This window comes from Haloechinothrix aidingensis, from assembly GCF_013450155.1.
Taxonomy (GTDB): Bacteria; Actinomycetota; Actinomycetes; order Mycobacteriales; family Pseudonocardiaceae; genus Haloechinothrix; species Haloechinothrix aidingensis.
In genome coordinates this window covers 54,992-165,800 of sequence record NZ_JACCKD010000008.1, presented here as the reverse complement: position 1 = coordinate 165,800, position 110,809 = coordinate 54,992, and the positions used below count along the sequence as shown (strand labels likewise).

The following is a 110,809-nucleotide window of genomic DNA, read 5'->3' as shown; positions in this document are numbered from 1 at the left end:
TGTCATCAGTGGTGTGTAGTCGGCTGGGACGGACCATCGGTAGCGTCTGAGGAGCTGATGCATCGCTGCCTTGACGGTGAGTCCGCCGAAGTGCATTCCGATGCATTTGTGTGCGCCGGCGCCGAAGGGTGACCAGGCGTAGCCGTGCAGTTCTTTGACGCTGTTGGGGTCTTGGAATCGGTAGGGATCGAAGGTGTCCGGGTTGGGCCACCACTGTTGGAGCCGCATCGACGCGTGCAGGTTCAGCGCCACTTGTGTGTTGGCCGGTATGTAGTGGCCGAGGATCTCGGTGTCCGCGGTCGCCTGCCGGAACAGCGTGCCTGCGGGTGCATGCATGCGTAGGGTTTCTTTGAACGCCATGTCCAGGAGAGTGGGTTCGTTCAGTTGCTCGATCGACGGCGTGTCGGGTAGCGACCGGGCTTCTTCCCGCAAGGCGGTTTGCAGCGGCTGATCCTTGCCGATGTGGTACGCCATCATCGACAGTGCGATCGTGCTGGTGTCGTGCGCTGCCATCAACAAGAAGATCATGTGGTTCACGATGTCGTCGTCGGTGAAGACGGCACCGTCGTCGGATTCCACTTTGCAGAGCACGCTGAACAGGTCGGTGCCGTTGCCGGCGCGGCGGGTAGCGACCCTGTTTCGGAAGTAGGACTTCAAGAACCGGCGTCCGGTAAGGCCGCGCGACCAGGCTCCGCCAGGGACGGGGTAGCGGATCATTGCCTGACCGCCGTGGACGGCGTCGTCGAACGCCTCCGACAGCTGGCGTGCGGCGGAGCTGGTGGGTGACTCGCCGACGAAAACCTGACAGGCCAGATCGAGCAGTAGTTGTTTGGCGTGGTCGTACATGTGAAACCGCTGTCCGGGCGTCCACGAACGCAGGGTCCGATCGACCAGTGGCCAGGTTGCCTCCAGATAGTCGTTCAGCCGCGGACGCGTGAAGGCCTGCTGCATGATCCGCCGATGGAACAGGTGCTCATCGAAGTCCAGCAGCATCAACCCGCGGTGGAAGAACGGGCCGATGACCGGCCGCCAGCCACGTTCGCTCGAGAACACCTTGTTGCGGTCGAGCCAGACTTGTTGCAGGGCATCAGGACCCATGACGGTAACGACGCGGAAGCCGACGGCGCCCGTCCATGAGACGGGCCCGTAGCGTCGATACTGTTCTCGTGGGTAGGCCAATGGGCTGGCCATGCTCTCGACGGCGTGGCCGATGCCCGGAAATCCGTAGCTGCCCATCACCGGCCGAAGCCCGCTACCCGCGGGCGGTTCGGCCAGTGGTTGTGGATTCTCCGGGTACCGAGAGGTTATCGCTGCCCCGATTCGTTGGACCGAGTCGGCGAGTGCTGCTCGTAGTGGCTTGGACACAACCGTCATGAGGAACGGGTCCTTTCGAGGTAGGCCTGTCGTTCGCTCGGGTCGTAGGAGCCGTAATCGCCACCACTGATGAATCGCTTGAGCCGCCACATCATCTTGGAGGGCATCACCTCCTCGAGTAGCCCCATCGGCGCCAGGTATCGCGGCACCGTCACCTCGCCCCGCCCGTGTTCCGCGCTGTCAACGATCGCCGCGGCGACGGTTTCGGGGTCCAGGGTGGGTTGCAGGCGCAACCGGACACCGGATGTCAGCGCCGTCCGGGTGGCGGCCGGCATGATCGTGCTCAATGTGACGCCGGTTCCGGCGAGTTCGGCGCGGATTGCCCGCGAGAGAGCGACAACTCCGTATTTCGACGCGCAGTACGTCGCGATCCCCGGGGTGGTGACCTTGCTGGCCATCGACGCCACGTTCACGATATGCCCTCGGCCACGTTTGATCATGCTGGGCAGGACGAGGTGCGATCCGGTCAGGGTCGCGCCCAGATTGATCGCCAACTCGCGCTGCAACGCGGCAAGGTCCTGGTCGACGAAGTGTCCCATGAGCTGGATCCCTGCGTTGTTGACCAACATGTCGATCGGCCCCTGCTCGGAAGCCGCCCGAAGGTAGTCGTTGAAGCTGGCTTCGTCGGTGACGTCGAGGTAGTGAGCGTGGGCGCCGAGCGCTTCGGCAGTTTCCTGCGCGGCGGCAAGGTCGCGATCACCGATCCAGACCGTGGCTCCACGACCGACCAATTCCGCGACGGTGGCCCGCCCGATTCCTCGGGCGCCGCCGGTCACGCACACTCGTGCATTGTTGAGTGTGATCATAGCGGGCTGCCCACTGGATGCCGCAGCGCGAAATAGGCGATGGGACGGATCTCGTCGGACCCCTTGAACAGGAGCGCTCGGCCGAGGTACACACCCGGCGTCAGTTCGACGATCTCGTCGCGAGTCTTTCGGATCGGGAACGTGCGAACACCCGGATTCTTGTACTGTGGCACTCCATAGTCCAACGCGCGCACCGTCACTCGTGGTTCGATGAGGCCCTGGCCGACTGCGTGGTCGAAGTGGAACCCCTCCGCCTCCTTGCCGACCTTCCGGAGTCCGAGGTAGCCGAACGTGACGACGGGCATCACCACCAACGCGATAGGTGAGAGGCGATTCAGGCCCGTACCCGCGGCCAGGTCGAAAGACTTGCCTCGCCACGTCGGGTCGATCCTCATGAGTTGATTGGCGAGTTTGGCCTCGGGGATACCGAAAAGCTTTCCGACGATCTGGCCCTCGAGCTTTCCGTCCAGGTTGCGAGGTTCGATGCCCGCACCGAACAGGTGTGACAGCGCGTCGTGGTCGTTTCGGTTACCCAATGCGTGCAAGTACGACCAAGTCTCCGCACGGGCCCTTGTCGGGCTGTGTTCAGCGAGTGCGCGGAGTTCGCCGAGCATGACGCTCGCGTTCGGTAACTGTTCGCCGGCATCCGCTTGCTCAGCGACACCCTTCGTTTCAACGGTCATCGTGCGCCTCCAATCTGGTACGATGCTGTACCAGATCTTCGTGGCTGTCAATGGCAAGTCCGTACACCGGGAGGTGGGAGGATGGTGTGCGTGTCCTCAACCGGTGAACGCAGTTACAGGGGAGCGTCGGCGCCGGAACGCGTCCGGCGCCGACGCTCGCAGCTGATCGATGTTGCCCTGACGGCGATGGCCGAAAACCGGTGGCGGTCAGCGACCGTCGTCCGCCTGTGCGCCGAAGCGCGGCTCAACAAGCGGTATTTCTATGAGAGCTTCACCGACCTCGACACGTTGGCCAGCGCCGTGATCGATGAGGTCGCGGCGGAGGTCGGTGACGCTGCCGTCACCGCCTACAAGAACTCGATCGAGCTTCCCCTCGCGGACCAGGCGCGCGCAGCGGTCGATGCCGTGGTCGGCGTCTTGGGTACTGATCCTCGTAAGGCGCTGGTGCTACTCGGTGGGGTGGCCGACAGTCCCACCGAACACGCTCGGCGCACCGATGCGATGACGGGGCTCACCGCGATTCTCGTCGACCACGCCCGTAGTATCCATGGTGTCGAGCTGGAATACGACTCCCTCGCGTCGACCGCTCCGGCCTTCGTCATTGGCGGAACTGCCCAGGCCATCTTGTCCTGGGTGAACGGCACTGCTCCCATCGGTCGGAAACAGCTCGTCGACGACATCTCAGCGTTGTGGCTCGCAGTGGGAGAAAGTGCGGCGGGTATCGCCCGGTCGAGGCTCGAGACGACTCAGCCGTCCAACAGCGCCATATAGCCGGCTTCGCGTGCACGGCGGAACAAGGCAAACTGTAGCTACCCCGAGTCCTACGGTTCACTCGACCACGCTGAGGATGAAGGCGGGTCATGAGCGGCTACACACGGTGGAAGGACGTGCGTACCTCGCACGTTGAGCGTGCCGGGGGCGCGGAAGCCGTGGTCGCCGGCAAGGACGAGTTGCTTGCCACGGTGCGGGGCCATCGCCTAACCGAGATCAGGCGGGCCCGCGGCCTGACCCGGCAGGATGTCGCTGACCGCATGGGGATCACCAAAGCGCGCGGTTCCCGGATCGAGCAAGCGCGGATCTCCGGACACGAGGTGTTGGCGCGTTGTGTCATCATCGCCCCAGCATGCACGGCCGAAGCCGAGGTGGCCGTACACTTGGCGGTGACGCTTGTGCAATGGTTCGTCCAGGACGCCGTCCATTCGCGGTCGTCGACGTGACTCGTCGTGTGAGGCCCTTCAGCTTGCCCGGTGATTCAGGGCCCGCTCGATCCGAGCTGGTCCGCGTAGTGCTGAAACACGACCAGGAACGCCACGATCGCCGCCACCGCACCAGCAGTAGCGATCCAGCAGCCGGCGCGCCGACGCAACACCAGCAGCACCGCCGAGAGCGTGAACGCCGCCGTGGCGCTGATCAGTACGGCTAGGCCGAACCGCTCGACGCCGTCCAGGTTCACGGGGGTGTCGAAGCCGTCGGCGATTTCCAGGGCCAGGTACACGCTGGAGCCGAGAGCGGCCAGCGCTGCTATTGCCGAGACGACGGCTGGTACCCGTGCCAGTGCCGTCGAGTCCGTCGTTTTTCGCATCGGGGCCAGGGTATCTCCCGCTGACTTGCCAGATGATCCACTTCGGAACCCGGCGAACCGTGGCCGATCCGTTCGGGACGCGGATGCGCTCTTCCGGCTGGGGCCGGCCGGGTTTGTCGAGATCGCGGGCGAAGCCGCCGGATACGTCAGTGACGGGACCGGCACGCGTATCCAAGCGGGCCGTGGAATTGACCGCGTTCCTAGCCTGGCCGGCGGTGTCATACTGCTGACAAAGTCCCGGCGTGCTCGTGCGTGATCCGGTGAGATCGGTACGCGGCCCGTTGTGCGGAGCCAGGCATACGGCCGCTGGAGCCAGGAGGTGTCGTGTGATCGTCCGTGTCCGTCTGCTCGGTCTGGCACTGAGCGCGCTGCTGATGCTCGCCGCGTGCGGCGGGGACGGTTCCGGGGCACGGTCCGCGGAGGTACCGGAGAAGCTCGATTTCAATGCGGAAACGCTCGACGGCGAGTCCTACGCGGGGGCGGAGCTCGCCGGTGAGCCTGCTGTGCTGTTCTTCTGGGCGCCGTGGTGTTCGATCTGTCGGCACGAGGCGCCGTTCGTCGCTGAGCTGGCAGCCGAGCACGGCGACGAGGTGACGTTCGTCGGCGTCGCTGCCCGGGACGATGTCGACGCCATGCGCGAGTTCACCTCCAGGTTCGGCACCGACGGGTTCACGAACCTCAACGACGAGGACGGCCAGGTGTGGACCCGTTTCGGGGTCACGGCCCAGCCTGCGTTCGCGTTCATCAGTGCGGACGGCGACATCGAGCGTGTCGACGGCACGTTCACCAGGCAGGAGTTCGACCGTTGGCTCGAGTCACGCGCCACCGCGTGAGCGGCGCCGCCGACGTAGCGCATCCCACCCTCGACAAGCCGCCGGCTATCGAGAAGGGTTCGGTTCGGTGAGTGCGGGGGCCGTCCAGGCCGACCCACGTGGGCCGGCCTGGACGGTCTACCTCACGCGAGGTCGAACCGGTCGAGGTTCATCACCTTGTCCCAGGCCGCGACGAAGTCGCGCACGAACTTCTCCCGCGCGTCTGCGCAGGCGTAGACCTCCGCGAGCGCACGCAGCTCGGAGTTCGAGCCGAACACGAGGTCGACGCGGCTTCCGGTCCACTTGACGTTGCCCGAGGCGTCGCGCGCCTCGAACGTCTCCGAGGACTCGTCCGTCGGCTTCCACGTGGTGCCCATGTCGAGCAGGTTCACGAAGAAGTCGTTGGTCAGCGTCCCCGGCTTGTCGGTCAGCGCGCCGAGCGAGGACTGCTGGTAGTTCGCGCCGAGCACGCGAAGGCCGCCCACGAGGACCGTCATCTCCGGTGCGCTCAAGGTGAGCAGATTCGCCTTGTCGACGAGCAGGTTCTCCGCAGGCAGCTGGCTGCCCTTGCCGAGGTAGTTGCGGAACCCGTCCGCGGCAGGCTCGAGGTAGGAGAAGGACTCCACATCGGTCTGCTCCTGCGTGGAGTCGCCACGGCCCGGCGTGAACGGGACCTCGATGTCGTAACCCGCGGACTTGGCCGCCTGCTCGACACCCACGCAGCCCGCGAGGACGACCAGGTCGGCGAACGAGACCTTCGTGTCACCGGACTGTGCGTTGAAGGACTGCTGGATGTCCTCGAGCGTGCTGATCACCGTCGCGAGCTTCTGGGGCTCGTTGACTTCCCAGTTCTTCTGCGGCTCCAGCCGGATGCGACCGCCGTTGGCGCCGCCGCGCTTGTCGCTGTCGCGGAACGTCGAGGCAGCCGCCCACGCGGTAGACACAAGCTGCTGCACCGTGAGTCCGGAGTCGGCGATCTTCTGCTTGAGCTCGGCGATCTCCTTGGCACCGACGAGCTTGTGGTCCGGCTTGGGCACCGGGTCCTGCCACAGCAGCTCCTCGGACGGGACCTCGGGCCCGAGGTAGCGGTCGATCGGCCCCATGTCGCGATGGGTCAGCTTGTACCAAGCGCGCGCGAAGGCGTCGGCGAACTCGTCGGGGTTGTCCTTGAACCTGCGCGAGATCGGCTCGTAGATCGGATCGACCTTCAACGAGATGTCGGTGACCAGCATCGTCGGCTTGTGCTTCTTGCTGGGGTCGTGGGCGTCGGGGATGGTCTCCTCGGCGTCCTTCGCGACGAACTGGTACGCGCCGCCGGGGCTCTGCGTGAGCTCCCACTCGTAGCCGAACAGGTTCTCGAAGTAGCCGTTGCTCCACTGGGTCGGTGTGGATGTCCAGGTCACCTCGAGGCCGCTGGTGATCGCGTCGGCGCCCTTGCCGGTGCCGTGGCTGTTGGCCCAGCCGAGCCCCTGCTGTTCGAGCGGCGCGGCCTCCGGGTCGGCTCCGAGGTTGGAGTCCGGTGCCGCACCGTGGGTCTTGCCGAAGGTGTGCCCACCCGCGATCAGCGCGACCGTCTCCTCGTCGTTCATCGCCATCCGGCCGAACGTCTCGCGGATGTCGCGCGCGGCGGCGACCGGGTCCGGCTGGCCCTCGGGGCCTTCCGGGTTCACGTAGATCAGGCCCATGTGCGTCGCGCCGAGCGGCTTCTCCAGGTTGCGCTGCTCGCCACCGGAGATGCGCTTGTCGCTGCCGAGCCAGGTGGTCTCGGCGCCCCAGTAGACATCGTCCTCGGGCTCCCAGACGTCCTCACGGCCCCCCGCGAAGCCGAAGGTCTTGAAGCCCATCGACTCCAGCGCCACGTTGCCTGCGAGGACCATCAGGTCCGCCCAGGACAGCTTGCGGCCGTACTTCTGCTTGACCGGCCACAGCAACCTGCGCGCCTTGTCCAGGTTGCCGTTGTCCGGCCAGCTGTTGATCGGGGCGAAGCGCTGCTGGCCCGTCCCGGCACCGCCGCGACCGTCGCTCACGCGGTAGGTTCCCGCGCTGTGCCAGGCCATGCGGATCATCAGCCCGCCGTAGTGGCCGAAGTCGGCGGGCCACCAGTCCTGTGAGGTGGTCAGTACCTCCTCGATGTCCCGCTTCACGGTGGGGAGGTCGAGGGTCTTGAACTCCTCGGCGTAGTCGAAGTCCTCACCCATCGGGTCGGACGCCGGGTGGTTCTTCGCGAGGATCTTCAGGTTGAGCCGGTCTGGCCACCAGTAACGGTTGCTGTCACCCTGCGTCGGGTGCGGGAGGCCGTTGCCGTGTACGACCGGGCAGCCACCTCCGTTCTCTGTACTCGCCTGTCCGGCGACGGCGTCGTGTTGCTCTGGCATGGTAATCCTTCCACGCGGATCAGGGGTGATCAGGAAATGCTTACGGTGGAACAGTCGGGGCACAGGCCCCAGTAGATGACCTCGGCCTCGTCGATCGCGAAACCGTGGTCGTCGGATCCGGTCAGGCAGGGCGCCTCGCCGACGACGCAGTCGACGTCGGCGATGAGGCCGCATGACCGGCACACCACGTGGTGGTGGTTGTCCCCGACTCGCGACTCGTAGCGAGCCACAGAGCCCCTCGGCTGGATGCGCCGCACCAGCCCCGCTGCCGTCAGCGTGTGCAGCGAGTCGTACACGGCCTGGTGGGACACCTCAGGGAGATCCTTGCGCACGGCGCTGATGATCGAGTCCGTGTCGGCGTGCGGGTGCGCGTGCACCGCGCTGAGTACCGCCACCCGAGGGCGGGTCACCCGCAACGCGGCCTCCCGCAGCATCTGCCGGAAGTCCAAGGACATGAACAACAGTCTGCTGCATTTTCTTGAATAAGTCAAGACTATGTGGTCGCCTCCGTGTGCGGGAGCGGCTCCCTCAGCGCTCCATGCCCTTAGGTGATCTTGATATCAGGGAGGGCCTCCGGAACCCGCCCGGCACTCGGTGCGTCCCATGAACGATGCACTACCCGGGCGACACGCGTGAAAGGTGGCGAGACCGACCGTGCCGGGGTTCGACGTCGCGCGGTTCGCGTACCGCTGTCGCGGTAGATGTGCGAACAGCCGGCTGCGGACGGACGGACCGGGACGACGTCCCGGCTACTCCACGGATACTCGTGCACGCGGTGACATCGTCTTTTCGGCGTGGGCTGAGAGATCGGAAGCGGATTCGTGCCTCGGACGGGATGAACCATGGACCGGCCGACTACGATGCGGCCCGTAAGCGTTGCGAGAGCAGTGGCGCTCGGGGGTTTGTTGTGTCGGAGGAAAGTGCGGAGAGTCGCGCGGGTACCTCGGTTCCGGAAGATTTCCCTCCGGTCGTGTACCTCTGCTGCGAGTCCCACGTCAGTTCCGCCGAGGATGCGGTGGTTCAGCTGCGGCAGACCTCGGACGGGCGGATGGCGTTGCCGGTGTACTCGGCTCTGGACCGCCTGTACGAGCGCTGTGGACGGCAGCAGCCGTGGCTGGTGATGCCGACCGCGCGACTCGACACGTTGTACGAGGCCGTGCGTTTCGACGTGGTGCTGCTCGATGCCAATATCCCGGAGGAGTACCGCCACCAGGAGGATGACGGTGAGTGACGGATTCTATATCGAGTCGGACGTTGTCTCCCGGGCCGCCGATACGCTGACCGCGGCTAGTGATCAGCTGGGCGGCGTGGCTCACACCGCGCCGTCCCTGCCGGATGTAGGGGAGGGTAGCGGGCCCGTGGCAGAGATCTTGCGCAAGCTCATGACCGAGGCGGATCGGCTTGTCACGGAAACCTCCGCCGCCGGCGAGGCTGTCCGGAATACGGCGTCGAAATACCTGGATGTGGACGAACGGTCCGCCGAGTCAATGCACGTTGCCGGAGGGCTCGAGTAACGATGCCGATCGACACGTATGTAGCGGGCGATCCGGAGGAACTGTTCGCGGTAGCCGACTGGGTGCGCCGCTCGTTCGGTGCGGGTGTCACCGAGACGGCGGGCCAGATCTACGCTGCTCGTAACGATGCCGAGTCGGCGTGGGATGGTTCGGCCGCGGACGGGTTCCGGGAGCTGATGACCCAGGGAGCGCGAGCCGCCGACGGGCTCGCTGACGAGGCGGTCGAGCTGTCGCGCAAGTTCGACGAGGTCGCCGGCGTCCTGCGGCGCACGCAGCGCGAGATGGACTACATCCGTTCCGCGGCGGCCCGAGCGGGTCTCGAGGTCGTGAACGGCTCGATCATGGAACCCGGCCACGCGCCACCGGGCCCTGGCCCGGCGCCGATCGGTAGCGCGGCAACGCCTGAGGCCCTGCAGGAACATCACGACGCCGTGGCGGCGCAGCAGACTCATGCCGCGCGAGTGCGGGCGTACAACACGGCGCGAGTGGATGCCGAACACGCGCTGGCCGAGTGGCGCGCTGCGGTGGAGGACACCCGTAACACCGCGAGCGACTTCGTGCCGAAGAAGTTCTTCGATCTGGCGAACGTGGGCGCCGGGACGGCGGCGGCCGCATACAAACAGGTCCAACTGGGGAACACCCATGCTGCCGCCCGCGAGGCGCGTTTCGTGGGCGCGCTCGCACGAAACAACGGACACATCGACCCCGCAAGGTTCCATCAGTTGCTCAAAGAATCCGGTCGGTGGGAAGCGAAAGCCACCGGATACGGTCGCAGCGTTTCCCGGCTCGGCAAGGTGGCCAGAACGGGTCCTGTGGTAGGCAGCGGAGCGCTGGCCGGGTTGTCGATCGCAAGCGATATGAGTAATGGCGAGTCGGCCGTACAGGCTGTCGCGTCGAACGGGGGAGGGTTCGCGGCTTCGTACGTTGTCTCCAGCGCGGTAACCGGAGCCGCTGCGGGAACCGTCGTCGGCGGTCCGGTCGGCTTCGCGATCGGAGGCGTGGTCGGAGTCGGCGCGGGGGTTGTCACATCCGGGGCGATCGATTCACTGTTCGAGAACGATTTCGATGTCGAGCAGTCGGTGAGCGAGTGGGGACAGGAATGGGGGGAATTGGGTAACGACGCCGCCGACCTCGGGGAGGATGTGGTCGATGGGGCCGGCGACCTCGGAGAGGATGTCGTGAACGGGGCCGGAGATGTGGGGGAGGACGTGGCAGGCAGAGCCGAGGACGCGTGGAACAAGATCGTATAGATCGCCGGCGACGCCCGGGGTACCGGCGGCGACGGGTCCCCGGCAGGGAACGGTTGCGATCTTCGTCGTGCGGCTCAACCGAGGGTCGTGCTCAGCAGGCTCGCTGCTGGTAGCAGGTTGTTGATCTGGTGCGTGACGATACTGGTGAGAACGTTGCCGGTGAACAACCGTCCCAGGCCGACCGGGATCGAGATCACCAGCAGCAAGGGGCTGCGGAGCAGTTCCATGTGGGCCATCGCGAAGATCGCCGTGGTGAGAACGAAGATGATCCACGGGTTCAACCGGAAGTGCTCCAAGGCGCGCCACAGTGTCCCCCTGAAGATCAGCTCCTCGCACAGCGGCGCGACCAGCCCGATCGCAAGGAACGCCCCGAGAGCTACGGCAGGACCGAGGTTCCGGCCTGCGAAGGCCTCCCCGACCGCCGAGCTCGCGTCGTCCTCGCCCACCATCGCGCTCCAGACGGATGCGGCAGGCAACGTGATCGCGAGACCGCCAACGCCGATCGCCAGCCCGAGGCCCGCATGACGCCAGTTCCACCGGATGGCCAGTTCCCGGCGCACCCGTCCGGCCCGCCGGCCTCCCCCGAACGCGGCGGTACCCGCGAGCGCGGTCAGCGCCGCCAGAACCGTCGGGACGAGCACCGACAGCAGCAACGCGCCGGGCGGGAGGTTCTGGTCCGCCGTTGACGCGCCCTGTAACGCGTACGGCACGACGACCAGGAACGAGGACGTCAGGAACACCACCTCGGCCGCGGCGAAAACGACGGCCATGACAAGGCCCGCTCGCCTGCCACGTGGAGCGCGCGGGTGTGTGGTCCGGCTACCGTCCCGCTGCTCGCTGATCGTCATACCACTCGAGCACCTCACAGGGAGCGCCCGGCGCAGTGACGCCGCGCGGCGGTCTCGTCGGTGTGCAGCATGTCCCTGGTCAGGTATTCCCGGGACGCGGCGTGGCAAACCCATCGCCCGCCCGGGCTCGTCGGCGCCCGCCGGCAATGTCGTCCCGCGTTCCGGGCGCTCGTGCTCGCCGCCGATCGGCTGCCGGGGTCGTGCCGGGTCAGGGGCGTGGAAATAGCCGATCCGCGTTTTGACGCAGGCTTGTTCTGTTCGTCCCGAGGGTCCCTTTTCCCGGAATGGGCGCGTAACGCGATCGCGATGGGAGGGTCGGGCGGGGAATAGTGATACCGCTTTCACGGGCGCCGCTCGTGTCGATCCATGCGGAACATGCGGAACCGGAGCGCGGTTCCCGGATGCTGCTGTCGGCGTTGCCGACGCATTTTACTCCCCTGAACCCCCTGCGGAGTTAACGGTTCGCCGACGATGTCGTAAGCGGTTCACATCGGCGGGGTCGGTCCCCTTGCCCGCTGCACGTTCGGGTGAGAACGATGGTGTGTGGCCGGTACGTGGCCGATCCCAGAGCCCGCGTGAGGATGTCCGTGAGCGAGCCAGAGTATTTGACCGACAACGACGCACGCCTTTTATGCCCGGAATGCGGCCGCGCGAGTACCCGAGTTGATCAGGTGTTCGTGACCGCACGCGAAGAGGATGCCCCTGCCAACGAGATCATTGTTGACGCAATCGGAGGTGAAGTCGTCACGCACGGTCGAGGCCAGGCCCCGCTCGACCCGAGCGTGGGTGAGGGTCGACGGCATCGCGTCGCCCTCGTGGGTCGCTGCGAGGAACAGCATCGATTCGCCCTGGTGCTGACCCAGGTCGACGGCGAGACGCGCCTCGGCTGGTCTCCTGAGCTGTCCTACGATGGGGCCGAGGTCGATCTCGACGACCCGCCGTGGTGATCGTGGTACGAGCCCGGCACGGCGCCGCGTGATGTGGGGCGTCGCTCCGGTCCACAGCCGCTGCCGCGGGCCGGGGCGCCCCGGCCCGGCGGCGCGGTGCGGGCACGAGCTGATCAGCCGGAGCTCTTGACCGCCTTCTCGATCCGGTCGCCGATGTCCTTGTCGACATTGCGCCAGTACTCGAACGCGCGTTGCAGCACCGGCTCTGTGACGCCGTTGCTGAGGTGCCCTGCGACGTTGGAGACCAGCCGCTCGCGGGCGGCGTCGTCCATCACCTCGCGCACCAGGGTGCCCGCCTGGATGAAGTCGTCGTCATCCCTGCGCTTGGTGTAGGCGGCGTGCACCATCTCGCCGCTGGTCTCCCATCCTGCCGGTTCGCCGAAGCGGGCTGTGTCGGCGTGCGGCCCGCCCTTGGAGTTCGGCGCGTACACCGGGTCGGAGACGCCGGCCACCCGCATGACGCCGTCCTTGCTGTAGCTGTGCACCGGCACCTGCGGGGCGTTCACCGGGATCTGCTTGTAGTTCACCCCCAGGCGAGCGCGGTGCGCGTCGGCGTAGGAGAACAGCCGGGCCAGCAGCATCTTGTCCGGGCTGGGCCCGATCCCGGGTACGAGGTTGTTGGGCTCGAAGGCCGCCTGCTCGATCTGGGTGTGGTAGTCCGTCGGGTTCGCCGTCAGCGTCATCCGGCCGACCTCGTGCAGCGGGTAGTCGCCGTGCGGCCACACTTTGGTGAGGTCGAACGGGTTGAACCGGTAGGTCTCGGCCTCGGCGAACGGCATGATCTGCACGTACAGCGTCCAGCTCGGGTAATCGCCCCGCTCGATCGCCCGGTAGAGGTCACGGGTGTGGTAGTCGTTGTCGGCGCCCGCCAGGCGGTCGGCCTCTTCCTGGGTGAGGAAATCGATGCCCTGGTCGGTCTTGAAGTGGTACTTCACCCAGAACTTCTCGCCCTCGGCGTTGACCCACATGTAGGTGTGGCTGGAGTAGCCGTTCATGTGCCGCCAGGTCTTCGGGATCCCCCTGTCGCCCATCAGCCAGGTGACCTGGTGCGCCGACTCCGGTGAGAGCGTCCAGAAGTCCCACTGCATGTCGTTGTCGCGCAGGTTGTTGTCCGCGCGGCGCTTCTGCGAGCGGATGAAGTGCTGGAACTTCATCGGGTCCCGGACGAAGAACACCGGGGTGTTGTTGCCGACCATGTCGTAGTTGCCGTCGCTGGTGTAGAACTTCACCGCGAAGCCACGCGGGTCGCGCCAGGTGTCCGGGCTGCCGCGCTCACCGGCGACCGAGGAGAACCGGATCAGCATGTCCGTCTCGGTCTTCGGCTGGAACACCCTGGCCTTGGTGTAGGCGCTGACGTCGCCGGTCACGACGAACTTGCCGAACGCGCCCCCGCCCTTGGCATGCGGCTGGCGCTCGGTGATGCGCTCCCGGTTGAAGTTCGCCATCTGCTCGATCAGGTAGTTGTCCTGCAGCAGGATCGGACCGTCCGGGCCGACCGTGAGGGAGTGCTCATCGCTCGCGACGAGGATACCGGCATCCGTCGTCGTGGGCTTGTTCCCGGTTTCCGTCATTGCTGTGCCTCCTCGTGGTGGGATGAACCGGTGGAGTACGAGGCGGGAAGCGGTTCCGCCGTGGCCGAGCAGTCACGGCATACACCCCAGAACACCACCTCCACTTCGTCGAGCTCGTATCCCTTGTCGTCATCCGGGATCAGGCAGGGTGGTGAGCCACGCGGGCAGTCGGCGTCGTCGATGCGACCGCAGACCCGGCACACCAGGTGGTGGTGGTTGTCGCCGGTGCGGCGTTCGTAACGGGCGGGATGGCCCGCCGGCTCGATCCACCGCACCAGCCCGGCCCGCGAGCACGCGGCCAGCACGTCGTAGATCGCCTGGGTCGAGACGGAGCCGATCCGCTCCCGCACGCCCTTGCCGATCTCGTCGGCCGTGGCGTGCGGATGATCGGCCAGCCATTCCAGTACCGTCAGGCGCGGCTCGGTCACCCGCAGCCCCGCCTGACGCAACTGCGTACGCAGTGATGCGCCGTGTGGGGGCATACTTCCAGTGCAGTATTTTTCCTGGAACGAGTCAAGAAGAGCTCGGTGGTGCTGGCCCGTTCGGGGTGTGTTCTCACCCGGTAGTGGTGTGAGCCGGTGGTGACCGGAAATGCGCTGGGGCTCGGCGGCGGTCAGCCGGAACGTGGGCGGATCCCTTGGGTTGACTTCAAGATTGGTTGAAGTATCAGGATGTGTCGTGACGCCCCGGAACGGCCGGGGACGGCACGATGCGGAGGGGTGAGCGCCATGCGCGCGGTACAGGTGCAGCGGTTCGGCTCCCCGGAGGTCCTGGAGCTCGTCGAGCTCGGCGACCCCGAGCCTGCGGAGGGCGAGGTCGTCATCGACGTCGCGGCGGCCGACGTCATGTTCCTCGACGCCCTGCTGCGCAGCGGGTGGGGCAAGGAGTACTTCCCGGTGCAACCACCCTATGTCCCCGGCAACGGGGTGGCCGGCCGTGTCACGCGGGCCGGGGCGGGGGTGGACCCGGGCTGGGTCGGCACCGAGGTCATCACCGAGACCGGACCGCGCGATCCGGAAACCGGGGCACCCACCGCGCCCCTCGGCGGCTACGCCGAGCGGGCAGTGGCCGCCGCGGCCGACCTCCTGCCGGTCCCGGACGGTGTCGATCCGCACCGGGCCCTCGCGCTGCTGCACGACGGGATGACCGCCCAGATCATCGCGCGGGAGGCCGGGTTCGCGGCCGGCAAGCGCGTACTCGTAGCGGCCGCTGCCGGAGGCGCTGGAAGCCTGCTGGTCCAGCTGGCCCGCGGGGCCGGAGCCAGGGTTGCCGGGGCCGCGCGTGGCCCTCGCAAGCTCGAGCTGGCCACCGAGCTGGGTGCGGAAGCGGCCGTCGACTACACGGAGACCGGCTGGCAGCGACGGGCTCTCGATCTCAGTGGTGGGGACGGCTTCGACATCGTCCTGGACGGGGCAGGCGGGGCCACCGGCCGTGCCGCGTTCGACACGGTGGCGCGTGGCGGCCTGTTCATCGGCTACGGCGCGGGCAGCGGTGCGTTCGCCGAGATTCCCGCCGGGTACGCACGGGAGCGCGGCGTGCGTGCGCTGTCCCTGCACGATCTGCCCCGGCACGACGCGGCAGGCAGGCGTTCGCTGGCGCGCACGGCGTTGGAGCTACTGCGGGACGGCTGGGTCTCCCCGGTCCTCGGCCAGACCTATCCGCTGGAGAAGGCGAGCGAGGCACACCGGGCATTCGCCGAGCGCACGACCGTGGGCAAGACACTGCTGCTGCCGTAGGCGCGAGCTCTGGCGTGCCGCGACTGTGCCGTGTGCGCTGCGCCTGGCCGGACAACGTCACCCCCAGACCTCCTGGGCGGTTTCCACGATCAGGGCGAGCTTTGCCTTCTGTTCGTCCACTGTCAACGCATTTCCATCCACTGTGGACGAGAATCCGCACTGTGGGGACAGGCACAGCTGGTCGAGGGGAACGTACTCACCGGCTTCCTCGATGCGTCGCTTGAGCGTGTCCTTGTCCTCGAGCTTGCCGTGCTTGGTGGTCACCAGCCCGAGGACGACCTGCTTGCCACGGGGGACGAATCGCAACGGTGCGAAGCCTCCGGACCGCTCGTCGTCGTACTCCAGGAAGAACCCGTCCACGTCGAGTTCGGAGAACAGTGCTTCGGCGACGAACTCGTAGTCGCCTTCGGCGGCCCACGAGGAGCGGTAGTTACCCCGGCACATGTGGGTGGTCACCCGCATGCCGTCCGGGCGGTTGCGCAGGGCGGCGTTGATGTTGCGGATGTAGCGCTCGTGCTGGTGCTCGACGTCGACCCCGCCTTGCTCGGCGAGCATCGCCCGCTGTTCGGGGTCGTTGAGGTACGCCAGGCTGGTGTCGTCGAGCTGCAGGTACGTGCAACCGAGCTCGCCCAGCCTGCGGACCTGCTCGGCGTATGCCGAGGTGAGGTCGTCCCAGAAGCGCTGCCGGTCCGGGTAGACGGACTCGTCGATCGCGGCGTCGCCGCCGCGGTAGTGCACCATGCTCGGTGACGGGATGGTGAGCTTCGGCGTGGCCGTGCGCACGGTGTCGCGCAGGAACTCGAACGCGTCGGCGAAGATCGTCTCCGTCAGCCGTACGGTGTCGTGCACCCGCGGCGCGGCCGCCTCGAAGTCCAGGTCACCCTGCTCGTTGTGGAAGTGCACGCGGAGCTTCTCGTCGGTCGGGTCGATGCCTTCGAGCCGGTAGATGAAATCCATGTGCCACGACGTCCGCCGGAACTCGCCGTCCGTCGCCGACTGCAGTCCGGCCTCCTCCTGGAGCCTGACCACGTCACGGACCGCGCGGTCCTCGGCGTCGCGCAGCTCCTCGGCGCCGATCGAACCGGCCGAATACTTCTCGCGCGCTTCGAGCAGCTCCGCGGGCCGCAGCAGGCTCCCGACGTGATCGGCCCTGAAGGGTGCGGTGTCTCGCCAGACCATGAACTCTCCTCGTGCCGTCGTGATTCACCGACTCCGCCGGGCCTCCGGGGCCGGCGTCGCTCGTCGGCTGCCGGCGGCCAGCCTCGCCGATCAGTCTTCCCGTGCCCAGCGCGTTTCCCGGATGCCGGGAAAGACATCGGATCGCGTGCACCAGGGGCGCCGGGTGCCCTCGCATAATCGGACGGATGAGCGATCGCGAAGGTGCCACGGCCACCGGACCCGTACTGGCCCGCGCGCTGCGGATACTCAGTACCTTCGATACCGACCGCCGGGCCATGACGCTGAGCGAGATCTCCCGCCAGGCGGAGATCCCGGTCTCGACCGTGCACCGGCTTGTCGCCGAGCTGGCCGCATGGGGAGCGCTGGAACGCGGCGGGGACGGCCGCTACCGGGTGGGGCTGCGGCTGTGGCAGGTCGGCGCCCTTGCGCCGCGTGGCCAGGGGCTGCGCGAGATCGCGCTCCCCTTCCTCGAGGACCTGTCCCAGATCACCAGGGAGAACGTGCAGCTCGCCGTGCGTGAAGGCACCGAACTGGTGTTCATCGAACGCATCGCAGGCTCGGAGGCGGTTCCGGTGCTGACCCGGGTCGGCGGCCGGTTCGCACTCACCGCCACCGGTGTCGGGCTGGTCCTGCTGGCGCACGCGCCGACCGAGGTGCAGGACGAGGTGCTCAGCGGCCCGATCGACCGCTATACCGAGTGCACCGTCACCGATCCGCACAGCCTGCGCCGAATGCTCGCCGACGTGCGCACGACAGGGTTCTCCATCAGTGACCGTCAGGTGACCATGGACGCGCTCTCCGTAGCGGCCCCGATCCACAGCGGCCGGGGTCACGTGATCGCCGCGGTCTCACTGGTCGTGCATCACGGCACCGTCTCGCCCCACTCGCTCGCGCCGCTGGTCCAGACGAGCGCCCGCGCCATCTCGCGCACCCTGTCCGGAGCTGCCTAGCGTCGCCGGTTCGCGCCACTCGGCGGCGCTCGATTGTGATTCGTTTTCCGATATCCGGGAAGACGCTTACTCAGTCCGTGCGGTGATCCGCAGGCTCAGGTGGATCTGACGGCGATGACGCAGTCGACGACAAGGAGCCCCTGCATGACGTCCCTGTCCGCTGCCCCTTGGCCGGTGTTGACCTGATGGCGGCTTCGATACGGCGCACGCTCGACGACGGACCGATGAATCGCTTTCAGTGGACCGCGATCGGGGTCTGTGTCTTCCTGAACATCCTGGACGGGTTCGACGTGCTCGTCATGGCGTTCACCGGCAGTTCGGTGGCGGCCGAGTGGGACCTCTCCGGTTCTCAGCTCGGCATGCTGCTCAGTGCCGGCCTGGTGGGCATGGCCATCGGCGCGATCACGCTCGGTCCGTGGGCGGACAGGATCGGCCGCCGCAAGGTCATCCTCGGATGCCTGGTCGTCAACAGCGTGATGATGACGCTCTCCGCGGCCAGCCAGACCGCGATGCAGCTCGGCGTGCTGCGCGTGATCACGGGCATCACCATCGGCGGGATTCTGGCCAGCAGTAATGTGATCGCCGCCGAGTACGCCTCCCGCCGCTGGCGCGGGCTCGCCGTGAGTCTGAACTCCAGCGGCTACGCCATCGGCGCCACGCTCGGCGGCCTCCTGTCGGCCGTTCTCATCGACAGCTACGGGTGGCGGTCGGTGTTCCTGGCCGGAGGCGTGATCACCGCCGCGACCATCCCCGTAGTGCTGGCTCGCCTGCCCGAGTCGATGGACTTCCTGCTCAGCAAGCAGCCCGCTCGCGCACTGGAGCGCGTGAACACGCTGCTCGCGCGACTCGGCCAACCGTCGATCAGCGCGATCCCGTCATCGGACACCGCGATGCCGGAGAAGGCAGGCGGGCGCTACCGCTACCTGCTCACGCCGGGAACCCGTCGCCCGACGATCGTCCTGTGGTCCTCGTTCTTCCTGGTGATGGCCGGCTTCTACTTCGTAACGAGCTGGACACCGTCACTGCTCGTCGACGCTGGACTGTCCGAGTCGGACGGCATAACCGGCGGGACGGTACTCAACCTCGGAGGGATCTTCGGAGCCGCGATCCTCGGGCTCTGCGCCGCGCGCTTCGCGCTGCGCAATGTGCTGATCACCTACATGCTCGCGACTGCCGTGCTGCTGGCGGCGTTCATCGCGTCGACGTCGGTCCTGGCGCTCGCGTTCACCGTCGGAGGGGTCATCGGACTGTTCGCCAACGGTTGCATCGCAGGCCTCTACGCGCTCGCCCCGACGCTGTATGACCCGTCGATCCGGGCGACCGGCGTCGGTACGGCGCTGGCCGTCGGGCGGATCGGTGCGATCGTCGCGCCCACCGCGGCGGGCGCCCTGCTGGACTTCGGCTTGCGACCCGAGCAGCTTTACGTCGGTACCGGGGTCATCTTCGTCGCCACGGCGGTGATCCTCACCGTGCTGCCGAAACTCGCCGGGAGCACTACTGATGCGCCGGAATCGGAGGCCGCGGGGAGCCGAAGGTGACCTTGGTTCCATAGAAGGAGCTGAAGGTGACATTCGGCCCCACGCCTACACCGCGTAGGGCCAGCCGATGAGGGAGTAGGCGCTGTACCAGGAACCGAGGGCGACGATCCCGGCCGTGCCGGTGACGAGGGTGGCGGTGTGCCGCTTGGCGAGCCCGATGGCGACCGGCATCAGCAGGACGAACGCGGCAGGGAGGAGGAACCGGGGCTTGCTGAACTCGATACCGGAGACGGCGATGACCAGCAGCACGGACCCGGCGCCGTAGAGCACAACGGGCCAGGCCATGCGGTTCAGCGCGGTCAGTACCGCGAGCACGATCGCACCGAGGACGATCAGGACGCCGCCGAGGTCCATGACAGGCGGGTCCCCGGTCATGGTGTTCGTGACCCACTCGAGCGTGCTCGCCCCGTAGTCGACGCGCGAGCCCCAGCCCTCCTGCACATCGAACCAGGTGGCGAAGCTGTTGGTCTTGCCTGCCGTGTACATCCAGTAGGCGAGCAGGCCGAGCGGCGCGATCAGCACGCCGACGATCGCGTGCGCGATCTTGTGGCGTCGCCATATCGACACCAGCGCGGCGAGCACGATCACCCCGATCAGCACCGTCGCCGTGGAGCGGGTAAGTCCCGCCCCCATGCAACACAGCCCTGCCGGGATCCAGTTGCGCCGCAGCGCGAACACCAGCGCCCACACCGCGAGCGCGCTGAACAGCGCCTCCGTGTAGGCCATGGACAGGGTGACGGCCATGGGCGCTCCGGCCCACAGCGCGACCAGTACCAGGCCGGTGCGGTCGTCGTGCCCGCTCAGGCGGGTCAGGCGCAGCACGCCGCAGGCCGCGACCGCCCCCAGGACGACATTCAGCCCGAGAGCGGCCGGTACCGCACCGACCCCGGGCAGCGCCGTGACTGCCGCGATGAGCATCGGGTAGAGCGGGAAGAACGCGTACGCCGTGTACCCCTCGGCGAACTCCCCGCGCGCGTCGACGAACCCGTCGGCTTCGGTGATGTCGCCGTATCCTCGTTCGGCAAGCGCGAGGTACCAACCGCCGTCCCAGGAGGTGAGCGCGCTGAGCACCCCCGTGTCGTTCGTCGCGGCCAGCGCGGTGAGCAGCGCGAGCCCGGCAACGCGCACGAGGAGGTAGACGGCGGTGGCGTGGGTGTACGCGCTGGCGAGTACGGCGCGCGAGCGGTCGCGGGTCGTGGAGTTCATACCCTCGCGGCTGGGTCCGGTTCGTGCCTCTCGGCGGTCGAGGACAACCTACCGTGAGCGTGGTCGTGACCCGCCGCGCGCCTGGTCCGGCGGCCGGACGCGGTCGCCCGGCGCAGGCGGAAGCGCTGCGCGGGACCGGAGCCGCTGCACGGCTGTCTAGCGCTCGGACCCGTCGGTGACGTTCTGTTGGGACTTCTTGGGCCGCTCGCGGGTGTCCTGGGTCAGCAGGTGCGGTACGCAGAGCAACGCGGAGACCGCTGCGACAGCGAGCCCCGAGCTGACCAGAGCGATGCCCGCCAGCTGCCCGGCACCGAACGTGCCGTACGGGCCGGGCTCGCTGATGTACACGACAAGCAGTCCGACGACCATCCCCGCGATCGCCGCGATACCGAGTGCTGCCTGAAACGGATTCATCCTGCCGGCGCCCCCTGCGTCCGGATATGTGGCCATGGCCGACACCTCTCCTCCACTGTGTTCGTCGAGGTGATCTTGTTTTCGTTACGGCTTTCCGCGCGCCGTGTCCGTTTCGTGACCTGCCGCGCCGGAGCGTGTTAGCCCGGACACGACGGGTGCGACCCTCCGAGAGCCCGAGGCGATGTGCCCGCGGGACCCGGCAGGTCCGCGCTGCGGTATGCCCGCGCCTAGCTGGAACGACGCCGTATCACCTGTTCGCTCGTCCACATGGATACCGAGGAGCACCGACAGTGTGCGGGTTCGCCGGAGCGGCACATATCCATACTCGCTTGTAGCCTCCATACCGGGACGTACCGACCTCTCCTGTGTCACTTCTCACCAGGGGAAGCATTGGGTATGTCGCGCTGGGGCTACGTAACGTTACCGAGGATTACTCACACGATCGGGTTAGTGTCGGGGCTACCCCGTGTGGTGTTCAGGACTCGCCGGAGGCCGCCCTGGCCAGCGCGGCCTCGTCCTCGGAGCCGAACTGGTCCTCCAGGTACTCCGGGGAGTAGTCGACGTCGATCTCGGACACCGGCCTGCCGCGGGCCGAGGAGATCGCGCCGAGCCGCCTGCCCGCGCGGTCGGTGGCGTAGTTGACCAGTTCTTCGGGATCGATGTGCACGGCATCGGGGTTCATCTGGTCGAGCGCCCACTGGATCTGTGTCAGCGCGTGCGGGGTCAGCTCGGCCATGGTGTCCTCGACGAGCTTCCAGTTGCTGTCGTCGGCTGCGACGAGGCGGCGGCAGGTGAACGTCCCCCACGCCATGTGGCGGCGCTCGTCGTCGCCGATGCGTTTGATCAGCTGCCGCATGCCCGGCAGCACATCCAGCTTGGTGCACACCGTGTTCCAGGAGAAGTAGCCGGTCAGCGCCAACGTCCCCTCGATCAGATGGTTGTAGACCACCGAGGCGCGAACCTGGTTACGGGGGCTGGGGTCGTCCCGCAACGTGCGCAGCGACTCGGGAAGCACCTCGTAGAACAGCGTCCGGTAGCCGGGGTTGTCGGCGACGTAGGAATGCAGGTCCTCGGTCAGCCCGACGGCGTCCATCCACAGCCGGAACACCTGCAGGTGCTTGGCCTCCTCGAAACAGAACTGGGCCAGGTACATCTCGTCGGCCAGCCGCCCCTCCGCGGCCATCGCGGCCATGAACGGCTGGATGTCCTCCGTTACGGCTTCCTCCCCGGCGGCGAACTGCGCGCACAGCATCGCGGCCGCGAACCGCTGCTCCTCGGAAAGGCCCTGCCAATCCGCGGCGTCGGCGCTGAAGTCCAGCTCCATCGGGTCCCAGAACTTCTTGTTGCCCTTGACGAACAGGCGGAGCGGGAACGAGTCCCAGTTCAGTCCTCCCTGGCGTAGCGAACCGAAGCCGGTGCGATGCATCGCGTCCGTCATGTCGAGGCCTCCTTGCCCGCGGCACCGCCGGGAGCGGCAGTGGAGTTGACACTATTTGAATATTTGTCAAATTATTGGATTAGTCAGCGGTCACGTCAATAGCTGTGCGCGTGAACGGGCTGCACTTCGCCCCTCCCCGGCTGCTGAATCGTGCCGGAGGGCCTGCGTCGCGGGGCGTGGTGGCTTAGTGTCGGGTTCATGAGTGGGCAGCTGCCCGAGATCACCGAAGTCCCGGACGTCGTCGGTTTCGACGCCCGCGAAGCCTGCGCGATCGTTCGCTCGGCCGGACTGGTGCCCTACGGGCCGGACTACACCGCTGAGCCGGAGAGCGGGGTCGTCATGGCACAGGCCCCGATCGCCAACGCAGGCGCGGAGTGCGGTGCCGCGGTGTTCCTCTGGGCCGCTCGCGGCGGGCACGCCCACGAGCCGGGGCCGCCCGAGAAGGATCCCGGCAAGACACTCGAACCCGCGTAACCCGGCGCTGCTGACCCGGCCCTGCTGACCCGGCGCTGCCGCGCGGGCTCACTCCGCGGGCAGGCGGGAGCGGACGATCTTGCCCGCGGCGTTGCGCGGCAGCTCGTCGACGAACACGAAGGCGCGCGGCACCTTGAAGCGTGCGAGGTTCCCCTTGACGTGCTCGGACAGCTCGCCGGGATCGGGGCGTGGCTCGCGCGCGACGACATAGGCCACCAGCCGCTGCCCGAACTCCTCGTCGTCCACCCCGACCACCGTGGCGTCGGTGATCGCGGGATGCCGGGTCAGTACGTCCTCCACCTCCTGCGGGTAGACGTTCTCCCCGCCGGAGACGATCATGTCGTCCGCCCGGCCCTCTACATGCAACCTGCCCTCCGCGTCGAAGTGTCCGATGTCGCCGGTACTCATCAATCCCCCGGTGGTGTCCTTGCTCCCTCCTCCGGTGTACCCGGTGAACACCAGCGGGCCTCCCACGTAGATGGTGCCCGACTTCCCGCGCGGCAGCGGGTTTCGTGCCTGGTCCAGTACCCGTACCGGCGTGCCCGCACACGGCCTGCCCACGGTTCCCGGCGCGGCGCGCAGGTCGCCGGGCGTCGCGATGCTCGCGATCCCGACCTCACTCGATCCGTAGCCGTTGAACAGCACGTCACCGAACTCGTCGAGCACCCGCTGCGCCAGCGCGGGCGGCAGCGGTGCCGCGCCGGACAGCACCGTGCGCAGGCTGCTCCGGTCGTAACGCGCCAGGACGTCCGGTCCGAGCGCGAGTACACGCCGCAGCATGACCGGCACGGCCGCGACACACGCGACGCGGTGCGTGTCGATGTCGGCAAGCATTGTCTCCGGGTCGAACCGGCGCCGGAGCACGACCGGGGAGCGCAGGAACGTCGCCAGTGCCCAGATCGCCAGCCCGAAGCCGTGGAACAGCGGGGGTGCGACCACTACCGGGTCTCCCGATTTCAGCCCGCTGTGACGCAGCAACGTCGCGACGGGCCCGAGTGCGGCCAGCGGGCCGGGGCGCCGTGGCGCGCCTTTCGGGGGGCCGGTCGTTCCGGACGTCAGCAGGGTGATGTTGCCGCCGCGAACCCGCGATCCGGGTTCGTGGCGCGAGTGGCGCGCGACCAGTCCATCCACAGTGTCCGGATCACCGGGAGATGAGCCACGCCGGGCGGATTCCGGGTGGTCCGGGAGGCTGTCCCGCCAGGCCACGACGACCGGAACGTCCTGCCCGGCGAGGTGCGGGAGGAACTCCTCGTCGGCTACCACGAGCGTGGGCCGCATGCGCTCGATGACCTGCGCCAGTTGCGGGCCGGAGAACTCGGTGTTGAGGTAGACCAGATCCGCCCCGAGCCTGCCGGCCGCGATGCTCGCGAGTACGAACCCCCGGTGGTTGCGACACATCACCGCGACGCTCGTGACCCGGTCCGCGCCGTGCCGCGCGGCGATACCTCCGGCCAGCCGGGCGCCGGCGTCGTCGAGCCCGGCGTATGTCAGCGACCCGAGGTCGTCCACGAGAGCCGTGGAGCGCGGCCGGTGGATCGCGGCCACCGCGACCAGTGTGGCAGGCGATGCCCCCGCCTCCCACCAGGCGCGAGCCAGCCGGGGCAGGTGCCATGGCCGGGCCTCGGTTGCCAGGCCGGATCCCGCGAGGGCGATCGCGGCCTGCCCGAGTGCGGACGCGCTCTCTCGTACCGCGTTCATTGCCGCGCCTCCTCGGCTCGCGTCGCGGACCTGCCGGCAGGGACGGCGCCTCGGTTCCGGCCTGCCGCGAACAACCGGCCCGCGACGACCTCCCACGGCCACCGGGCCGCGGTGAACCCGACCTCGGCGAGGCCGGCCCACCACGGGCTGACCCTGCGCGGCCGGTCCACGACAGCCCGGCACACCAGTTCCGCGGCTTCGTCGGGTGTCAGGCCGGGCACGTTGTCGAAGATGGCCGTCGGCGCGCTCATCCTGGTCCTGATCAGAGCCATGTACACCGACGTAGCGGTGATCCCGTCGCAGGCCGCCTCGGTGGCGGCGCTCCGGAAGAAGACGTCGAACGCGGACTTGGACGCCTGGTAGGCCGACCAGCGCGGACCCGGCGGGATGAGGGCCCCGATGGTGGAGATGTTGACCAGATGCCCGTGGCCGCGGGCGCGCATCCCGGGAAGCAGCGCCAGCACCAGCCGGACAGGGCCCAGGTAGTTCACGCCGATCGTGCGCTCGTAGTCGTGAAAGCGATCGTAGGAGTCCTCGATGGACCGGCGGATCGACTTTCCGGCATTGCTGACCAGTACGTCCACCGCGCCGTGCCGCTCCTCGATCTTGCTCGCGAGGTCCTTCACCGCTTCGGGGTCGGACAGGTCGCACGGGTAGCTGTGCGCGGTTCCACCGGCAGCGGTGACCGACTCGGCGGTTCCGGCGAGCGCCTCCGCGGTGCGCGCGACGAGCAGCACCGTCGCGCCCGCCGCGCCGAGGCGCCGCGCGGTCGCCGCGCCGAGCCCGTAGGAGGCGCCGGTGACCAGCACGGTCCTGCCGGACACCGCCGCGCGCAACCTGCTGTCCCTGACCGGCGAGTACGGGTTGACCAGCCGGGTCGCCGCACGCGAGCGTGCGAGCCGGACCATGACCGGGTGGTCGAGCACGTTCTCGAGAGTGCCCATCGACTCCTCCTTCGGCCTCGCCGCGTGCGGGCCGGCTCACCGAGCGGGCGCGCGGTGCCGAACCCACCGCGTCGCAACCGGCCACCACTGGGATATCAGTGATATCTGGATAATGTCAATGTTAGTATTGCCGGCATGCCCCGCCTGACCCGCGCCGAGAGTCAGAACCGCAACCGGCAGGTGCTGCTGGATGCGGCACGCGAGCGGTTCCTGGCGGAGGGCTACCTCGCCACCTCCATCGCGAAGGTCGCCGATGACGCCGGCTTCTCCACCGGGGTCGTCTACTCGAACTTCGGCAGCAAGGCCGAGCTCGCGTTGCACGTGCTGCGCGACATCCAGCGTGAGCGGGTGGCTGAGCTGGACAGCATCTTCCGGGGCTCACCGGGGGTCGAGGGCAAGCTCGACGCGTTCCGGCAGTGGGCGGAGCAGGCGATGGCGTCGGGATGGCCCCGGCTGGAGCTCGAGTTCGCCCTGGACGTCCGCACGGAGGATGCGCTCGTGGCCGCCGAGGCCGATCGCCAGCGCTCGGCCGTGGATCACATCGCCGCGGCGATCGAGGACCAGCTCCCGGCGGGGGAGCCGGGCGGGCTCGTGCCGGTGCGCGCGCTCGCGGACTCGGCGGTCAACCTCGCTATCGGCCTTGCGGTCCGCCGGTTGATCGACCCGAACGTCTCCGTCGAGCACCTTCTCCAGTTGCTGCGCTCGCTGCTGACCTTGATCCCCCGGTGAGCGGCACGGTGGTGCCCGTCTCCCTGTGAGGTCGCGGCGGGTGAGGCCGTGCCCGCATCCTCCCAGTTGTGCATATCGGGTGTTACCGCACGATTAGACCAAATGGCGCCTTGTTAAGTGGGTGTGAAGTCTATTGGGTGAGGCAGGCGACGCATATACACCGGAGAACCCGGGAGGTCAACGATGAGAGCCAGATGGATAACCGCGGGAGTGGGGACCCTCCTCGTCGCGGTGTTGGGTGCTGCCCCCTCGGCCGCGCACGACGGCGGGTTTCACGAGGTGCAGCCGCCGCCGATGGAGATGCAGCAGCAGGAGTTCGAGGCTGTCGCCGCAGCCGACGCGGAGGAGGACAGCAACGCCCCGCGCGGGTTCGCACCCTGCATCCAGGGCATGGCCGCCGACACCTATCCCTGTGACGGCGTGGACATGCTCAGCCATCTGACGCTGGACGATCTCGGGTTCAGTTTCGCCAACGACATGTGGGGCTGGACCGACCCGGCGACGAAGAAGGACTACGCCCTTCTCGGTGGCACCGAAGGCACGGCCTTCGTCGACATCAGCGACCCCAAGCGGCCCCGGCACGTCGGCACCCTGCCCGCGCACGTTCTGGACGAGAACCGGCCGTTCTGGCGGGACATCAAGGTGCACGACGATCACGCCTTCATCGTCTCCGAGCAGATCCCGCACGGCATGCAGGTCTTCGACCTCACCCGCCTGCGCGGCGCCACGGGTGAGCCGGTGACCTTCGACGAGGACGCGCACTACGACGGGATCGACCGCGCGCACAACGTCGCCGTCAACGAGGACACCGGGTTCGCCTACGTGGTCGGCTCGGACACCTGCGAGGGCGGTCTGCACATGGTCGACATCACGGCCCCGACCAGCCCGAGCTTCGCCGGGTGCTTCGCCGAGCACGGCTACATCCACGACACCCAGTGCGTGATCTACGAAGGACCGGACGCGAGGTACCGGGGTAACGAGATCTGCTTCAACTCCAATGCGAACCGTGTCGGCGACGGCATCGAGAACCGTCTGTCCATCGTGGATGTCACGGACAAGGACAACCCGGTGGCCCTGGCCCGCGAGGACTACGCCGAGGACGGCTACAGCCACCAGGGATCGTTGACACCCGACCAGCGGTACTTCCTGCACGGCGACGAGCTGGACGAGGTCGAGCACGGGGTGAACACCCGTACCCGGGTCTGGGACGTCAGCGACCTGACCGCGCCCGGGGTGAACGGAACGTTCGACAACGAGACGACATCGATCGACCACAACATCTACACCGAGGGCTCGTTCGCGTACGCCTCCAACTACACCTCGGGCCTGCGCGTGTACGACACCAGCGAGGTCGCCTCCGGTGAGCTGTCCGAGGTCGCGTTCTTCGACGTGTACCCGGAGAACGACAACGCCACCTTCGAGGGCGGCACGTGGAGCAACTACTCCCACTTCCGCCAGAAGGGAATCGTCGCGGTGAACACGATGGACAGGGGACTGTTCGTCCTGCAGCCGCGAGTGAGCAGGAGCGGGAACTGACCCGCTGAACACACCGGCAGCGGGGCGGTCCGGGCGGGCGAGCCCGGGCTGCCCCGCCCGCATTCGTACCCCCTTTCGTTTTCGGTCGTTTCCGCACGTTCGAGCTGCTAGGATCCCCAGCCATGACACGCGCCCGCCGCCGCGAGTTCCTGGGGCTGATGGCCGCGACGGCGGCCCTCGCCGGCATCCCCACCGGCGCGTCAGCCGGGACAGCACACCGGACCCCGCGGGCCGCGCGGGCCGCCGCCGAGCTGACCACCCTGGCACGCACCCTTGTCCCCGGCACGGTGCTGCGCGAGGGGCGGATCGGCGACTACCGCGAGGTCGCCGTCGGGGACGGTGAGCCGTACGTGGTGCGCGACGATCTCGCCGAGCCGCGACCGGGCAGGCACGGCAGACGGGACAGCCTGCTGTCGTTCGTGCACCTGACCGACCAGCACGTGCTCGACGCCCAGTCGACCACGAGGGTGGAGTTCCTGGATCGCTACGCCGGCGGTGAGTGCGGGAGCCTGGCCATCTTCTCGTCGGCCCACCGCCCGCAGGAGGCCGCGAGCGCGCGGATCGCCGACGCGATGCTGCGCAGGATCCGGGCGATCGAAGCCTCCCCGGTGACGGGCGCGCCGGTGCAGGCGGCGATCTGCACCGGCGACAACACCGACAACCAGCAGGGCAACGAGCTGGAGACCTTCCTCGACCTGATGGACGGGACCGTGCTGACCGGCCGGAAGGTCTCCCCGCAGTCCGGGGCGGGTGACGCCTACGAGGGCGTGCAACGCTCCGGGGACCGGGCCTACTGGCACCCGGATCCGGACGTGACCTCGGATCCCGACCAGTACAAGGTGCTGTTCGGCTACCCGGACGCGCCCGGCTGGCTGGAGGAGGCCCTGCTGCCCTTCGACGCGGCAGGCGTGGGCGTCCCCTGGTTCAGCTGCTACGGCAACCACGACGGGCTCGCGCAGGGCAACTCCCCGGTGCTGCCGCCGTATCGCGTGCTGGCCGAGGGGGAGCTGAAAGTGGTCGGGACCCCGCTGCACGCGACCTGCCACAGCCTCACCGACCCCGCGGCCGCGCTCGGGCAGCTCAGCGTGCCGGGAGCGCCCGCGCTGACGGTCGCAGCCGACTCCGAGCGGCAGTACGCGAGCAGGCGGGACTGGATGCGGGCGCACCTGGACTCGCCGGGCGAGCCGCGCGGGCACGGGTTCACGCCGGAGAACATCGAACGCAACGTCTCCTACTACGCGCACGACGTCGGTCAGGTGCGGTGGGTCGTGCTCGACACGGTCAACCCGGGTGGCGTGGCCTCCGGATCGGTCGGCAGGCGGCAGCTGGACTGGCTGGAGGCGCGGCTGGCCGAGGCCGACGAGGAGCGGATCCCGGTCCTGCTGTTCAGCCACCACGGGCCACGCTCGCTGGACAACCCGGTGCAGACGCCGGACCCGTTCGCCGGGGTCGACGGCAACGACCTCCCGCGACACAACGCCGACGACGTGCTCGCCGCCGTGTCCGCGCACCCCAGCGTCATCGCGTGGGTCAACGGCCACACGCACAACAACGTCATCACCCCGCGCGAAGGCCCGTTCTGGGATATCGGCACTGCCGCGCACATCGACTGGCCCGCGCAGGCCCGGCTGGTCGAGGTCGTCGACAACGCCGATGGCACCCTGTCGGTTTTCACGACGATGGTGGATCACGCCGACGACGATGTGGCCTCGTTCGCGCGTGAGCTCACCGCCAACGACCCGCAGAAGGGCTTCGGCGTCGGCACGGGTACCGAGCGCGATCGCAACACCGAGCTGCTGCTTCCGCACCCGTTCCGGGCGTGACGGGCACGCCTCCCACGCGAGGAGCGGTGCCGCTCCTGGGAACGAACGCGCGGCGATGTGGTTAGGCGGCGCCTTCGTGGGTAGCCCTGTGATGGGTAGGCAACCTGCCTGCCACCAAGGACTACCGACATGGAGGTACACGAATGACTGCTGCCGCCGCTGAGGGAGCGAAAACCGCGGACAAGAACTACAACCTGCTGGCTGTCGTGCAGGCGTCGCTGCACTACGCCTGGCAGATGGAGACCTACGCCAGCGACGCCGAGCGCGACGGTGACGCCGAGCTGGCGAAGTGGTTCCGCAAGATCCAGCACAACAACGAGAAGGCTGCCGAACAGGGCAAGAAGCTCATGGCCAGCCGCCTGTTGAACGAATCGAGCTGATCCGGGGGTTCTCGGCGTGCGTGGAGTGCACCCGACACACGTCGTCGTCGTCGGTGGCGGCCATGCGGGCATGACCGCGGCGCGGGCGCTGCGCGAGCAGCTCTCCGTGGACAGGGCGACGATCACGGTCATCGAGCCGCGGTCCTACATGACCTACCAGCCGTTCCTGGCGGAGGCGGCCGCTGGCTCGGTCGAGCCCCGGCACGTCGTCGTGCCCCTGCGCGAGATCCTGCCGGACTGCGACGTGCTCGCGGGCGAGGTCACCGGGGTGAGCTCGGCCGCGAGCACGGTCACGGTTCGGGTCGCGGACGGCAACGTGCGGCAGGTCGGCTACGACGTGCTCGTGCTCGCCCCGGGATCGGTGTCCAAGACCCTGCCGGTCCCGGGGCTGGCCGAGCACGCCATCGGGTTCAAGAACCTCGGCGAGGCGATCTACCTGCGTAACCACGTGCTCTCCCGGCTCGACGCGGCGGCGAGCACCCTCGACGAAGATCTCCGCAGGCGCCTGCTGACCTTCCTGTTCGTGGGCGGCGGCTACGCCGGCGTGGAGGCGATGGCCGAGCTGGAGGACATGACCCGGGCCGCCACGAGCTACTACGACACCGTGGCTGCAGAGGACATGCGCTGGATCCTCGTGGAGGCCGCCGACCGCATCATGCCGGAGGTCAGCGCGAACCTCGGCCGGTACATCCTGAACGTGCTGCGCGAACGCGGCTTCGAGGCCTACCTGAACACCACGCTGTCGTCGGTTCACGACGGGCACGTCGAGCTGTCCGACGGGACGGAGTTCGACACCGACACGGTGGTGTGGACGGCGGGCGTCACGCCGCATCCCGTGCTGCGCAACACCGACCTCCCGCTGGACGATCGGGGCAGGGTGCGGTGCACGCCCACGCTCCGGGTCGAGGGGCTGCGGTCGGTGTTCGCCGCGGGCGACGCCGCGCGGGTTCCGGACCTGACGAGCAAGGGCAGCGACGCCGTCTGCGGGCCGTCCGCGCAGCATGCGACCCGGCAGGCCAAGCGCATCGCCACGAACGTGCTGGCGCTGCTGCACGGTGGCAAGCCGCGCAAGTACCGGCACGCATACGCGGGATCGGTGGCCAGTCTCGGTCTCTACCAGGGAGTCGCCGAGATCTACCGGATCCGGCTCAGGGGCAAGCCCGCCTGGCTCGCGCACCGCGGGTACCACCTGGCGGCCATGCCGACGTGGCACCGCAAGGCACGGATCGCGGCCGACTGGTTGCTGTCGTTGCCGTTTCGCAGGCAGGTCGTCGCGCTCGGCGAGCTGCATCACCCGCGCCGCGAGTTCGCCATGGCGACCGAGGCGCAGGGTACCCGGACGGCCGGGGACGACGAGGCGGTCCGGAACGGGCGGGATTAGGAGGTTTGCGGCTGTTCGTCGTGGGTAGCCCGGTACCAGCATTCCACCGGCAACGGATGTGGGTGGTGACGATGGCGGAAGGTTCCAGGCATCAATGGCACACCGGCAGGCAGATCGTCATGGCGTTCATGTGCCTGGTCTACCTGGCCCTGCTCATCGGGGGGTTGTTCGCCTCGGACGGGACGCTGGGTGGGTGGAACCCCGATGCGTCGTTCTGGATCTTCACCGCCAGCGCGGGGCTGAACTTCCTGTACGCCGGGGTCATCGTGTTCGGCGTGGCGTCGCTGGTGCGTCCCGTCGGCGCTCAGCTGTTCGGGTGGGTGCTGTTCATACTGTTCACCGGCCTGACCGCCTACGGGGCGGCGTCGGTGATCACAGGGAACGAGGGCGACATGCTCAACATCGGAGCGGCCAACGTGGTGGTGTACGCGCTCACCGCGGTGTTCGGCTTCCTGGAGGGCGCAGGCGGGAGGCGGGGCCTACGTCGTGTACGGGCCTCCTACACTCCCATGGAGGATCTGTGAGTGCCGTGCACCGGCGCTCCTGCCCGCGATGTGACCACGACACGAGACGGAACTTGGTGAGTCGTGACAGTGAGTGAACAGCGTCGGCACGTGGAGATCGACTCGCGGGACGATATCGAGCTCAGGCTCGGAGCCGACGTCGTGCACCTGCCGATCGTACGCTCGGTAGCGGCGAACATCGCGATGCGCGCCGACTTCGACCTGGACGCGATCTCCGACCTCGAGCTCGCCGTCGACGAGGCGTGCGCGACGTTGATCGCGCTGGCCGCGGCCGAGTCGATCCTGGGGTGCCGCTTCACCATCGGCTCCGACGAGATCGCCATGACCGCCTCGGTGTGCAGTGATCACACCGAGGCTCCGAGCACGTCCTCGTTCGGCTGGCAGGTGCTGAACACACTGACCGACTCCGCCGTGACGTGGAGCGAGCCCGATGGCGTCGGGAGCGGCCAGCATCTCGTGAGCATCGAACTGTCCAAGCGGAGGCCGGTGGTGGCGGGGTGACTGAGCCCGCCGCCACCCCGCACCGGCAGCATTCGCACGAGTACGAGCACCTGCTGCCGCTGTTCGACGAGCTGGCGGGGCTGGACGCGGACGACCCGCGCCGAGCGGACCTTCGCGAGCAGCTGGTTACCGGTTTCCTGCCGGTCGCGGAGAACATCGCGCGGCGCTTCTCCGGCCGGGGCGCGGCGAAGGAGGACCTCGTCCAGGTCGCCACGCTGGGGTTGATCAACGCGATCGACCGGTTCGACCCCGGCAAGGGCACCGACTTCCTGTCCTACGCCGTTCCGACGGTGATGGGGGAGGTGCGCAGGCACTTCCGTGACTCGAGCTGGACGATGCGCGTGCCGCGCAGGCTGAAGGAGCTGCACCAGGACGTCAGCGCGGCGAGCAGCACGCTCGCCCAGCGGCTCGGCAGGGCGCCGACCCCTGCCGAGATCGCCGAGTACCTCGGGGTCAGCCGCGACGACGTCTACCAGGGACTCCAGGTGGGGCACGCCTACCACCCGGCCTCGCTGGAGGAGAGCGTCACCGGCGACGACGAGGGGATGCGGCTGGCCGAGACCGTGGGCGAGGAGGACGCGGGCATCGAGGGGGTCGAGTACCACGAGTCGTTGCAGCCGCTGCTGCGCGTGCTCCCGCAGCGGGAACGCCGGATCCTCGCGCTGCGCTTCTTCGAGAACCTCACCCAGACGCAGATCGCGGAGCGCGTCGGCCTGTCGCAGATGCACGTCTCCCGGCTGCTGAGCCGCTCGCTCGCCCGCCTCCGCGAGGGCATCACCGAAGACGAGGGGTGAGCCGAAGGACCCCCTCGGTACACATGTGGTATCCGAGGAGTCCTTCGGCTCACCCCGAGCGGCTGTCAGTCGGGTGGTTCGATGTAGCCGTCCTCGTCGCTGGTGACGTCGTCGACCACGTGCTGCTCCTCGTCAGGGTGCTCGGGTAGGTGCTCGTCGTCGGGGACGAACTCGAGATCCGGCCCCATCTCTCCTCGCGGCTGGCTACTCATCGCTACCTCCTCGAGGGTCGACGCCGGACGGTCGTGATACGGGAGTACCCGCGCGCAGCCGGTGCACAAACCTCGCACCAGCGGCGACGACCATCTACAGTGGTGGACACGCCATCGCGTGGAGGGCCGAGCGGATGACCGAGACATCAGCAGGGCACCTACCGGAGCAGGTGCGGATCGCGATCGTGGGAAGCGGCTTCTCCGGGCTGGGTATGGCCATACGCCTCAAGCAAGCCGGGATCCACGACTTCGTGGTGCTGGAACGCCGCGAGAGCGTCGGCGGGACGTGGAACGACAACACGTACCCGAACTGCGGTTGCGACGTTCCGTCCCACCTGTACTCCTTCTCGTTCGCGCCGAAACCGGACTGGAGCCGTACCTACTCGAACCAGCCGGAGATCTGGCGCTACCTCGCCGACTGCGCCGAGGAGTTCGGCGTCACCGACTACATCCGGTACGGCGTCGAGGTGCGCTCGGCAGCCTGGGACAGCTCGGCTCTGCGGTGGCAGGTCACCACCGACAGCGGCACGCTGTCCGCCCAGGTGGTGATCAGCGCGATGGGGCCGCTGAACGAGCCCCGTTACCCCGACATCGAGGGGCTGGACAGCTTCCAGGGCACGATGTTCCACTCCGCGCGCTGGAACCACGAGCACGACCTGCGGGGCAAGCGGGTCGCCTCGGTCGGGACAGGCGCATCGGCCATCCAGTACGTCCCGGCGATCGCGCCCGACGTCGAGCAGCTGTACGTCTTCCAGCGCACCGCGCCCTGGGTGGTTCCGCACACCGACCGCCCCCTCACCGAGGTGGAGCGCCGCCTGTACCGCTCGTTCCCTCCGCTGCAGCGGCTGGCCAGGGCGGGCGTCTACGTGGGGCGCGAGCTGATGGTGCCGGGTTTCGTGAAGTACCCGAAGCTGATGCGCGGGCTGGAATGGCTCGCTCTCGGCCACATGCGCCGCCAGCTGCGTGACCCCGAGCTGCGCCGCAAGGCGACCCCGGACTACACGCTCGGGTGCAAGCGAATCCTGCCGTCGAACGCCTGGTACCCGGCCCTCGAGCGGTCCAACGTCGAGCTGGTGACCGGCGGGGTCCGCGAGATCCGCGCGAACTCGGTGGTCGGCTCCGACGGCACCGAGTACCCGGTGGACACGATCGTGTTCGGCACCGGGTTCCACGTCACCGACATGCCAGCGGCGCACCAGGTGTACGGCAGGGCTGGCAGGCGCCTCGACGAGATGTTCCGTGGCAGCCCGCGCGCCTACCTGGGGACGACCTTCGCGGGATTCCCCAACATGTTCATGATGCTGGGACCGAACACCGGCCTCGGCCACACCTCGATGGTCTACATGATCGAGTCCCAGATCAGCTACATCCTCGGTGCGCTACGCGAGATGAACCGGCGCGACGCGCACACCATCGAGGTGCGTGCCGACGTGCAGGAAGGCTTCAACAGCTGGGTCGACAGCAAGATGCAACCGACCGTGTGGCAGACGGGCTGCTCGAGCTGGTACCTGGACAGCACCGGTCGCAACGCCACCCTGTGGCCGGACTGGACGTGGCGGTACCGGCATCGCATGGCGCGCTTCGAACCCAGCGACTACGAGTTCACCGTGCGATCCCCCAGGGAACGAGCAGGGTTCGCAGGCGTGGCGGGCTAGCCGCGCCGGCCGGACGCGAACTCGATGCGTATCACCGACCCGCCAGCATGCCGGTGTGCGAGTCCAGCGCCTCGTCCACGGTCGAGTAACGCTCGACCTGCCCGGCGAAGTTCGCAGCCCGCAGCGCCCGTTCGACGCAGTGCGGGTGCCCCACCAGGCAGAACCGCCCACCACGGGCACGCATCCGGCGGCTCGCGGCCAGGATGCTTTGCACGGCGGTGATGCCGAGGAAGTGCACCCGGGAGACATCCAGCACGACCATGCTCACCGCGCACGACAGTCTCGGCGCGAGCAGCTCGTCCAGCCGCCCGACGGTGGCGGCGTCCACCACCCCCGCAGCCGTGACGACCGCGACATCCTGGGTCGGGTGATCGAGTGAGAGGTCGATGGTGTCAGGCCGCATGGCTGTGCTCCTCCCACGGCTCGGGTGAGGTACACAGTTCCTCTCTACTAGCGACACCCCCGGACGTTCAACCGGTGTGCGGCCACCCACTCAGGGAGTGTCGGCTCACTCGGCGCCGTCGGCCGATGCCTGCCCGACCCCGTAGTCGGGTAGGTCACCACCGCCGTCCCCGTCGCCCCCGTCCGGGCATCCGGTGGCCAGCAGTGCCGTGGCCGCGACGGCGAGAGTGAGCCTGGCGAGCGAGCGTGCGCGTGCTGATGCCGATGTCATGCCCACCGGGTTCCCCGCGGCTACGAACGCCAAACGGGGCGGCGTAGCGGCGGGAACGAGCGGATACTGGGAAGGAGACCGGGCAGATGCATACGGGCGCGGGCCCCCGGGGTATCCGGGCGTCGGGGTGAACGCGCCGGCTGCGGTACGGCGGGAACCACACGGCCGGGGACGACGGCCGAGGGGAGCGAACCATGACAGCCACCGTCACGCTCGGACGGATCGCCGGAGTCCGCATCGGGCTGCACTGGAGCGTGCTCGGGGTCGTCGCGATCCTGGCGGGCGCCGGGTTCGCGCGCTGGCCCGAGGTCGTGCCGGGTTACTCCCCCGTGGCGTATGCCGTGGCCGCCGTCGCTGGTGCCGTGCTGTTCCTGGTGTCGCTGCTGGCGCACGAGCTGAGTCACGCGCTGGTCGCGCGCGGGCACGGCGTCGCGGTGGACGGGATCACGCTGTGGCTGCTCGGCGGTGTCGCGCGGTTGCGCGGCGAGGCGTCCAGCCCGGGGGCGGAGCTCCGCATCGCCGGGGTGGGGCCGCTGGCCAGCGTCGTCGTGGCGGTGCTCTTCGGGCTGCTCGCGTGGGTATCGACGCTTCTCGGCATCACCGGGCTGGTAATCGTCGTGCTGTCCTTCCTCACCCTGATCAACGTCGTGCTCGCGATCTTCAACCTGATCCCGGCCGCACCGCTGGACGGTGGCCGGATCCTGCGCTCGGCCCTGTGGGCGTGGCGAGGGGACCGGTACCGCGCGGCGGTGTGGAGCGCGCGTGCCGGCAAGGGGTTCGGGTTCGGGCTGATCGTGCTCGGCGGTGTATGGGTATTCACAACGGCCGGTCCGGACGGCATCTGGTGGATACTCATCGGCCTGTTCATCGTGACCGTGGCCACCGTCGAGGAGCAGCAGGCTCGGACGAGTGGCGCGCTGGCAGGCGTGCGGGTGCGGGACGCGATGACGTCTCGGCCGTACCGGGTGGATGGCTCCACCGGCGTCACGACGTTCCTCAGCGAACTCGCCCCGGTGCGCAAGCACTCGGCGTTTCCCGTGGTGGACGTCTCTGGCAGGCCGTGCGGTCTTGTCTCCGTCGAGCAGGCCGCGAAGGTCCGCCCGGAGCGCAGGCACGTCACCACGCTCGCCGAGGTCGCGGACTCGCTCGCGGACGTTCCGGTCGTCGGGCCGGACGAGGCGTTGACAGACGTGCTGCCCCGGCTGGACGGCAGCGCGGGCGGGCGGGCGCTCGTCGTCGAGGACGGCGCGCTCGCCGGCATCCTGACCTCGCGTGACGTCAGCGTGATCAGCACGCTGCGAGGTCTCGACGGCAGCGCGGGCGGGCGTGGCGCGGGAACGATATTCCGGCCGGCCGGGTAGGCCGTAGCGACCGGTGTTGGCGAGGAGGCAGGTATGACGGAGTCGTTGCGGTTCCAGGTGGACGGCGCCCTGCTGGAAGGCGATCTCACCGTTCCGGACGGGGTGCTGGGGCTCGTGGTCTTCGCGCACGGTTCGGGCAGTTCACGGCACAGCACCCGGAACAAGGCGGTGGCGCGGCAGCTGCAGGACAGGGGGCTTGCGACGGTGCTGTTCGACCTGCTGCACGCGGAGGAGGAGCGGGAGGACGCCCGGACCGGCCGGTTCCGGTTCGACGTCGCGTTGCTGACCGGGCGGCTGATCCACGTGATCGATCAGGTGTCCACATGCGACCGGGCGCGGAGCCTGCCGCTCGGCCTGTTCGGGGCGAGTACCGGGGCGGCGGTCGCGCTGCTGGCCGCCGCGCGCCGTCCCGACCTGGTCTCGGCTGTGGTCTCCCGTGGCGGGCGCCCCGACCTCGCGGGCGAGGAGGCGCGGCAGGTGCGCGCCCCCACCCTGCTCATCGTCGGTGGGCGGGACGAGCACGTTCTCGAGCTGAACCAGGAGGCCGCGCGCAGGCTCGTCGCGCCACACGAGGTGCGGGTCGTGCCGGGTGCAACGCACCTGTTCGAGGAGGCCGGTGCGCTCGACCAGGTCGCCGAGTGGGCGGGCGAGTGGTTCGTCGGGCACGGCTCGGGCACGCGCGTCGCAGCGGGTTAGCCCGGTGCCTGACCCGGCTCGCGCGGAGGCCGGCCGGGATTGCTGGTGTCGTAGGCGAGTTCCTCGGCGTGCGCGAGCGCCTCGTCGAGGACCCGCTGTTCGCGTTCGTCCAGCTCGGCGCGCAGCTGCGGCCCCGCTGCCCGGATGAGGACGATGAGCCGTTTCGCGATGCCGCGTGCCAGGGTCAGCCGGACCCGGTCGGTGGCCAGCTCGCGCTGCGACTCGGTGATGAGCTTGCGGTAACGGTGATTGAGCTCGGCGTGCCGGTCGAGGAGGTCGAGCGCGCCGCTGACCACGGCGAGCTGCTCCGTGGGTATGCCTGCATCCGTTTGGTCCGTCACGTGCGGCGAGCATACGCCGCCCTTGTGGCCACGGGGTGGCAGGTATCGCCCGGTGACGTGCGGGTGGTGGCACCCGCCTTATGCACGAGCGCTCCGACGTGCGGATACTGGAAGGTGTACCCGGCTCTATGTCGGCCCGGGTACAGGTGAGCGTGTGGAAAGGTGCCAGCAGGTGAAGGTCAGTGTCGATCCCGACGTGTGCGACGCCCGGGGCCAATGCGCTGTCGTCGACAGCGAGCTGTTCACCCTCGACGAGGAGGGCTTCAGCGACATCGGCGAGGGCAAGCCGGTGCCACCCGGCAAGGAGGACGTCGCCGAGCAGGGTGTCGAGATCTGCCCCGTCCAGGCGTTGTCCATCGACGAATAGCCGGTATCGCGGGTGACAGGCGGCGCTCGTCGTGCCTACGACTCGTGTCGGCCCGCTACGAGTTGACGGTCCGGCAGGCGTAGCGGGCGCGTTTTCGTCCCCGCTTTGGGTGCCGCCAGCTGCGCCGTGGCGAATATTCCGGGCGTGGCCTCGTACACGGGAAAGCTCTGCCGTTGCGCCGTGATTGAAGCCCGCCTCCCTCCGGAGTGGCGGTCATCGCATCGCCCGGCCCGGTACCCACAGCCCGCCTGGCGCGCGCAGCCTGCGGCGCGGTGTGCCACGGCTGCTCCTGTTCCCGCGATGTGGATCACGACTGGTTCAACTGGGCCCTGGCGGCGTCGATGATCGCGGAGGAGTCGATCCCCGCGTGGTGCAGCTGCTCGTCCGGCTCGGCCGAGGCCGGCATCGAGGCCACGCCGAGCTTGGTGACGCGGGGTGCGGCGTGCGCGTCGGTGAGCGCGTCGAGTACCGCGTCGCCCAGCCCGCCGGTCGGCCAGTGGTCCTCGACGGTGATCACCCGTCCCGTGCGTGCCGCGGCGTCCCGGACGGTCTCGCCGTCGAGCGGTTTGACCGAGTAGGCGTCGATCACCCGTGCGGGCACACCCTGCTCGGCGAGGTGGTCGGCCGCCTTCAGCGCCTCGTGCACGGTGATCCCCGCCGCGACGATCGCGACCAGGTCGTTCTCGCCCGCGCGGTGCACGCAGCTCCCGCCGACGGGGAAGGATCGCTCGGCTTCGTAGATCACCGGTGTCGCCCCCCGGGTGGTGCGCAGGTAACAGATGCCGGGATGGGCCGCCATCGTCGAGGTCAGATGGGCGGTCTGGTTGGCGTCACAGGGATAGAGCACCGTGCTGCCGTAGATGGGGCGGAACGCGGCGATGTCCTCCAGGCCCATCTGTGATGGGCCGTCCTTGCCGATGGAGACCCCGGCGTGCGACCCGACCAGCTGCAGGTCCGCCCGGCCGACCCCGGCCATCCGGATGAAGTCGTATGCACGCCCGAGGAACGCCGCGAAGGTCGCGACGTACGGTGTCCAGCCGCGGGCCTGCATTCCCACGGCAGCGGCGACCATCTGCTGCTCGGCGATGTAGCACTGGAAGAAGCGGTCGGGATGTGCTCGCGCGAAGTACCCGGCGCGGGTGGAGTCGCTGACCTCGCCGTCGAGGACGACGACATCGGGGAGGGCGTCACCGAGGGCCACCAGCGCCTCCCCGTAGGCGGTACGCGTGGCGACCTCCTGGCCGGGCTCGTAGCTCGGCAGTTTCACCGGCTCGCCCGGCATGGCGTGCCCACCGGCGGGTGCCCGCGCCGGGACATCCACGGTGATCGACCGCCTGCCCCCGAGCTCGGCCACCGCCTCGTCGAGGTCCGGTACCGGTTTGCCGTGGGCGTCCTCGGCGCCTGCGACCGCGCTCACGCCCTTGCCCTTGACGGTACGAGCCAGGATGGCGGTCGGCTCGCCGGACTCCGCGGCCTCGGTGTAGGCCCGGTCGATCTGCTCCGGGTCGTGGCCGTCGACGTCCACCGTGTGCCAGCCGAGCGCTCGCAGCCGCGTCGCGTACACCGTGGTGTCCCACCCGTAGCGGGTGGGACCGCGCTGGCCGAGAGCGTTGACGTCGATGACGGCGGTCAGGTTGTCCAGCCGGTTCTGGCCCGCGTGCTCGAAGGCCTCCCACATCGACCCCTCTGCCAGCTCGCTGTCCCCGCAGAGCACCCACACCCGGTACGGAAGGTGGTCGAGGTATCTGCCTGCCAGGGCGAAGCCGACCCCGATGGGCAGGCCCTGGCCGAGCGAGCCGGTGGCCACGTCCACCCACGGCAGCCGTGGCGTCGGGTGGCCCTCCAGCCTGCTGCCCAGCGTCCGGTAGCTCAGCAGCTCCTCGTCATCGATCGTGCCCGCGGCGGCGAACATCGCGTACAGCAGCGGGGACGCGTGCCCCTTGGAGAAGATCAGGCGGTCGTTGTTCGGCTCGTGCGGATCGGCGAAGTCGTAGCGCAGGTGGCGCGCAAGGAGCACCGCCATGAGGTCCGCTGCCGACAGCCCGGACGTCGCGTGCCCGGACTGCGCCTTGTGGGTGCAACGGACGACATCCACCCGCAGTTGCTGGCCGAGCTCGGAAAGCTCCTGGATCGACGGTTCCGGACCCGACACGATCGCCTCCTTGATGTCCTGCCTTCACGTTCCGTTCCGTCGCCTCGCCCGGCTGGGTCAGGAAGCTCCTGCCGCCGGCGCCGAGTCGGTGAGTACGGAACCGAGGGGGTCTGCGCTGCTCCGTGCGCAGTGCGCGCAGCAGTAGACCGCCTCGGTCGTGTGGACCCCGTGCCCGATGATGCGGCACCGGCAGTGCGCGCAGGTGGGCGCGAGGCGGGTGATCGCGCATTCGAAGGAGTCGAACGTATGGCCGGATCCATCGGGCATGCGCACCTCGAAGGCCTGCTCGAAGTCGTTTCCGCAGGTCTCACACGTAGCCATCGCGGCATCTCCTCTCGCGCGCATGTTCGGCTGGCCACTGGGGGATTCCCACCGGCCCGCGAGATCAAACCGCCTCTACGCCGGGCGAGTGCCGCGCGCCGTATTATCCGGCGGGAGGGACCAGTAGGCTCGCCCATCCGCTGCCGCGCCCGGAGAGCCCGGCCGTGCACGGGGCATGCGATGCCGGGGCCGGTATCGGTCCGGTGTCGGCGTGTCCACGGGGAGGAGGACGCATCGAGGGACAGTTCACGACTCGGGAGCCGCGTGGCCGGCGCACGGGCCTGATCCTGCTCGCCGTGTTCCTGGTCTCCGAGGTGGCGTTCGTCGTCGCCTCCGTGCTCATCGTGGTGCCGTTCGTGCTGTTCGGCGCTCGGGATCAGGGGCTCCCGCCGGGGGCGCTCGTGGCGTCCGTGGTGGTGCCCGCGGTACTCGCGGCCGTGGTCGCGGTGGCCGGTACGGCACTGTTCGCCGGTGGCGACCGTGTGGCACGGGTGCGCCGCGAGCTCGCGGCGCGGTGGAACTGGCGGCACCTCAAGGTGGGACTGGCCATCGGGGCGGTCGGCCTCGTTGTCACGGTGCCTGCCTCGGTCATCTGGGCAGAGACCGTCGGCCGGGATCACGCCAGCTCGGCTGTCGGTGAGGTGTTCGCGGGCCGTCACCTGGGTGTGCTGGCCGGGGTCACCATGTTCGTGGGGGTGTGGCTGGTGGCGCCGCTGTGCGAGGAGCTGATCTTTCGAGGGGTGCTCTGGAGCTCGCTGGAGCACTGGCGGTGGAACCGCTGGCTGATCCTGCTTGTCACCAGCGTCGTGTTCTCCGTGGCGCACCTGGAGGTGCTGCGCAGCCCGCTCCTGCTGGTGCTGTCCATACCGATCGGACTCGCCAGGATGTACACCGGCAACGTGCTGGCCAGCATCGTCACCCACCAGGTGAACAACTTCCTGCCCGCCGTCGCCCTGCTCTTCGCCACGACGGGATGGGTGGACGTCGACGTGTAGGCGGTCTCGCGCCACGCGCCGGTGCGTGCGCCCGGCAGCCTGGTCAGCCCGGTTCGCCGCGCCGCTTGCGGTGCGCTACCCACCCGATATTGATCAGCAGGCCGAGCGCGACGGCGAACAGTACGAGCGCGAACCACAACCACCCGTCCATGCGCAGCGCGACGATGCCGGTGGCCACGCAGAAGAGGATGCCGATACCGGACACCCACAGGCGCAGGGTCAGCGCGCTGTACATCGGGGCCGCTCCGGCCCAGCCCGCGGTCGGGTCGTGATAGTCAGGCAGTCCGCGTGCGTACTCCTCGCGGGAGAGCGGGCGCTGGCGTCGTGCGGTCATACCCCGGGATGCCCCGATACCGTCACCCCGAAACCGCCGGGTGCCCGCCCCGGTTCGCGGGGTTGGTCAGAGGATCGCCAGCGGGGTGGGGGCATCCGGGGGCGGGAACTCCCGGTCCAGCTCACGCAGGTCATCCTCGGTCAGCGCCAGGTCAAGGGCCGCCGCGTTCTGCTCGACGTGCTCCGGGTTGGCCGCCTTCGGGATCGCGCAGACGCCCGGCTGGTGCAGCACCCAGGCCAGTGCCGCCTGCGCGGCCGTGACGCCGTGCCGTTCGGCGACGCGCCGGAGCGTGCCGTTGCCGAGCAGCCTGCCCTGCTCGATCGGCGAGTAGGCCATCACGGGAACGTCCCGGTCGCGGCACTGGGGCAGCAGGTCGTACTCGGGGCCCCTGCGGGAGAGGTTGTACAGGACCTGGTTGGTCACCACCCGGTCGCCGAGTTCCTCCGCCCACAGGTCGGCCAGGTCGGCGGGGTCGAAGTTGCTCACGCCGTAGTGCAGGATCTTGCCGTCCGAGCGGAGCCGCTCGAACGCCTCGAGCGTCTCCTCCAGCGGGACGTTGCCGCGCCAGTGCAGCAGGTACAGCTCGATACGGTCGGTGCCGAGCCGGGTGAGGCTGCGCTCGCACGCCTCGATCGCGCCGTGCTTGCTCGCGTTGTGCGGGAAGACCTTGCTCACCAGGAAGGCTTCGTCGCGCCTGCCGCGGACGGCCTCCGCGATCACCTCCTCGGCCCCGCCGCTGCCGTACATCTCGGCGGTGTCGATCAGCCCGAGCCCCAGGTCCAGCCCGTGCCGCAGCGCACGCGCCTCGCCCGAGCGATGCTCGGAGCGTTCCCCCATACCCCAGGTGCCCTGCCCCAGTACGGGCAGCTGTGCGTCGTCGGTGAGTCGCAGGTACCGCATGCCGTGCTCCGTGTGGTCGATCGATGCGTACGCGGCGCTCCGCGTCGGTCACCGGGAACCCTAAACCCCGGTGGCCGCGTACCCTGTTACCCCGCAGCTCACGCGCCGGAGACGTGGGACGACGCCAAGGCGTCCCGGATGCGGTCGACGATGCCGATTCCCGGATCGATGATCAGGTTGCTCGGCGGCTTGTCCGGCGCCCCCGGATGCGGATGGGTCGGTGCGCTGTCCTTGGCCAGCGCCATCTTGGCGCCGAGCCGGTTGAGGTGATCGGTGCCGCAGGCCGCCTCGAGCTGTGGCAGCATCCGCTCCCGCTCGCTGTCGAAACCCTGCCGCGTGCGGTCGGCCAGCGACCCGAGCAGCTGCTCGAAGCGCGCGTCCGAGGGTGAGGTGCGCTCGAGCTCCTTCATCGCCTCTTCCGCACGCGCGTGCTCGTCGAGCAGCTGGTCGACGAGCACGGACCCGTCGGGGACCCGGTGGCGCACCTCGGGATAGAGGTACTGCTCCGTGACGGTGATGTGCCGGACGAGCGTGGCGATGATGTGATCCACAAGCTGCCTGCGGTACTCCGGGCCGGCCGTGTCCCGTTCCAGCTCCTCGAACAGGCCCTCGATCTCGCGGTGCTCGCCGTGGATGGCCTGGACGAGTTCCTCGTCGCCGTTGGTCGTCGTCATCCTGCGCTCCGTTGTCTCCTGCGCGCTCGGTACGTCACCACCCGGGTACCCGTGTGACGGTCACGACAATCCCGGCCGGGACGGCCCGCACGGGGTGTGATGATGGGCCGTCGCGGGTAATCGCCCTTCGGGGTCGACCGTCATGCCTCGCGAGCACGGCGACTCCACAGAGGATGAACGTCGTGGCTGTCTCCCGGCGGGCCGAAGTCGCCGCGCCCGGTGACGTCAGTGGAAAGGGGTGAGTCCCATGGCACAACTGCGGGTCGAGACGCCGACCACCGTCCCGATCCGGCGGTCGCCGGTGCGGTCGGTAGCGGCGGCGTTCGCGTGCCTGCTTGTCGTGCTCGGTGTGGCTGGGTTCGTTCCCGGACTCACGTCGGACCTGACGCAGCTGAGTGTGGCGGGCCCGGGATCCGGAGCCATGCTGTTCGGCGGCATCCAGGTATCGGTGCTGCACAATCTCGTGAACGCCGCCATCGGCGCGTGGGGCCTGACCGCGATCGACAGGCCGATACCGGCCAGGTCGTTCCTGCTCGGGGCCGGGGTCGTCTACGTGGCGCTGTGGATGTACGGCATGTTCGTCGGGCAGCACTCCGCGGCGAACGTACTGCCCGCCGACGCCGCGGGAACGATCCTGCACGCGGCCCTCGGGCTCGGCATGGTCATCACCGGCCTCTTGCTGGGCAGGGGGACCGGCATGGGGACCGGAAGCAACCTGACGGCCCGGTGACCGCACGCTGCCCTGCGGTCCCGGCGGCTACTGTGCCGGCCCGGATCGGGGAGCGCACCCGGTTGGAGTGGGGCCCGGCCTGCCGCCGTGACCGCCGAACATCGGTACCCGAGCGCAGCGGGGTGTGGTAGACAGGCCCCCACGAACTACTCGGCCGTTCGGGAGGGTCGGTGCGTAGCGAGGACTGGGACGCGAAGTTCGCCGCGAGCGAGCCGCTCTTCTCGGATGCCCCCAACCAGTTCGTCGCGGCCGAGCTGGCGGACGCGCCACCGGGCACCGCGCTGGATGTGGCCGCGGGCCAGGGCCGCAACGCCGTCTGGCTGGCAGAGCAGGGGTGGCGGGTCACGGCCGTCGACTTCTCGCCGGTCGGACTGTCCCGCGCGGAAGCGCTCGCGGCCGAACGCGCGGTCGACCTGAACCTGGTGCGAGCCGACGTCACCGGCTGGCAACCCCCGGCCGCCGCCTTCGACCTGGTGCTGGTCGCGTACCTGCAGATCCCGCACGCCGAGCTGGTTCCGGTGCTGCGGGCCGTCGCCGGCGCGGTCGCCCCCGGTGGCTCCCTGCTCGTCGTCGGCCACGACAGGGACAACCTCACGCACGGGACCGGCGGGCCCCAGGACGAGGGTGTGCTGTACACCGTCGACCTGGTGTCGGGCGCGCTGGACGCGCTGCGCGTGCACCGCGCCGAGCAGGTCACCCGCACCGTCCCCACCGACGACGGCCACCGCACCGCCATCGACACCCTCGTCATGGCCACCACCCCGTAGGGGGTGGAGCCGAATGTCACGTTCGGCTCCTTCTAAGGAACCGAGGTCACCTTCGGCTCCTTCCCGTCGCATCGCCGGGCGGCCGCTCAGGTGGGAGCCCAATGTCACGTTCGGCTCCTTAGAAGAACCAGCGGTCACCTTCGGCTCCCTCCCGCCGGTGTGGTGTGGGCCGGCGCGGCGCGGTACCCGGTGGAGCGGGCGCGCACGGGAGTGCGAGTGTGTCCCTGGCAACGTCACGCCCGGCCGGTATCGCCCTGCCCGACGCGCAGTGTGATACTGCCGGTACGTCTGCGTGCTCACCCGCCGCGCGCCCGGATCCGTGTCGAAGGAGGACCACGTGGCACTCGAACAGCTCCCCGCTGGATCGCAGCGTGATCGCCGCGGCCGTGGCGACGGCGGTGGCGGGGACCCGTCCGGCGGGCTGTTCGGCATGGCGGGCAAGCTCGTCGGCCAGGCGGCACGCACCAGCTACGACCTGGCCAAACGGCTGCCCGGCGCGGAGGCGGCCGAGCGCGAGCTGCACAAGCTCGAGCAGGTGGCACTGACCGAGCTCGGCAAGCGGCTGGACGATGTCACCGACCCCTACCTGGCCCCGCTGCGCAGGCCCGCCGCGGGCCACGGGGACGGCTACGGTACCGCAGGGCCTTCGGCCGGGAGCGGTTTCGGGGGAGCTGCCCTCCCGACGGGCTCGGAGGGCGAGCTCGAGCCGCTCCGGGCGGCCATGGCCGAGCTGCTGAACCGCTCCATCGGCTACACCGAGGACGAGGCGCTGGAGTACCTGTACGCCGTGGTGCTGCGGCAGCTCACGCCCGATGAGGCCCGCATGGTCTCCGCGCTGTCCGACGGGTCCCCGTTCCCCGTCGTGCACGTCGCGGAGCGAAGCGGTGTCAGCGGAACCGGCAACACCGTGCTGCGGAACATGTCGAGCCTGGGCAAGGCGGCCGGGGTCACGCTGCCCGAACTCGTCCCGCACTACGTCACGCGGCTGTGCTCGCTCGATCTGGCCGAACTCAGCGACGAGTCGACCACGTTGCAGACCCAGTACGAGATCCTGCTGGCCGAGGAAGAGGTCCGCACGGCACTGGAAGCGACCAAGCGCCCGAAGGTGACGCGCAACACACTCCGCCTCTCGCGGTTCGGTGCGCGCTTCTGGCAGGCCTGTGACCCCACCGGCTGCCCGAACACGGCGGAGCGCCGCTGAGCGCGGTTCCTGCGCGAATAGCAGAATCCGGTGCATGATCGGTAGCGCTGCGTCGGCATCATCACACGGGTTTCACCATTACCGCAGGTAGCGTGGCCCGGCCACGCGTTCGGGACGGCTGCCGGCGTGCGGTTCTGTTAGGTTGAGATCCGAGGTTTCCCGCTTCCCCGAGTCGTGGAGGAGGTCGATATTCGTCGGCGCGCACCGGGCGGGAGCCACGAAAGTCAGGGTGCGTGCGTGGGGTGCACCCGTGTGTTGGATAGTGCGGTGACATGTCCGGGAACGTAGTAATCGAACAGCCGTCCGTGAGCGATGGCGCGGCCATGTGGCGCCTGGCACGAGATTCGGGGTCGCTGGACCTGAATCCCCCGTATACATACCTGCTCTGTTGTTACCAGTTTCACGATACGTCGGTTGTTGCCCGTTTTGACGGGGAAGTCGTCGGTTTCCTGACGGGTTTCCGCGAGCAGCGCTCGCCGGAGACGGTATTCTTCTGGCAGTTGGCCGTCGACGATTCGCAGCGTGGAACAGGGCTCGCGCGAACGATGGTCGACGCACTGACCACCAGGGTGGTCGAGCAGGACGCCCGGTACATCACGCTGTCCGTCACGCCGGACAATCACGCCTCGAACGCGTTGTTCCGGTCGCTCGCCGAACGCTGGAATGTGCAGCTGACCACCAGTTGGTTGTTCGAGAAGGACGTTTTCCCGAGCGAGACTACGCACGAGCCGGAGGAGCACTTCCGCATCGGCCCGTTCCCCCGGTCGTCGGCGCGATAGGCGGTACGCGCGGCGCCACGGGACAATCGCACTATCGCACAACGAAGAGCAACGTATGGACCACATATAGGAGGATCGCCGACAGGCGACCGGACGGAGTAGTTGTGAGCATTTTCGAGAAGCTTGAATCGCAGGTGCGGAGTTACAGCCGCGGCTGGCCCGTGGTGTTCCACCGGGCGCAAGGCAGCTGGTTGTACACCGAGGACGAGAAACCCTACCTGGACTTCTTCGCCGGGGCGGGTGCCCTCAATTACGGGCACAACAACCCGGTGCTCAAGCAGGCGCTGCTGGACTACATCTCCTCGGACGGCGTGACGCACTCGCTGGACATGCACACCGTCGCCAAGCGCGACTTCCTGAACGCGCTCGACGAGGTCGTGTTCGGTCCGCGTGACCTGCACTACAAGGTGACGTTCCCCGGGCCGGGCGGTGCCAACGCCGTGGAGGCCGCGCTGAAGCTGGCCAGGAAGGTGACCGGTAAGGAAGCGGTCATCAACTTCACCAACGCGTTCCACGGCATGACGCTCGGCGCGCTGTCGGTGACGGGTAACTCGATGAAGCGCGGCGGGGCCGGTATCCCGCTGGTGCACGCCACACCCATGCCGTACGCCAGCTACTTCGGCGGTGCCTACCCGGACTTCCTGTACTTCGAGCGGCTGCTCGACGACTCCGGTAGCGGGTTGAACGAACCGGCCGCGGTCATCGTGGAGACCGTGCAGGGCGAGGGCGGCATCAACGCCGCGGAACTGGACTGGCTGCGCAGTCTCGACGAGATCTGCAAGCGCCGCGAGATCCTCCTGATCGTGGACGACGTGCAGATGGGCTGCGGCCGGACCGGACCGTTCTTCAGCTTCGAGGACGCGGGCATCAAGCCGGACATGATCTGCCTGTCCAAGTCGATCGGCGGGTACGGGCTGCCGCTGGCACTGACGCTGATCCGCCCGGACCTGGACGTGTGGGCCCCCGGCGAGCACAATGGCACGTTCCGCGGCATCAGCCCGGCCTTCGTCACCGCGGCCGAGGCGTTGCGTACTTTCTGGACCGACGACTCCCTGGAGAAGTCCACGAGGGCGAAGGGCGAGCGGGTCGGCGCGGTGCTGACCGAGATCGCCGACGAGCACGCGGATCTGGGTCTGGTCGCCAAGGGGCGCGGGCTCGCTCGCGGGCTGGAGTTCCCCGACGGCGAGACCGCGGACAAGGTGTGTGCCGCCGCGTTCGAGCGCGGCCTGCTCATGGAGACCTCCGGTCCCGACGGGGAGGTGGCCAAGCTCCTGCCGCCGTTGACGGTGACCGACGACGAGGTGGAGCACGGCCTCGGGATAATCAAGGAGTCGGTGGCCGCGACGCTGCGCTGAGCCGACGGCCGCACCGGTACGTCCACAGGTGGCGACAACGACAGAAGGAGACCGAGAAGTGATCGTCCGTACCCTCGACGAGATCACCGACACCGAGGCCGACATCAAGACGCCGAACTGGCGCAGCAAGCGCATCGTGCTGGCCAAGGAGAAGGTCGGGTTCTCGTTGCACGAGACCACGCTCTACCCCGGAACGGTCAACGATTTTTGGTACGCTAACCATATCGAGGCCGTGTTGATTGTCGAGGGTGAGGGCGAGCTCACCGACAAGGAAACCGGCGAGACCTACCCGTTGCGGCCGGGCTCGATGTACCTGCTGAACGAGCACGAGAAGCACCAGGTCCGCCCGACGACGCAGATGCGGGCGGTGTGCGTGTTCAACCCGCCGGTGACGGGTAAGGAGGTGCACGACGAGAACGGCGTGTACCCGCTCGTCGTCGAGGACGGCGAGGACGAGGTCTCTGCCTGAGTACAGCGCATAAGCGCATACAAGTACCCGAAAGCGGGTACACAACCGAATAGCGTTAGCACTCGCACCGCCCCGGTCGGCCTCAGCGCTGCCCGGGGCAGTGGACTTTCGTGACCCGACCGAGGAAAGGAAGCACATAACCTGACGCGAGGAGGCTACTGGGATGATGCTCACGGGAACGCGAGTCGCGGACGCTTACCCGACCCGAACCGCCGGTGAGCGTGAACCGTTCGATCGGACCCATCCTGCCGTCTGGGGAACGGAACAGGACGGTCCACTCGATGCCGCCACGCTGGCGTCGCACGAGTCCAACGGGTTTTCCGTCGTCGAGCAGCTGCTCTCCCCGGCGGAGGTGCAGGGTTACTGGCAGGAGCTGACCCGGCTGTCGAACGACCAGGAGCTCGCCGGTGACGAGCGAGTGGTCACCGAGAAGAAGTCCGGGGAGGTGCGCTCGGTCTTCGAGGTGCACAGGCTGAGCGAGCTCATCACCGAGCTCGTACACGACTCCCGGGTGCTGGACCGTGCGCGCCAGATCCTCGGCGACGACGTCTACGTCCACCAGTGCCGGGTCAACTATATGCCCGGTTTCGAAGGCGCGGGCTTCTACTGGCACTCGGACTTCGAGACCTGGCACGCCGAGGACGGCATGCCGGTACCCCGCGCGGTGAGCTGCTCGATCGCGCTCACCGACAACTACCCGTTCAACGGGGGTCTGATGGTCATGCCCGGATCGCACCGTGTTTTCGTGCCGTGTGCCGGCGAGACCCCGCGTAACCACTACCGGGACTCGCTGCGGGAGCAGGAGATCGGTGTGCCGAGCAAGCACGAGATCACGAAGCTTGCCGCCGAGTACGGTATCGAGCAGTTCACCGGCCAGGCTGGATCCGCCCTGTGGTTCGACTCGAACGTGATGCACGGTTCGGGCAACAACATCACCCCGTACCCGCGTTCGAACATCTTCATCGTGTTCAACAGCGTGACCAACGCCCTCGTCGAGCCGTTCGCCGCCGACGAGCCGCGGCCGAACTTCATCGCGAACCGGGACTTCACTCCACTGTCCCGCTGATGTCCCGCGCGGCCCGGCCGGGCTTGTGTTTTGGGCCACGCGTGATGCGGCGAGTGACTAGGCTGTCCGCCGTGGGTGCCGTGGGGCGCTGATCCACCAGCAGGCGCCCCACGGCGACGCGGTACCAAACCCCGCTCACCAGCGCGGGTACAGGAGGCGGACGTGGGCACCAGGGACGGGGCGGAACGCGACCGCGTGCCCGCCCCGGCCGGTGGCGGGCTGTGGGTCCAGCTCCTCGGCCCGGTCACGTTGCTTGTCGATCAGCGTCCGGTCGCGGTGGGCGGGCCCGGCGCGCGCGGCGTGCTCGCACTCCTCGCGCTCAACGCCAATCAGGTGCTCGCGCAGGGCGAGATCATCGACGCGCTGTGGGGGCACGATCCGCCCGCGACGGCTCGCACCATCGTGCACGGTCACGTATCCAGCCTGCGCCGCACCTTGGCCAGGGCACAGGAAGCCGTCCCGGAGGCTGTGCCCCGCGTCGAATTACGCACGGTATCGCCCGGTTACCAGCTGATGATCGACGAGCAGCGGGTGGACGCGCACCGGGCGCGGGCGTTGCTCGAACGGTCCGAGCGGATGGCGCCTGCCCGCCGCGCCGGGGTGCTCGCCGACGCGATCGCGCTCTGGCGGGGGCCGGTACTGGCCGACGTCGGCGAGTTCATCACGGCGCCGGACCTCGAGGAGCTGCGCCTGGCGATCCACGGCGCCAGGATCGATGCCGAGCTCGAACTCGGCAGGCATTCCGAGTCGATCGCGGAGATCGGCGCCCTGGTGCGGGAGAACCCGCACTCCGAGCGGTTCACCGGGCAGCTGGTGCGCGCCCTGTATCACTCGGGGCGCAGGGCCGACGCTCTCGACGCGTACCACAATTTCTCCAGGCGCCTGGTCAGGGAGCTCGGCATAGAACCCGGCCCGGGATTGCGCGAGCTGCACGGCCGCGTGCTGGCCGACGACCTCGACGCAGGTGACAAGGACGACGAAGACCGGGCGCGGCACGTGGCACCCATGCAACTGCCGCCCGCGATCCCGGCGCTGGCCGGACGAGCCGCGGCGTTCGAGTGGCTGGACGACCTGCTGGCGCGGGCGGGCAGCAACAGCCACGTCGTCGGTATCGTCTCGGGCACAGCGGGTGTCGGCAAGAGCGCGCTCGTGCTGTCCTGGGCGCACCGTGTCGCGGAACGGTTCCCCGACGGGGTGCTGTATGCGGGCCTGTGCGGTTTCGACCCGAACCACCCGCCGCGCGACCCCGTCGAGGTACTGGCCCAGTTGCTGAATGGTCTCGGAGTTCGCTCCTCGGAGCTTCCGGAGACGGTGGACGAGCGGGCGGGCCTGTACCGGTCGTTGCTCGCCGGTCGCAGGGTTCTCGTGGTGCTCGACGACGCGCGCACCGCAGCGCAGGTGCGCCCGTTGCTGGCCCCTGCCGCGGGGGCGGTCACGGTGGTGACCTCCCGGGCACGGTTGGACGATCTCGCGGTGTCCGCCGCCGCCAGGCTGCTGACGCTGAGCACGCTGCGGCATTGCGACGCGGCGCGCGTGATCACCGAGCTGACCGACGATCGGCCGGAGCTGGCCGAGCTCTCCGGTACGCTCGCCGAGCTGTGCGGGTACCTGCCGCTCGCGCTTCGCATCGTCGGTGCCCGGCTGGCCGGGCGCCCGCCGGGTGCGGCGCACGAGCTCATCGGTGCACTGCACGACGAGCGAACCAGGCTCGGCGCGCTCGAGCTGGACAGCACGGGAGCCGACGAGGCCCCCATCGGGGTGCGTGCCGCGCTGGACGTCTCGGTGGCGGAGCTCAGCGCGACCGAGGCGGAGACGCTGTGCGCGCTCGGCGTCTTTCCCGGCGGCGCCGTGCGTCCGCACCTCGTCGCCGCGCTGTGCGTGATCGACGTCAGCGAGGCGCGCAGGAGGTTGCGGGGGCTTGCCGCGCAGAACCTGCTCACCGAGAGTGCCCCGGACACCTTCGTCGCTCACGACCTGGTCCGTGCTTACGCCGCCGAGCTGGCACGCCACGGGGAGGACGACTCCGGCTGCGTGCTGCTGACCCGCGCGCTGGACTACTACCTGGCTGTCGCCGACACCGCACGGCGGTCTCTCGGGACGGTCGTCGATGGGCTGGACTGCCGTCACCGGGTCCCGGCCGAGGCGGTCCCGGATGTCGACGGCTTCGACCGCGCGCTGGACTGGTTCGCCGCGGAATGGCCGAACGTGCTGGCCATGGTCCGCCGGGGCCTGGCGGCCGGCCGTGTGGCCGAGGTCTGGCAGCTCGCGCGGCTGGCTCACCCGTACCGGGTGAACCGGCCGCACTGGGACGACTGGATCGCCCTCGTCGACACGGGCCTGAGCGCGGCGCGGGAGGCGGCGGATCAGCACGCGCTGTTCTGGATGCTGATCTCGCGCTGCGCCGCACGGTTGATCTTCGAACGGCTGGACGGCCTGCTCGACGATGCCGAGCGGGCACTGGAGATCGCCGAGCGGCTCGGTGAACGCTCGCTCGAGGTGACGGCACGTATCCACAGGGGCTGCGCGCTGACCTCGCTCGGCAGGCACTCGGAGGCGTTCGCCGCGCAGCTGGCGGCGCTCGCCGAAGCGGAGAGTATCGGTGATGAGACCCTGCGCGTCCAGGCGATGCACAACTACGCCGAGGCGCAGAAGCGAGCCGGTGGCTACTCCGAGGCGATCGAGTTCCAGAGCAGGGCATTCGAGATGTACGCGCGGCTGGGCCTGCACGGGGATGTGATCCGGGGGCTGGCGAACCTGGCGGAGATGAAGCTGTACGCGGGCGATCTCGTGGAGGCGGAGCGGACCGCGCGCGACACCATCGAGCTGGCGGCCGAGCGGGACTTCACCTTGCAGGAGGGGGTGGGCAGGCTGATCCTCGGCCGCGTGCTGCGCTCGCGCGGTGACCTGGACGGCGCCTGCACCGAGCTGGCCGCGGCGCTGGAGCTGCACGAGCTGGTGGGTGACGCGCACGTGGACGATCTCCGCGCCGAGCTGAAACGGGTGCGAGCCGAGTTCGGTGCGCCGAGCCGGGAACCGCGCGGGCCTTAGCGTGGTCTTAGTGGCGCGGGCTGCGGCGACGCTAGCCTGCACGGGGTGGCGCGGGTGATCGCTGCGACGCGGCGCAGCGCCGCGGCCCGGTACTCGGATGGCCTGCTGGTTTATGACCCCGGCGCCACCTCGTGCCCGCCCCGCGGGTGCGGGCGGGTGGGCCGGTCGGCGCGGGTGGGGGAACGTGCCGACCGGCTCGCGTGACTCGACCCGTCGCCCGGTCGGCGGCTGCCCCCAGTTGACAGCGCCAGTTGACGGCTCCGGTTAGCGGCTCCTGCGGCCCCGTCAGTCCCCGCTGCGCGCATCTACCGGGTCGCCGCCCGTCCCGGTGTCTTCGGTGGCCGGTGCACCGGCATGACCGTTCGGCGACACCGTCCGGATCCGCTCGTCGGGCTCGACGGGCGTGAGCTCGGGACGCTTGGGTAGCACCCCGTCGCCGAGGGACTCCCTGCGGATGCGCCTGCCGATCCACGGCAGCACGTGGGCCCGTGTCCACTCGATGTCGGAGCGGCGCTGGGAGATCCAGTTGTTCTTCTCGGCCTCGCGTTCCTCGTCGGCGTTGCCCAGCGGCTTGCGCCAGTCCTCCTCTGTGGGGATGCCGAGGGTCTCGGCGGTGCGCAGGGCGATGCGCCGGTGCGCCTCGGCGGTGAAGTGCAGCCGGTCCTCGCTCCAGGCGCGCGGGTCGCGCAGCACGTCCATCGCCCACAGGTCCACGACGCTGGCCCCGTGCCGCTCGGCGATGGCGCGGATGTCGGCGTTGTAGATGGCGATCTTGCCGCGCAGCCGGTTCATCACCGACATCTGCTTGGTGTCCGGACCTGCGAAGAGCAGCACGTCGATCCCTGCCGCGCGCAGCCGCCCGATCATGTCGTCGAAGCGGGCCGCAACGTCGTCGACATCGACGCCGGGTAGCAGGATGTCGTTGCCGCCGGCGCACACCGTGACGAAGTCGGGTCGTAACTCGAGAGCGACAGGGAGCTGCGTCTCGATGATCACGTCGAGGCGCTTGCCGCGCACCGCGATGTTGGCGTACTTGAAGTCCGGCTTGTCCTCGGCGAGCATGGCGGCGAGCCGGTCGGCCCAGCCGAGGAAGGAGCCGTCGGGCAACTGGTCGTTGAGGCCTTCGGTGAAGCTGTCGCCGATCGCGATGTAGCTGTTGAACGAATGCACCACTCACTCCCTTCCGCTGCATCGTGAACAACCATGCCGTTTCCCCCGGGCACGCGCCGCGCACGATAGTGTTGCCGATCCCCCATGCCTGAGCCGTGCGCAACCGGCGTTCCGGAAGGCAGCGCAGTGCGTGCCGGTGCGGGCCCGTCTCTCCAGCGTACCCCCAGGGTGCACGGCAGGTTAGGCTTACCTGTATGGAGCGCATGCGGCAGGGTGGGAACGTGCAGCATACCCCGTCGGCCACTGTGGAGCATGTCTCGCTCGCCGAGCTGCTCGGCGGGCGTCGCGGCGCGGTGGACGCCAGCCTGCCCCCGCTGGCCTTCGTTCTGGCCTGGCTCGTCGCCGGTCACTCGATCGTGTGGGGTGCCGTCGTGGCGGTCGCGGTGAGCGCGGTCATCGGGGTGTTCCGGCTCCTCAGGGGGCAGAAGGCGCGGGCCGTGGTGCTGAGCCTGGCCGCTGTGATCGTCGCGTCCGCCATCGCGCTCTACACCGGCCGCGCGCAGGACTTCTTCCTGCTGCAGCTGTTCGCCAACATGGCGAGTGCCCTGGTGTGGGCGGGCAGCATCGTGCTGCGCTGGCCGATGCTGGGCGTGGTGCTCGGCGCGGTGCTCGGCCAGCGCACCCGGTGGCGCCGCGACCCGGACCTGCTGCGGGCGTACTCCCTGGCGAGCTGGGTGTGGGTCGGGCAGTACACCGTGCGCGTCGTGGTCTTCGGTGCGTTGTGGGCCACCGGACACGTTGTCTCGCTCGGGGTGGCGCGGGCCGTGCTGACCTGGCCACTAGTGGCATTGTGCGTCGCGGTGAGCGGCTGGGTGCTCCATCGCGCGCTGCCCGACGGCCACCCGGGTATCCGGCACCCGCGGGCGGCCCCGCGTGCCGAGGGCTGACTCCGGGCCGTCACCGCCCCTCGGGTACCCAGTTGCCGTGGAAGCCGTGCGGCACCCGGGTGGGCAGGTGGATGCTCGCGACGGTGTCCAGGCTGCCGGCGTCGAGCAGGACCAGGTCGCTGGTGTCGTTCGGCGCGTCGTAGACGAACCCCATGAGCACCCCGTCGTCCTCGGCCGCGTCCGGGCGGTGCGGTTCGAAGACGAACTCGGTCGGTTGCCGACCCGCGCCGAAGGAACGGTGCCGTACCTCGCCCGTGGTCAGGTCGTGCTTGAGTACGGCGCCGCCGGGATCCAGCCGGGCACCGGTGGTGATCGAGTAGCCGTAGCGGTGCTTGCGACCGACCAGCCGCTCGTCGAGCCGGGGGAACTCCTGCCCGCGATCGTCCAGCCGGTCCTCGCGCACCGTCCTCGCGGCGAGGTCCACGGTCCAGCGGTCGAGGGTGGGGGTGCCCTCGTTCGGTCCGCGCAGGTCGGTGTCGAACATCTTGGGGTGGCGTATCACGTCCAGCACGACGGTGTCGCCGTCGTCGTAGGCGTTGAGCGGGTGGAACACGTAGCAGGGGTGCACGTCGAACCACCGCACGTCACGCGCGTCACCGTCGCGCGGCAACACGCCGACACGCGCCGGATAGCGCGGGTTCCAGCGGTAGGGCAGGGCGGAGTTGGGGCGCAGCCTGCGGCCGATCATGGCGGTGACGGGGTCGGGTACACGTACCCGGCCGACCAGGGCGGACAGCACCAGCCGTGCCGGCCCGCGCAGGCCGGGTGGCACCGTAGCCGCGGTAGCCTGCCGGGCGTCGAAGGTGACGGGTAGGTCGTAGAGCACCACGTGCTTCTCGGTGAGCGAGAAGTCGTGCATCATCGGTGAACCCGTGACCTCGATGTCCACCGTGCGGCGGGCCCGGCCGTCGGTACCGATCACCGAGTACCGCACCGTGTTGCCCCAGCCGAAGAAGTACGACACGGCGTGCAGCTCACCGGTGTCCGGGTCGCGCTTGGGGTGGGCCGTGTAGCCGCCGGGCAGCGTGCCGTCGAAGTCGCACGGGCCGACCGTGTCGAGCTCGTGGGTGAGCTCGTGGTTCGCCACCCCGCCCTCGATGAGCGCGAGCGTGCGGCCGGCGTGACCGAGCACGCTGGTGTTGGCCCCCACGTTCTGGAAACCCGCGCGGTGTTCGCCGCCGCCGTGCCGTTCACCGAGCTGCTCGGCCACGTGTGGCGTGCGTACCCAGCGATTGCGATACCACTCCGCCTTGCCGTCCCGTATCCGGACGCCGTGCACCATGCCGTCGCCCATGAACCAGTGATAAGTGTCCGGGTCGATCTCCGAGATCGGGTTGGGGCCGTTACGGAGGAACCGGCCGTCCAGGTGCTCCGGGATCGACCCGGTGACCGGCAGATCGGTGAGCGTGTGCTCGTGGCGCACGGGGGCGAAGTTCCCGGCGACGTATGGTGCGTCCATCGCGCGCTCGCATCCGGAATAACGATGTTATGGATCCGTACGGGCCATGTATAACACCGTTATGGAAGAATGGCAATGACCCCGAACGGTGGGAGGGAACGTGGCCGAGCCCGGCACCCGTGAGCGTCTCGTCGACGCCGCGATCCACCTGCTGTCCGAGGGTGGTCCGGACAGCGTGCAGGCACGCAAGCTCGCCGCGGATGTCGGTGTGTCCACGATGGCGGTGTACACCCACTTCGGTGGGATGGGCGGGCTCGTCGAGGCCGTGGCGCGAACCGGCTTCGACCGGTTCAACACCCGGCTTGCGGAGGTACCCCGCGGTACGGACCCGGTGGAGGACCTGTTCCGCCTCGGTGATGCCTACCGCGAGTACGCCCTGGGTAGCCCGAACCTGTACAGCGTGATGTTCGGTATCTCGGCACCCGCCGGGCATCGCCTGGCAGGCGGGGACGTGACCAGCGACGGTCCGGGGGAGCACCTACCGGAGGGGCAGGAAGCCTTCGGTCAGCTCGAGACCGTGGTGTCCCGGGCCATGCACGCGGGACGGCTGCGTACCGGCGATCCGGCCGCGGTGGCCGGGCAGGTCTGGAGCGCGATACACGGCTACGTCCTGCTGGAGATCGCGGGCTACTTCGGCGAGCTCGGTAGGGGGATGGACATCGTCGGAACACCCATCGCGATCAACCTCGTCATCGGCCTCGGGGACACGGGGGATGCGGCCCGGGCCTCGGCTCAGCGGGTGTGGGGCGGCTGAACACGCCGCCGGAAGCCGGGTGGGCGCACGTCACGGCGGCACGTCATCCCGCGCACACGATCTCCGTGAGCAGGTCCGCGTCGATGTTGCCGCCGGAGACCACGGCCACGGTGCGCCCCTGTGGAAGTTCGTGGTCCCGGTAGAGAGCCGCCGCCACCGCGACCGCCCCGCTCGGTTCGGCGACCAGCCGGGACCGCAGCGCCAGAGCGTGGACCGCGTCCCGGATCTCCTGCTCGGTGACGGTGACGACCGCGTCGACGACCTCGGTCAGGTGCGCGAACGTCAGCTCGGAAGGCTGGGTACGCAGGCCGTCCGCGACGGTGCGGGCCCGGAGCTCGCCCGGCCAGTCCACCCGGTGCCCCTCACGCAGTCCCTGGGCGGTGTCGCCTGCCAGCTCCGGCTCGACTGCCACGACCGCGGCGTGCGGCCGTAGGTGCCGGACAGCGGTGCCGACGCCGGATGCGAGCCCGCCCCCGCCGACCGGGACGAGGACGACGTCGACGTCACCGAGCTGTTCGACGATCTCGATGCCGACCGTGCCCTGCCCGGCGATCACGTCAGGATGGTCGAAGGGCGGGACGATGCGCCTTCCGTGCTCCTCGGCGAGCCGCTGGGCCTCGCGTTCCCGGTCGGCCATGGCCACGGTAACGATCTCGGCCCCGTAAGCCGCCGTTGCGGTGACCTTGACCTGCGGCGCGGAGTCCTGCATGACGATGGTGGCGGGAACGCCGAACAGCCACGCGGCGCGCGCGACGGCCGAGGCGTGGTTCCCGCTGGAGTAGGTGACCACGCCCCGCGCGCGGTCGGCGTCGTCCAGGGCTGCGATCGCGTTGTAGGCCCCGCGGATCTTGAACGCGCCGGTGGGTTGCAGGCTCTCCGGTTTCAACCACAGCGGCCTGCCGGTCGACCAGGGTTGCGCCAGTAGCGGCGTCCGTACTGCGGCCTCGCCGGTGCGCCGGGCAGCGGCCTCGATATCGGTGATCGTCACTCGGTCCACCACGACATTGTCGCAGATATCAAAGCTGTCCACTGTAGACAAAAATGTGGTAGCGGTCACCGCGGGCAACGAGTACGGTGTGACAAGCGTGGTGTAGTGCGGAAGGCGGAATGTCTTCCGTCCCCTGCGACACCATGAGCGGGTGTGATGAGCGAGCAGTCCTCCGAGAAGGCCGGGAAGAAGAGCGCCCTCCGGCCGGCGCAGGTCGGTGCCACGGCACTGGCGTCGCTGACGGCCGCGTTCCTGGCGTCCACGCTCGGCGTCTACGGCACCATCGCAGGCGCGGGCATCTTCAGCTTCATGCTGACCATCGGCTCGGAGCTGTACCTGCGCTCGTTCGAGCGCACCAAGGACGCCGCGAGGCGCGCGAAGGTCACGGCGCGTGCCAGGAACGGCACGTCGGGGCTTGCCGGGGACGGCGAGACCGCCGACGCGGGCGCCACCGCTACGTTCCGCCTGCCGACCGGGCCGACCCCGGCCGAGGACGCTCCCACCGGCGAGCGCCTGCCCCCGCACGAGGCGACCGGCTTCACCGGCACGCTGGACGAGCCGGATCCCGGCTCCGCAGGCGAGGAGGACGAGCAGGACCAGCAGGACGAGGCCGCGCAGGAGGGGACGCGACGCTTCTCGCTGCGGCGGGTGCGCTGGCCCCTGGTTATCGGGACGAGCTTCGCGGTGTTCCTGCTGGTGATGCTGGCCATCACGGGCTTCGAGCGGATCACGGGAAATGCCGTCTCCGGGCAGGGCGGCACCACCATCGGCACCGTGATCGGTGGGGACGACGGGGACCGACCTGCACCGTCTCCCCGGGAGGACGATTCCGGCGAGCAGGACGAGCAGGCGCCCGAGCCGACCTCGCCGGAGGACACGGACGCCCCCGAACCGACCGAGGGGAACGAATCCCCACCGGAGGAGGAGCAGGACGAGCCGGAGGAGCGCGACGGCGAGCCCGTCGACGAGCCGGACGACGGCGATCTCGAACTCCCCGACGACCAGGGCGCCCCGCAGCACGACGAGTCGGGCTAGTGGCTGGGCGGGGCCGAGCCGAAGGGCCTCTTCGGTGCGTATGTGGTACCCGAGGAGTCCCTCGGCTCGCACCCCGCGCCGGGTGTCAGCGGTCGCCGTCGCGCAGCATCGCGGACAGCTCGGCGGCCGCCGCACGCGGGTCGTCCGCCTCGGTGATGGCGCGCACGACCACGATCCGCTGCGCACCGGCCTCGAGAACCTCGGGCAGGCGTGCCCTGTCGATGCCCCCGATGGCGAACCACGGGCGCTGCGGTGCCGAGCCTGCCGTCGCGCGCACCAGGTCCAGCCCGGGAGCGGTCCTGCCCTCCTTGGTCGGCGTCGGCCAGCACGGGCCCGTGCAGAAGTAGTCCACCCCCGCCTCCTGTGCCGCGGTCCTGGCCTGCGCGGTCGAGTGCGTCGAGCGCCCGATGGCCGGGGCCTGCCCGACGATCCGCCGCGCAAGCGAGACCGGGATGTCGTCCTGGCCCAGGTGCAGGATGTCCGCGCCCACTTCCAGGGCGATATCGGCGCGGTCGTTCACCGCGAGCAGCGCCCCGTGCCGCGCGCAGGCCTCGGCGAGAACCTCGAGCGCGGCCAGCTCGGCGGCGGCCTCCAGCGGGACACCGTCCCGCTTGTCCCGCAGCTGGAGGATGTCCACCCCGCCTGCGAGGGCGGCGTCGGCGAACTCCGCGAGATCGCCGCGCTCGGTCCTGGCATCGGTGCACAGGTACAGGCGGGCATCGGACAGGCGGTTCCGGATCTGGTCAGCTGTGCGGCCGGGCATGGTCGTCACGGTACCTTCCGGCCCCGCCGTGCACGGTGGCTAACCGGGGCGACTCGCGATACCGTGGTAACCGTCCGCACGGGAGCCCATGGATGCAGATGCCGGGCTGAGAGGGAGCGACGGCTCCGACCGTGGAACCTGATCCGGGTCATACCGGCGCAGGGAGCGTGAGAGTTGATGACAAGCGACGGACGTGTGGCCGTAGTCGGTGGCGGCGTCATCGGGTTGTCCGTGGCATGGCGCCTGTCCGGCGAGTACGCGGTGACACTGTTCGACCCCGTCCCGGCCCGTGGTGCCTCCTGGGTGGCAGGCGGCATGCTGGCGCCCGCGACCGAGGCCTGGCCCGGCGAGGAGTCCGCGCTTGAGCTCGGTGAGGAGTCGCTGCGCAGGTGGCCGGGTTTCGCGGCCGAGCTGCGCCATGAGGCGTCCGATCCGGGGCTGTCCACGGCGGGCACCGTGGTGGCCGCCGCGGACCGTGCCGACGCCGAGCATCTCGAGGTTCTCGCCGCGTACCTGCACGGCGCCGGGCGGCACGCCGAGATCGTGTCCGGCCGGACGCTGCGCACCATGGTTCCGGGGCTGGCGACCTCGGTGCGGCGCGGCCTGTCCGTGCCGGGCGACCTCGCCGTGGATACCAGGAAGCTGCTCGGCTCGCTGCGCGCCGCCGCGACCCGCCGTGGTTGCCACATCGTGTGCGAGGAGGTCACCGAGGTCGCCGCGGACCGGGTGGTGACGGCAGCGCGGGAGCACACGGCGGACGTGGTCGTGCTCGCGGCGGGTGCCCGCAGCGCCCTGCTGCACCCGCAGCTGCGCGAGGCCGTTCGGCCCCTGAAGGGGGAGATCCTGCGGCTGCGCGCGCGCAGGAGCAGCCTGCCTCCTCCGGACGTGACGGTGCGGGCGATGGTCGAGGGCAGGCCGATGTACCTGGTCCCGCGCGAGGGCGGCGAGCTCGTGCTCGGCGCCACCCAGTACGAGGCCGGGTACGACGAGACGGTTACCGCCGGTGGTGTGCGGGACCTGCTCGAACGCGCGGAGCAGGTGTTCCCGAGCGTGGTGGAGTACGAGCTGGTGGAGGCCGCGGCCGCGCTGCGTGCGGCGAGCTCCGACACCGTCCCGCTGATCGGCAGGTTGGACGACGGGGTGTACGTGGCCTCGGGGCACCACCGTAACGGGCTGCTGCTCGCGCCGGTCACCGCCGACGCCGTGCTCGCCCAGCTCGGTGGTCTTCCGGTGCCCGCGCACGTCGACGCGGCGCACCCGCGCCGCTACCTCGCTGGAAGGGAGTCAGCGTGATCTCTGTACTGGTCAACGCCGAGGAGCGGCGGATCCGGGAAGGTACGACTCTGGAGCGGCTGCTCACGGATCTGGGCAAGGCGCATTCCGGTATCGCCGTCGCGATGGACGGCGAGGTGGTGTCGCGGGCCGACTGGCCGAGCAAGGAGCTCAGCCAGGGCGCCCGGGTGGAGATCTTGACCGCGGTTCAGGGTGGTTGAGCCGGCTGGAAGCCGCGCGGCGGCCGAGGAGGTAGTGATGGTGGAACAGCACGGGCCGAACGGGTCGGAGGACCCGCTGGTCATCGCGGGGCACAAGCTGAGCTCGCGGCTGATCATGGGTACCGGCGGCAGCGGGAACCTCAGCGTGCTGGAGCGGGCACTCGCGGCGTCGGGGACCGAGCTGACCACCGTGGCGATGCGCAGGGCCGACGCCGAGGGCGGTTCCGGCGTGCTCGACCTGCTGCGCCGCATGGACATCGAGCTGCTGCCGAACACGGCGGGGTGCCGCAGCGCGGCGGAGGCCGTGCTGACCGCGCGGCTTGCCAGGGAGGCTCTCGGGACCAGCTGGGTGAAGCTGGAGGTGCACGCCGATGACCGCACCCTGCTGCCCGACCCGCACGAGACGCTCGATGCCGCCGAGCAGCTCGTCGGCGACGGCTTCACGGTGTTCGCCTACACCAACGACGACCCTGTGCTGGCGCTGCGGCTGGAGGAGGCGGGCTGCGCCGCCGTCATGCCGCTCGGCTCCCCGATCGGTACCGGGCTCGGCATCCGCAACCCGCACAATATCGAGCTGATCGTCGCGCGGGCGCAGGTTCCGATCATCCTGGACGCGGGGATCGGTACCGCCTCGGACGCGGCGCTGGCGATGGAGCTGGGGTGCGACGCCGTCCTGCTGTCCTCCGCGGTCACAAGGGCCCAGGACCCCGAACGGATGGCCGCGGCGATGCGCTCCGCCGTGCACGCCGGCAGGCTCGCCAGCCATGCGGGCCGCATCCCCCAACGTTTCTGGGCCGAGGCCTCCAGCCCACCCCGCTGAGGGGTGGGAGCCCAATGTCACGTTCGGCTCCATAGAGGGAACCAAGGTCACCTTCGGCTCCCACCGCCTGCTCAGGGATCCGGCGTTCGGGGTGGGAGCCCAATGTCACGTTCGGCTCCATAGAAGGAGCCAAGTGTCACCTTCGGCTCCCACACCGCCGACCGTCCCGGTGCGGGGCACGGGTCAGGTCTGATGCCGGCGTAACGACTCGACCTCCTCGCGTAGCGCGCGCAGTTCCGCGAGGACGCGCTCGTCGCCCTCGGCCTGCTGGGCGGCTTGCTGCTCGTCCTGTACCTGGAGATCGGCGCGCACCTGGTCCTCCATCGCGCTGACCACCACGGCGATGAACAGGTTCAGCACCGCGAAGCTGGAGACCAGGATGTAGATGACGAAGAAGACCCATGCGGCGGGCGCCTCGGCCATGACAGCCCCGGCGACATCCGGCCAGCCCTCCCCGGTCATGACCTGGAACAGCGTGAACAGGGACCGCCCGAGATGCCCGAAGTACTCCGGCGCGATGTCGCGGAACAACCTGGTGGTCATCACCGCCGCCACGAAGATGATCAGCGCGAGCAGTGCCGCGATGGAGGCCATCCCCGGTACGGCGGCCAGCAGGCCGGTAACGACCCTGCGCATCGCGGGGACCGCGGAGATCAGCCGGAGTACCCGCAGGATGCGCAGCGCGCGCAGCACGGCGAACGGGCCCGACGCGGGGACGAGGGCGATGGCGACGATGACGAAGTCGAAGACGTTCCAGGGGTCACGGAAGAACTGCCAGCCGTAGACGGCGAGCTTGACGGACAGTTCGGCGACGAAGATGGACAGCGCGACGGTGTCCAGCGCGCGGAGGAGCGGCCCGTAGTCGGCCACGACCGAGGTGGACGTCTCGAGCGCGAGCGTGACCGCGTTGACCACGATGACGGCGATGATGAACCGCTGGAAGTTGTGATGCTCCACGAGCCCGCGTACCCGCCCGCGCGTGATCACACCGCTCTCCCAGTCTGCTGGAACACCTCTCGACTACGTACCCGTACTTGATAACGGACGGCGCGGCCGGCGCGCCCGTGAACGTCCGGCTGTGTGACCGGAAACACGCCGGGCCGGTCGTGGCGGATGCGCGTCGTGCCCGCCTAGCCCTCCAGGCGCCACAGCGGCGAGACAGGCCCGATGCCCGCCCCGAGCGGGTAGCTGTCGGCGACGCAGCGCTCGATGAAACGCTTGCCGTGCGCCACCGCGTCCGGCACGGTCGCGCCGCGAGCCAGTTCGGCGGTGATCGCGGCGGCGAGCGTGTCACCGCCGCCGTGGGTGTGCTCGGTGTCGTAGCGCGGCCCCGACAGCTCGGTGAACTCGGCGCCGTCGTAGAGCAGGTCCAGGCAGTCCGTCGCACCCTTGAGGTGGCCACCCTTGATCAGCGCGTGGCGCGCACCCATCTTGACGAGCGCCCGGGCGGCGTCCCGCTGGCCGTCGGTGTCGGCCACATCGATGCCGGTGAGCAGCCGTACCTCGTCGAGGTTCGGTGTCACCACGGTCGCGCGGGGTACCAGCTCGGTACGGATCGCTTCGAGGGCTTGCTCGGCGAGCAGCGGGTCACCGTGCATCGAGGCGGCCACGGGGTCGAGGACGAGCGGGGTGGGGTGCCCGGCCCCGATACCGACCTCGTCGAGCGCGCCCGCCACAGCCCGGATGATCTCCGCCGACGCCAGCATGCCCGTCTTGGCCGCGCCCACCCCGATATCGCCTGCCACCGACCGGATCTGGTCGGCGACCACGCCGGGCGGGATCTCCGTGACCCCCTGGACACCCACCGAGTTCTGCACGGTCACGGCGGTGATCGCGGTCATCCCGTGCACCCCGTGCGCGAAGAAGGTGCGCAGGTCCGCCTGCAGACCGGCACCACCGCCGGAGTCGGATCCGGCGATGGTCAGCGCGGTCGGTGGTTGCTGCCGGACCCCGGTCACGGCGTCCCGTTCCCGTCCGCCTCGCCGTCACCTGCCATCGGGACGTAGATCCGGTTGCCCTGCTCGGCGAACTCTTCCGCCTTTTCACTCATCCCGGCCTCGATGGCTTCCACGGAGGACAGGCCGTGCTTGTCGGCGTACTCGCGGATGTCCTGGGTGATCCGCATCGAGCAGAACTTCGGCCCGCACATCGAGCAGAAATGCGCCGTCTTCGCAGGCTCGGCGGGCAGGGTCTCGTCGTGGTAGGCACGCGCGGTGTCCGGGTCGAGCGAGAGGTTGAACTGGTCGTGCCAGCGGAACTCGAACCGGGCCTTGGACAGCTCGTCGTCCCAGTCCTGGGCGTACGGGTGGCCCTTGGCCAGGTCGGCCGCGTGCGCGGCGATCTTGTAGCTGATCACGCCGGTCTTCACGTCGTCCCGGTTGGGCAGCCCGAGGTGCTCCTTCGGGGTGACGTAGCAGAGCATGGCTGTGCCGTACCAGCCGATCTGGGCCGCCCCGATCGCCGAGGTGATGTGGTCGTAGGCCGGAGCGACGTCGGTGGCCAGCGGCCCGAGCGTGTAGAACGGCGCCTCCCCGCAGAGCTCCTCCTCGAGCTCGACGTTCTCCTTGATCTTGTGCATCGGCACGTGGCCGGGACCTTCGATCATCACCTGCACATCGTGTTCGCGGGCGATGTGGGTCAGCTCGCCGAGAGTGCGTAGCTCGGCGAACTGCGCCTCGTCGTTGGCGTCGGCGATGGAGCCGGGCCGCAGGCCGTCGCCGAGCGAGAACGTCACGTCGTAGTCGCGCAGGATCTCGCACAGCTCGGAGAAGTGCGTGTACAGGAAGGACTCCTTGTGGTGCGCGAGGCACCACGCGGCCATGATGGACCCGCCGCGAGAGACGATCCCGGTCACACGCTTTGCCGTCAGCGGCACGTAGCGCAGCAACACTCCCGCGTGCACGGTCATGTAGTCCACGCCCTGCTCGCACTGCTCGATGATGGTGTCCCGGTAGAGCTCCCAGGTGAGCTTCTCCGGCTCCCCGTCCACCTTCTCCAGCGCCTGGTAGATCGGCACCGTGCCGACGGGAACGGGCGAGTTGCGCATGATCTGCTCGCGCGTCTCGTGAATGCGGTTGCCTGTGGACAGATCCATGATGGTGTCCGCGCCCCAGCGCGTCGCCCACGCCATCTTGTCCACTTCCTCCTCGACGGAGGATGTCACGGCCGAGTTGCCCATGTTGGCGTTCACCTTCACCAGGAAGTTCTTCCCGATGATGGCGGGCTCGGACTCGGGATGGTTGCGGTTGACCGGGATCACCGCCCGGCCCTTGGCGACCTCGTCGCGGACGAACTCGGGGTCCATCCGCTCGCGCGCGGCGATGAACTCCATCTCCTTGGTGACCACCCCGGCGCGGGCCCACCCGAGCTGGGTGTCGTGCTCGCGCTCGGCGATCCAGCCGGCCCGCAGCGGGTCCAGGCCACGATGGACGTCGATCTCGACGTCGGTATCGGTGTACGGGCCCGAGGTGTCGTACACGTCGAAGTGCTCGCCGTTGGAAAGCTCGATGCGGCGGGCCGGTACGCGCAGTCCCGACGGGGTTTCCGAGTAGACCTTGTGCGATCCGGAGATGGGTCCGGTGGTCACCTTCGGCTGGTTGTCGACACTCGTGTCCAGCGACGTCATGAGCGATTCCTCCCTACGCCGGCATTACCCGGTCAGGTTCGTGCGGTCGGCGGCGCCGGGTCCGTCCTGCGAACTCCAGCCGCCCTCTCAGCCCGCCAAGGCGCGAGCTCCCGCGGTGGTTTCGGTTATCAGGGCAGAGCCTGCCACGAGTCGCGCCTGCCTTCAACCCCGGACGGGACCGACGCCAGCGACAGCGCCCCGGCGAAGGCGGCCGTCACACCCAGCGCGAGGAAGCTCATCGCGTAGCTGCCCAGCAGCGTGGCGAGAGCGGAACCGGCGAACGGGGCCAGCGCCGTCGCGATCGTCACGGGCGCGGAGAGCAGGCCGGTGAGGCGGCCGTAGTGCGCGGTGCCCCAGCGATCGCTGACCTCGGTCAGGCACAGCACGGCGAGCGCCCGGTGGGCCCCGGCGCCGGACACGCTCGCCCTGCTCGCCCGTGTCGTCGACGTACTCGGCATGCGGTGCGACCCCGGACGTCAGCTCGCGGTCCGTGCCGGTGCCGCGGGAGTCGAGGGACCGGTCGGCACGCCGCAGGCCGTGTCGACCTGCTCGTCTGCCGGTCCGGCGACTCCGCCCGAGCCGCTGCACACTCCGGTTTCCGGCAGCGTCAGCTCGACCCGTTCGGCCGCCGCGTGGTCCCCTGCCAGTGCCGCCGCGATGCTGCGCACCTGCTCGTAGCCGGTCAGGGCGAGGAACGTCGGTGCCCGCCCGTAGCTCTTCATGCCCGCCACGTACATCCCCGGCTCCGGGTGGGACAGCTCGCGCTCCCCGTGCGGGTAGACAGTGCCGCAGGAGTGCACGTTGGGATCGATCAGCGGGGCGAGCTCCGTGGGTGCCTGCAGGACCGGGTCGAGCTCCAGCCGCACCTCGGACAGCCAGGACAGGTCGGGCCGGAACCCGGCGAGGGCGATGACCTCGTCGGCGGCCGTCACCTCGCGCCCGCTGGTCGAGGTCAGCACCAGGCGGCCATGCCGGTCCCTGGTGACGTGCTCGGTGCGGAACCCGGTCACGACGGTGACGCGCCCGCTGTTCACGGCGGACCGGGCGCGCATGCCCAGCTCGCCCCGTGCCGGTAGCTGGTCGTCCTCGCCGCCACCGAAGGTGTCGCCGAGCTCGTCCCGCCGGAGCAGCCAGGTGATCCGCGTGTCCGGGTGCCGCTCGGTGAGGGCGTCGAGGCTCAGCAACGCCGTCATCGCCGAGTGCCCGCTCCCGGCGATCACCACGTGCTTGCCGGCGTAGCGGTCCCGCACGGCGGGCGTGGAGACATCCGGGACCCGGTAGGTGATCCGGTCGGCGGCCGCTCGCTCACCGGTCGCGGGCAGCCCGTCGGCACCGAGCGGGTTCGGTGCCTGCCAGGTGCCGGAGGCGTCGATGACGGCGCGCGCCTCCAGGCGCGTCTCTGTGCCATCGCGGTCCCGGATGTGCACGGCCAGCGGCTCGTCCGCCCGGCCGGAGTCGACGACGCGGTCCCTCCCCGTACGTGCCACGCCGGTCACCTCGGTGCCGAGACGCAGGCGGGAGCCGAGAGCGGCCGCCAGCGGCCGCAGGTACCGCTCCACCCAGTCGGCGCCGGTGGGGTAGCTGTTCCCGTCCGGATGCTGCCAGCCCTCGGAGGTGAGCAGCGTGCGCGCGGCGGGGGAGGTCAGCTCTGCCCACCGGGAGAACAGCCGGATGTGTCCCCACTCGGACACGGCCGCGCCCGCAGTGTCACGGCGTTCCAGGACGAGCGTGTCGATGTCGCGCTCGACGAGCTCGGCTGCGGCGGCGAGCCCCACGGGCCCCGCGCCGATCACGACGACGGGCAACTCGGTCATATCCGATCCTTTCATCGAGCTATATCGATTGAACGAGTTCGAATCTATCGACGACGATCGATTGACGCAAGTATCGATGGCAATCGATACACTTGGCGATATGACGACGGAGCTGCCCAGGGCCCAGGTGCTGCCTGCCGCCGACGCGGCCACCTACTCCGAGTGGTTCGCCTGCCTGGCCGAGCCGGTACGGGTTCGCCTGCTGCACGCCGTGGCCACCAGCCCGCACGGGATCACGGTGGGCTCGCTGGTCGAGATCCTCGGCACGAGCCAGTCGACCTGCTCGCACCACGTGCGCAAGCTGGCCGAGGTCGGGTTCGTGCACGTCGAGAAGGTGGGCACGGCCACGGTCGTCACGATCAACCAGGCGTGCTGCAGCGGCCTGCCGCACGCGGCCGATGTGGTGATGGGGACGCTCGTGCCGCGCCCGTGCTGCCCGGCGGACCTGCCGTCCGGCGTCACCGTCCGCGCCGTCGAACGGCACGACTGGCCCGCGGTACGCCGCATCTACGGCGAGGGGATAGCCACCGGGGTCGCTACCTTCGAGACCACCGTGCCCAGCCGGACGTCACTGGACTCGGCGTGGCTACCGGGACATCGCTGGGTCGCCGAGATCGACGGCGAGGTGGTCGGCTGGACGGCCGCGGCGCCGGTCGACCGCCGCGCCGGGTACTCCGGGGTCGCCGAGACGGCGGTCGCGGTCGCCGGGGGCTACCGGGGCCGCGGAGTGGGCAAGGCACTGCTGCACAAGCAGGTCACCGAGGCCGACGCCGCCGGGTTGTGGACCCTGGAGACGTCCCTGTTCCTCGGCAACCGTGCCGGTATCGCCGTGCATCACGCCGCCGGCTACCGCACCGTCGGCGTTCGCGAGCGCATCGGGCAGCGGGACGGGGTATGGCACGACACCGTGCTGCTCGAACGCCGCAGCGCCACCTCGCCGGGCACCGCGTGACGGTGCCGGGCTCCGGTCAGCGGTACGCGAACTCGCCCTCGGACGGGTCCCAGCGCAGGCCGGGCACCGTCCAGCCGTTGCGCTTGACCATCTTCTTCGCATCGCGCGCGTACCGGCCGGTGAGCCGGTCCAGGTAGAGGTAACCGTCGAGATGGTCGGTCTCGTGCTGCAGGCACCGTGCCAGGAAACCGGTCCCCTCCACCTCGACGGGCTGGTTCTCGGTGTCCACCCCGGTGACCCGGGCCCAGTCGGCGCGCCCGGTGGGGAAGGACTCGCCGGGCACGGACAGGCAGCCCTCCCAGTCGTCCTCCGGGTCGGGCATGGTCTCCGGCACGGCGGAGGTCTCCAGGACCGGGTTGACCACCACCCCGGAATGCATCTGCCCGTCGTCGTCCGGGCAGTCGTAGACGAACACGCGCAGGTCGACGCCGATCTGGTTGGCGGCCAACCCGACTCCCGAGGCCGCGTACATGGTCTTGAACATGTCGTCGACGAGCGTGGCCAGCTGCCCGTCGAAGGTCTCCACGGGCCGGGTCGGGGTATGCAGGACGGGGTCGCCTGCGATGCAGATGGGATGCACGGTCACGGCTACTCAGGATAACCGCCAGGGCAGCGCGCGACGGCAGCACCGTCTCCGGACGCGGACCTCGCGGCGTCGGCGTAACACGTTCGGGACGCGCCGACGGGCGATGCCAGCGGAGGCCAACCTCGCCGTGATCTAATGGAGCAGGCGGAATAACATCGATGTCATTACGGCCGTGCGGTCCCGACACGATTGTGAGGCGAGCAGCCAGATGGATGCCGCGGAGTCAACGCTCCGGAGCGAGGAACCCGCAGCCTCGGCGGCCGGCGAAGCGAGTGGGGGGCTGTCCCGCCGCGATCACGAGATCCTCGCTTTCGAACGGCAGTGGTGGAAGTACGCGGGAGCCAAGGAAACCGCGATACGCGAGCTCTTCGGCATGTCGGCCACACGGTACTACCAGGTGCTCAACCGCCTGATCGACTCGCAGGAGGCGCTGAGCGCGGACCCGATGTTGATCAAGCGGCTACGTAAGGCGCGCGCTGATCGGCGTCGCACACGTGCCGCCAGGAGGCTGGGGATCGAGCTGTCATGACCATCGCAGGCATGTCACGTCCGATGCGCGCCGCCGGGTTCGGCCTGCTCGGCGTCGCGGCGATCGCCACGGTGATCGGTACGGCGAGCACGATCAGCTCGGACGAACCGTCCGACGACACGGCGGCGCCGACCTCACCCCAGGAACCGACGCCGTCCGAACCGGACACCACTCCTGGTGAGGACACCGGGACGCCGGACGAGGACGGCAACGGGGACGAGGAGCCGGACGACGAGGAGACCACGCCCGGCGGCGAGGACGGCGACCAGGAGGACCCCGCGGACGGGGACGACCCGGGCGACGGGATGGAGCGGCCCGGTGACAAGGGCCTGGACCCGGAGGCGCAGCGGACACCGGTGCGGGTGTTCAACAACAGCAACATCTCCGGTCTCGCCACCCGCGCCGCGGGCGACCTGCAGGACGCCGGGTGGAACGTCACCGGGCACGGCAACTACTCGGACGGCAGGATCCCTGCCTCGACGGTCTACTTCCGGGAAGGCACGGCCGAGGAGTCCGTGGCCGAGAGGATCGGCTTCGAGTTCGGCATGCGTATCGAACCGCGCTTCGACGGGATCAAGGACTCCAGCCCCGGTGTGATCGTCATCGTGACGAAGGACTACGCGGAGTCGAGCAAGAACAACTGACGGTCAGCGCAGCGCGGGAGGGCCTGGGCACAGGTAGCCCGGCGCGCCGCGGGCGGGTCGTCGTGCCGCCGGTTGCCGGGAACGGTCGCTGGTAGCCGGGCCGCTGCCCGGTGCCTCGCGGGTTACTGCTGACTCGCGGGTTACTGCTTGTAGCGGTGCCGCAGCCCGATGCGCCGCCAGTCGCGTACCCGCCTCGCCGGTGTGCCGGGAGGTCCCGCTCCGGCGACGGCGCGGCGCGTCGGCCTGCGCAGTCCCAGCCTGCGGTGCGAGCGCCCGCCACGCCGGATGGCGCGGCGCTCCTTCGGCGGCACATCCCAGGCCTCGGGGTGCGCGGCCAGCCACCGGTACCGGTACACGGCGTACGGCAGGTGAGCCAGGTACAACAGCAACGCCGCCGACAGCGCGATCAGCGGGAACTGGATGATGGCCGCGGCGAGCAGGCCCACACCGACCAGCAGCGGGGCCACGGCCTTGGCGGGTACCCGCATCGTCTTCACCGACAGGGTGGGCAGCCTGCTGATCAGCAGCGCCGCGATGGCGATCGTCCATCCCCAGACAGCGACCGGATGTGTCCACCAGCCCGGACCGAACTCCAGCGTCAGCGTGACCGGCAGCAACGCGAGAAGCCCACCGGCGGGGGCGGGGACGCCGACGAAGAACTCGTCGGCGTACGGGGGCTGCTCGGTGTCGTCCAGCAGGGTGTTGAAGCGGGCCAGGCGCAGGATCATGCAGACCGCGAACACCAGGGCGGCGATCCAGCCGAACCGGTGCCCGTCGGAGAGCCAGATGAACAGGACCAGTGCGGGCGCGACCCCGAAGGACACCGCGTCGGAAAGCGAGTCCAGCTCCGCGCCGGTCTTCGAGGTGGCGTCGAGCAGCCTGGCGATGCGACCGTCCAGGCTGTCCAGCAGCGCCGCTACGACCACCCCGACGATCGCGAGGTCGTAGCTGCCGAGCAGCGCGAACTGGACAGAGGACAGGCCCGCGCAGAGAGCGAGGATGGTGATCGCGTTCGGGAGGAGGCGAACGCCGGGGGCGGTTCGCGTCATGGGGGTCAACTTCCGGCGGTCGATGCGGGTGGCTGGGCTGTGCCTGGTGCCGACGGGAGTGCCGCGAGCGGGGTTTCCCCGCCGATGGCACGCTGGCCCACGGTGACCAGGACATGGCTTCCGTGCGGGAGGTAGATGTCGACGCGGGATCCGAACCGGATCAGGCCGTAGGTGGAGCCCACCCGGCCGGCGTCGCCTTCCGTGACGTCGCAGACGATGCGGCGGGCCACCAGCCCCGCGATCTGCACAACGGTGAGCCGGTGTCCGTCCTCTGTGCGCAGTAGCAGCGAGTTGCGCTCGTTGGCCTCGCTCGCCTTGTCCAGATCGGCCGAGAGGAACTTGCCAGCGCGGTAGGCGACGCGCTCGACCGTGCCGGTCGCGGGGAGCCGCTGCACGTGGACGTCGAGCACGGACAGGAAGATGCTGATCCGCGTGCGGGGCTGCTGGCCGGTTCCCAGCTCGGCGGGCGGCGTGGCTTCCTCGACAGCGGTGACGGTGCCGTCTGCCGGGGCCACCGCGAGGTGCGGGTTCGCGGGCGCGACGCGGTTCGGCTCCCGGAAGAACCACGCGAGCGCGCCCGCGGCGAGCACGCCGGCGGTGCCGAGCGGGGTCGCGATCCTGCGCAGCAGCAACGCCGCCGCGAGGGCGCCGATCACGAACGGCCTGCCCGCGGGGTGCACCGGCGGCACCGACTCCCTCGCCAGGTGCAGGATTCTGGCGACCGTGTTGTCGCCCGTGTGCGAATCAGAGTTCATCGTTCTGCGCTCTATCTACAAGGTCTGCTGGAATGCTCTCACGCTAGACCACCGCGCGGGTGCACCCGCGCGGGGCTCGACCACCGAGCCGGGCCGGAGCGGACCGGCTCACCCGGCCTGCCCGGGGGCTCAGCTCAGCAGCAGCACATCGACCTCGTCACCTTCGGCCAGCTCGGTGGTGTCCTCGTCGACCACGATCAGGCAGTTCGCTTGCGCGAAGGAGGCGAGCAGGTGGGATCCCGGCCCGCCGTGCGGCGTGACGGTCCCTGCGGAGTCGTTTGTGGACGCGGCAGGGGCGGGTTTGTGATAGCCACGCCGGAATTGACGCTTGCCGCTGGGCGAGTCCAAGGGCTCGAGCAGGCGCGCGCGGGCAGCCGGGCGATCGACGTACGGGTGCCCCATCGCGGCGAGCAGCGCGGGACGCAGGAAGACCTCGTAGGAGACCAGCACGCTGACCGGGTTGCCGGGCAGTGTCACGATCGGTACACCGTCGAGTGTCCCGCTGCCCTGCGGGCCGCCCGGCTGCATCGCCACCTTGGTGAAGGTCATGTGCTCGCCGGTGAGGGCGTCCTTGACCACCTCGTAAGCGCCCGCACTCACACCTCCCGAGGTCACGACCAGGTCGGCTGCGCTAGCGCGTTCCGCGAGGGCGGTGGTGAACTCGCCGACGTCGTCGGCGACCGCGCGCAGCACGTCCACCTCGCAGCCGAGCCCACGCAGCGAGGCAGCCAGCATCACGCTGTTCGACTCGTAGATCTGGCCGTCGAGCCGTGTCGTGGGCGGGGTGACCAGCTCGGTTCCGGTGGAGACCACGAGCACTCGCGGGGGTACTCGCACGGCGAGGTGCGCCCGCCCGATGGCAGCGGCAAGGCCGAGCTGCGCGGCGCCGAGGACCGTGCCTGCCTGCAGCGCGGGAGAGCCCTCGGCGAGGTCCTCACCCGCGCGGCGCACGTTGTTACCCGGCTCGGCCGGGACGGACACGCGCACCGTTTCGGTGCCCGCGTCGGTGTCCTCCACGCGGATCACCGAGTCCGCGCCGGGGGGTACGGGGGCGCCGGTCATGATCCGGTGTGCCGTTCCCGGGCGCAGCTCGGGGATGTCCGTACGGCCCGCGGGGATGTCCGCCTCCACGGGCAGTGCGACGGGATGCTCCGCGCTCGCCGCGGCCACGTCCTCGGCGCGCACCGCGTAGCCGTCCATGGCCGAGTTGTCGAAGTGCGGCAGCGGGACGCCCGCCGTGACATCCTCGGCAAGGACGAGGCCGTGGCAGTCCTGTAGCGGGAGCTCGCGCACCCGCGCCTGTGGTACCAGCGCACGCACCGTTGCCTGGTGCTCGGCGACGGAAACGGTCATGGTGTCCACCCCTCACGTAATACCTGTGCGGCGACCCTACCCCGTGCCCAGGTGGGAGCCGAATGTCACGTACGGCTCCCTAGATGGAGCCGCCGCCACCTTCGGCTCCATCACATCAGTGCCGACGTCCGCTGCGGCGGTCGCATGCGAAACTGCGTTGACGCCCAGAGGTGGCGGCAGCGGCGGAGGTAACGAGGGAGGATCCGGTGGACGTGCACACGCGGCACACGCCGTGGTTCGGGGTCGCTCGGGTGGTGCTGTCCGCGGGCGAGGCGGTCCGCGCGGAGCAGCGGGCGATGGTCGCGACCAGCTTCGGGGTGTCGGTCGTGCCCGACGGCACGGCAGGCAGGCGCGCGGCGAACCCACCGGCCACCTTCACGGCTCCCGCCGAGGGCGGCTGGGTCGACCTCGCGCCGGAGCACCCCGGCGACGTGTACGCGCTGGAACTGCCCACGACCGGTGGCTGGTGCGTGACACGCGACGCGGTGCTGGTCAGCCCCGCCACGCTGCGGGACGACCCCCTGTGGTCAGGGTTCCGGCAGCTGTTCGGCGCCGAGCCGGGCTTCCTGCGGCACGTCAGCGGGTGCGGGTCACTCGTGCTGGCAAGCGGAGGCCCCGTCGAGGCGTTCTCACTGGAGGCGGGCGAGGTCGTCACCATCGCTCCCGCGTACCTGCTGGGCTACCCCGACACCGTGCAGTGCAGGCTGCGCGCGCTCGACCCGGCCGGGCCGCAGTCGCTGCGCACCGGGGAGGGGCTGGTGCTGGACGTCGCAGGCCCCGGGACCGTGCTGGCCAGGACGCGCCGGACGGCGAGCTGACCCCGACCGCGACCGACCGGCCGCCGATCGGTCGCTCCGGACGGGAGCGACTAGGCTGCCATGCGTGTCGGACGAGCATGGGGACGATCTCATAGGGCGCAAGCTGGGCAACTACCAGATCAACGCGGTGCTCGGTCAGGGCGGGATGAGCGTGATGTACCGCGCCACCGACGTGCGCCTCGGCAGGAAGGTGGCGCTGAAGGTCATCGGTGAGCATCTCGGAGCCGACGCGGAGTTCCGCGAGCGGTTCGTCGACGAGGCGCGCAACACCTCGGCGATCGACCACCCCAACATCGTCCCGATCTACGACTTCGGCGAGGTCGACGGGATGCACTACATCGCGATGCGGCTGGTGGACGGGTCGGACATCGCGGCACGCATCTCCGGTGGCCCGCTCGACCCGCGTCACGCGCTGGACCTGCTCGAGCAGGTGGCCGACGCGTTGGACACCCTGCACAAGCGGGGCCTGGTGCACCTGGACGTCAAACCGGCCAACGCGCTGGTCACCACGACCGGGTCGGGACGCGAGCACGTCTATGTCGCGGACTTCGGGCTGACCCGCAGGGGCGCGACGGGGCACCGCACAAGGGAAGGTGACTTCCTCGGCTCGCCGACCTATGCCGCGCCGGAGCACCTGCGGGGCGAGCCGCTCGACGGGCGCACCGACCAGTACGCGCTCGCGTGCGTGCTGTTCACCTGCCTGACCGGACGGCCACCCTTCCAGGGAGACGTCCCCACGGTGATCAAGGGACACCTCACGATGGAGCCTCCCGCGGCCACCGAGGTGTCGGGGGGCCGGTCGCCGGCTCTGCCGCACGCGCTGGACGCCGTGCTCGCGACGGGGATGGCCAAGCAGCCGGGTGGGCGTTACGCGAGCTGCGCCGAGCTCGTCGCCGCGGCCCGGCGAGCCCTCCCGGCACCGGACCCGTCGAGCGCGGCACCCGCGGCCGGTTCGGGCAACCGTGCCACCGGCCAGCAGGCGGAGCAGGCGCCCGCCACCGGGCCTGCCGGGGGTACCGGACCCGCTGCTGGGTCTGCCGCTGGGTCCGCCGCTGGGTCCGCCGCTGGGCAGCCACCGGCGGGCTCCCCGGCCGGGACCCACCCTGCCGGGACGCCTCCCGCCGCGCAGCCGCAGCCGTACGGCCCGTGGCGCCGGCCGTACGGCCCCGCTCCGCAGGCGCAGCAGGGGTACGGACCGCCTCCGGCGCCGCCCTACGGCACACCGCCTGCCCCCGGTCCCCAGCCGCCCGCCGGTCCGTTCGGTGACCCGGTGCGGCTGCGCCCGCCCGAACCGGCCGCGGGTGCGGCCTTCGACGGGTCCGGAGCGGGCGGGCGTGATCGCTGGTTGGTCCCGGTGCTTGCCGGAGTGATCGCGGTCCTCGTGGTCGTGGTGATCGTGCTGCTGATTGTCGCGCTGTGACGTCTAGTACCCTGACCAGTGCAGCTTGCACTCTCACCGCGAGAGTGCTAAACACGTAGTTGGCACTCGACACCGTCGAGTGCTAGGTAGGACCCGCTGACATGCGGGTTCTGCGTTGAAGGTCGGGACGGTGAGGCCTGGTTCGGGATCTGCTTCGGGATTCCGGGCCGGTCGTCCGTCGCGGGCACCGAGCCTGGCCGAGGACGTGTCCGGTGAGGGCTGTTCACAGCTCGCTCGCCTCGAGGACTCTCGGGTCCACGAGGCGGTGGGGGCTCCGCAACCAACGCGCGTTACGCGCGCTTGCGCGCGGGGAGCGGCCCGAACATTGAATGACGACACTGCCATGGACGCCTACAGGTGCGTCCCTGGCGCCCAATACCGGAGGACCACACCGAAATGGCCAAACAGATTGCGTTCGACGAGGACGCCCGCCGCGGGCTCGAGCGCGGCCTCAACACCCTCGCCGATACCGTCAAGGTGACGCTCGGCCCCAGGGGCCGCAACGTCGTGCTCGAGAAGAAGTGGGGCGCGCCGACCATCACCAACGACGGTGTTTCGATCGCCAAAGAGATCGAGCTCGAGGACGCTTGGGAGAAGATCGGCGCCGAGCTCGTCAAGGAAGTCGCCAAGAAGACGGACGACGTCGCCGGTGACGGCACGACCACGGCCACCCTGCTCGCGCAGGCACTGGTCAAGGAAGGTCTGCGCAACGTCGCCGCCGGTGCCGACCCCATCGCGCTGAAGCGCGGGATCGAGCAGGCCGTCGAGGCCATCACCGAGCAGCTGCACAAGTCCGCCCAGGAGGTCGAGACCAAGGAGCAGATCGCTGCTACCGCCTCGATCTCCGCCGCGGACCGCACCATCGGTGAGCTCATCGCCGAGGCGCTCGACAAGGTCGGCAAGGAAGGCGTCGTCAGCGTCGAGGAGAGCCAGACCTTCGGCCTCGAGCTCGAGCTCACCGAGGGTATGCGCTTCGACAAGGGGTACGTGTCCGGTTACTTCGTGACCGACCAGGAGCGGCAGGAAGCCGAGCTGGACGACCCCTACATCCTGCTGTACGGCGGCAAGATCTCCAACGTCAAGGACAGCCTGCCGCTGTTCGAGAAGGTCATGCAGGCCAACAAGCCGCTGCTGATCATCGCCGAGGACGTCGAGGGCGAGGCCCTGGCTACCCTCGTGGTGAACAAGATCCGCGGCACCTTCAAGTCGGTCGCCGTCAAGGCTCCCGGCTTCGGTGACCGCCGCAAGGCGATGCTGCAGGACATGGCGATCCTGACCGGTGGCCAGGTCATCACCGAGGACGTCGGCCTCACGCTGGAGAACGCCGACATCTCGCTGCTCGGCCGTGCGCGCAAGGCGGTCATCACCAAGGACGAGACCACCATCATCGATGGTGTCGGCGACGCGGACCAGATCCAGGGCCGGGTCAACCAGATCCGGGCCGAGATCGAGAACAGCGACTCCGACTACGACCGCGAGAAGCTGCAGGAGCGGCTGGCCAAGCTGGCAGGCGGCGTGGCCGTCATCAAGGCGGGTGCGGCGACCGAGGTCGAGCTCAAGGAGCGCAAGCACCGCATCGAGGACGCCGTGCGTAACGCCAAGGCGGCCGTCGAGGAGGGCATCGTCGCCGGTGGTGGCGTCGCCCTGCTGCAGGCCTCCCAGGATGCGTTCGAGAGCCTCAAGCTGACCGGCGACGAGGCCACCGGCGCGAAGATCGTGAAGATCGCCGTCGAGGGCCCGCTCAAGCAGATCGCCATCAACAGCGGTCTCGAGGGCGGCGTCGTGGTCGAGAAGGTCAAGGGCCTGGACAAGGGCTACGGCCTCAACGCAGCGACCGGCGGCTACGAGAACCTCATCGAGGCCGGCGTCATCGACCCGGCGAAGGTGACTCGTTCCGCGCTGCAGAACGCAGCGTCGATCGCCGCGCTGTTCCTCACCACCGAGGCTGTCGTTGCCGACAAGCCGGAGAAGGGCGGCGGCGGAGCTGACGCCGGCGCCGACCCGACCGGCGGCATGGGCGGCATGGGCTTCTGATCCCCCAGAAGTCTGGAAGGGCCCGGTTCGCTTCGGCGGCCGGGCCCTTTCTCATGCCGTGTCAGGCATGTGGACACCCCATGTCGGCCCTGCCGGCATGCCGCGTTGGGCGGGCGGACACCCCGACGTGGGCCTTCCGTCTAAATCAAATCGTCTCTTCCTCGGGGATCAGCAGCCAGCCGATGGCGTAGAGCACGAGCGGGGCGCCGAGGGCGATCAGCGCTGTCGCGACAAGCACGATACGCACGATGATGGCCTCGATGCCGAAGTAGTCCGCGATGCCACCACAGACTCCCGCGATCATCCTGTTGCTCTTGCTGCGGCGGATGCGCTTGAGATTCTGGGGGTTGAAGTCGTTGTTCGTCATGCTTCCATGCTCCACGACGTCGGGCCGGTGCGCATCAGGGAAGATCCCGAGATCGGCCCTGGTTGTCCCCCGGATCGTGTGGCATCGCGGTCGTGATGACGACCCTGACGTCTCACAAACGCGGGGGCTAGGGTCGCCACCCACCGCGCCGGAGTCCACGTTCCACCTGCTCGCCGACCCGGGCCGCCTGGTGGCGGACGGCGTACGAAGTGAACTGCAGCAGCCGCCTGCCGTCGATGGTCAGCTCGTTGTGCCGGTCGAGATCGGAGTTCCAGTTGCAGACTTCGAGGTGCGGGAGGCCGTGTATCTCCACGGACAGGTCGAACTCCTCCCAGTCGGAGTCGAGGTAGTAGTGCCCGCCCGGGCGCCGCACGGCGCGCTGCCGTGTCGGGGGTGGGAGGCCGCGTCGGCGTGTGATCCGGTCGAACTCCCGCTCGGGCAGTGAGTGCACACCGCCACCGGCATCGTGGATCGTTTCGAGGAGTACAGCGTGGTGGACTCTATGGCCGAGACGGGTGAGCGCGCCGAGCAGCCGGTGCGGGGTGGTGACGCGTTGCTGCACGGCGGCGAGCACGGGGGCGCGGGCGGCGCTCGGTACGGCTGCCCGGCTGCCCATGTCCAGCACGCTGCGTTCGATGCGGGTGCGCCGGGGCGTGCGCCGGGGATGGACGTCCTCGGGGCCCAGGTGGCGGGTCCGGATCGCCAGCACGCCGTCACGCTGGAGCTTGCGCTGCGCGGCGGGGATGGCGATCCACGTCGCCGCCGAGGCGAACCCGCGCAGGCCGTCGATCGCTGCGGCGGTGGGACCGGCGAGCGCGGACCCCGGTGGTGCCGCCAGCAGGCAGACCCACGTCTCTTGCTCGGGACTCAGCGGGCCGTTGTGCGTGACCAGGACACCGCGGTGTGGTCGTTGCCAGCGCCCCGAGCGGAGCCGGGCGCGGACCTCGCCGCGGGACATCACCGTCAGCGCCTGCCGGAGCGTCACGACCCCGTGCTGGGAATGGAGGAACGTCATGGTCGCAGGGAAGCACCCCGGCGGTCATGCGGGCGACGTCGTGCGCAATCTGTGGACACCGACCTGCCGTGTGGACTTCGGGTCGCCATGGCGACCGTTTCGCCTCACGATCCCGAGGTTGCCCGGGTGGTGTGCACCAGCGAGGCCAGCCGGGTGGCGTCGTGCGGGGCGTACCCGGCCTCGTCGTTGTCGAAGTACAGGTAAACGTCGCGCGGGCGCTCCGCGGCCTCGCCTGCCACGGTGTGCTCGGTGCGGGGGCTCGCGCCCGAGGCCCACGCCTCGATCAGCCGGGCCCATTCGCGCAGCGCCTCGTCGGTGTAGCCGCCCGCGTAGAGCTCGCGTTCGCCGTGCAGCCGGATGTAGACGAAGTCGGCCGTGACATCGTCCAGGCGGGGGAACTGCCCGGCCGAGTCGGCGACGACCAGGCCGATGCCGTGCTCGCGCAGCAGCTCGACGCACTCGGCCGTGGCGAAGCTGGGGTGGCGCACCTCCAGCGCGTGCCGCAGTGGACGGTCGGCGTCGGCTGAGGTGTGCGGCTCGCCCTTGACCTTGTCGTCGTGGCTCTTGGCGACCTCGGCGGCCTCGCCGGTGGTGCGCGGCAGCTGGCCGAAGAACCCGGCCAGCCGGTCGGCGTCGAAACGCATCCTCGGCGGTAGCTGCCAGACGATCGGCCCCAGCTTCGCGCCCAGTGCCAGGGGGCCGCTGGCGAAGTAGTTCGCCAGCGCGGACTCCACGTTGCGGAGCTGTTTCATGTGCGTGATGAAGCGGCCACCCTTGAGGGCGAACAGGAAGTCCTCGGGGGTCTGCTCGAACCAGGTACGGAACGACTCCGGGCGCTGCAGGGAGTAGAACGTACCGTTGATCTCCACCGTGCCGAGCTGCCCGGCCAGGTACTCCAGCTCGCGGCGCTGCACCAGCCCCTGCGGGTAAAAGCTGCCGCGTCGCCACTCGGCATACTGCCAACCGGACGTACCGATCCTGATCTCCGAAACGGCGATCACCCCCTTGGTTACCGCTTCCGTAGGTGGGAGCCGAATGTCACGTTTGGCTCCTTCTAAGGAACCGAGGTCACCTTCGGCTCCCTCGCCGGTCGCTAGTTCAGGGCGGTCAGGAAGGCGCGCCACGCGTCGGCGGGCGCGTGCAGGTGCCCGCCGGCCGGGTCCTTGGAGTCGCGCACGGCCACCGTGGCCGGGTGCAAGGCGACCTCCACACAGTCACCATTGCCGCCGCTGTAGCTGCTGGTGCGCCAGGCGACTTCGACGCAACCTCCGTTGGTGCCGCTGAAGCTGCTCTTCCGCCAGGTCAGACCGGTGTGCTCGCGGGCACGCATCGCGATCCATCCTCCGCTCGGTCGTACTCGCTTGCCAGCTCGGCAAGCCACTCCCTGGATTGTCCCTCATCCAGGGCGACCTCGGCGAGGCGCGCGAGGATCCTCCGGTAGGTGGATATGTCCTCCGGGGTCTCGAGAAACACACTGGCGGTCTCGTTCTCCACGTACACCACCGGCTGATGTTCGTCGTACCGCATCAGGAAGAACGGGCCGGCAAGCCCGGGATGCGCGCCGGCGGCCGTGGGCACCACCCGGACGGAGCAGTGCGAGAGCGAGGTAGTGAAGACGAGCTGTAGCACCTGCTCGTGCATCACTCGTGCTCCGCCCACCGGCAGCCGCAGCGCCTGCTCGTGCACATAGAACAGCAGTCGGGGTGGGCGGTAGCGGCGTAGCAGGCTCTGTCGCGCCATCCTCGCCTCCACCCGCAGCTCGATGTCGTCCAGGGACTCCAGCGGCGAGTCGTACAGCAGCGCTCGTGCGTACTCCTCGGTCTGCAGCAGCCCGTTGATCCGGGAGAGCTCGAAGCTGGTGATGGATGTTGCCGTGCTCTCCTGGATCACCAGTGAGCGCAGCTCGTCCGGTAAGGCCTGACCGTGCGGGCGCACCCAGTAGCCGTCGTCGGCCTGGCGTGCCAGCTCCAGCAGCCGCTCCAGCTCCGCACGTGCCACGCCGCAGCTGCTCAGGTAGATCGCCGTGTCTACTTCGGACGCGCTGCGTTGGCCGCTCTCCATGCGCGAGACCTTGCTGTGCGACCAGCCCAGCCTGCGTGCCATCTCGACGCCGCTGAGCCCGATCGTTTCCCGGGCGTGGCGCAGCTCGGCGCCCAGCTCGCGCGCCCGGGCGGTGGAATCAGGCAGGCCCATCTCGTGCCCCTCCGTCGGTGTACTCGCGGGCCAACCTAGACCCGCAGGAGTCGCCGATGTGGTGCGCCGCGCGAGCGTCACCGCAACGGAGGTCGGTGTGCCACCTGGTCACGCAACACGGGATGTCCGTCCGCCCAACACGGCATGCCAGCACGCCAGACACGACATGCCCGTACGCCCGATGCGTCGAAGAGGCATCGGGCGTACGTCGGCCAGCAGGCGGCTTCGCTCAGCGAAGCCAGTGGTTGTGCCGGACGAAGCCGACTCCGGCCCACCTGCGGCCGAGTCCCCACGTGTTACCCGCGTACACGGCTGCCAGCAGGATCAGCACCAGGGCGTAGATGAGGTGATCCTCGATGATCGGGTTGGTCGACCTCGTCAGCTCCCCGGCCTCGGTGAACCGGGCCAACGGCCACGCGGCCAACCACATCAACATCAGCATGACCGTTCCCGCTGCCGCCGAGACACGCAATCCCACGCCGAGGAGCAGCGCGGCACCGATGCCGAGCAGCCCGGCCATGAACAACCAGTCAGCCCACGCGGCACCCGCCAGCGAGTTCATCGTCGCGGCGAAGGGTCCTACGTCGACGCCGCTGAGGTATCCCTCCGTCGGCGACCCGCCATTGAGCCACGCGCTTTCCGAGGCCGTCGCGTATCCGAGACCGAAGAGCTTGTCGAGAAACGCCCAGAGGAAGACCAGTCCCATGGCGATGCGCAGCACGGCGGCGATCTTGCTGGCCGTCGTCGTCATCACCGACCCGTGCTCTGACGCGGTCTCGGCCGCTTGTTTCGGGGCCACCTGCATGGTTGCGTCGACCCGCGGTTCCTGGGTCACGGACATGATGTCCTCCTTGTCCTCGTGCGACTGGCATGGTGCCTTCAGTCTGCGCGGGGAGGCAGGAGGAGCACTGGGGTACAAGGTTCCCTGTCGCTGGGTCATTCGTCCTCGAAACACCCCGCTGGGTGCGAGCACTCGCGCGCCCAACACACCGTGCCGACACACCTGACACAGCATGTCCGCACGCCAAACACAGCATGTCCGCACGCCAGACACACGGTGCTCGCACGGCCGACACGGTGGGGCACGGGTCCCGGTCGCAGGGCCGGGGCGGGGGTTACTGGAAGGCTTCGGCGTCGAGGATGCGGTAGGCGTAGCCCTGCTCGGCGAGGAAGCGCTGGCGGTGGGCCGCGTAGTCGGTGTCGATGGTGTCGCGGGCGACCACCGAGTAGAAGTGCGCCTGCCGCTGGTCCTCCTTCGGGCGCAGCAGCCTGCCGAGGCGCTGGGCCTCCTCCTGGCGTGAGCCGAACGTGCCGGAGACCTGGATCGCCAGCGACGCCTCCGGCAGGTCGATGGAGAAGTTCGCGACCTTGGAGACCACCAGCGTGCTGATCTCGCCGTTGCGGAACGCCTCGAACAGCTTCTCCCGCTCCTTGTTCGACGTCGAACCCTGCACGATCGGTGCGTCCAGCGTACTCGCGAGGTGCTCCAGCTGTTCCAGGTACGCCCCGATCACCAGCGCGGGCTCGTCGGGATGGTGGTCCACGATGGACTTCACGATTCCCGACTTGGTGCGCGCGGTCGAGCAGATCTTGTACCGCTCCTCGGCCTCGGCCGTGGCGTAGTGCAGCCGCTCCTCGTCGGTGAGCGTGCCGCGCACCTCGATGCACTCCGCGGGCGCGATCCAGCCCTGCTGCTCGATGTCCCGCCAGGGCACGTCGTAGCGTTTCGGCCCGATCAGCGAGAACACGTCCCCCTCGTGCCCGTCCTCGCGCACCAGCGTGGCCGTCAGGCCCAGCCTCCTGCGCGACTGCAGGTCCGCGGTCATCCGGAACATCGGCGCGGGAAGCAGGTGCACCTCGTCGTAGATCATCAACCCCCAGTCGCGGGAGTCGAACAGCTCGAGGTGCTTGTACTCGCCCTTGGTCTTGCGGGTGACGACCTGGTAGGTCGCGATGGTGACCGGGCGGATCTCCTTGCGCTCGCCGGAGTACTCGCCGATCTCCTCCTCGGTCAGCGACGTCCTGGCCACCAGCTCGCGCTTCCACTGCCGCCCGGCGACGGTGTTGGTCACCAGGATCAGCGTCGTCGCCTGCGCCCGCGCCATCGCCGCGATCCCGACGAGGGTCTTGCCCGCCCCGCAGGGCAGCACCACCACGCCGGAGCCACCGGCCCAGAACGCGTCCGCGGCCTGGCGCTGGTACTCGCGCAGCTGCCAGCCGTTCTCGGCCAGCTCGATCGGGTGCGCCTCCCCGTCGACGTAGCCGGCGAGGTCCTCGGCGGGCCACCCGATCTTGAGCAGTGCCTGCTTGAGCCGCCCCCGCTCGGACGGGTGCACCGTGACCGTGTCGTCGTCGACGCGCTGCCCGATCATCGGTGCGATCTTCTTGTTGCGCAGCACCTCCTCGAACACCGCGCGATCGGTCGTGGTGAGCACGAGCCCGTGCACCGGGCTGTTGCTCAGCGTCAACCGGCCGTACCGGCCCATCGTGTCCACGATGTCGATTAGCAGCGGCTGCGGAACGGGGAACCGCGAGTAGGTGGTCAGCGCGTCCACGACCTGCTCGGCATCGTGCCCTGCCGCCCTGGCGTTCCACAGCGCCAGCGGCGTCACCCGGTAGGTGTGCACGTGTTCCGGCGCCCGTTCCAGCTCGGCGTACGGGGCGATCGTCAACCGCGCGTCGTCGGCTTGCGGGTGGTCGACTTCGAGCAGGACGGTCTTGTCCGACTGCACGATCAGGGGGCCTGTACTCACACCCCCCTTTATAGCGTGCTCCGCGGCTCGCTCAGGATCCCGCCTGCTCGGACTCGGGTAGCAGGGACAGCACGTCCAGCCGCTGGTCGAGCATCCCGGCGTCGTGCATGAGATCGGCCACCCGCTGCAGCCGCGAGCCGTTCAGCGCGGTCGGGTAGCTGCCGAGCGCGACCAGTGCCGAGTCCGTCTCGTCGATGGAGGTGAACTCGGGTAGCAGTCCGCGGATCGTCGGCGGGTCGCTGCCGAGCTCCTGGGAGCGCTGGAGCAGGTTGCGGAACAGGCTGAACGTGTTCGGGTTGGCCTCGGCGGTGTCCCGCACGGCCACGTAGCTGGACATGGGGAACTCGTGCATCTCGCCGCGCGCGGTGTCCGCGAGGAGCGTCGCCCCGAACTCCCGCTGGGCGGTGCTGATATCCGGCTCGGACAGCCACGCGGCGTCGGCCTCCCCGGAGCCAAGGGCGCGCATGGCGTCGTCGAACGGTAGCTCGGTGAACGTGACGCCGCCGGGGTCGATCCCTTCGGTCTCCAGGCGGGAGCGGGTGGTCAGCTCGCCTGCCGCGCTTTCCGGGCGGACCGCTATCGTCGCCTCGTCCAGGTCCCCGAGCTCGCCGGGGCCTGTCCCGGGAAGCGTCACCAACGCCATCGTCTCCGGCCCGGAGACGTAGGCCTCCCCCTGGAACTGGTACGGGGCGCCGTCGGCGGCACGGTCGAGCACGGTGACGTTGCAGGCGTAGGCGACGTCGACCTCGCCCGCCGACAGCGACTCGAGGACGCCTGCGCGGTCGTCGTGCTGCACCAGCTCGATGTCGAGGCCTTCCTTGGCGAAGATGCCCTGCGCCACACCGAACCGCAGCGGGACGGTGCCGATCGAGTCGAACACCCCGACCCGCAGGGTCTCCAGCTCCAGCCCCGGGTCCTCGCGCTGCCTGGACTCGCCGGAGACCAGCGCGCAGCCGCCGCTGAACAGGACGATCGCGAGAGCGAGCGCGATGCTGCTCGCGCGCTGTACCGCGCGTGTGGGCATGCGTGCCTTCCGCGTCGATTTCCCCGGCGTTCATCGCACGCCGGTCAGGTGGTTCGTTCGGCGTGCGGCCAGGATTGTAACGCCCGCCCGGCCTGTCCGGACGGTCCGCATGCCTCGCCGCGCCGGGTGTGCGGGAGCGGGGTGGCCGAGCGTCTTTCGCGGCTCGCGACCTAAGGCTACCCTCGGGTAGCCGGTAGGCACGGCGTTCGGCCGGTGCTTCCGGTGGACGGTATACACCGTCCTCGGTCGGTACTGTCCAGCGGCCGGTAGGTACCGTTCTCGACTGAACGAACAGCGCGCGCCGTCAACGCCGCAGCGTGTGGACGTGGAAAGGAACCCGGGTGTGGCCCGTCGCAGCAGCCGTCGTTCCGGCGAGGCTGCCGGTTACCCCGGCGCCGGGCGGGACGGCACCGATGAGGCCGGGGTACCCGTCCCCACTGCCGGGCAGTCCGGCCGGTGGCGACTCCGCAACTGGTCGCTGCGCACGAAGCTGCTCGCTGTCCTGCTCATCCCTACCCTGACCGCGGTCGCGCTGATCGGCTTGCGGCTGGTGAGCGAGCAAGAGTCCGCCGACCGCCTCGAGCAGCTGTCCACGCGGGTGAGCATGGAGACCTCGCTGGCGAAGCTGGTGCACACGCTGCAGCGCGAGCGGGACATCACGGTGCGCTATGTAGCGCGCGGGCGCGACGGTGCTCTCGACGAGGTGCGCACGCAGCGGGAGCGTGTCGACGAGCAGCTCGGCACGTTCAGCAACGACTTCCGCTCGGCACGCGACGACCTCAGCGAGGACAGGGTCGCGGCGTTCGACGAGGTCGACGAGCGCATGAACGTGCTGACCGGCCTGCGGTACGCCTCGGAGCACTCGGAGTACCCGCCGGACGCGGTGCGGCGTTCCTACACCGAGCTGATCACCAGCCTGATGGCCATCCGCGAGCAGGCCGTGGCCACGATCCGCGAGCCGGAGCTGGTACGCGCGCACCTGGCGGCGTCGACGCTGGCGCGGGCCAAGGAGAAGATGTCCGTCGAGCGTGCGCTGATCGCCGAGGGCATCAGCCGGGGCGAGCTCGACCAGCAGTCCACCCGTGACCTGCTCGGCGCGCGGGCCGAGCGGGACGCCGCCGTCGCGGACTTCCGCACGTTCGCCAGCTGGGAGCAGCAGCAGATCTACGAGGACACCATGACGGGTCTGATCGTGGACAACGGCAACGACATCAGCGAGGCCGTGCTCACCAGGGCCGAGAGCGATCGTTCCCTCAGCGACCTCGACGCGGAGGAATGGGACACCGCCTCCACCTACACGATCAACCTGGCCGCGGAGGCCGAGGACGCGCTGCTGGTCGGTATGCAGGAGCGGACCGACGAGCTCGCGGACCGGACCAGTACCGCCGTTGTGCGCGACGGCGCCATCGTCCTGGGGTTGTTGTTGCTGGCCACCGTCCTCACGATGGTGATCGCGCGCTCGCTGTTGCGCCCGCTGCGCACGCTGCGCACCACGGCATTCGATGTGGCGCAACGCAGGCTGCCCGCCGCGGTACGCGGGATGCGGGACGATCCGGGCGCGCAGTGGTCCACGGAGGTCGCTCCGGTCCCGGTGTACAGCAGGGAGGAGCTGGGTCAGGTCGCGCGGGCCTTCGACGCCGTGCACGGTGAGGCCGTGCGGCTCGCCGCGGAGCAGGCCGCGCTGCGGACGAACGTCAACGCCATGTTCGTGAACCTGTCGCAGGCCGGCCGTGAGCTGTCCGAGCGCCAGCTGGCCGTGCTGGACAGGATGGAGGCCGAGGAACGCGACCCGGAGAACCTCGCGAACCTGTTCGAGCTGGATCACCTGGCTGCCCGGCTGCGCAGGATCGGCGAGAACCTGCTCGTGCTGACCGGGAACGACTACGTGCGGATGCTTCCCGGCACGGTGCCTGCGGCCGAGGTGCTCGGCGCTGCGCTGTCCGAGATCGACCAGTACCAGCGGGTGCGGATGCTGGACCCGCCGCCGATCGCGATCCGCGGGGACGCGGTCAGCGATGTGGTGCATATCATATCCGAGTTGCTGGAGAACGCCACGAACAGCTCCGAGGCCGATACCGCGGTGACCGTGGCGAGCTCGATGAACCACCGCGGTCAGTGGCTGGTGGAGATCACCGACTACGGCCCGGGGCTGTCCCAGGAGGCGATCGAGCGCGCGAACGCGCGGCTGGCCGAACCTCCCGAGATCGACGTGGAGGCGACCCGGCGGATGGGCCTGTACGTGGTCGCCTGCCTCGCCCAGCGGCACGACCTCGCGGTGTGGTTGCGCAACGCCCCGTCGGGCGGGTTGACGGCCTCGCTGCTCGTGCCCGCCGAGCTGATCAACGACCTGCCGGCGGACGTGTCGGACTCCTCGTCCGTGGGGCCGTTGCGGCGGCCGGACCTGCGCAAGACGGATGCGCTGGAACGCCCCGGGGAAACGGGGGGTGCGCACAGCCCGGCGCCGGCACCGGCCGGACCGCCGAAGCGGGCCCCCGTTGTGGGCGACGGCCCGGCTGCCGGCAGTGAAGGCGTGCAGCCACATCCGCTCGACGACGAGCAACCCACCGAACGCTTCCCCGCTTACCAGGACCTGCTGACGCGATGGTTCGAGGCCCTTCGTCCAGGTGAGGCCGGTGACCAGCCGGTCGGCGGTGCCGAGCCGGAGGAGGCCGGCTCGGCGGAGGAACCGGACTCCGGCGATGCGGGTGAGAACGCGGGAGAGGACCAGTCACCGGAACCGGCGAACGACGGGGTGGAGCACGGCGCCGGGGCGGGATGGCTCGACGCTCCCACAATCCGGAACATCACGCGCGCGAGTGCCGCCATTGGGGTGAACTTGACGGAGGATGACAGTTCCGGTGATGCGGCGATACCGCCGGCGAGCCGGGGCGAGCTCGACCTCGGGGACGGCCTCGCGGACCTGGTCGACTACGCGGGTTCCCCCGCCATGGAAACCGTCCGTGACCTGGCCGAACACGGTCGCGAACCGGCTGCGGCCGGGGTGAACGGCAGCACCGCCCTCGAGGTGGTCTCGCGGGATCCGGAGGCCGTTCGCCAGCGGATGGTGGGCCTGCTGGACGGCCTGCGGCGGGCTCGACAAGAGAGTCCGGGTGAATAGGCTGGCCCGCCATGAGGTCATGCGTGCGGTCGTGTGAGACTGCGGCCCGTGGTCGGGACGGTTGGGCACGTCGAACGAGGAGAGACCGTGACGAGCTCCGCTGGCCGGCCGACAGGTCATGAATGGCTGATCACGGACTTCGTTGAGCGAGTGCCGGGTGTGGCGCACGGGGTGATCGTCTCGGCCGACGGCGACCTGCTCGCCGGTTCGGCCGGGTTGCCCCCGGCCCGCGCCGGGGAGCTGGCCACGGTCGTCACGGGGATGCTCGGCATGACGGCCGGTGTGGCTGACTGCCTCGCGGCCGGGCGCGTGCACCAGGCTGTCGTGGAGATGGAGCTCGGCTTCCTGTTGCTGATGACGGTCAGCGACGGGTCGTGCGTGGCGGCGCTGGCGTCGCCACGCAGCGACATGGGCACGGTGGCCTACGAGATGTCGCTGCTCGTCGAGCGGTTGGGGCAGCAGCGTGCTACTAGCGAGTAGCTTTCCGTGCGGGGTACGTGGCAGACTCGCATAGCCGGGCCGTAGGGCCCGGGTGACGACGCGACACCGGGGGTGAGGCGTGACGAACGAGCGCGACGGTGACAGCAGGCTGCATGTTCAAGCGCCGCCCCGCGCGTCCTCGGTCGCCCCCGAGCAGCGCAGGAGGTCGCTGGTGCGCCCCTACGCCCGTACCGGGGGACGCACCCGCCCCGAACACGACCTCGAGCTGGAGGCGATGGTCTCGACAAGCGAGACCGGTATGCGGTACGAGGGCGTGCGGACCGCGGAGCAGCGCAGCATCTGTGACTTCTGTACCCAGCCGAGGGCGCTGTCCGACGTGGTGACCGAGCTGGGGCTGCCGCTCGGCGTGGTGAAGGTGATCGTCGCGGACATGATGCGAGCGGGCCTGGTGCACGTACACGACCCCGGCCTGCCCTTCGGCGAGGCCTCCTCGAAGGAGTTCCTCGACCGGCTGCTGAGCGGGCTGCGCAACCTGTAGGGCTGCCCCGGACCCGCAGCGCCCGCCGGTATCCCACGCGACGGGCCCGTCCTCACGACTCGACGAACGCCGCCGAGGTGATGCGGTGCAGCGGGTAGCGCTCGTTGTCGTCGCCCTCGAGCACGCCGCCGCCCACGCGGGTGGGGGTCACGATGTGCTGGCTGGCCGTGCCGTGCCTGTCGACGAGCCCGATCCAGACCTCCCTGCGCTGCAGGCTCGCGCGGGTCAGCAGCTCGAGCGTCGCCGACGTGTCCCCTTCGCCCCCGGGGTTGCGGACGCCCGCTCCGCGCCGGGTCGACGCGGCACGGTCGCCCGAGCGGATGCGCGCGACGACGTCGGCGATGCGCTCCGAGGTGCTCGCCCCGGTCGCCCCGGTCGCGCCGTGGGACCGCCGCCGCGCGGGAGCCCGCTTCGGGGTGCGCTGCTCCTCGGCACGCACGTCCAGTACCCGGCCGTCCGGTCCCTCCGCTGCCGGGGTGAACCCGCGCTCGCGCAGCCCGTCCAGGACCTCGGCCAGTGGCGATCCGCTGACCAGCACCGTCGGCGCGATCCGGCGCAGGTCGAGCTCCCCTGCCGCCGGACTGTTGAGGATCTCCGCGAGCACGACCTCGTCGTCGCAGCGGAGGAAGGACGCGCACGTCCCCGCGCGCAGCCTGCCGTGCCTGCGCGCCACGTCGTCGATGAGGTAGGTCAAGCCCTGCGGCACCGGTGTGCGTGAGGTGCGGGCGAACAGGTCGTGCAACTCCTCGGCACTGTGCCCGGAGTCGAGGGCACGGCGGACGGAGTCCTCGGTCACCCGGTAGACGGTGGCGTGTCCCGCCGACTCGATGTCGGCCACCGCTGTGATCTCGGCAGCCAGACCCGGTTCCAGCGGTCCCGGCGCGACGATGGTGAGGTCGGCCTGCACCAGCACGTGATCGACCGGCGCGGGCATGGACTCGGCCATGGCGGCCGTCGCGCGCCGCCTGCGCTCGTCCGCGGTCTCCCCAGCGGAGTCCTCCCCGGCCTCGCCGGTGGGTTCCCGTGCGGGCTCCTCAGCAGGCTCCAGCAACGTGCGTGCCGCGGTGGTGACAGCGCCGAGAGCGACCACCCCGAGAGCCGACGCCTCCCACAGCGCGGCGCGGACCATCTCGTCGCGCAACGGGCCGTCCCGGCGCGGGTTGCGCCAGGCGAGCAGCGTGACGAGCTCCTCCCCGCCCGCTATGCCCGTGCCGTCCGGCAGCTCGGCGAGCGCTTCGAGTGCGCGGCGGCGCGCGGTCGCGGCGCGGGGCTTGTGCAGCTGGGTGGACAGCGGCGTGGGCTGCTTGTCCTTCTCCGCGGTGCCACCGGCACGCGCCGCGGCCGCGCTGTAGGCGAGGCAGGGCAGGCGGGGCAGATCGAGCCAGGCTGTGGCCAGGACGGCCCAGCGATGTGCCGGTGGCGAGCCGAGCCAGCTGTCGGCCAGGTTCGTCAGCAGCCACTCGGGCTCGGTCGCGGTGCTCTCGGCCACCAGGTCTGCTCCGTACGCCAGCTCGGCGAGCAGCACCGCGCGAGCCTCGTCGATCTCGAGCTCGCGGGCGATCCGGCGCACCTCGCGCACGCCGAGCCCGCCTGCCTTGAGTACCGGCGGCGGGGTTCGCGCCCACGACTCCAGCAGCGACTCCATGTGCCGGTTCAACTCCATCGCCTCACCGGCGGCCGTGCTGTCCACGGTCTCCGTGGCATGCGGGTAGGTCTCCGGCGCGGGTTCGGTGCGCACCGTGTCGGGGAAGATCGGCTTCCCGCGCAGCGCCAGCCCCAGCTGCCGGGGCAGCTCGACGGTGCCGCTGTCCTTGCGGACAAGCAGGCCGCGGGCGAGCAGGCTCTGCACCGGGGTACGGGCCTGCTCCAGCGGGGTGTCCGAGCCGGCGTCCTTGGTGTTGCCGACCGGAGGTCCGGCCGCGAGCGTGTCGAGCAGCTTGCGTTCCGGCTGGGTCAGCGCCTCCAGCTCCTTGTGCACGTCCGTGTCGCGCAGCCAGGGAAGGTCCCTGCCGAGCCCCGCCGGGTAGGGGCCGAGTACCTCGCGGGCGGCGGGCACGGCGTGGACAGCGCTGTCGTCTCCCCAGGCCAGCGCCATCCTGCGCAGCCGCGCGAGCGCGCGACGGGTGGGCGCGCCCGCGAGCTCGTCCACAGCCTCCGTGGTGACCGGCGCGGCGTCCGCGTCGAGCACGAGCAGCGCCTCCAGCACGGCCAGCGTGAAGGTGTCGAGGTCCTCGCAGGCCCTGGCCACCGAGCCCGCGGTGCCCGCGCGGGTGGCGAGCACGTTCGTGTCGGCGGGCGGCGGCGTCGCCAGGTCGCGCCGGGCGGCGAGCATGCGGGCCAGCTCGTCGTCGCTCACCGAGCGCAGCCAGTGCGCGAGAGAGGTCGCAGACACGGCGCCACGATACCGAGTGTGTGCGCGGGCGGCTCACGAGGCGTGGCCGGGGACGCGCGCCCGGCAGCTTGCCGTCGTGGGACCAGCGCGACGGGCGAGATCGAGGTACGGCAAACTAGAGGCAGGCGTGTCGAGAACGTTGACACACGACACTCGACGCATCACCGAGCGCACCGCGGAGGACGACGTGGCAGACAGCAAGAAGGTTGACCCGGACCGTATCGACCCGCAGTGGCCGCAGCTGGACGACGGGCAGACGCCCGTTTCCGAGCTGGTGTCCGATACGCAGGGTTCGCAGTCGCCGTACGGTGACGTCTCCTTCCCGCTCGACTCGGTGCCGTACGAGCATCCCGAAACCGAGATCAACCGGTCGTGACCCCGCTGGGAACCAGCAGCGTTAGGCTCTGAGGCGAGCCTCACACGCACCCACATGTCGATTCGGGGTTGCCATGCCTGTACCAGGTCCGGGATATTCCATCACCGTCCGCGCCGAGGCGCCCGCCGCAGCGAGTAGCGCAGGCGAGTTGACCTCGGCCGTCGGCGACGTCGGCGGCGTGCTCACCGCCTTCGACATCGTCGAGTCGCATCACGACAGCGTCGTGGTGGACATCAGCGCGAACGTGCTCAACGAGGAGCACGCCACCGAGGTCACCGATGCCCTAGACCAACTCGACGGGGTGCACGTCCGTAAGGTCTCCGACCGGACGTTCCTGCTGCATCTGGGCGGTAAGCTCGAAGTCGAGTCCAAGGTCGCGCTGCGCAACCGCGATGACCTCTCCCGTGCGTACACGCCGGGCGTCGCGCGGGTGTGCAATGCCATCGCGGTCAACCCGGAGGACGCCCGCAGGCTCACGATCAAACGCAACACCGTGGCCGTGGTCACGGACGGCTCGGCGGTCCTCGGCCTTGGCAACATCGGCCCGGCTGCCGCGCTGCCCGTGATGGAGGGCAAGGCCGCGCTGTTCAAGAAGTTCGCCGGTGTGGACGCCTGGCCGGTATGCCTGGACACGCAGGACACCGAGGAGATCATCCGGACGGTGCGCGCGCTGGCCCCGGTGTACGCGGGCGTCAACCTCGAAGACATCTCCGCGCCCCGGTGCTTCGAGATCGAGGCACGGCTGCGGGAGTCGATGGACATCCCGGTGTTCCACGACGACCAGCACGGCACGGCCATTGTCGTGCTCGGGGCGCTGCGCAACGCCTTGCGGGTGGTGGACAAGCCCATCGAGGAGTGCCGGATCGTGGTGTGCGGCGTCGGCGCCGCGGGCTCGGCCATCATCCGGCTGCTCAAGCGCAAGAACCCGGCGGACATCATCGCGGTGGACAGCACCGGCATCCTGACCACCGACCGCGACGGCATGGACGACAACCTGCGCTGGGTCGCGGACAACACCAACGCGGACGTGCGTTCCGGCACGCTGCACGACGCTCTCGCGGGCGCGGACGTGTTCATCGGGGTGTCTGTCCCGAACCTCATCGGTGCCGACCAGGTGGCGAGCATGGCCCGTGACCCGATCATCTTCGCGCTGGCCAACCCCGATCCGGAGATCGACCCGCTCGAGGCGCACAAGCACGCCGCCGTTGTCGCCACAGGGCGCAGCGACTACCCGAACCAGATCAACAACGTGCTCGCCTTCCCGGGCGTGTTCCGCGGCCTGCTCGACGCGCACGCGCACCACATCAGCGATGGCATGCTCGTGGCGGCGGCGAACGCGATCGCGGACGTGGTGGACGGGGACCGGTTGAACGCGTCGTTCATCGTGCCGAGCGTGTTCGACTCCGCCGTGGCACCCGCGGTGGCCAGCGCGGTCAAGCAAGCAGCGACCGGCGGGTGATCAGTGCGCCACGCCTACGCACTATCCTCGTAGGCGATGAGTGAGTTCAGCCACCTCGACGAGTCCGGTGCGGCGCGGATGGTGGACGTGTCGGAGAAGCCTGCCGCCGCGCGCACGGCGGTGGCCTCGGGAACGTTGCACACCACGGCCGAGGTGGTGGCTTTGCTGGCGGAGGGCGGGTTACCGAAGGGTGACGCGCTGGCCACGGCACGGATCGCGGGGATCATGGGCGCCAAGCGCACCCCGGATCTCGTGCCGCTGTGTCACCCGATCGCGCTGTCGGGTGTCGATGTGGAGTTCGAGCTCGGACACAGCGAGGTGCACGTGACGGCCACGGCGCGCACCACCGAACGCACCGGGGTGGAGATGGAGGCGTTGACCGCGGTCAGCGTCGCCGGGCTGGCGCTGCACGACATGGTCAAGGCCGTCGACGCGGCCGCGTCGATGGACGGGGTACGGCTGGACCGCAAAGAGGGCGGCAAGGCCGGGGTGTGGACGCGGCCGGAAGGGCGGTAACGCATGGGCAGCCGGATCGCGCGCGTGGTGGTGGCCTCCAACCGGGCCGCCGACGGTGTCTACCCGGACCGAACGGGCCCGATCATCGCGCACTGGTTGACCGAGCGGTCCTTCGACGTCGCACCGCCGGTCGTGGTGCACGACGGCGAGCCGGTGTCCGCCGCGCTGCGGCAGTGTGTCGCCGAGGGCGCGCACCTGGTGATCACCACGGGAGGCACGGGTATCTCGCCGACGGACCGCACGCCGGAGGCCACGGCGGCCGTTCTCGACTACCGGATTCCCGGGTTGTCCGACGCGGTTCGCGATGCCGGGTTGCCCGCCGTCCCGACCTCGATCCTGTCCCGCGGGATCGCGGGAGTGGCAGGTAGGACGCTGGTGGTGAACCTGCCCGGCTCGAAGGGCGGGGTGACCGACGGGCTCGCCGCGCTGGAGGGGGTGCTCGAGCACGCTCTCGACCAGCTGGCCGGGACGGACCACGCCGCGGGACATGCGCCCGGCAGTACTGCCGCTGATGATGCGGGGCATGCGCCCGGCAGTACTGCCGCTGATGATGCCGCGGGGCATGCCGCCGGCAGCACGGCGAGTGCCGCGGCCGCGCCGCGGGATACGGATCCGGTTGCCGTTCCGGTGTGCCGGGTGACCGGCGAGCCGATCGCGAGCGAGGAACACGCCGCTGCCGTGGCCGACCGGGCCGCGGGCGCGGTGGTCACGTTCGCCGGTGCGGTACGCGACCACGACGGCGGCAGGCACGTGCGGTCACTGTTCTACGAGGGGCACCCGAGCGCGGAGCAGGTGCTGGACAGTGTCGTCAGGGAGGTCTCGGCCCGCCATCCCGCGGTGCGGGGAGTCGCGGTGAGCCATCGTGTCGGTGCGCTCGAGATCGGTGATGTGGCCCTGGCGTGCGCGGTCGCTTCCCCGCATCGCGCGCAGGCGTTCGCCGCGTGCTCGGATCTCGTCGAGGAGGTCAAGCAGCGGCTGCCGATCTGGAAGCATCAGGTTTTCGCGGACGGGACCGAGGAGTGGGTCAACTCGCCCTGAGCCTCGGCGCTCGCCGTGCGCTGTGCTGAGCTCGTGGGCTCCACCGCCGGGGGATAGCGGTGGAGCCCACGAGTGTTGCGATGTTGCTATCGCCTAGAGCTCAGCGAGATCACTCGGTGGCGATCTTCTGACCGACCAGGATGAAGTCCGGGTCGCTGATGTAGTCCTCGTTGAGCTCGTGCAGCTCCTGGTAGCCGCCGTCGATGTCCTCCTTCTTCGCGATCTCGGAAAGCGTTTCGCCTTCCTTGACCTCGTAGTCCCCGTCGGGGTTGGACTCGGCGACTCGGGTTACCTCAGGGGCGGCCGGCTCGGGCGTGGCCTCGGGCTCCGGCTCCGACTCCTGCTGCGCGGAGCCGGTGTTGGTTCCCTGGTAGTTGCCGCTCGCGCCGGCTTGCTTGCCACACACCGGCCATGCGCCGATGCCTTGGCCTTCCAGAACGTTCTCCGCGACACGGATCTGCTCCGCCCGGGACTGCTCGTGCGGCATACCGGTGCCGCCGTAAGCGCGCCAGGTGTTGAGGTTGAACTGCAGACCGCCGTAGTAGCCGTTACCGGTGTTGATGCTCCAGTCACCGCCGCTTTCGCACTCGGCGATGGCATCCCAGTTCACGCTCTCGGCCTGAGCTGGGGTAGCGGCCACTGCAAGCGGAGCACCGAATGCCAGGCTCGCGATTGCGGCGCGAGCGATGTTGCGGGTAGCTGTCGAGGTCTTGCGGTGCTTAGCTCGGTAAGACATTTGGCATCGTCAACCCTCCGCGCCGCGTTCCGCTCGGGCCGTGCCCGCTCCCTGTCCCGGAGTTTCTTTCGCTCGGGGTATGGGCCGGGGGTCCGTTGGACAGGGATTGGCGCACGGATCCCCGGGTCTTGCCGTGGCTGGTCGGGGCCAACCGCAGACGACGGTACGTAGCTATATGCATGATCGGAAATTGAGAGCTATGTGATCTGGATCACTGTAACGACCGAAAACTTGTGACGATTCCGATATATTCGCAGGTCAGAGGCCTGTTACCGAACCGTGTCCATCTCGAAATCTTTCACCCTAAGTGAGGTCTGCGTCACGCCGTTTTCGGCCCGCTGGTCCGTTCGTGCAGGGCTCGTCGAATGCGATGAAACGCGCAAATAGTACGAAAAGGTCGCCCTGGTTGCCTGCTCGTCATCCGCCGGCGAACGGCGGGAGAACATCGATCGCCGCGTCGGTGTCGATCCGGTACGCGGTGTCCCGGATGGCGACCCCGTCCACCAGCAGGCTCGCCACGGTCAGGATCCGATCCAGCTCGGCGGAGTGCTCGGCGCGGAGCCGGGCCACGACATCGCCGAGTGTCGAACCGGCAGGCATCTCGAGTGCGCGTTCCTCGCTGCCCGCCGCCGCGCGCGCGGAGGCGTAGAACCGCACGCGGACCGTGATGGTTCGCGCGTCGGGGCCGGCGGGCGTGCTCATGACCGGTGATCGTATCCGGCGATGACCGGCCTCACAGCACCCAGGGTGGTGCACAGCACGGGCCGCGGGTTGCCCGGAATCGACACGTGCGGATCGATACTGGTCTCGGGTTCCGCGAAAGCGGAGTTTTACCCCTGTTCGAAGCGCAGTCACGGATTTATGCTTGTCCCTGTGACTGCCTTCCGGTTCGCGCAGGCGGCCCGCCTGCTCGGCGTGAGTGACGACACCGTACGGCGGTGGGCGCGCTCCGGCGAGCTGCGTACCGGGGTGGACGCCGCGGGCCGCAAGGTCGTGGACGGTCATGAGCTGGCCGCGTTCGCCCGCCGCCAGGCCGAGCGCCGGCCCGCGGGCGAGAACGACGCCACGGCTGTCGCGCGCTCGGCACGCAACCGCTTCGTGGGGCTGGTCACCGAGGTCCGGCGGGACTCGGTGATGGCGCAGGTCGAGGTGCAGGCAGGCGCTCACCGGGTGGTGTCGTTGATGAGTACCGAGGCGGTCGACGAGCTGGGCCTGGAACCGGGTTCCCTGGCCGTGGCCGTGGTCAAGGCCACCAACGTCATTGTGGAGACGCCGGGCGGGCTCGAGGCGGTCCCGCCCGGTTCGGCGGGCGAGTCCGAGGTACACACCGTGGACGAGGTGTATCCGCCGGACGATGCGCAGGAGAGCGGGGGTCGCTGATGCGGCGAGCGTTCCGGCCGCTGCTCGCGCTGGCACTCTCGGCGGTCTCGGTCTGCGCGGCCTGCGCGCCGGGCGGCGACCGTGAGGTGCTGACGGTCTTCGCGGCCTCCTCGCTCACCGAGGTGCTCGGCGAGGTCGAAGACTCGTTCACGGCCGAGCATCCGGACGTGGAGGTCCGCGTCAACCTCGCGGGCTCGTCGCGACTGGCGCACCAGCTCGGTGAGGGAGCCCCTGCCGACGTGTTCGTCTCCGCCGACCCGGAGACCATGCGCACGGTCGCCGAGCAGGACATGCTCGCGGACGATCCCGCGGTGCTGGCGACGAACACGCTCACCATCGCCACGGCTCCCGGTAACCCGCACCGCATCGCGGGCCTCGACGACCTCGCCGACCCTGAGCTGCACGCGGTCACCTGCGCCGCCCAGGTTCCGTGCGGGCGGGCGACGAGGCGGCTCGTGCGGGCGCACGATATGCGCCTGCGGCCGGCCAGCGAGGAGCTCAGTGTCAAGGCGGTGCTGCAGAAGGTGCTGACCGGTGATGCCGACGCGGGAATCGTCTACCGCAGCGACGTACGGGCGGCAGGCGAGTCGGTCGAGTCGATCGACATCGCGGGTGCGGAGTCGGTCGTCAACGAGTACCGGATCGCTGTGCTGGCAGACGCCGCGCATCCTCGGCTGGCCCGCGAGTTCGTGCGGTACCTGCGGGACGAGCCGGGGCGCCGCGCGCTCACCGCAGCCGGGTTCGGGGTCGATGATGACCGGAACGGGTAACAACGCGGGCGCCACGAGCGCCGGGAGCATCCGGGCGGGACGCACGGACGATACGACGGTGGCGGTCGGCGTTCCGCGGTTGCTGCGCGTCCCAGCCGCGCTCGCGCTCGCACTGGTCGCCCTGCCGATCGTGGGGTTGTTGCTGCGCACCGAGTTCACGCGGCTACCCGAGCTGCTGAGCTCGCAGGCCTCGTTGCACGCGTTGCGGCTGTCACTGACCACAGCTTCACTGTCCACACTCGCCTGTATCGTTCTCGGTGTGCCGCTCGCGGTCGTACTGGCCAGGGCCGCCGGAAACCTCGGAGCACTGCTCCGCACGATCGTGCTGCTACCCCTCGTGCTCCCGCCCGTGGTGGGCGGGCTCGCGCTGCTCTACCTGCTCGGTGTGAACGGCTTCCTCGGGTACCTGCTCGACGTGGTGGCCGGTGCGCGGGTGCCGTTCACCACGGCGGCTGTCGTGCTCGCACAGACCTTTGTGGCGATGCCGTTCCTGGTGATCAGCCTGGAGGGTTCGCTACGCGCGCGCGACGAGAACTATGAACGGGTAGCTGCCACGCTCGGTGCCCGGCCGTGGACCGTGTTCACCAGGGTGACGTGCCCGTTGCTCCTTCCTGCACTGGTGTCCGGGACGGTGCTGTGTTTCGCACGGGCTCTGGGGGAGTTCGGGGCAACGATCACGTTCGCCGGGAGCCTGCAGGGCGTGACACGCACCCTTCCGCTGGAGGTCTACGCGCAGGCGGAGTCCGATATAGACAGCGCCATAGCGCTGTCCCTGCTACTGATCGTGATAGCGATCGTGGTGATCGGTGTCGCCCGGCCCCGGTCGCTACGGGGGCGGGCGTGACCCCGGGCGGCGGGCTGCGGGCCACGGTGGATATCACCCGTGGCGACTTCCGGCTGCGCGCCGACGTCGGCATCCCGCCCGGGGGCGTACTCGCGGTGCTCGGGCCGAACGGCTCGGGGAAGTCGACGCTGCTGGAGTGCATAGCGGGGCTGCGGCATCCGCACGGTGGCTCGGTCTCCCTCGGGGAACGGACGCTGACCGACGTCGCACGCGGTGTCCACATCCCGCCGCACCGGCGTGGCGTCGGAGTGCTGGGCCAGGCTCCGCTGCTCTTTCCACACTGCACGGTACAGGACAACGTCGCGTTCGGGCCGCGTGCGCGAGGTGCCGGGCGAGCGGCGGCCCGGAAGGTGGCGCGGGAATGGATGGAACGGCTGGCCGTCGCGGAGCTGGCGGCGCACAAGCCACACCAGCTGTCCGGGGGGCAGGCCCAGCGGGTGGCACTGGCACGCACCCTGGCCGACGAGCCGGGGCTGGTGCTGCTCGACGAACCTCTCGCCGCGTTGGATGCCGACGCCGGACCGGCGATGCGGGCCGTGCTCGGGAGGGTGCTGCGCGACGGGGACCCGGCACGGTGCGGGCTGCTGGTCACGCACGACCCCCTGGACGCGCTGACGCTCGCGGACAGCGTCATCGTGCTCTCCGGCGGTGCCGTCGTCGAGCAGGGCGCGACACGGGAGGTGCTCGCCGCGCCCCGGACCTCGTTCACCGCGCGTATCGCCGGTCTGAACCTGGTGACCGGCCGTGCTGTGGCGGATGGGCTGCGCACCGTGGACGGTGCCGTACTCTCCGCGGCACGGTGCGACGGCGTGCGGGCGGGCGCCCCCGCTGTCGCCGTCTTCCCGCCGGGAAATGTCACGGTGTATCCGGGTCACACTGCCGGTGTGGTCCGTGCGGGTAACCACCGCAACACCGGCAGCGCCGTCGTGGAGAGCCTGGAGCCGCACGGGCCCGTCGTACGGCTCCGCATCGCCGCACCCCGTAGCGGCCCGGAGCACGGGTGGGTGGCGGGGCTCACCGCGGATGTGGCTACTGCGGCTGTGGCCGAGCTGGGTCTCGAGCCGGGGCAGGAGGTCGAGGTGGCGGTACCGGCCGAGGCGATCGGCGTGCACGAGGCGTTCACCGGCCAGAGCTAATGGTGCGCGTGGCTGGCGAGAGCGGTGGGGCTTATCGTCGAGACCGTGAGTGACGATCAGCAGCCGACCTACGTGGTTGGCGATGTGCACGGGCACCGCGAGGCGCTCGAGGACGCACTGGCCGAGCACGGCCTCGTGGACGAGGCGGGCGACTGGTCGGGCGGGTCGTCTCACCTGTGGTTCGTCGGGGACTTCGTGGACAGGGGCCCGGACGGCATCGGTGTCATCGAGCTGGTGATGCGGCTGCAGGAGCAGGCGGCCGAGGCCGGTGGGTACGTCCAGACCCTGCTGGGTAACCACGAGATCCTGTTGCTGGGTACGCACCGTTTCGGGGACACCGAGATCGCTCCGGACACGCCGGGCCGCACCTTCGCGCGCAGCTGGCTCATCAACGGGGGGCAGGCGGACGATCTCGAGCACCTGCGGGAGAGGCACGTCGAGTGGCTCGTGTCCCGCCCCGTCCTCGCGCACGCCGTCGACCACCTGCTGTTGCACTCGGACACGATGGAGTACCTGCACTGGGGAGACGAGCTCGAGGGGATCAACGCGGCTGTGCAGGCGGTACTGGCAGGCGACGACCTCGAGCAGTGGTGGGAGCTCTGGCGCAGGTTGACCACGCGGTACGCGTTCCGTGGGGACAACGGTGCGGATGCGGCGGAACGGATGCTGGAACAGCTCGGTGGCACCAGGATCGTGCACGGTCACAGCGTCATCGCCGACCAGGTCGGGCTGCCCCCGATGGAGATCAGCGGCCCGCACTCCTACGCGGGAGGCCGGGTGCTCGGCATCGATGCCGGCGTGTTCGCGGGCGGGCCGTGCCTGGTCGTGCGACTGCCGTGGGAGAGTTGACGTACCGGGGTCCGCGCCGGCGTCGGCACGACCGCAACGGTAGCTCGAGCAACACGTGAGGAAACTGCAACGTGCGAGCATGGCACGCCTCCTCGCGCCTCAACTACGATCGTCCGGTCGGGCGCACGTGATCAAGCACGCAGGAGGATCGAGTGGTGGCGCGGTGAACCCACTGGGCGAGACGACTCGGTGCGGAACGTGGCGTGTGCCACTACGAGCCGTGCACGGGGCCGCCCTACCGAGCGAACCGCGCCGAGGCACGCGAACCGGAACCGTACGACGGGACGCGATGATGCCGCGGCGTGGTGCAGCACAGTGCCGGTCGGAGAGCGGATGCGGGACGGGGACGTCGTCGAAGCCAGTGGCCCGGGCCGCGAGCTCGGGCACGGGTGCCACCGGCAGTGACCGTGAGGAGTGAGGGGACGTGTCGGCAGAGGACAGGTTGGAATCCGCGGCCGAGGCGGATGATCACAGCGAGCCCGATCCGGGCGCCGCGTCGCACGAGGGGGACACCGGCGGTGCGTACGCGCCTGGCGACGAGGCCGCGCTGGAGGGCACGGGTGGTGACGACGCCGCCGGTGACACTGTGACCGATGATGACGCGGGAGCGCCCGGGGCTGACCACCGTGATGACGCGGGAGCGCCCGGGGCTGACCACCGCGATGACGCGGACGCGCTCGAGGGTGGCCCTGCAGGCGCGGGCGCATCGGATGTGGACGACAGCGCCGCGAGTGCCGCGGTGGGCTCGCGTTCCGGCTGGTTGAACGGGGAGGGTGCGGAAGCCGCCGGTGAGATGAGCGCCCAGCAGGACCAGCCCCAGCAGGATGAGATCGAGCAGGACCAGGCCGAACAGGACGGTGCCGCGCACGACGGCGCCGCGCACGACGGCATCGAGCACGGAAGTACGGGGGACGGTGCCGGCGCGCCGGACGTGCGGCCCCAGCAGGAGGACGCGGCGGGGACCGGGCCGGGGGACGATGCGGGGGAGCACCCCGGCGAACCGGCGAGCGCCGGGTTACCCCCAGTGGAAGCAGCTGGCGAACCGGCTGGGGAACCTGCCGGGGAACCCGCCGGGGAACCCGCCGGTCAGACCGACGCGTACACGCTCGGCGAGGACAGCTTCCCGCAGATCTTCCCGCAGAGTGACCCGGACGGCGACCCGGACGGCGACGTCGAGAACGAGCTGGCCGATGCCGAGGCCGGTTCCTGGGTACGGCCGTACGTCTGGACGGGCGGGCGCACCGGGAGCACCGTGGAGTTCGCGCTGGAGACCCTGGTCAGCGCGCGCTCCGGGGTGACGGACACCGATCCGGACGCGATCCGTGAGGAGCACAGGCGGGTGCTGGAACTGTGCGAGCACCCCCGCTCGGTGACCGAGATCGCCGCCCGGCTGTCCGTGCCGCTCGGCGTCGCCAAGACACTGATCGGCGCGATGGCCGAGGAGGGCATGCTGGTCGTGCACAGGGCGGGTTCCGGCCCGGACTCCGGTCCCGACCTCGAGCTGATGGAGCGGGTGCTACGCGGCCTGCGGAACCTCTGACCGCCGGCCGGTCACGGGCTTCGTGCTTCGCGGACCAGGGTTACCAGGGCGGAACCGAAGCCGACCGAGGTGAAGCCGATCGCGCTCACGCTCAGCCACACGGGCAGATCGGTGTGGCCGAGGGCGAACAGTACGAACACCGCGACGACAGCGACCATGCCGATGACGAACAGGCCGACGGACAATGCCATCATGCGGGACGGTCTGCTGCGGGGCGGAGCGGAGTCGCCGTGTTCGGCGTGGGCGGACATGGCGTACAGGCTAACGGTTTCTCCTCGCAGCGCTAACCGCGATAGGCTGGGTAGTGACGCGCGTCGGTGGGTGGGGCCACCCCCGAGGCGCGTTCGTCGTGCGGGTCAGGGAAGCTCCCTACTGGGCATGCTCTCCGGCGGTGGACGGCGCGCGGTCCGATGAGCGAAGGAACGGTGAGTACAGTGCCGACCGGCAAGGTCAAGTGGTACGACGCGGACAAGGGCTTCGGCTTCGTCACCCAGGACGGGGGCGAGGACGTCTATATTCGCAAGTCCGCGCTACCTCAGGGGGTTGACTCTCTCAAGTCGGGTCAGCGACTCGAGTTCGGTGTGGCCGACGGTCGGCGCGGCCCGCAGGCACTGTCCGTGCGGCTTCTGGACACGCCGCCGTCGGTCGCCGAGGCGCAGCGCAGGCCCGCGGAGGAGCTGCACGGCATGGTCGACGACATGATCAAGCTCCTCGAAGCGCGCGTGCAGCCCGTCCTGCGCCAGGGACGTTACCCGGAGCGCAAGAACACCAAGCGGATCGCGGAGGTCATGCGCGCGGTGGCGCGGGACCTGGACCCGTAGCGCGCGCACGCTCAGGAGCGGGCTTCGAAGGCGACCGGCCAGATCCCGCGCGTTACCGGCTGCATGGCCCCCTCCTCGTCGCGGATCGGCTCCCCTTCCTGATCCGCGGCGAAGGCTGCGCCCATCTGCTGCACCTCGACGATGAGCAGCGTCGCGTCCGGGCTGGGCGGTTCGGCGGTGAACGCGTGTGCCTCCCCGGGGGAGAAGTACTCCTGCTGCACAGGAAGCGGCGTGCCGTCCGCGTCCGCCGCCTGGACGTTCACCAGCCACGGGGTCTCCGCGATCTCGCCGGGCACGGAGATCTGCGCGGGCTGGCCGGGACGGGTGGGCAGCGCGTACTCGTGCGTCTCGTCGTTGTCGCATTCGGTGACTTCGACGTCGCAGTAGGTGAACGGCTCGACCTGGATGGCCTCGCCGTCGGAGTAGATGGTGATCTCGGGGGGACCGACCTCGCCGCAGCCCGCCACGGCGAACACGGCGCCCGCCGTCCCGGCGAGCACGGCCGGCTTCACGCCACGGCGCGGGCGTCGCTCCCCCGCCGGATCCGGTGACCGCGCGTCACGTACTGCCATGGTTGTCGAGACTACGGGCGCGCTGTCGGCGCGCCGAGCGAGGGTGCCTCGGTGTGGTCTCCGCGACAACCGCCCGCTGCGTGGTGTGCGGTCACGACGCGGCCGGGACGAACCGGACCCGGAACGAAGCGGGCCAGTTCTTACCCGTCAGCAGGAACCGGTCGGTGCCGGGCACGGAAGCGATCCCGTTGAGTACCCCGGCCTCGTCCTCGTCCTGGGGGTCGAGCAGGCCGGACGCGTCGATCTCGGCGGTGACCGCCCCGTCCGCGGGGTCGATGCGCACGATGGTGTCGCTGCGCCAGACGTTCGCGTAGACGTCCTCGCCGACGCACTCCAGCTCGTTGAGCCGTTCGACCGCCTCGCCTGCCGACGTCACCGCGACGTCGTCGAGCGGGGCGAAGCTGTCCGGGTCGCGGAAGGTCAACCTGTCCGACCCGTCGCTCATCACCAGGCGGTCGTGCCGTCGCTGGTAGCACAACCCCCACCCCTCACCCTCGTAACCGACCCTGCGCAGTTCCTCGAGCGTCTCCCGGTCACGCTCGATGGCGACCTCGCTCTTCCAGGTCAGCTGCCATATCCGGTCGTCGACGACGGTGAGGCCCTCGGCGAACAGTGGCGCGGCGAGCTCGGCGCGTGCCAGCTCCGTGCCGGTGCCGAGGTCGGTCGCGCGGATATCCGACTCGCCGACGAGTCCGGTGCTTTCGTAGAGTGTGCCGTGAGCGATCTCGAAACCCTGTGTGAAAGCGGTGGGGTCATGTGGAAGCGTCTCCAGAACGTCAGCGCGCAGGTCTTCCGGAGGTGGGGTAGCGCCGGACCCCGGCGACCCGCACGCGAGTACGAGACCGGCGGTGAGGGTGCCGCAGACCGCGACCGATCGCTGGGCAGTTCGAGTGAACGCGCGCACGACACCAGCCTCGCACGCCCGGGGGAACGGGCTGGGACGGCGGCGGGCACCGGCGTGTCAGCACCTGGGACTATCCTGGATGATATGAGTTCGACGCCGACCGCTGCCGCCACGCAGCCGCAGCCGGGGCCGTGGCTGGTCGACGCCGCGGGGCTCGCCCGTGACGCCGCCAGGGAGGAAGCGGCCGACCGCGGGTACGACCCGGATTCCACCGTCGGGGCGTACCGCGGAGTACGGCACGAGGACGATGTCAGCGTCACACACCTGTTCGACGCGGCGGTCCCCGGTTACGGGGGATGGCAGTGGCAGGTGACGGTCGCGAGTGCCGGTGCGGAATTCCCCGTCACCGTCAGCGAGGCGTTGCTCCGCCCGGGCCCCGGGGCGCTGATCGCCAAGGAGTGGGTTCCGTGGGAGATGCGGGTCCGGCAGGGCGACCTCGGCATCGGAGACGTCCTGCCGGTGAGAGAGGACGATGAGCGCCTCGTACCCGGCTACCTGGGCTCCGACGACCCCGGCGTCGAGGAGGTCTCCTACGAGATCGGGCTCGGCCGCACGCGCGTGATGTCCCGGCGCGGGCGGCTCGACGCGGCGGAGCGCTGGCGCGGCGGTGAGTTCGGCCCCCGTTCGGACATGGCGCGCAGCGCGCCGCAGCCGTGCGGCACGTGCGGGTTCTACCTGCCGCTCGCGGGCTCGATGCGCGCGGCCTTCGGGGTGTGCGGCAACGAGGTCGCGCCCGCTGACGGGCACGTCGTACATGTCGAGTACGGGTGCGGAGCGCACTCCGAGGCCGAGGTCGACACCGGCGCCGTCGTACCGGTAGCGCAGCTCGTCTACGACGACTCCCGGTTGGACGTCGACGGCGTCGAGTCCTCCGGCGCCGGACTGGAGTCGTGACCGGTTCGCCCGACCAGGAGGCCGATCCCTTCGGCACGGCCGCGCTGCGTGCCGCCGTGCTGGATTCCTGGCAGCAGTCGCCGACCAGGTTCACCGAGGACGCCAATGCCGAGGAGGACCTCCGGCTCGGCGCGTACGCCGACCGGCTGTTCGTCGAGCTGGCGCAGAACGCAGCGGACGCGGCCTCCCTGGCCGGGGTCGGTGGCCGGTTGCGGGTGCGTGTCGTCGACGGGGAGCTGCGGGTGGCCAACACCGGCGCTCCCCTCGACCGCGACGGGGTTACGGCCCTGGCGTCGCTGCGAGCCTCGGCCAAGAGCGGTGCGAGCACGGTCGGCAGGTTCGGTGTGGGGTTCGCCGCGGTTCTGACCGTGTGCGCCGAACCGCGCGTGGTCTCGCGCACGGGCGGGGTGGCCTTCTCCGAGACCGGAACCCGGCGGTGCGTGGCCGACATCCCGGAGGCGCGGCGGCAGGCGGCCGACAGGGGCGGCGCGGTGCCGGTGCTGCGCCTGCCGTGGCCCGTTCCGGCCGGAGAGCCCGACGTGCCGGAACCGTTCGACACCGAGGTGCGGTTGCCGCTCGCGGACGGCGTCGAGGAGGCGTCGCTGCTCGCGGAATTCGCGGGCGAGGTCACCGACGTGCTGCTGACATTCCCGGCGCTGGAACGGGTGGATATCGCCGGTGAGGTGTGGACGCGCACCGATACGGGCGAGGGCATCGTGGAGATCGCCCGGTCCGGTGCGGCGGGCACGCGGTGGCTCGTGCACTCGACCTCCGGGGAGTTCTCCGGGGAGCAGGCAGCGACACTGGGAATCGAGGCGGCGCACCATCCGCAATGGACTGTCCTCTGGGCACTTCCTGTGGACGGTGAGAACCGTCCGCGACCGGTGGACAGCGACGTGCTGCACGCGCCGACGGCCACCGACGAGCGGTTGTCCCTGCCCGCCAGGCTCATCGCCAGTGTCCCCGTCGAGCCGTCGCGCCGCCGGGTGCGCGGCGGTCTCGCCGCCTCGGCCGTGCTGGCCGCTGCCGCGGACGCCTTCCTCGATCTGGTGCGGCGCGTGCCCGCGCACCAACGTCTCGAGCTCGTGCCTGCCGCGGGGTTTCCGGCATCCGATGTGGATGGGGAGCTGCACCAGCTGATCGGTGCGAGACTGCGGGAGCAACCGTGGCTGCCCGCTGCGTCCGGGGGCCGTGACATCTCCGGTGACCGGGCCGCGGTACTCGACGTCGACTCGCCCGGCCTCGTGGAGCTGCTCGGTGAGGTGGTGGCCGAGCTGGTGGCCGTGCCGTACGTGGGGGGCCGCGCGGCGGGCGTGCTGGCCCGCGTCGGCGCGCGCGGGCTGGATGTCGCCGCCGCGCTGGACGCGCTGATGGGTATCGAGCGGCCACCGCGGTGGTGGTACGGGCTCTACGGCGCGCTGCTGGCACTGCTCGACGACCGCTCCATCGACCAGGAGGCGCTCACCGGCCTGCCCGTCCCCCTCGCCGACGGTCGCACCACGCCCGGGCCGCGTGGCGTGCTCCTGCCCGGTGGAGGAGCCGAAGGTGACACCGGGCTCCCTAGAGGGAGCGAAGGTCACACCGGGCTCCGGCCCGAACTGCTGGAGTTGCTCGGCACGGCCGGGGTGACGGGCGTGCGTGTGGTGCATCCCGACGCGGTGCACCCGCTGCTGGAGCGGCTCGGCGCGGTGCCGGCAGGGCCCGCCGAGCTACTGGATGCCGCCGAGCTGCGCGCGGCCGTGGAGAGCAGCGTGGACGACGCGATGTCCGGCCTGGACACCACGCCGCTCGCGGAGCTCGTCCTGCGCCTGGTCGCCGAGACCGGAGCCACCACCGACGAGCGCCCCGGACTCGCCGCGCTCGCCCTCACCTCCGCGAGCGGGGACGCCCGCCGGGCCGACGAGCTCGTGCTGCCGTCCGCCCCGCTGCTCGGCGTGCTGGACCCGGAGGCTGTCGGGCCGCACGGCCCGCTGGACGTGCTTGCCGAGGATGTGGCGCGGCACCGGCCTCCGGAGGTACTGACCGCGACCGGGGTGCTGGACTCGTTCGCCGTGGTGGCCGACGACGATCCTGTCGGGCCGGAGCACGACCTGCCCGAGGAGCCCGAGTGGTGGGACTCGACGTCGCGGCCCCCGTCCAGGGTGCTCGCGGTCCGCGACCTCGACCTGGTGGCCGACGACGCGTGGCCCGCGGCGTTGCGGCTGCTGGCCGAGTCCCCCGACAGCGGTCACGCGCTCCGCGAGCCGGGTGGGCACACCGGCTGGTGGATCGCCCGGTTCGCCGATCTCGATGGGGCCTGCCCGCGCAGCTGGCGCATGCCGGACGCGGTGGCGTTGGAGGGGCTCTACGATCCGGTTCCTGATGTGGGGCTACCGCGGGACGTGCTCGTGGCTGCGGGTGTGCGGGAGGACCTCGCTGTCTGCGATGCCTCGGACGCCGCCGATCTGCTCGCCCGCCTTGCCGACCGCGAGCGCGCGCCGCGCCCGGGTGTGGTGCTCCGGGCCCATGCGGCGCTTGCCGAGCTCGCGGCCCGGCCGGGGTTCGATGTGGCCCAGGTCGACGCGCCCACCGAGGTGCGAGCGCTGGACGGAGGCGTGATCGACGCCGGCCACGCGTGCGTGCTGGATCAGGCGTGGCCGCTGGAGGTGGTCGATGCCGGCCTGCTCGTCGGTTGCGGGCGCGAGTGCGACTCGCTGGCCGAGCTGCTGGATCTCCCGCTGGCCCGCGAGGTGTATGCGGGTGAGGTGACCTCCGAGGGCGACGTCCTGAGCTGGACGGAGCTGAGCGCCATCCGTGACCTGGCCGATCTGCTCGGCACGACGGTGCCGGAAGGGGGGCTATACCTGCATCCCCGGCTGACGGTCCGGGTGGACGGGCAGGACCGGCAGGCGCGCTGGTGGGTCGCGGCGGACGGGCTCGTGCATGCCGAGGACAGCATCGACGGTCTGGCGCGGGCCTACGCGTTCGCCGCCGACCGGTGGGAGGCACGCCATCAGATCGCCGCCCTGCTCAGCGATCCGGAGCCCGCTACCCTGTTCGGGTGATCGGCGAGGGTCGGCAGGCCCGTGCGTCGTGGATGGTCCGCCATGTGAGAGGAGAACCCCTCTACAGGCCGCGCTGCGCGCCCCTCGAGCCGCGCCGGGAAGCGTAGCGCTGCCAGGCGACCAGGAACATCCCGACCGCGCCGAGCGCGAGCCCCGCGCTCGCCGTCGCCAGCCAGATGCCCACGCTGTACCCGAGCAGATGAAGTGTGACGAGGACGCCGAGCGCGACCGCCCACGACGCGCTGCCCAGGACAAGGGCCGGACCGAGGTCGGTCAACGGCTTGGGCAGGTCAGGTGGCGGTATGCGTTCGTGTGAATCGACCACACCGGGAAGGCTACCGGGCTCCGTCCGTGCCGGCGGGACGAGTGCGACACGGATGCCCTGTGTGTGCGTAAGACTCCTGGTCGTGACGAATGGCCCGGCTTGCGGACCGGCTCGCGAGGGCGGGTAGGTAGGCTGTGCGAATGGCCGATCCTGGGCAGGAACGCACGCTGGCGAGCCGCTTGCGGCTGGCAGTGGTACGTCTGAACCGGAGGTTGCGCGCGCAGCGGTTGAGCACCAATGTCTCGCTCACGCAGTTGTCGGCGCTGTCGACACTGCACAAGTGCGGGGCGATGACGCCGGGTCAGCTCGCCGCGAAGGAGGGAGTGCAGCCGCCGTCGATGACGCGCGTGATCGTGGCGCTCGAGCAGCTCGGCTACATCGCGAGGACGGCCCACCCCACCGACGGGCGTCAGGCCATCGTGGAGCTCAGCCAGGCAGGCGTCGACTACGTGCACGCCAATATCACGATGCGGGAGGCGTGGCTGGACGAGCGGCTCGCCCAGCTGTCCGAGGAGGAGCGCGCGGTGCTGGCCAGGGCAGCGGAGATCATCGAACGGATGGCCGCGCAGTAGTCGTGGCGGCAGGGGTATGAGCCCGCTCGGAAGGACCCCTTGCCGAATCGATGAGGTTAGGCTAACCTTATACATGTCCGCTTCGTGGTGGGAGCGGCAGTCAGTTCGGGAACAGCCGGGGTCCCGTCGCGGTACCGTCCGCGGCGGGACCCCGTGCTCGTAGGAAACCCTACCGGGGGTGCGGCACTGCCGGTACCCGGTCGAGCTCGACGCCGAGGCGGGAGCGGTAGGTGGCGAGTACGTCCTCGTCGCTGTCCAGCACCGTCTCGCTGCGCTGCTCGTGCACGGACTCGATGAGCCGGTTGCCGCTGACGGTGACGCGCCCGCCCGGCACGCGACGTGAGCAGGTCGTGTTCCTGGTGAAGTGGGAGTCCGGGCAGGTGGCGTGATACCAGCAGGTCGGTACGAAGTCGCGCAGCTCGCGAGCCCGTGCCTCGATCCGGTAGATGGGTGTGTCTTCGCGGTAGAGGTCACGGTCCCCGTTGTCCACACCCACGATGCGGTACTCGCCGTCCTCGTCGGGTTGCGGCTCGCGGGAGTCGAGCCGCAAGGGGCGCACGGGGCCGCGCCCGAAGCCGACGTCGACCAGCCAGGGTTCGTCCAGGTCGACCCGTAGCGCGAGGTGGTCGAACGGTGGGCCGAGGTCGCCGTCGCCGGTGTACACCCGTGCCGACTGGTGTGTGACGGTGAACCCCAGGGCGCGCAGCAGCATGGCGAACGCGCCGTTGAGCTCGTAACAGAAGCCGCCTCTCCTCCGGTGCACCAGCTTGTCCACCAGGCTGGTCTCCTCGAGCTCGATGCGCTCGCCGAGATGGATGGACAGGTTCTCGAAGGGAACGGTCTCCAGGTGCCGGAGGTGCAGCTCCGCGAGGGTCGCCCGGTCGGCCGTGGTGACGTGCGGGGCTTGGATGCGGCGCAGGTAGGCCTTGACGGTGGTGGGGTCCATGCTGGCGGAGCGTGTCACTTCGAGTGCGGTCGAAGTCAATCGGTTTCCCGCGGGCCCCTGGATGCCGACTACCGCAGCCGACCGGCGGCGGACACAAGAAACGGGGCCCTCCCCTCGCGGGGAGAGCCCCGGGGCCTGTGCACAGGCCGGCTGATGAGTAGGGACGCGAGACGGGCCGCGCTCGATCAGGAGAGC

114 protein-coding genes, 1 pseudogene and 1 riboswitch (2 of these 116 cut by a window edge) are annotated in these 110,809 nt (G+C 69.8%); of the genes and pseudogenes, 61 read left to right on the top strand and 54 right to left on the bottom strand.

The window, feature by feature from the left end:
- The 3 genes from H0B56_RS19840 to H0B56_RS19830 all read right to left on the bottom strand — a co-directional run.
- Nucleotides 1–1,236, bottom strand: the 5' portion of a protein-coding gene (locus H0B56_RS19840; protein ID WP_246361369.1) for a cytochrome P450. It extends 63 nt beyond the left edge of the window; 1,236 of the gene's 1,299 nt are visible here — the first part of the coding sequence; its start codon is at nt 1,234–1,236; its stop codon lies beyond the left edge, outside the window.
- Between the two features lie 134 nt (nt 1,237–1,370).
- Entirely contained in the window at nt 1,371–2,180 is an 810-nt protein-coding gene (locus H0B56_RS19835; protein WP_180894606.1) for an SDR family oxidoreductase, read from the bottom strand.
- Entirely contained in the window at nt 2,177–2,863 is a 687-nt protein-coding gene (locus tag H0B56_RS19830) for a hypothetical protein (protein WP_219632945.1), read from the bottom strand. The genes H0B56_RS19835 and H0B56_RS19830 overlap by 4 nt, the downstream gene beginning before the upstream one ends.
- Before the next feature lie 90 nt (nt 2,864–2,953).
- Between H0B56_RS19830 and H0B56_RS19825 the strand changes: the two genes are divergently transcribed.
- Entirely contained in the window at nt 2,954–3,634 is a 681-nt protein-coding gene (locus H0B56_RS19825; protein ID WP_219632944.1) for a TetR/AcrR family transcriptional regulator, read from the top strand.
- Nucleotides 3,635–3,723: 89 nt separating this feature from the next.
- Nucleotides 3,724–4,080 carry a helix-turn-helix domain-containing protein gene (locus H0B56_RS19820; protein WP_180894604.1) on the top strand — a complete coding sequence of 119 codons (357 nt, stop codon included), beginning with the start codon at nt 3,724–3,726 and terminating at the stop codon, nt 4,078–4,080.
- A gap of 35 nt (nt 4,081–4,115) precedes the next feature.
- Here the strand turns inward: H0B56_RS19820 and H0B56_RS19815 are convergent, their stop codons facing one another.
- A complete protein-coding gene (locus H0B56_RS19815; protein ID WP_180894603.1) occupies nt 4,116–4,445 on the bottom strand; it encodes a hypothetical protein in 330 nt (109 codons plus the stop codon).
- 326 nt (nt 4,446–4,771) lie between these two features.
- Between H0B56_RS19815 and H0B56_RS19810 the strand changes: the two genes are divergently transcribed.
- Nucleotides 4,772–5,278, top strand: coding sequence for a TlpA family protein disulfide reductase (locus H0B56_RS19810; protein WP_343063971.1), 507 nt, complete (start codon nt 4,772–4,774; stop codon nt 5,276–5,278).
- Between the two features lie 122 nt (nt 5,279–5,400).
- On the opposite strand, the gene katG is transcribed toward H0B56_RS19810, so the two are convergent.
- Both katG and H0B56_RS19800 read right to left on the bottom strand, forming a co-directional pair.
- Nucleotides 5,401–7,632, bottom strand: coding sequence for a catalase/peroxidase HPI (katG, locus tag H0B56_RS19805; protein WP_180894602.1), 2,232 nt, complete (start codon nt 7,630–7,632; stop codon nt 5,401–5,403).
- Nucleotides 7,633–7,661: 29 nt separating this feature from the next.
- Nucleotides 7,662–8,087 carry a Fur family transcriptional regulator gene (locus tag H0B56_RS19800; RefSeq protein ID WP_180894601.1) on the bottom strand — a complete coding sequence of 142 codons (426 nt, stop codon included), beginning with the start codon at nt 8,085–8,087 and terminating at the stop codon, nt 7,662–7,664.
- A gap of 560 nt (nt 8,088–8,647) precedes the next feature.
- Between H0B56_RS19800 and H0B56_RS19795 the strand changes: the two genes are divergently transcribed.
- From H0B56_RS19795 to H0B56_RS19785, 3 genes are read left to right on the top strand one after another with little or no spacing between them, the layout of a single operon-like run.
- On the top strand, nt 8,648–8,863 hold the full coding sequence (locus H0B56_RS19795) for an SAV_915 family protein (protein ID WP_219632943.1): 216 nt from the start codon (nt 8,648–8,650) through the stop codon (nt 8,861–8,863).
- Entirely contained in the window at nt 8,856–9,146 is a 291-nt protein-coding gene (locus H0B56_RS19790; RefSeq protein WP_180894600.1) for a hypothetical protein, read from the top strand. Before H0B56_RS19795 ends, H0B56_RS19790 begins: the two co-directional genes overlap by 8 nt.
- A 2-nt stretch (nt 9,147–9,148) precedes the next feature.
- Nucleotides 9,149–10,396, top strand: a complete 1,248-nt coding sequence (locus H0B56_RS19785) for a WXG100 family type VII secretion target (RefSeq protein ID WP_180894599.1) — start codon at nt 9,149–9,151, stop codon at nt 10,394–10,396.
- A gap of 74 nt (nt 10,397–10,470) precedes the next feature.
- On the opposite strand, the gene H0B56_RS19780 is transcribed toward H0B56_RS19785, so the two are convergent.
- Nucleotides 10,471–11,244 (bottom strand): CPBP family intramembrane glutamic endopeptidase, encoded by a 774-nt coding sequence (locus H0B56_RS19780; protein ID WP_246361349.1) that lies wholly within the window; start codon nt 11,242–11,244, stop codon nt 10,471–10,473.
- Nucleotides 11,245–11,921: 677 nt separating this feature from the next.
- On the opposite strand from H0B56_RS19780, the gene H0B56_RS19775 reads away from it, so the two are divergent.
- Nucleotides 11,922–12,191, top strand: coding sequence for a hypothetical protein (locus H0B56_RS19775; RefSeq protein WP_180894598.1), 270 nt, complete (start codon nt 11,922–11,924; stop codon nt 12,189–12,191).
- 113 nt (nt 12,192–12,304) lie between these two features.
- Here the strand turns inward: H0B56_RS19775 and H0B56_RS19770 are convergent, their stop codons facing one another.
- The gene (locus H0B56_RS19770) at nt 12,305–13,762 is read right to left on the bottom strand and encodes a catalase (protein ID WP_180894597.1); all 1,458 of its coding nucleotides are present in this window, start codon (nt 13,760–13,762) and stop codon (nt 12,305–12,307) included.
- Nucleotides 13,759–14,244 carry a Fur family transcriptional regulator gene (locus H0B56_RS19765; protein ID WP_180894596.1) on the bottom strand — a complete coding sequence of 162 codons (486 nt, stop codon included), beginning with the start codon at nt 14,242–14,244 and terminating at the stop codon, nt 13,759–13,761. Before H0B56_RS19765 ends, H0B56_RS19770 begins: the two co-directional genes overlap by 4 nt.
- A gap of 246 nt (nt 14,245–14,490) precedes the next feature.
- On the opposite strand from H0B56_RS19765, the gene H0B56_RS19760 reads away from it, so the two are divergent.
- Nucleotides 14,491–15,498 (top strand): zinc-binding dehydrogenase, encoded by a 1,008-nt coding sequence (locus tag H0B56_RS19760; RefSeq protein ID WP_180894595.1) that lies wholly within the window; start codon nt 14,491–14,493, stop codon nt 15,496–15,498.
- Nucleotides 15,499–15,555: 57 nt separating this feature from the next.
- Here H0B56_RS19760 and H0B56_RS19755 read toward each other — a convergent pair whose 3' ends face one another.
- Nucleotides 15,556–16,677 (bottom strand): 5-methyltetrahydropteroyltriglutamate--homocysteine S-methyltransferase, encoded by a 1,122-nt coding sequence (locus tag H0B56_RS19755; protein ID WP_180894594.1) that lies wholly within the window; start codon nt 16,675–16,677, stop codon nt 15,556–15,558.
- Nucleotides 16,678–16,862: 185 nt separating this feature from the next.
- Between H0B56_RS19755 and H0B56_RS19750 the strand changes: the two genes are divergently transcribed.
- Nucleotides 16,863–17,627, top strand: coding sequence for an IclR family transcriptional regulator (locus H0B56_RS19750; protein ID WP_180894593.1), 765 nt, complete (start codon nt 16,863–16,865; stop codon nt 17,625–17,627).
- A gap of 224 nt (nt 17,628–17,851) precedes the next feature.
- Entirely contained in the window at nt 17,852–19,165 is a 1,314-nt protein-coding gene (locus H0B56_RS19745; RefSeq protein WP_246361348.1) for an MFS transporter, read from the top strand.
- Nucleotides 19,166–19,210: 45 nt separating this feature from the next.
- Here H0B56_RS19745 and H0B56_RS19740 read toward each other — a convergent pair whose 3' ends face one another.
- The 3 genes from H0B56_RS19740 to H0B56_RS19730 form a co-directional block, all read right to left on the bottom strand.
- A complete protein-coding gene (locus tag H0B56_RS19740) occupies nt 19,211–20,371 on the bottom strand; it encodes a hypothetical protein (protein WP_180894591.1) in 1,161 nt (386 codons plus the stop codon).
- Nucleotides 20,372–20,527: 156 nt separating this feature from the next.
- Nucleotides 20,528–20,821 carry a hypothetical protein gene (locus H0B56_RS19735; RefSeq protein WP_180894590.1) on the bottom strand — a complete coding sequence of 98 codons (294 nt, stop codon included), beginning with the start codon at nt 20,819–20,821 and terminating at the stop codon, nt 20,528–20,530.
- Between the two features lie 439 nt (nt 20,822–21,260).
- Nucleotides 21,261–22,223, bottom strand: a complete 963-nt coding sequence (locus H0B56_RS19730) for a R2-like ligand-binding oxidase (RefSeq protein WP_180894589.1) — start codon at nt 22,221–22,223, stop codon at nt 21,261–21,263.
- Nucleotides 22,224–22,421: 198 nt separating this feature from the next.
- On the opposite strand from H0B56_RS19730, the gene H0B56_RS19725 reads away from it, so the two are divergent.
- On the top strand, nt 22,422–22,697 hold the full coding sequence (locus H0B56_RS19725) for a PASTA domain-containing protein (RefSeq protein WP_180894588.1): 276 nt from the start codon (nt 22,422–22,424) through the stop codon (nt 22,695–22,697).
- 48 nt (nt 22,698–22,745) lie between these two features.
- Here the strand turns inward: H0B56_RS19725 and H0B56_RS19720 are convergent, their stop codons facing one another.
- Entirely contained in the window at nt 22,746–24,395 is a 1,650-nt protein-coding gene (locus tag H0B56_RS19720; protein WP_180894587.1) for an AMP-binding protein, read from the bottom strand.
- Nucleotides 24,392–25,339, bottom strand: a complete 948-nt coding sequence (locus H0B56_RS19715; RefSeq protein WP_246361347.1) for an SDR family NAD(P)-dependent oxidoreductase — start codon at nt 25,337–25,339, stop codon at nt 24,392–24,394. Before H0B56_RS19715 ends, H0B56_RS19720 begins: the two co-directional genes overlap by 4 nt.
- A gap of 135 nt (nt 25,340–25,474) precedes the next feature.
- Between H0B56_RS19715 and H0B56_RS19710 the strand changes: the two genes are divergently transcribed.
- From H0B56_RS19710 to H0B56_RS19675, 8 genes are all read left to right on the top strand, one after another.
- On the top strand, nt 25,475–26,068 hold the full coding sequence (locus H0B56_RS19710; protein ID WP_180894586.1) for a TetR/AcrR family transcriptional regulator: 594 nt from the start codon (nt 25,475–25,477) through the stop codon (nt 26,066–26,068).
- Nucleotides 26,069–26,251: 183 nt separating this feature from the next.
- Nucleotides 26,252–27,604 carry a choice-of-anchor B family protein gene (locus H0B56_RS19705; RefSeq protein WP_180894585.1) on the top strand — a complete coding sequence of 451 codons (1,353 nt, stop codon included), beginning with the start codon at nt 26,252–26,254 and terminating at the stop codon, nt 27,602–27,604.
- A gap of 122 nt (nt 27,605–27,726) precedes the next feature.
- On the top strand, nt 27,727–29,427 hold the full coding sequence (locus H0B56_RS19700; protein ID WP_180894584.1) for a TIGR03767 family metallophosphoesterase: 1,701 nt from the start codon (nt 27,727–27,729) through the stop codon (nt 29,425–29,427).
- A 143-nt stretch (nt 29,428–29,570) separates the two neighbouring features.
- Nucleotides 29,571–29,807 carry a hypothetical protein gene (locus H0B56_RS19695; RefSeq protein WP_180894583.1) on the top strand — a complete coding sequence of 79 codons (237 nt, stop codon included), beginning with the start codon at nt 29,571–29,573 and terminating at the stop codon, nt 29,805–29,807.
- A 16-nt stretch (nt 29,808–29,823) separates the two neighbouring features.
- Nucleotides 29,824–31,188 (top strand): NAD(P)/FAD-dependent oxidoreductase, encoded by a 1,365-nt coding sequence (locus H0B56_RS19690; RefSeq protein WP_425484552.1) that lies wholly within the window; start codon nt 29,824–29,826, stop codon nt 31,186–31,188.
- Nucleotides 31,189–31,259: 71 nt separating this feature from the next.
- Nucleotides 31,260–31,712: a DUF4383 domain-containing protein gene (locus tag H0B56_RS19685; protein WP_343063976.1), complete on the top strand. Its 453-nt coding sequence runs from the start codon at nt 31,260–31,262 to the stop codon at nt 31,710–31,712.
- 69 nt (nt 31,713–31,781) lie between these two features.
- Nucleotides 31,782–32,213: an ATP-binding protein gene (locus H0B56_RS19680; RefSeq protein ID WP_180894581.1), complete on the top strand. Its 432-nt coding sequence runs from the start codon at nt 31,782–31,784 to the stop codon at nt 32,211–32,213.
- Nucleotides 32,210–33,007, top strand: a complete 798-nt coding sequence (locus H0B56_RS19675; protein ID WP_180894580.1) for a SigB/SigF/SigG family RNA polymerase sigma factor — start codon at nt 32,210–32,212, stop codon at nt 33,005–33,007. Before H0B56_RS19680 ends, H0B56_RS19675 begins: the two co-directional genes overlap by 4 nt.
- Before the next feature lie 65 nt (nt 33,008–33,072).
- On the opposite strand, the gene H0B56_RS19670 is transcribed toward H0B56_RS19675, so the two are convergent.
- Nucleotides 33,073–33,219: a hypothetical protein gene (locus tag H0B56_RS19670; RefSeq protein ID WP_180894579.1), complete on the bottom strand. Its 147-nt coding sequence runs from the start codon at nt 33,217–33,219 to the stop codon at nt 33,073–33,075.
- A 134-nt stretch (nt 33,220–33,353) separates the two neighbouring features.
- Here H0B56_RS19670 and H0B56_RS19665 point away from each other — a divergent pair, with 134 nt between their 5' ends.
- Nucleotides 33,354–34,874, top strand: coding sequence for a flavin-containing monooxygenase (locus tag H0B56_RS19665; protein ID WP_180894578.1), 1,521 nt, complete (start codon nt 33,354–33,356; stop codon nt 34,872–34,874).
- A gap of 31 nt (nt 34,875–34,905) precedes the next feature.
- Here H0B56_RS19665 and H0B56_RS19660 read toward each other — a convergent pair whose 3' ends face one another.
- On the bottom strand, nt 34,906–35,277 hold the full coding sequence (locus tag H0B56_RS19660) for an STAS domain-containing protein (protein ID WP_180894577.1): 372 nt from the start codon (nt 35,275–35,277) through the stop codon (nt 34,906–34,908).
- Nucleotides 35,278–35,382: 105 nt separating this feature from the next.
- A complete protein-coding gene (locus H0B56_RS19655; protein ID WP_180894576.1) occupies nt 35,383–35,547 on the bottom strand; it encodes a hypothetical protein in 165 nt (54 codons plus the stop codon).
- A gap of 194 nt (nt 35,548–35,741) precedes the next feature.
- Between H0B56_RS19655 and H0B56_RS19650 the strand changes: the two genes are divergently transcribed.
- Together H0B56_RS19650 and H0B56_RS19645 are read left to right on the top strand one after the other, a co-directional pair.
- A complete protein-coding gene (locus H0B56_RS19650) occupies nt 35,742–36,908 on the top strand; it encodes a site-2 protease family protein (RefSeq protein ID WP_180894575.1) in 1,167 nt (388 codons plus the stop codon).
- A 33-nt stretch (nt 36,909–36,941) separates the two neighbouring features.
- Nucleotides 36,942–37,604 carry a dienelactone hydrolase family protein gene (locus tag H0B56_RS19645; RefSeq protein WP_180894574.1) on the top strand — a complete coding sequence of 221 codons (663 nt, stop codon included), beginning with the start codon at nt 36,942–36,944 and terminating at the stop codon, nt 37,602–37,604.
- On the opposite strand, the gene H0B56_RS19640 is transcribed toward H0B56_RS19645, so the two are convergent.
- On the bottom strand, nt 37,601–37,945 hold the full coding sequence (locus H0B56_RS19640) for a hypothetical protein (protein ID WP_180894573.1): 345 nt from the start codon (nt 37,943–37,945) through the stop codon (nt 37,601–37,603). The genes H0B56_RS19645 and H0B56_RS19640 overlap by 4 nt on opposite strands.
- Nucleotides 37,946–38,117: 172 nt before the next feature.
- On the opposite strand from H0B56_RS19640, the gene H0B56_RS23550 reads away from it, so the two are divergent.
- Entirely contained in the window at nt 38,118–38,312 is a 195-nt protein-coding gene (locus H0B56_RS23550; RefSeq protein ID WP_219632942.1) for a ferredoxin, read from the top strand.
- Between the two features lie 307 nt (nt 38,313–38,619).
- On the opposite strand, the gene H0B56_RS19630 is transcribed toward H0B56_RS23550, so the two are convergent.
- Both H0B56_RS19630 and H0B56_RS19625 read right to left on the bottom strand, forming a co-directional pair.
- The gene (locus H0B56_RS19630; RefSeq protein WP_343063970.1) at nt 38,620–40,464 is read right to left on the bottom strand and encodes a transketolase; all 1,845 of its coding nucleotides are present in this window, start codon (nt 40,462–40,464) and stop codon (nt 38,620–38,622) included.
- A 57-nt stretch (nt 40,465–40,521) separates the two neighbouring features.
- Complete coding sequence (locus tag H0B56_RS19625) at nt 40,522–40,785, bottom strand: Prokaryotic metallothionein (protein ID WP_180894571.1); 264 nt, start codon at nt 40,783–40,785, stop codon at nt 40,522–40,524.
- Between the two features lie 164 nt (nt 40,786–40,949).
- On the opposite strand from H0B56_RS19625, the gene H0B56_RS19620 reads away from it, so the two are divergent.
- Nucleotides 40,950–41,780: a CPBP family intramembrane glutamic endopeptidase gene (locus H0B56_RS19620; protein ID WP_343063969.1), complete on the top strand. Its 831-nt coding sequence runs from the start codon at nt 40,950–40,952 to the stop codon at nt 41,778–41,780.
- Nucleotides 41,781–41,823: 43 nt separating this feature from the next.
- On the opposite strand, the gene H0B56_RS19615 is transcribed toward H0B56_RS19620, so the two are convergent.
- From H0B56_RS19615 to H0B56_RS19605, 3 genes are all read right to left on the bottom strand, one after another.
- Nucleotides 41,824–42,114 (bottom strand): hypothetical protein, encoded by a 291-nt coding sequence (locus tag H0B56_RS19615; protein ID WP_180894570.1) that lies wholly within the window; start codon nt 42,112–42,114, stop codon nt 41,824–41,826.
- Nucleotides 42,115–42,180: 66 nt separating this feature from the next.
- Nucleotides 42,181–43,014: an aldo/keto reductase gene (locus H0B56_RS19610; protein WP_180894569.1), complete on the bottom strand. Its 834-nt coding sequence runs from the start codon at nt 43,012–43,014 to the stop codon at nt 42,181–42,183.
- Between the two features lie 98 nt (nt 43,015–43,112).
- Entirely contained in the window at nt 43,113–43,688 is a 576-nt protein-coding gene (locus tag H0B56_RS19605; RefSeq protein ID WP_180894568.1) for a hemerythrin domain-containing protein, read from the bottom strand.
- Between the two features lie 247 nt (nt 43,689–43,935).
- Between H0B56_RS19605 and H0B56_RS19600 the strand changes: the two genes are divergently transcribed.
- The 8 genes from H0B56_RS19600 to H0B56_RS19565 all read left to right on the top strand — a co-directional run bounded on the left by H0B56_RS19600 (nt 43,936) and on the right by H0B56_RS19565 (nt 53,103).
- Nucleotides 43,936–44,418, top strand: coding sequence for a DUF4383 domain-containing protein (locus H0B56_RS19600; protein ID WP_180894567.1), 483 nt, complete (start codon nt 43,936–43,938; stop codon nt 44,416–44,418).
- A 170-nt stretch (nt 44,419–44,588) separates the two neighbouring features.
- Entirely contained in the window at nt 44,589–45,185 is a 597-nt protein-coding gene (locus H0B56_RS19595) for a methyltransferase domain-containing protein (protein ID WP_180894566.1), read from the top strand.
- Nucleotides 45,186–45,522: 337 nt separating this feature from the next.
- Nucleotides 45,523–46,386 (top strand): Abi-alpha family protein, encoded by an 864-nt coding sequence (locus H0B56_RS19590; RefSeq protein WP_343063968.1) that lies wholly within the window; start codon nt 45,523–45,525, stop codon nt 46,384–46,386.
- Nucleotides 46,387–46,658: 272 nt separating this feature from the next.
- Nucleotides 46,659–47,165: a diaminobutyrate acetyltransferase gene (gene ectA / locus H0B56_RS19585; protein ID WP_180894565.1), complete on the top strand. Its 507-nt coding sequence runs from the start codon at nt 46,659–46,661 to the stop codon at nt 47,163–47,165.
- A gap of 104 nt (nt 47,166–47,269) precedes the next feature.
- Entirely contained in the window at nt 47,270–48,520 is a 1,251-nt protein-coding gene (gene ectB / locus H0B56_RS19580; protein ID WP_180894564.1) for a diaminobutyrate--2-oxoglutarate transaminase, read from the top strand.
- Nucleotides 48,521–48,578: 58 nt separating this feature from the next.
- Nucleotides 48,579–48,989 carry an ectoine synthase gene (locus H0B56_RS19575; RefSeq protein ID WP_180894563.1) on the top strand — a complete coding sequence of 137 codons (411 nt, stop codon included), beginning with the start codon at nt 48,579–48,581 and terminating at the stop codon, nt 48,987–48,989.
- Nucleotides 48,990–49,152: 163 nt separating this feature from the next.
- Nucleotides 49,153–50,055, top strand: a complete 903-nt coding sequence (gene thpD, locus H0B56_RS19570; RefSeq protein ID WP_180894562.1) for an ectoine hydroxylase — start codon at nt 49,153–49,155, stop codon at nt 50,053–50,055.
- A 162-nt stretch (nt 50,056–50,217) separates the two neighbouring features.
- Nucleotides 50,218–53,103 carry an AfsR/SARP family transcriptional regulator gene (locus H0B56_RS19565; RefSeq protein WP_343063967.1) on the top strand — a complete coding sequence of 962 codons (2,886 nt, stop codon included), beginning with the start codon at nt 50,218–50,220 and terminating at the stop codon, nt 53,101–53,103.
- Between the two features lie 285 nt (nt 53,104–53,388).
- On the opposite strand, the gene H0B56_RS19560 is transcribed toward H0B56_RS19565, so the two are convergent.
- Nucleotides 53,389–54,273, bottom strand: coding sequence for a GDSL-type esterase/lipase family protein (locus tag H0B56_RS19560; protein WP_180894561.1), 885 nt, complete (start codon nt 54,271–54,273; stop codon nt 53,389–53,391).
- A gap of 203 nt (nt 54,274–54,476) precedes the next feature.
- Here H0B56_RS19560 and H0B56_RS19555 point away from each other — a divergent pair, with 203 nt between their 5' ends.
- The gene (locus H0B56_RS19555) at nt 54,477–55,160 is read left to right on the top strand and encodes a DUF3159 domain-containing protein (protein WP_180894713.1); all 684 of its coding nucleotides are present in this window, start codon (nt 54,477–54,479) and stop codon (nt 55,158–55,160) included.
- A 10-nt stretch (nt 55,161–55,170) separates the two neighbouring features.
- Here the strand turns inward: H0B56_RS19555 and H0B56_RS19550 are convergent, their stop codons facing one another.
- Nucleotides 55,171–56,619 (bottom strand): carotenoid oxygenase family protein, encoded by a 1,449-nt coding sequence (locus H0B56_RS19550; RefSeq protein WP_180894560.1) that lies wholly within the window; start codon nt 56,617–56,619, stop codon nt 55,171–55,173.
- A 100-nt stretch (nt 56,620–56,719) separates the two neighbouring features.
- On the opposite strand from H0B56_RS19550, the gene H0B56_RS19545 reads away from it, so the two are divergent.
- The gene (locus tag H0B56_RS19545; protein WP_343063966.1) at nt 56,720–57,373 is read left to right on the top strand and encodes a TetR/AcrR family transcriptional regulator; all 654 of its coding nucleotides are present in this window, start codon (nt 56,720–56,722) and stop codon (nt 57,371–57,373) included.
- Nucleotides 57,374–57,416: 43 nt separating this feature from the next.
- Here the strand turns inward: H0B56_RS19545 and H0B56_RS19540 are convergent, their stop codons facing one another.
- Nucleotides 57,417–58,370, bottom strand: a complete 954-nt coding sequence (locus tag H0B56_RS19540; RefSeq protein ID WP_180894558.1) for a pyridoxal-phosphate dependent enzyme — start codon at nt 58,368–58,370, stop codon at nt 57,417–57,419.
- A 147-nt stretch (nt 58,371–58,517) separates the two neighbouring features.
- On the opposite strand from H0B56_RS19540, the gene H0B56_RS19535 reads away from it, so the two are divergent.
- Nucleotides 58,518–59,396 carry a hypothetical protein gene (locus H0B56_RS19535; protein ID WP_180894557.1) on the top strand — a complete coding sequence of 293 codons (879 nt, stop codon included), beginning with the start codon at nt 58,518–58,520 and terminating at the stop codon, nt 59,394–59,396.
- A gap of 85 nt (nt 59,397–59,481) precedes the next feature.
- On the opposite strand, the gene thiE is transcribed toward H0B56_RS19535, so the two are convergent.
- Nucleotides 59,482–60,159: a thiamine phosphate synthase gene (thiE, locus tag H0B56_RS19530; RefSeq protein ID WP_180894556.1), complete on the bottom strand. Its 678-nt coding sequence runs from the start codon at nt 60,157–60,159 to the stop codon at nt 59,482–59,484.
- A gap of 68 nt (nt 60,160–60,227) precedes the next feature.
- Nucleotides 60,228–60,341, top strand: a riboswitch (TPP riboswitch).
- Here thiE and thiO point away from each other — a divergent pair.
- The 3 genes from thiO (at nt 60,337) to thiG (ending at nt 62,472) form a co-directional block, all read left to right on the top strand.
- The gene (gene thiO / locus H0B56_RS19525; RefSeq protein WP_180894555.1) at nt 60,337–61,452 is read left to right on the top strand and encodes a glycine oxidase ThiO; all 1,116 of its coding nucleotides are present in this window, start codon (nt 60,337–60,339) and stop codon (nt 61,450–61,452) included. Its footprint overlaps the riboswitch before it by 5 nt.
- On the top strand, nt 61,449–61,652 hold the full coding sequence (gene thiS / locus H0B56_RS19520) for a sulfur carrier protein ThiS (RefSeq protein ID WP_425484551.1): 204 nt from the start codon (nt 61,449–61,451) through the stop codon (nt 61,650–61,652). Before thiO ends, thiS begins: the two co-directional genes overlap by 4 nt.
- A gap of 37 nt (nt 61,653–61,689) precedes the next feature.
- A complete protein-coding gene (gene thiG, locus H0B56_RS19515; RefSeq protein ID WP_180894554.1) occupies nt 61,690–62,472 on the top strand; it encodes a thiazole synthase in 783 nt (260 codons plus the stop codon).
- Between the two features lie 183 nt (nt 62,473–62,655).
- On the opposite strand, the gene H0B56_RS19510 is transcribed toward thiG, so the two are convergent.
- From H0B56_RS19510 to H0B56_RS19490, 5 genes are all read right to left on the bottom strand, one after another.
- Nucleotides 62,656–63,459 carry an ion transporter gene (locus tag H0B56_RS19510; protein WP_180894553.1) on the bottom strand — a complete coding sequence of 268 codons (804 nt, stop codon included), beginning with the start codon at nt 63,457–63,459 and terminating at the stop codon, nt 62,656–62,658.
- 143 nt (nt 63,460–63,602) lie between these two features.
- Nucleotides 63,603–64,430, bottom strand: coding sequence for a bifunctional hydroxymethylpyrimidine kinase/phosphomethylpyrimidine kinase (gene thiD / locus H0B56_RS19505; protein WP_180894552.1), 828 nt, complete (start codon nt 64,428–64,430; stop codon nt 63,603–63,605).
- Entirely contained in the window at nt 64,427–66,097 is a 1,671-nt protein-coding gene (thiC, locus tag H0B56_RS19500) for a phosphomethylpyrimidine synthase ThiC (RefSeq protein ID WP_180894551.1), read from the bottom strand. Before thiC ends, thiD begins: the two co-directional genes overlap by 4 nt.
- A 128-nt stretch (nt 66,098–66,225) precedes the next feature.
- Nucleotides 66,226–66,555, bottom strand: coding sequence for a hypothetical protein (locus H0B56_RS23050; protein WP_180894550.1), 330 nt, complete (start codon nt 66,553–66,555; stop codon nt 66,226–66,228).
- 18 nt (nt 66,556–66,573) lie between these two features.
- A complete protein-coding gene (locus H0B56_RS19490; RefSeq protein ID WP_180894549.1) occupies nt 66,574–67,911 on the bottom strand; it encodes an FAD-dependent oxidoreductase in 1,338 nt (445 codons plus the stop codon).
- A gap of 100 nt (nt 67,912–68,011) precedes the next feature.
- On the opposite strand from H0B56_RS19490, the gene H0B56_RS19485 reads away from it, so the two are divergent.
- A complete protein-coding gene (locus tag H0B56_RS19485; protein ID WP_180894548.1) occupies nt 68,012–68,863 on the top strand; it encodes a helix-turn-helix domain-containing GNAT family N-acetyltransferase in 852 nt (283 codons plus the stop codon).
- A 16-nt stretch (nt 68,864–68,879) separates the two neighbouring features.
- Here H0B56_RS19485 and H0B56_RS19480 read toward each other — a convergent pair whose 3' ends face one another.
- Nucleotides 68,880–69,449: a peptide deformylase gene (locus H0B56_RS19480; protein ID WP_180894547.1), complete on the bottom strand. Its 570-nt coding sequence runs from the start codon at nt 69,447–69,449 to the stop codon at nt 68,880–68,882.
- 208 nt (nt 69,450–69,657) lie between these two features.
- Here H0B56_RS19480 and H0B56_RS19475 point away from each other — a divergent pair, with 208 nt between their 5' ends.
- Nucleotides 69,658–69,978, top strand: a complete 321-nt coding sequence (locus tag H0B56_RS19475) for a DUF3263 domain-containing protein (protein ID WP_180894546.1) — start codon at nt 69,658–69,660, stop codon at nt 69,976–69,978.
- An 11-nt stretch (nt 69,979–69,989) separates the two neighbouring features.
- Complete coding sequence (locus H0B56_RS19470) at nt 69,990–70,622, top strand: LytR C-terminal domain-containing protein (RefSeq protein ID WP_246361346.1); 633 nt, start codon at nt 69,990–69,992, stop codon at nt 70,620–70,622.
- Between the two features lie 140 nt (nt 70,623–70,762).
- On the opposite strand, the gene H0B56_RS19465 is transcribed toward H0B56_RS19470, so the two are convergent.
- The 3 genes from H0B56_RS19465 to moeA form a co-directional block, all read right to left on the bottom strand.
- Entirely contained in the window at nt 70,763–71,671 is a 909-nt protein-coding gene (locus H0B56_RS19465; RefSeq protein ID WP_180894545.1) for a CDP-alcohol phosphatidyltransferase family protein, read from the bottom strand.
- Between the two features lie 5 nt (nt 71,672–71,676).
- Nucleotides 71,677–72,426 (bottom strand): phosphatidylserine decarboxylase, encoded by a 750-nt coding sequence (locus H0B56_RS19460; protein ID WP_180894544.1) that lies wholly within the window; start codon nt 72,424–72,426, stop codon nt 71,677–71,679.
- A gap of 129 nt (nt 72,427–72,555) precedes the next feature.
- Nucleotides 72,556–73,779, bottom strand: coding sequence for a molybdopterin molybdotransferase MoeA (moeA, locus tag H0B56_RS19455; RefSeq protein ID WP_180894543.1), 1,224 nt, complete (start codon nt 73,777–73,779; stop codon nt 72,556–72,558).
- A 206-nt stretch (nt 73,780–73,985) separates the two neighbouring features.
- Between moeA and H0B56_RS19450 the strand changes: the two genes are divergently transcribed.
- The 3 genes from H0B56_RS19450 (at nt 73,986) to groL (ending at nt 78,051) form a co-directional block, all read left to right on the top strand.
- Complete coding sequence (locus tag H0B56_RS19450) at nt 73,986–74,597, top strand: AIM24 family protein (protein ID WP_180894542.1); 612 nt, start codon at nt 73,986–73,988, stop codon at nt 74,595–74,597.
- A 64-nt stretch (nt 74,598–74,661) separates the two neighbouring features.
- Nucleotides 74,662–76,017 carry a serine/threonine-protein kinase gene (locus H0B56_RS19445; RefSeq protein ID WP_343063965.1) on the top strand — a complete coding sequence of 452 codons (1,356 nt, stop codon included), beginning with the start codon at nt 74,662–74,664 and terminating at the stop codon, nt 76,015–76,017.
- Between the two features lie 396 nt (nt 76,018–76,413).
- Nucleotides 76,414–78,051 carry a chaperonin GroEL gene (gene groL / locus H0B56_RS19440; RefSeq protein ID WP_089301485.1) on the top strand — a complete coding sequence of 546 codons (1,638 nt, stop codon included), beginning with the start codon at nt 76,414–76,416 and terminating at the stop codon, nt 78,049–78,051.
- Between the two features lie 145 nt (nt 78,052–78,196).
- Here groL and H0B56_RS19435 read toward each other — a convergent pair whose 3' ends face one another.
- From H0B56_RS19435 to H0B56_RS19400, 8 genes are all read right to left on the bottom strand, one after another.
- Nucleotides 78,197–78,418, bottom strand: a complete 222-nt coding sequence (locus H0B56_RS19435; RefSeq protein WP_089301487.1) for a PspC domain-containing protein — start codon at nt 78,416–78,418, stop codon at nt 78,197–78,199.
- Between the two features lie 127 nt (nt 78,419–78,545).
- Complete coding sequence (locus H0B56_RS19430) at nt 78,546–79,433, bottom strand: hypothetical protein (protein ID WP_180894541.1); 888 nt, start codon at nt 79,431–79,433, stop codon at nt 78,546–78,548.
- A gap of 104 nt (nt 79,434–79,537) precedes the next feature.
- Entirely contained in the window at nt 79,538–80,434 is an 897-nt protein-coding gene (locus tag H0B56_RS19425; RefSeq protein ID WP_180894540.1) for a DUF72 domain-containing protein, read from the bottom strand.
- Nucleotides 80,435–80,526: 92 nt separating this feature from the next.
- Nucleotides 80,527–80,763 (bottom strand): DUF397 domain-containing protein, encoded by a 237-nt coding sequence (locus tag H0B56_RS19420; protein ID WP_180894539.1) that lies wholly within the window; start codon nt 80,761–80,763, stop codon nt 80,527–80,529.
- A complete protein-coding gene (locus H0B56_RS19415; RefSeq protein ID WP_180894538.1) occupies nt 80,736–81,626 on the bottom strand; it encodes a helix-turn-helix domain-containing protein in 891 nt (296 codons plus the stop codon). Before H0B56_RS19415 ends, H0B56_RS19420 begins: the two co-directional genes overlap by 28 nt.
- A gap of 229 nt (nt 81,627–81,855) precedes the next feature.
- Nucleotides 81,856–82,377, bottom strand: coding sequence for a DoxX family membrane protein (locus H0B56_RS19410; protein WP_246361364.1), 522 nt, complete (start codon nt 82,375–82,377; stop codon nt 81,856–81,858).
- Between the two features lie 364 nt (nt 82,378–82,741).
- Nucleotides 82,742–84,379: a DNA repair helicase XPB gene (locus H0B56_RS19405; protein ID WP_180894536.1), complete on the bottom strand. Its 1,638-nt coding sequence runs from the start codon at nt 84,377–84,379 to the stop codon at nt 82,742–82,744.
- A gap of 31 nt (nt 84,380–84,410) precedes the next feature.
- Nucleotides 84,411–85,403, bottom strand: coding sequence for an ABC transporter substrate-binding protein (locus H0B56_RS19400; protein WP_180894535.1), 993 nt, complete (start codon nt 85,401–85,403; stop codon nt 84,411–84,413).
- A 343-nt stretch (nt 85,404–85,746) separates the two neighbouring features.
- On the opposite strand from H0B56_RS19400, the gene H0B56_RS19395 reads away from it, so the two are divergent.
- From H0B56_RS19395 to H0B56_RS19385, 3 genes are all read left to right on the top strand, one after another.
- Nucleotides 85,747–88,521: a nitrate- and nitrite sensing domain-containing protein gene (locus H0B56_RS19395; RefSeq protein WP_180894534.1), complete on the top strand. Its 2,775-nt coding sequence runs from the start codon at nt 85,747–85,749 to the stop codon at nt 88,519–88,521.
- A gap of 87 nt (nt 88,522–88,608) precedes the next feature.
- Nucleotides 88,609–89,001: a roadblock/LC7 domain-containing protein gene (locus tag H0B56_RS19390; protein ID WP_180894533.1), complete on the top strand. Its 393-nt coding sequence runs from the start codon at nt 88,609–88,611 to the stop codon at nt 88,999–89,001.
- A gap of 79 nt (nt 89,002–89,080) precedes the next feature.
- A complete protein-coding gene (locus H0B56_RS19385) occupies nt 89,081–89,500 on the top strand; it encodes a DUF742 domain-containing protein (protein ID WP_089301497.1) in 420 nt (139 codons plus the stop codon).
- 52 nt (nt 89,501–89,552) lie between these two features.
- On the opposite strand, the gene H0B56_RS19380 is transcribed toward H0B56_RS19385, so the two are convergent.
- Nucleotides 89,553–91,892 carry a helicase-associated domain-containing protein gene (locus H0B56_RS19380; protein WP_180894532.1) on the bottom strand — a complete coding sequence of 780 codons (2,340 nt, stop codon included), beginning with the start codon at nt 91,890–91,892 and terminating at the stop codon, nt 89,553–89,555.
- Nucleotides 91,893–92,079: 187 nt separating this feature from the next.
- On the opposite strand from H0B56_RS19380, the gene H0B56_RS19375 reads away from it, so the two are divergent.
- The 4 genes from H0B56_RS19375 (at nt 92,080) to H0B56_RS19360 (ending at nt 95,281) form a co-directional block, all read left to right on the top strand.
- Nucleotides 92,080–92,268, top strand: a complete 189-nt coding sequence (locus tag H0B56_RS19375; protein ID WP_180894709.1) for a hypothetical protein — start codon at nt 92,080–92,082, stop codon at nt 92,266–92,268.
- A 73-nt stretch (nt 92,269–92,341) separates the two neighbouring features.
- Entirely contained in the window at nt 92,342–93,727 is a 1,386-nt protein-coding gene (locus H0B56_RS19370; protein ID WP_180894531.1) for an NAD-dependent malic enzyme, read from the top strand.
- 36 nt (nt 93,728–93,763) lie between these two features.
- Entirely contained in the window at nt 93,764–94,243 is a 480-nt protein-coding gene (gene moaC, locus H0B56_RS19365; protein WP_180894530.1) for a cyclic pyranopterin monophosphate synthase MoaC, read from the top strand.
- Nucleotides 94,244–94,246: 3 nt separating this feature from the next.
- Nucleotides 94,247–95,281 carry a molybdenum cofactor biosynthesis protein MoaE gene (locus tag H0B56_RS19360; protein ID WP_180894529.1) on the top strand — a complete coding sequence of 345 codons (1,035 nt, stop codon included), beginning with the start codon at nt 94,247–94,249 and terminating at the stop codon, nt 95,279–95,281.
- 109 nt (nt 95,282–95,390) lie between these two features.
- Here the strand turns inward: H0B56_RS19360 and H0B56_RS19355 are convergent, their stop codons facing one another.
- Together H0B56_RS19355 and H0B56_RS19350 are read right to left on the bottom strand one after the other, a co-directional pair.
- Nucleotides 95,391–96,017 carry a LysM peptidoglycan-binding domain-containing protein gene (locus H0B56_RS19355; protein WP_180894528.1) on the bottom strand — a complete coding sequence of 209 codons (627 nt, stop codon included), beginning with the start codon at nt 96,015–96,017 and terminating at the stop codon, nt 95,391–95,393.
- A 417-nt stretch (nt 96,018–96,434) separates the two neighbouring features.
- Entirely contained in the window at nt 96,435–96,719 is a 285-nt protein-coding gene (locus H0B56_RS19350; protein ID WP_180894527.1) for a MoaD/ThiS family protein, read from the bottom strand.
- 171 nt (nt 96,720–96,890) lie between these two features.
- On the opposite strand from H0B56_RS19350, the pseudogene H0B56_RS19345 reads away from it, so the two are divergent.
- The 6 genes and pseudogenes from H0B56_RS19345 to H0B56_RS19320 all read left to right on the top strand — a co-directional run.
- Nucleotides 96,891–97,304: pseudogene (locus H0B56_RS19345) on the top strand (TOBE domain-containing protein); the annotation flags it as partial.
- 92 nt (nt 97,305–97,396) lie between these two features.
- Nucleotides 97,397–98,167 carry a molybdate ABC transporter substrate-binding protein gene (gene modA / locus H0B56_RS19340; RefSeq protein WP_180894525.1) on the top strand — a complete coding sequence of 257 codons (771 nt, stop codon included), beginning with the start codon at nt 97,397–97,399 and terminating at the stop codon, nt 98,165–98,167.
- A gap of 79 nt (nt 98,168–98,246) precedes the next feature.
- Nucleotides 98,247–99,011: an ABC transporter permease gene (locus H0B56_RS19335; protein WP_246361360.1), complete on the top strand. Its 765-nt coding sequence runs from the start codon at nt 98,247–98,249 to the stop codon at nt 99,009–99,011.
- Complete coding sequence (locus tag H0B56_RS19330; RefSeq protein ID WP_343063964.1) at nt 99,008–100,147, top strand: sulfate/molybdate ABC transporter ATP-binding protein; 1,140 nt, start codon at nt 99,008–99,010, stop codon at nt 100,145–100,147. Before H0B56_RS19335 ends, H0B56_RS19330 begins: the two co-directional genes overlap by 4 nt.
- 45 nt (nt 100,148–100,192) lie before the next feature.
- Nucleotides 100,193–100,996, top strand: a complete 804-nt coding sequence (locus H0B56_RS19325) for a metallophosphoesterase (RefSeq protein WP_180894524.1) — start codon at nt 100,193–100,195, stop codon at nt 100,994–100,996.
- Nucleotides 100,997–101,420: 424 nt separating this feature from the next.
- Nucleotides 101,421–102,536: a DUF742 domain-containing protein gene (locus H0B56_RS19320; protein WP_180894523.1), complete on the top strand. Its 1,116-nt coding sequence runs from the start codon at nt 101,421–101,423 to the stop codon at nt 102,534–102,536.
- Between the two features lie 11 nt (nt 102,537–102,547).
- Here the strand turns inward: H0B56_RS19320 and H0B56_RS19315 are convergent, their stop codons facing one another.
- Entirely contained in the window at nt 102,548–102,787 is a 240-nt protein-coding gene (locus tag H0B56_RS19315) for a hypothetical protein (protein ID WP_180894522.1), read from the bottom strand.
- Nucleotides 102,788–102,970: 183 nt separating this feature from the next.
- Here H0B56_RS19315 and H0B56_RS19310 point away from each other — a divergent pair, with 183 nt between their 5' ends.
- Nucleotides 102,971–103,357: a cold-shock protein gene (locus H0B56_RS19310; RefSeq protein ID WP_089301508.1), complete on the top strand. Its 387-nt coding sequence runs from the start codon at nt 102,971–102,973 to the stop codon at nt 103,355–103,357.
- Between the two features lie 11 nt (nt 103,358–103,368).
- Here H0B56_RS19310 and H0B56_RS19305 read toward each other — a convergent pair whose 3' ends face one another.
- Both H0B56_RS19305 and H0B56_RS19300 read right to left on the bottom strand, forming a co-directional pair.
- Nucleotides 103,369–103,929 (bottom strand): DUF2771 family protein, encoded by a 561-nt coding sequence (locus H0B56_RS19305; RefSeq protein WP_180894521.1) that lies wholly within the window; start codon nt 103,927–103,929, stop codon nt 103,369–103,371.
- A 91-nt stretch (nt 103,930–104,020) separates the two neighbouring features.
- Nucleotides 104,021–104,833 (bottom strand): glutaminyl-peptide cyclotransferase, encoded by an 813-nt coding sequence (locus H0B56_RS19300; protein WP_180894520.1) that lies wholly within the window; start codon nt 104,831–104,833, stop codon nt 104,021–104,023.
- A gap of 84 nt (nt 104,834–104,917) precedes the next feature.
- On the opposite strand from H0B56_RS19300, the gene H0B56_RS19295 reads away from it, so the two are divergent.
- Both H0B56_RS19295 and H0B56_RS19290 read left to right on the top strand, forming a co-directional pair.
- A complete protein-coding gene (locus tag H0B56_RS19295) occupies nt 104,918–105,727 on the top strand; it encodes a DUF3027 domain-containing protein (RefSeq protein ID WP_180894519.1) in 810 nt (269 codons plus the stop codon).
- Entirely contained in the window at nt 105,724–108,771 is a 3,048-nt protein-coding gene (locus H0B56_RS19290) for a sacsin N-terminal ATP-binding-like domain-containing protein (protein ID WP_180894518.1), read from the top strand. Before H0B56_RS19295 ends, H0B56_RS19290 begins: the two co-directional genes overlap by 4 nt.
- A 61-nt stretch (nt 108,772–108,832) precedes the next feature.
- On the opposite strand, the gene H0B56_RS19285 is transcribed toward H0B56_RS19290, so the two are convergent.
- The gene (locus tag H0B56_RS19285) at nt 108,833–109,096 is read right to left on the bottom strand and encodes a DUF2530 domain-containing protein (RefSeq protein WP_180894517.1); all 264 of its coding nucleotides are present in this window, start codon (nt 109,094–109,096) and stop codon (nt 108,833–108,835) included.
- A gap of 140 nt (nt 109,097–109,236) precedes the next feature.
- Between H0B56_RS19285 and H0B56_RS19280 the strand changes: the two genes are divergently transcribed.
- The gene (locus H0B56_RS19280; RefSeq protein WP_180894516.1) at nt 109,237–109,668 is read left to right on the top strand and encodes a MarR family winged helix-turn-helix transcriptional regulator; all 432 of its coding nucleotides are present in this window, start codon (nt 109,237–109,239) and stop codon (nt 109,666–109,668) included.
- Nucleotides 109,669–109,837: 169 nt separating this feature from the next.
- Here the strand turns inward: H0B56_RS19280 and H0B56_RS19275 are convergent, their stop codons facing one another.
- Both H0B56_RS19275 and H0B56_RS19270 read right to left on the bottom strand, forming a co-directional pair.
- Nucleotides 109,838–110,614, bottom strand: coding sequence for an arylamine N-acetyltransferase family protein (locus H0B56_RS19275; RefSeq protein WP_180894515.1), 777 nt, complete (start codon nt 110,612–110,614; stop codon nt 109,838–109,840).
- Nucleotides 110,615–110,799: 185 nt separating this feature from the next.
- Nucleotides 110,800–110,809 carry the 3' end of a superoxide dismutase gene (locus H0B56_RS19270; protein WP_089301516.1) on the bottom strand. It continues 614 nt past the right edge of the window, so the window shows 10 of its 624 coding nt (coding positions 615–624); the start codon falls outside the window, past its right edge; the stop codon is at nt 110,800–110,802.

Excerpts from the sequence above, each read along its gene's own strand:
- H0B56_RS19835 (WP_180894606.1), bottom strand. The coding sequence starts at position 2,180 with ATGATCACACTCAACAATGCACGAGTGTGCGTGACCGGCGGCGCCCGA.
- H0B56_RS19830 (WP_219632945.1), bottom strand. The coding sequence starts at position 2,863 with ATGACCGTTGAAACGAAGGGTGTCGCTGAGCAAGCGGATGCCGGCGAA.
- H0B56_RS19820 (WP_180894604.1), top strand. The coding sequence starts at position 3,724 with ATGAGCGGCTACACACGGTGGAAGGACGTGCGTACCTCGCACGTTGAG.
- H0B56_RS19815 (WP_180894603.1), bottom strand. The coding sequence starts at position 4,445 with ATGCGAAAAACGACGGACTCGACGGCACTGGCACGGGTACCAGCCGTC.
- katG (WP_180894602.1), bottom strand. The coding sequence starts at position 7,632 with ATGCCAGAGCAACACGACGCCGTCGCCGGACAGGCGAGTACAGAGAAC.
- H0B56_RS19800 (WP_180894601.1), bottom strand. The coding sequence starts at position 8,087 with ATGTCCTTGGACTTCCGGCAGATGCTGCGGGAGGCCGCGTTGCGGGTG.
- H0B56_RS19785 (WP_180894599.1), top strand. The coding sequence starts at position 9,149 with ATGCCGATCGACACGTATGTAGCGGGCGATCCGGAGGAACTGTTCGCG.
- H0B56_RS19780 (WP_246361349.1), bottom strand. The coding sequence starts at position 11,244 with ATGACGATCAGCGAGCAGCGGGACGGTAGCCGGACCACACACCCGCGC.
- H0B56_RS19770 (WP_180894597.1), bottom strand. The coding sequence starts at position 13,762 with ATGACGGAAACCGGGAACAAGCCCACGACGACGGATGCCGGTATCCTC.
- H0B56_RS19765 (WP_180894596.1), bottom strand. The coding sequence starts at position 14,244 with ATGCCCCCACACGGCGCATCACTGCGTACGCAGTTGCGTCAGGCGGGG.
- H0B56_RS19760 (WP_180894595.1), top strand. The coding sequence starts at position 14,491 with ATGCGCGCGGTACAGGTGCAGCGGTTCGGCTCCCCGGAGGTCCTGGAG.
- H0B56_RS19755 (WP_180894594.1), bottom strand. The coding sequence starts at position 16,677 with ATGGTCTGGCGAGACACCGCACCCTTCAGGGCCGATCACGTCGGGAGC.
- H0B56_RS19750 (WP_180894593.1), top strand. The coding sequence starts at position 16,863 with ATGAGCGATCGCGAAGGTGCCACGGCCACCGGACCCGTACTGGCCCGC.
- H0B56_RS19745 (WP_246361348.1), top strand. The coding sequence starts at position 17,852 with ATGAATCGCTTTCAGTGGACCGCGATCGGGGTCTGTGTCTTCCTGAAC.
- H0B56_RS19740 (WP_180894591.1), bottom strand. The coding sequence starts at position 20,371 with ATGAACTCCACGACCCGCGACCGCTCGCGCGCCGTACTCGCCAGCGCG.
- H0B56_RS19735 (WP_180894590.1), bottom strand. The coding sequence starts at position 20,821 with ATGGCCACATATCCGGACGCAGGGGGCGCCGGCAGGATGAATCCGTTT.
- H0B56_RS19730 (WP_180894589.1), bottom strand. The coding sequence starts at position 22,223 with ATGACGGACGCGATGCATCGCACCGGCTTCGGTTCGCTACGCCAGGGA.
- H0B56_RS19725 (WP_180894588.1), top strand. The coding sequence starts at position 22,422 with ATGAGTGGGCAGCTGCCCGAGATCACCGAAGTCCCGGACGTCGTCGGT.
- H0B56_RS19720 (WP_180894587.1), bottom strand. The coding sequence starts at position 24,395 with ATGAACGCGGTACGAGAGAGCGCGTCCGCACTCGGGCAGGCCGCGATC.
- H0B56_RS19715 (WP_246361347.1), bottom strand. The coding sequence starts at position 25,339 with ATGGGCACTCTCGAGAACGTGCTCGACCACCCGGTCATGGTCCGGCTC.
- H0B56_RS19710 (WP_180894586.1), top strand. The coding sequence starts at position 25,475 with ATGCCCCGCCTGACCCGCGCCGAGAGTCAGAACCGCAACCGGCAGGTG.
- H0B56_RS19705 (WP_180894585.1), top strand. The coding sequence starts at position 26,252 with ATGAGAGCCAGATGGATAACCGCGGGAGTGGGGACCCTCCTCGTCGCG.
- H0B56_RS19700 (WP_180894584.1), top strand. The coding sequence starts at position 27,727 with ATGACACGCGCCCGCCGCCGCGAGTTCCTGGGGCTGATGGCCGCGACG.
- H0B56_RS19695 (WP_180894583.1), top strand. The coding sequence starts at position 29,571 with ATGACTGCTGCCGCCGCTGAGGGAGCGAAAACCGCGGACAAGAACTAC.
- H0B56_RS19685 (WP_343063976.1), top strand. The coding sequence starts at position 31,260 with ATGGCGGAAGGTTCCAGGCATCAATGGCACACCGGCAGGCAGATCGTC.
- H0B56_RS19670 (WP_180894579.1), bottom strand. The coding sequence starts at position 33,219 with ATGAGTAGCCAGCCGCGAGGAGAGATGGGGCCGGATCTCGAGTTCGTC.
- H0B56_RS19665 (WP_180894578.1), top strand. The coding sequence starts at position 33,354 with ATGACCGAGACATCAGCAGGGCACCTACCGGAGCAGGTGCGGATCGCG.
- H0B56_RS19660 (WP_180894577.1), bottom strand. The coding sequence starts at position 35,277 with ATGCGGCCTGACACCATCGACCTCTCACTCGATCACCCGACCCAGGAT.
- H0B56_RS19655 (WP_180894576.1), bottom strand. The coding sequence starts at position 35,547 with ATGACATCGGCATCAGCACGCGCACGCTCGCTCGCCAGGCTCACTCTC.
- H0B56_RS19650 (WP_180894575.1), top strand. The coding sequence starts at position 35,742 with ATGACAGCCACCGTCACGCTCGGACGGATCGCCGGAGTCCGCATCGGG.
- H0B56_RS19645 (WP_180894574.1), top strand. The coding sequence starts at position 36,942 with ATGACGGAGTCGTTGCGGTTCCAGGTGGACGGCGCCCTGCTGGAAGGC.
- H0B56_RS19625 (WP_180894571.1), bottom strand. The coding sequence starts at position 40,785 with ATGGCTACGTGTGAGACCTGCGGAAACGACTTCGAGCAGGCCTTCGAG.
- H0B56_RS19615 (WP_180894570.1), bottom strand. The coding sequence starts at position 42,114 with ATGACCGCACGACGCCAGCGCCCGCTCTCCCGCGAGGAGTACGCACGC.
- H0B56_RS19610 (WP_180894569.1), bottom strand. The coding sequence starts at position 43,014 with ATGCGGTACCTGCGACTCACCGACGACGCACAGCTGCCCGTACTGGGG.
- H0B56_RS19605 (WP_180894568.1), bottom strand. The coding sequence starts at position 43,688 with ATGACGACGACCAACGGCGACGAGGAACTCGTCCAGGCCATCCACGGC.
- H0B56_RS19600 (WP_180894567.1), top strand. The coding sequence starts at position 43,936 with ATGGCACAACTGCGGGTCGAGACGCCGACCACCGTCCCGATCCGGCGG.
- ectA (WP_180894565.1), top strand. The coding sequence starts at position 46,659 with ATGTCCGGGAACGTAGTAATCGAACAGCCGTCCGTGAGCGATGGCGCG.
- thpD (WP_180894562.1), top strand. The coding sequence starts at position 49,153 with ATGATGCTCACGGGAACGCGAGTCGCGGACGCTTACCCGACCCGAACC.
- H0B56_RS19555 (WP_180894713.1), top strand. The coding sequence starts at position 54,477 with ATGCGGCAGGGTGGGAACGTGCAGCATACCCCGTCGGCCACTGTGGAG.
- H0B56_RS19550 (WP_180894560.1), bottom strand. The coding sequence starts at position 56,619 with ATGGACGCACCATACGTCGCCGGGAACTTCGCCCCCGTGCGCCACGAG.
- H0B56_RS19535 (WP_180894557.1), top strand. The coding sequence starts at position 58,518 with ATGAGCGAGCAGTCCTCCGAGAAGGCCGGGAAGAAGAGCGCCCTCCGG.
- thiE (WP_180894556.1), bottom strand. The coding sequence starts at position 60,159 with ATGCCCGGCCGCACAGCTGACCAGATCCGGAACCGCCTGTCCGATGCC.
- thiO (WP_180894555.1), top strand. The coding sequence starts at position 60,337 with ATGACAAGCGACGGACGTGTGGCCGTAGTCGGTGGCGGCGTCATCGGG.
- thiG (WP_180894554.1), top strand. The coding sequence starts at position 61,690 with ATGGTGGAACAGCACGGGCCGAACGGGTCGGAGGACCCGCTGGTCATC.
- thiC (WP_180894551.1), bottom strand. The coding sequence starts at position 66,097 with ATGACGTCGCTGGACACGAGTGTCGACAACCAGCCGAAGGTGACCACC.
- H0B56_RS23050 (WP_180894550.1), bottom strand. The coding sequence starts at position 66,555 with ATGCCGAGTACGTCGACGACACGGGCGAGCAGGGCGAGCGTGTCCGGC.
- H0B56_RS19490 (WP_180894549.1), bottom strand. The coding sequence starts at position 67,911 with ATGACCGAGTTGCCCGTCGTCGTGATCGGCGCGGGGCCCGTGGGGCTC.
- H0B56_RS19485 (WP_180894548.1), top strand. The coding sequence starts at position 68,012 with ATGACGACGGAGCTGCCCAGGGCCCAGGTGCTGCCTGCCGCCGACGCG.
- H0B56_RS19475 (WP_180894546.1), top strand. The coding sequence starts at position 69,658 with ATGGATGCCGCGGAGTCAACGCTCCGGAGCGAGGAACCCGCAGCCTCG.
- H0B56_RS19470 (WP_246361346.1), top strand. The coding sequence starts at position 69,990 with ATGTCACGTCCGATGCGCGCCGCCGGGTTCGGCCTGCTCGGCGTCGCG.
- H0B56_RS19465 (WP_180894545.1), bottom strand. The coding sequence starts at position 71,671 with ATGACGCGAACCGCCCCCGGCGTTCGCCTCCTCCCGAACGCGATCACC.
- H0B56_RS19460 (WP_180894544.1), bottom strand. The coding sequence starts at position 72,426 with ATGAACTCTGATTCGCACACGGGCGACAACACGGTCGCCAGAATCCTG.
- moeA (WP_180894543.1), bottom strand. The coding sequence starts at position 73,779 with ATGACCGTTTCCGTCGCCGAGCACCAGGCAACGGTGCGTGCGCTGGTA.
- groL (WP_089301485.1), top strand. The coding sequence starts at position 76,414 with ATGGCCAAACAGATTGCGTTCGACGAGGACGCCCGCCGCGGGCTCGAG.
- H0B56_RS19435 (WP_089301487.1), bottom strand. The coding sequence starts at position 78,418 with ATGACGAACAACGACTTCAACCCCCAGAATCTCAAGCGCATCCGCCGC.
- H0B56_RS19430 (WP_180894541.1), bottom strand. The coding sequence starts at position 79,433 with ATGACGTTCCTCCATTCCCAGCACGGGGTCGTGACGCTCCGGCAGGCG.
- H0B56_RS19420 (WP_180894539.1), bottom strand. The coding sequence starts at position 80,763 with ATGCGTGCCCGCGAGCACACCGGTCTGACCTGGCGGAAGAGCAGCTTC.
- H0B56_RS19415 (WP_180894538.1), bottom strand. The coding sequence starts at position 81,626 with ATGGGCCTGCCTGATTCCACCGCCCGGGCGCGCGAGCTGGGCGCCGAG.
- H0B56_RS19410 (WP_246361364.1), bottom strand. The coding sequence starts at position 82,377 with ATGACGACGACGGCCAGCAAGATCGCCGCCGTGCTGCGCATCGCCATG.
- H0B56_RS19400 (WP_180894535.1), bottom strand. The coding sequence starts at position 85,403 with ATGCCCACACGCGCGGTACAGCGCGCGAGCAGCATCGCGCTCGCTCTC.
- H0B56_RS19370 (WP_180894531.1), top strand. The coding sequence starts at position 92,342 with ATGCCTGTACCAGGTCCGGGATATTCCATCACCGTCCGCGCCGAGGCG.
- moaC (WP_180894530.1), top strand. The coding sequence starts at position 93,764 with ATGAGTGAGTTCAGCCACCTCGACGAGTCCGGTGCGGCGCGGATGGTG.
- H0B56_RS19360 (WP_180894529.1), top strand. The coding sequence starts at position 94,247 with ATGGGCAGCCGGATCGCGCGCGTGGTGGTGGCCTCCAACCGGGCCGCC.
- H0B56_RS19355 (WP_180894528.1), bottom strand. The coding sequence starts at position 96,017 with ATGTCTTACCGAGCTAAGCACCGCAAGACCTCGACAGCTACCCGCAAC.
- H0B56_RS19350 (WP_180894527.1), bottom strand. The coding sequence starts at position 96,719 with ATGAGCACGCCCGCCGGCCCCGACGCGCGAACCATCACGGTCCGCGTG.
- modA (WP_180894525.1), top strand. The coding sequence starts at position 97,397 with ATGCGGCGAGCGTTCCGGCCGCTGCTCGCGCTGGCACTCTCGGCGGTC.
- H0B56_RS19315 (WP_180894522.1), bottom strand. The coding sequence starts at position 102,787 with ATGTCCGCCCACGCCGAACACGGCGACTCCGCTCCGCCCCGCAGCAGA.
- H0B56_RS19305 (WP_180894521.1), bottom strand. The coding sequence starts at position 103,929 with ATGGCAGTACGTGACGCGCGGTCACCGGATCCGGCGGGGGAGCGACGC.
- H0B56_RS19295 (WP_180894519.1), top strand. The coding sequence starts at position 104,918 with ATGAGTTCGACGCCGACCGCTGCCGCCACGCAGCCGCAGCCGGGGCCG.
- H0B56_RS19280 (WP_180894516.1), top strand. The coding sequence starts at position 109,237 with ATGGCCGATCCTGGGCAGGAACGCACGCTGGCGAGCCGCTTGCGGCTG.
- H0B56_RS19275 (WP_180894515.1), bottom strand. The coding sequence starts at position 110,614 with ATGGACCCCACCACCGTCAAGGCCTACCTGCGCCGCATCCAAGCCCCG.